This window comes from Pseudomonas sp. Irchel s3f19, from assembly GCF_900187555.1.
In the GTDB taxonomy this organism is placed as follows: domain Bacteria; phylum Pseudomonadota; class Gammaproteobacteria; order Pseudomonadales; family Pseudomonadaceae; genus Aquipseudomonas; species Aquipseudomonas capeferrum.
The window spans coordinates 687,256-800,066 of record NZ_FYDW01000002.1 but is presented as its reverse complement, the minus strand read 5'-3'; the positions used below and the strand labels follow the sequence as shown (position 1 = coordinate 800,066).

General features: G+C 63.2%; 104 protein-coding genes and 2 pseudogenes (2 of these 106 only partly in view). 53 read left to right on the top strand and 53 right to left on the bottom strand.

Going from position 1 to position 112,811, the window contains the following annotated elements:
• Positions 1-467, bottom strand: the start of a protein-coding gene (locus CKW22_RS07530) for a LysR family transcriptional regulator (protein ID WP_033702403.1). It extends 496 nt beyond the left edge of the window; the window shows 467 of its 963 coding nt (coding positions 1-467); it begins with the start codon at positions 465-467; its stop codon lies beyond the left edge, outside the window.
• 189 nt (positions 468-656) lie between these two features.
• On the opposite strand from CKW22_RS07530, the gene CKW22_RS07525 reads away from it, so the two are divergent.
• The 3 genes and pseudogenes from CKW22_RS07525 to CKW22_RS27770 all read left to right on the top strand — a co-directional run.
• Positions 657-2,072, top strand: coding sequence for an acetyl-CoA carboxylase biotin carboxylase subunit (locus tag CKW22_RS07525; RefSeq protein ID WP_033702402.1), 1,416 nt, complete (start codon positions 657-659; stop codon positions 2,070-2,072).
• A gap of 97 nt (positions 2,073-2,169) precedes the next feature.
• On the top strand, positions 2,170-3,978 hold the full coding sequence (oadA, locus tag CKW22_RS07520; protein ID WP_033702401.1) for a sodium-extruding oxaloacetate decarboxylase subunit alpha: 1,809 nt from the start codon (positions 2,170-2,172) through the stop codon (positions 3,976-3,978).
• A gap of 140 nt (positions 3,979-4,118) precedes the next feature.
• Positions 4,119-4,220, top strand: a pseudogene (locus tag CKW22_RS27770) (transcriptional regulator); the annotation flags it as partial.
• A 3-nt stretch (positions 4,221-4,223) separates the two neighbouring features.
• On the opposite strand, the gene CKW22_RS07510 reads toward CKW22_RS27770, so the two are convergent.
• Both CKW22_RS07510 and CKW22_RS07505 read right to left on the bottom strand, forming a co-directional pair.
• On the bottom strand, positions 4,224-5,045 hold the full coding sequence (locus tag CKW22_RS07510) for an amino acid ABC transporter permease (protein WP_095063944.1): 822 nt from the start codon (positions 5,043-5,045) through the stop codon (positions 4,224-4,226).
• A complete protein-coding gene (locus tag CKW22_RS07505) occupies positions 5,042-5,863 on the bottom strand; it encodes an ABC transporter substrate-binding protein (protein ID WP_033702399.1) in 822 nt (273 codons plus the stop codon). Before CKW22_RS07505 ends, CKW22_RS07510 begins: the two co-directional genes overlap by 4 nt.
• A 105-nt stretch (positions 5,864-5,968) precedes the next feature.
• On the opposite strand from CKW22_RS07505, the gene CKW22_RS07500 reads away from it, so the two are divergent.
• Positions 5,969-6,868, top strand: coding sequence for a homocysteine S-methyltransferase family protein (locus CKW22_RS07500; RefSeq protein ID WP_095063943.1), 900 nt, complete (start codon positions 5,969-5,971; stop codon positions 6,866-6,868).
• Here the strand turns inward: CKW22_RS07500 and CKW22_RS07495 are convergent, their stop codons facing one another.
• The 3 genes from CKW22_RS07495 to CKW22_RS07485 are packed head-to-tail and all read right to left on the bottom strand — an operon-like array spanning position 6,869 to position 8,635.
• Positions 6,869-7,540: a GNAT family N-acetyltransferase gene (locus tag CKW22_RS07495; RefSeq protein WP_033702396.1), complete on the bottom strand. Its 672-nt coding sequence runs from the start codon at positions 7,538-7,540 to the stop codon at positions 6,869-6,871.
• Positions 7,541-7,547: 7 nt separating this feature from the next.
• The gene (locus tag CKW22_RS07490; protein WP_047582522.1) at positions 7,548-7,994 is read right to left on the bottom strand and encodes a GNAT family N-acetyltransferase; all 447 of its coding nucleotides are present in this window, start codon (positions 7,992-7,994) and stop codon (positions 7,548-7,550) included.
• A gap of 11 nt (positions 7,995-8,005) precedes the next feature.
• Positions 8,006-8,635, bottom strand: a complete 630-nt coding sequence (locus tag CKW22_RS07485; protein WP_033702393.1) for an FMN-binding negative transcriptional regulator — start codon at positions 8,633-8,635, stop codon at positions 8,006-8,008.
• 89 nt (positions 8,636-8,724) lie between these two features.
• Between CKW22_RS07485 and CKW22_RS07480 the strand changes: the two genes are divergently transcribed.
• Positions 8,725-10,254, top strand: a complete 1,530-nt coding sequence (locus CKW22_RS07480; RefSeq protein ID WP_095063942.1) for a PLP-dependent aminotransferase family protein — start codon at positions 8,725-8,727, stop codon at positions 10,252-10,254.
• Between the two features lie 29 nt (positions 10,255-10,283).
• On the opposite strand, the gene CKW22_RS07475 is transcribed toward CKW22_RS07480, so the two are convergent.
• The 4 genes from CKW22_RS07475 to aspA form a co-directional block, all read right to left on the bottom strand.
• Positions 10,284-11,387, bottom strand: a complete 1,104-nt coding sequence (locus CKW22_RS07475; protein WP_033702389.1) for a polyamine ABC transporter substrate-binding protein — start codon at positions 11,385-11,387, stop codon at positions 10,284-10,286.
• Positions 11,387-12,430 carry a histone deacetylase family protein gene (locus CKW22_RS07470; protein WP_095063941.1) on the bottom strand — a complete coding sequence of 348 codons (1,044 nt, stop codon included), beginning with the start codon at positions 12,428-12,430 and terminating at the stop codon, positions 11,387-11,389. Before CKW22_RS07470 ends, CKW22_RS07475 begins: the two co-directional genes overlap by 1 nt.
• Positions 12,431-12,549: 119 nt before the next feature.
• Positions 12,550-13,542 carry an AraC family transcriptional regulator gene (locus tag CKW22_RS07465; protein ID WP_033702385.1) on the bottom strand — a complete coding sequence of 331 codons (993 nt, stop codon included), beginning with the start codon at positions 13,540-13,542 and terminating at the stop codon, positions 12,550-12,552.
• Between the two features lie 176 nt (positions 13,543-13,718).
• Positions 13,719-15,143, bottom strand: a complete 1,425-nt coding sequence (gene aspA / locus CKW22_RS07460; protein ID WP_033702596.1) for an aspartate ammonia-lyase — start codon at positions 15,141-15,143, stop codon at positions 13,719-13,721.
• A 182-nt stretch (positions 15,144-15,325) separates the two neighbouring features.
• Here aspA and CKW22_RS07455 point away from each other — a divergent pair, with 182 nt between their 5' ends.
• The 5 genes from CKW22_RS07455 (at position 15,326) to CKW22_RS07435 (ending at position 18,938) form a co-directional block, all read left to right on the top strand.
• Entirely contained in the window at positions 15,326-16,258 is a 933-nt protein-coding gene (locus CKW22_RS07455; RefSeq protein WP_077068706.1) for a LysR substrate-binding domain-containing protein, read from the top strand.
• Between the two features lie 171 nt (positions 16,259-16,429).
• Complete coding sequence (gene purE, locus CKW22_RS07450; RefSeq protein WP_016489856.1) at positions 16,430-16,921, top strand: 5-(carboxyamino)imidazole ribonucleotide mutase; 492 nt, start codon at positions 16,430-16,432, stop codon at positions 16,919-16,921.
• 10 nt (positions 16,922-16,931) lie between these two features.
• On the top strand, positions 16,932-18,014 hold the full coding sequence (locus CKW22_RS07445) for a 5-(carboxyamino)imidazole ribonucleotide synthase (protein ID WP_095063940.1): 1,083 nt from the start codon (positions 16,932-16,934) through the stop codon (positions 18,012-18,014).
• 96 nt (positions 18,015-18,110) lie between these two features.
• Positions 18,111-18,356: a GlsB/YeaQ/YmgE family stress response membrane protein gene (locus tag CKW22_RS07440; protein WP_033702379.1), complete on the top strand. Its 246-nt coding sequence runs from the start codon at positions 18,111-18,113 to the stop codon at positions 18,354-18,356.
• Between the two features lie 48 nt (positions 18,357-18,404).
• Entirely contained in the window at positions 18,405-18,938 is a 534-nt protein-coding gene (locus tag CKW22_RS07435) for a DUF3299 domain-containing protein (RefSeq protein WP_162181159.1), read from the top strand.
• Positions 18,939-19,015: 77 nt separating this feature from the next.
• Here the strand turns inward: CKW22_RS07435 and CKW22_RS07430 are convergent, their stop codons facing one another.
• Positions 19,016-19,912 carry a D-hexose-6-phosphate mutarotase gene (locus CKW22_RS07430; RefSeq protein WP_095063939.1) on the bottom strand — a complete coding sequence of 299 codons (897 nt, stop codon included), beginning with the start codon at positions 19,910-19,912 and terminating at the stop codon, positions 19,016-19,018.
• 71 nt (positions 19,913-19,983) lie between these two features.
• On the bottom strand, positions 19,984-20,382 hold the full coding sequence (locus CKW22_RS07425; protein WP_003253317.1) for an acyl-CoA thioesterase: 399 nt from the start codon (positions 20,380-20,382) through the stop codon (positions 19,984-19,986).
• Between the two features lie 357 nt (positions 20,383-20,739).
• Here CKW22_RS07425 and CKW22_RS07420 point away from each other — a divergent pair, with 357 nt between their 5' ends.
• The 8 genes from CKW22_RS07420 (at position 20,740) to CKW22_RS07385 (ending at position 31,441) form a co-directional block, all read left to right on the top strand.
• Positions 20,740-22,029: an MFS transporter gene (locus CKW22_RS07420; RefSeq protein ID WP_033702373.1), complete on the top strand. Its 1,290-nt coding sequence runs from the start codon at positions 20,740-20,742 to the stop codon at positions 22,027-22,029.
• A gap of 395 nt (positions 22,030-22,424) precedes the next feature.
• Positions 22,425-23,423, top strand: a complete 999-nt coding sequence (locus CKW22_RS07415; protein ID WP_033702371.1) for a phosphate ABC transporter substrate-binding protein PstS — start codon at positions 22,425-22,427, stop codon at positions 23,421-23,423.
• A gap of 139 nt (positions 23,424-23,562) precedes the next feature.
• The gene (locus CKW22_RS07410; RefSeq protein ID WP_095063938.1) at positions 23,563-25,851 is read left to right on the top strand and encodes an ABC transporter permease subunit; all 2,289 of its coding nucleotides are present in this window, start codon (positions 23,563-23,565) and stop codon (positions 25,849-25,851) included.
• A gap of 17 nt (positions 25,852-25,868) precedes the next feature.
• Positions 25,869-27,539 (top strand): phosphate ABC transporter permease PstA, encoded by a 1,671-nt coding sequence (pstA, locus tag CKW22_RS07405; protein WP_033702367.1) that lies wholly within the window; start codon positions 25,869-25,871, stop codon positions 27,537-27,539.
• A 102-nt stretch (positions 27,540-27,641) separates the two neighbouring features.
• Positions 27,642-28,475: a phosphate ABC transporter ATP-binding protein PstB gene (gene pstB, locus CKW22_RS07400; protein WP_033702365.1), complete on the top strand. Its 834-nt coding sequence runs from the start codon at positions 27,642-27,644 to the stop codon at positions 28,473-28,475.
• A gap of 94 nt (positions 28,476-28,569) precedes the next feature.
• Positions 28,570-29,340, top strand: a complete 771-nt coding sequence (gene phoU / locus CKW22_RS07395) for a phosphate signaling complex protein PhoU (RefSeq protein ID WP_033702363.1) — start codon at positions 28,570-28,572, stop codon at positions 29,338-29,340.
• Positions 29,341-29,505: 165 nt separating this feature from the next.
• Positions 29,506-30,396: a response regulator gene (locus CKW22_RS07390; RefSeq protein WP_047582534.1), complete on the top strand. Its 891-nt coding sequence runs from the start codon at positions 29,506-29,508 to the stop codon at positions 30,394-30,396.
• 148 nt (positions 30,397-30,544) lie between these two features.
• Entirely contained in the window at positions 30,545-31,441 is an 897-nt protein-coding gene (locus tag CKW22_RS07385; RefSeq protein WP_033702359.1) for a peptidoglycan DD-metalloendopeptidase family protein, read from the top strand.
• Positions 31,442-31,475: 34 nt separating this feature from the next.
• On the opposite strand, the gene CKW22_RS07380 is transcribed toward CKW22_RS07385, so the two are convergent.
• The 3 genes from CKW22_RS07380 to phoB form a co-directional block, all read right to left on the bottom strand.
• A complete protein-coding gene (locus CKW22_RS07380) occupies positions 31,476-32,816 on the bottom strand; it encodes a hemolysin family protein (RefSeq protein ID WP_033702357.1) in 1,341 nt (446 codons plus the stop codon).
• A gap of 139 nt (positions 32,817-32,955) precedes the next feature.
• A complete protein-coding gene (gene phoR / locus CKW22_RS07375; RefSeq protein ID WP_033702354.1) occupies positions 32,956-34,263 on the bottom strand; it encodes a phosphate regulon sensor histidine kinase PhoR in 1,308 nt (435 codons plus the stop codon).
• A 45-nt stretch (positions 34,264-34,308) separates the two neighbouring features.
• Positions 34,309-34,998 (bottom strand): phosphate regulon transcriptional regulator PhoB, encoded by a 690-nt coding sequence (phoB, locus tag CKW22_RS07370; RefSeq protein WP_003253341.1) that lies wholly within the window; start codon positions 34,996-34,998, stop codon positions 34,309-34,311.
• A gap of 174 nt (positions 34,999-35,172) precedes the next feature.
• Between phoB and CKW22_RS07365 the strand changes: the two genes are divergently transcribed.
• The gene (locus CKW22_RS07365; RefSeq protein WP_033702352.1) at positions 35,173-35,547 is read left to right on the top strand and encodes a hypothetical protein; all 375 of its coding nucleotides are present in this window, start codon (positions 35,173-35,175) and stop codon (positions 35,545-35,547) included.
• Between the two features lie 61 nt (positions 35,548-35,608).
• On the opposite strand, the gene ubiA is transcribed toward CKW22_RS07365, so the two are convergent.
• Both ubiA and CKW22_RS07355 read right to left on the bottom strand, forming a co-directional pair.
• Entirely contained in the window at positions 35,609-36,499 is an 891-nt protein-coding gene (ubiA, locus tag CKW22_RS07360; RefSeq protein ID WP_095063937.1) for a 4-hydroxybenzoate octaprenyltransferase, read from the bottom strand.
• The gene (locus CKW22_RS07355) at positions 36,499-37,056 is read right to left on the bottom strand and encodes a chorismate lyase (protein ID WP_033702348.1); all 558 of its coding nucleotides are present in this window, start codon (positions 37,054-37,056) and stop codon (positions 36,499-36,501) included. The genes ubiA and CKW22_RS07355 overlap by 1 nt, the downstream gene beginning before the upstream one ends.
• A gap of 180 nt (positions 37,057-37,236) precedes the next feature.
• On the opposite strand from CKW22_RS07355, the gene CKW22_RS07350 reads away from it, so the two are divergent.
• The 4 genes from CKW22_RS07350 (at position 37,237) to CKW22_RS07335 (ending at position 39,597) form a co-directional block, all read left to right on the top strand.
• Positions 37,237-37,404: a rubredoxin gene (locus tag CKW22_RS07350; RefSeq protein ID WP_033702346.1), complete on the top strand. Its 168-nt coding sequence runs from the start codon at positions 37,237-37,239 to the stop codon at positions 37,402-37,404.
• 33 nt (positions 37,405-37,437) lie between these two features.
• Positions 37,438-38,586, top strand: coding sequence for an NAD(P)/FAD-dependent oxidoreductase (locus tag CKW22_RS07345; RefSeq protein WP_033702344.1), 1,149 nt, complete (start codon positions 37,438-37,440; stop codon positions 38,584-38,586).
• A gap of 188 nt (positions 38,587-38,774) precedes the next feature.
• Positions 38,775-39,074, top strand: coding sequence for an HU family DNA-binding protein (locus tag CKW22_RS07340; RefSeq protein WP_033702342.1), 300 nt, complete (start codon positions 38,775-38,777; stop codon positions 39,072-39,074).
• 148 nt (positions 39,075-39,222) lie between these two features.
• Complete coding sequence (locus tag CKW22_RS07335; RefSeq protein WP_047582543.1) at positions 39,223-39,597, top strand: helicase; 375 nt, start codon at positions 39,223-39,225, stop codon at positions 39,595-39,597.
• A gap of 53 nt (positions 39,598-39,650) precedes the next feature.
• On the opposite strand, the gene CKW22_RS07330 is transcribed toward CKW22_RS07335, so the two are convergent.
• From CKW22_RS07330 to exbB, 6 genes are all read right to left on the bottom strand, one after another.
• Positions 39,651-41,054: an aminoacyl-tRNA deacylase and HDOD domain-containing protein gene (locus CKW22_RS07330; RefSeq protein ID WP_033702339.1), complete on the bottom strand. Its 1,404-nt coding sequence runs from the start codon at positions 41,052-41,054 to the stop codon at positions 39,651-39,653.
• Positions 41,055-41,132: 78 nt separating this feature from the next.
• Positions 41,133-43,211 carry an ATP-dependent DNA helicase RecG gene (gene recG, locus CKW22_RS07325; protein ID WP_033702337.1) on the bottom strand — a complete coding sequence of 693 codons (2,079 nt, stop codon included), beginning with the start codon at positions 43,209-43,211 and terminating at the stop codon, positions 41,133-41,135.
• 3 nt (positions 43,212-43,214) lie between these two features.
• Positions 43,215-44,141, bottom strand: coding sequence for a hydrogen peroxide-inducible genes activator (locus CKW22_RS07320; protein ID WP_033702334.1), 927 nt, complete (start codon positions 44,139-44,141; stop codon positions 43,215-43,217).
• 94 nt (positions 44,142-44,235) lie between these two features.
• Positions 44,236-44,967, bottom strand: coding sequence for an energy transducer TonB (locus CKW22_RS07315; RefSeq protein WP_033702333.1), 732 nt, complete (start codon positions 44,965-44,967; stop codon positions 44,236-44,238).
• Complete coding sequence (exbD, locus tag CKW22_RS07310; RefSeq protein ID WP_033702331.1) at positions 44,964-45,392, bottom strand: TonB system transport protein ExbD; 429 nt, start codon at positions 45,390-45,392, stop codon at positions 44,964-44,966. Before exbD ends, CKW22_RS07315 begins: the two co-directional genes overlap by 4 nt.
• 3 nt (positions 45,393-45,395) lie before the next feature.
• Positions 45,396-46,385, bottom strand: a complete 990-nt coding sequence (exbB, locus tag CKW22_RS07305) for a tonB-system energizer ExbB (RefSeq protein WP_033702329.1) — start codon at positions 46,383-46,385, stop codon at positions 45,396-45,398.
• Between the two features lie 192 nt (positions 46,386-46,577).
• Between exbB and CKW22_RS07300 the strand changes: the two genes are divergently transcribed.
• Positions 46,578-47,435: an SDR family oxidoreductase gene (locus tag CKW22_RS07300; RefSeq protein ID WP_047582545.1), complete on the top strand. Its 858-nt coding sequence runs from the start codon at positions 46,578-46,580 to the stop codon at positions 47,433-47,435.
• A 63-nt stretch (positions 47,436-47,498) separates the two neighbouring features.
• Here CKW22_RS07300 and CKW22_RS07295 read toward each other — a convergent pair whose 3' ends face one another.
• The 5 genes from CKW22_RS07295 to CKW22_RS07275 form a co-directional block, all read right to left on the bottom strand.
• Entirely contained in the window at positions 47,499-48,224 is a 726-nt protein-coding gene (locus tag CKW22_RS07295) for a hypothetical protein (RefSeq protein ID WP_033702323.1), read from the bottom strand.
• A gap of 56 nt (positions 48,225-48,280) precedes the next feature.
• Positions 48,281-48,661 (bottom strand): RidA family protein, encoded by a 381-nt coding sequence (locus CKW22_RS07290; protein WP_033702322.1) that lies wholly within the window; start codon positions 48,659-48,661, stop codon positions 48,281-48,283.
• 23 nt (positions 48,662-48,684) lie between these two features.
• Positions 48,685-50,793, bottom strand: a complete 2,109-nt coding sequence (spoT, locus tag CKW22_RS07285) for a bifunctional GTP diphosphokinase/guanosine-3',5'-bis pyrophosphate 3'-pyrophosphohydrolase (RefSeq protein ID WP_033702320.1) — start codon at positions 50,791-50,793, stop codon at positions 48,685-48,687.
• Between the two features lie 59 nt (positions 50,794-50,852).
• Positions 50,853-51,116 carry a DNA-directed RNA polymerase subunit omega gene (gene rpoZ, locus CKW22_RS07280; RefSeq protein WP_012312123.1) on the bottom strand — a complete coding sequence of 88 codons (264 nt, stop codon included), beginning with the start codon at positions 51,114-51,116 and terminating at the stop codon, positions 50,853-50,855.
• A gap of 179 nt (positions 51,117-51,295) precedes the next feature.
• Positions 51,296-52,168 carry a LysR family transcriptional regulator gene (locus tag CKW22_RS07275; protein ID WP_033702318.1) on the bottom strand — a complete coding sequence of 291 codons (873 nt, stop codon included), beginning with the start codon at positions 52,166-52,168 and terminating at the stop codon, positions 51,296-51,298.
• 244 nt (positions 52,169-52,412) lie between these two features.
• On the opposite strand from CKW22_RS07275, the gene CKW22_RS07270 reads away from it, so the two are divergent.
• The 3 genes from CKW22_RS07270 (at position 52,413) to CKW22_RS07260 (ending at position 56,188) form a co-directional block, all read left to right on the top strand.
• On the top strand, positions 52,413-53,756 hold the full coding sequence (locus tag CKW22_RS07270; protein WP_371856399.1) for a glutamine synthetase family protein: 1,344 nt from the start codon (positions 52,413-52,415) through the stop codon (positions 53,754-53,756).
• A 4-nt stretch (positions 53,757-53,760) separates the two neighbouring features.
• Positions 53,761-54,534: a gamma-glutamyl-gamma-aminobutyrate hydrolase family protein gene (locus CKW22_RS07265; RefSeq protein ID WP_033702315.1), complete on the top strand. Its 774-nt coding sequence runs from the start codon at positions 53,761-53,763 to the stop codon at positions 54,532-54,534.
• Positions 54,535-54,646: 112 nt separating this feature from the next.
• On the top strand, positions 54,647-56,188 hold the full coding sequence (locus CKW22_RS07260; protein ID WP_033702314.1) for an APC family permease: 1,542 nt from the start codon (positions 54,647-54,649) through the stop codon (positions 56,186-56,188).
• A gap of 34 nt (positions 56,189-56,222) precedes the next feature.
• Here the strand turns inward: CKW22_RS07260 and gmk are convergent, their stop codons facing one another.
• Positions 56,223-56,843 carry a guanylate kinase gene (gene gmk / locus CKW22_RS07255; RefSeq protein WP_047582551.1) on the bottom strand — a complete coding sequence of 207 codons (621 nt, stop codon included), beginning with the start codon at positions 56,841-56,843 and terminating at the stop codon, positions 56,223-56,225.
• Positions 56,844-56,856: 13 nt separating this feature from the next.
• On the bottom strand, positions 56,857-57,720 hold the full coding sequence (locus CKW22_RS07250) for a YicC/YloC family endoribonuclease (RefSeq protein ID WP_033702312.1): 864 nt from the start codon (positions 57,718-57,720) through the stop codon (positions 56,857-56,859).
• Positions 57,721-57,946: 226 nt separating this feature from the next.
• Between CKW22_RS07250 and rph the strand changes: the two genes are divergently transcribed.
• Positions 57,947-58,669, top strand: a complete 723-nt coding sequence (gene rph / locus CKW22_RS07245) for a ribonuclease PH (RefSeq protein ID WP_033702311.1) — start codon at positions 57,947-57,949, stop codon at positions 58,667-58,669.
• Positions 58,670-58,730: 61 nt separating this feature from the next.
• On the opposite strand, the gene CKW22_RS07240 is transcribed toward rph, so the two are convergent.
• On the bottom strand, positions 58,731-59,510 hold the full coding sequence (locus tag CKW22_RS07240; RefSeq protein ID WP_033702309.1) for an exodeoxyribonuclease III: 780 nt from the start codon (positions 59,508-59,510) through the stop codon (positions 58,731-58,733).
• A gap of 80 nt (positions 59,511-59,590) precedes the next feature.
• Between CKW22_RS07240 and pyrE the strand changes: the two genes are divergently transcribed.
• The 4 genes from pyrE to CKW22_RS07220 all read left to right on the top strand — a co-directional run bounded on the left by pyrE (position 59,591) and on the right by CKW22_RS07220 (position 64,375).
• The gene (gene pyrE, locus CKW22_RS07235; RefSeq protein WP_016394033.1) at positions 59,591-60,232 is read left to right on the top strand and encodes an orotate phosphoribosyltransferase; all 642 of its coding nucleotides are present in this window, start codon (positions 59,591-59,593) and stop codon (positions 60,230-60,232) included.
• Positions 60,233-60,362: 130 nt separating this feature from the next.
• Positions 60,363-60,902 carry a sigma-70 family RNA polymerase sigma factor gene (locus tag CKW22_RS07230; RefSeq protein ID WP_052040640.1) on the top strand — a complete coding sequence of 180 codons (540 nt, stop codon included), beginning with the start codon at positions 60,363-60,365 and terminating at the stop codon, positions 60,900-60,902.
• Positions 60,895-61,863 carry a FecR domain-containing protein gene (locus CKW22_RS07225; RefSeq protein WP_095063936.1) on the top strand — a complete coding sequence of 323 codons (969 nt, stop codon included), beginning with the start codon at positions 60,895-60,897 and terminating at the stop codon, positions 61,861-61,863. Before CKW22_RS07230 ends, CKW22_RS07225 begins: the two co-directional genes overlap by 8 nt.
• A 79-nt stretch (positions 61,864-61,942) precedes the next feature.
• Positions 61,943-64,375: a TonB-dependent siderophore receptor gene (locus CKW22_RS07220; RefSeq protein WP_095063935.1), complete on the top strand. Its 2,433-nt coding sequence runs from the start codon at positions 61,943-61,945 to the stop codon at positions 64,373-64,375.
• Between the two features lie 76 nt (positions 64,376-64,451).
• On the opposite strand, the gene argB is transcribed toward CKW22_RS07220, so the two are convergent.
• From argB to coaBC, 4 genes and pseudogenes are all read right to left on the bottom strand, one after another.
• Positions 64,452-65,357, bottom strand: a complete 906-nt coding sequence (gene argB, locus CKW22_RS07215; protein ID WP_027592158.1) for an acetylglutamate kinase — start codon at positions 65,355-65,357, stop codon at positions 64,452-64,454.
• A gap of 30 nt (positions 65,358-65,387) precedes the next feature.
• Positions 65,388-66,761: pseudogene (locus CKW22_RS07210) on the bottom strand (phosphomannomutase/phosphoglucomutase); the annotation flags it as partial.
• Positions 66,762-66,896: 135 nt separating this feature from the next.
• Entirely contained in the window at positions 66,897-67,352 is a 456-nt protein-coding gene (gene dut, locus CKW22_RS07205) for a dUTP diphosphatase (RefSeq protein ID WP_027592160.1), read from the bottom strand.
• Positions 67,353-67,357: 5 nt separating this feature from the next.
• Positions 67,358-68,569 (bottom strand): bifunctional phosphopantothenoylcysteine decarboxylase/phosphopantothenate--cysteine ligase CoaBC, encoded by a 1,212-nt coding sequence (gene coaBC, locus CKW22_RS07200; RefSeq protein ID WP_095063934.1) that lies wholly within the window; start codon positions 68,567-68,569, stop codon positions 67,358-67,360.
• A gap of 127 nt (positions 68,570-68,696) precedes the next feature.
• Here coaBC and radC point away from each other — a divergent pair, with 127 nt between their 5' ends.
• The gene (gene radC / locus CKW22_RS07195; RefSeq protein ID WP_033702300.1) at positions 68,697-69,377 is read left to right on the top strand and encodes a DNA repair protein RadC; all 681 of its coding nucleotides are present in this window, start codon (positions 68,697-68,699) and stop codon (positions 69,375-69,377) included.
• A gap of 134 nt (positions 69,378-69,511) precedes the next feature.
• On the opposite strand, the gene CKW22_RS07190 is transcribed toward radC, so the two are convergent.
• The gene (locus tag CKW22_RS07190; protein WP_033702297.1) at positions 69,512-71,101 is read right to left on the bottom strand and encodes an ABC transporter substrate-binding protein; all 1,590 of its coding nucleotides are present in this window, start codon (positions 71,099-71,101) and stop codon (positions 69,512-69,514) included.
• Positions 71,102-71,461: 360 nt separating this feature from the next.
• On the opposite strand from CKW22_RS07190, the gene rpmB reads away from it, so the two are divergent.
• Both rpmB and rpmG read left to right on the top strand, forming a co-directional pair.
• Entirely contained in the window at positions 71,462-71,698 is a 237-nt protein-coding gene (gene rpmB / locus CKW22_RS07185) for a 50S ribosomal protein L28 (RefSeq protein ID WP_003253504.1), read from the top strand.
• A gap of 11 nt (positions 71,699-71,709) precedes the next feature.
• Positions 71,710-71,865 (top strand): 50S ribosomal protein L33, encoded by a 156-nt coding sequence (gene rpmG / locus CKW22_RS07180; RefSeq protein ID WP_003253507.1) that lies wholly within the window; start codon positions 71,710-71,712, stop codon positions 71,863-71,865.
• Between the two features lie 67 nt (positions 71,866-71,932).
• Here rpmG and CKW22_RS07175 read toward each other — a convergent pair whose 3' ends face one another.
• Both CKW22_RS07175 and CKW22_RS07170 read right to left on the bottom strand, forming a co-directional pair.
• Positions 71,933-72,136 carry an I78 family peptidase inhibitor gene (locus CKW22_RS07175; RefSeq protein WP_033702296.1) on the bottom strand — a complete coding sequence of 68 codons (204 nt, stop codon included), beginning with the start codon at positions 72,134-72,136 and terminating at the stop codon, positions 71,933-71,935.
• Between the two features lie 82 nt (positions 72,137-72,218).
• Entirely contained in the window at positions 72,219-72,578 is a 360-nt protein-coding gene (locus tag CKW22_RS07170) for a cupin domain-containing protein (protein ID WP_033702294.1), read from the bottom strand.
• A gap of 197 nt (positions 72,579-72,775) precedes the next feature.
• Between CKW22_RS07170 and CKW22_RS07165 the strand changes: the two genes are divergently transcribed.
• Positions 72,776-74,269, top strand: a complete 1,494-nt coding sequence (locus CKW22_RS07165) for an aldehyde dehydrogenase (RefSeq protein WP_033702292.1) — start codon at positions 72,776-72,778, stop codon at positions 74,267-74,269.
• A gap of 142 nt (positions 74,270-74,411) precedes the next feature.
• Positions 74,412-75,551 (top strand): MFS transporter, encoded by a 1,140-nt coding sequence (locus tag CKW22_RS07160; protein ID WP_095063933.1) that lies wholly within the window; start codon positions 74,412-74,414, stop codon positions 75,549-75,551.
• Positions 75,552-75,613: 62 nt separating this feature from the next.
• On the opposite strand, the gene CKW22_RS07155 is transcribed toward CKW22_RS07160, so the two are convergent.
• Positions 75,614-77,167 carry a phospholipase D family protein gene (locus CKW22_RS07155; protein WP_095063932.1) on the bottom strand — a complete coding sequence of 518 codons (1,554 nt, stop codon included), beginning with the start codon at positions 77,165-77,167 and terminating at the stop codon, positions 75,614-75,616.
• A gap of 60 nt (positions 77,168-77,227) precedes the next feature.
• On the bottom strand, positions 77,228-78,658 hold the full coding sequence (locus tag CKW22_RS07150; protein WP_162181158.1) for a PLP-dependent aminotransferase family protein: 1,431 nt from the start codon (positions 78,656-78,658) through the stop codon (positions 77,228-77,230).
• 178 nt (positions 78,659-78,836) lie between these two features.
• Between CKW22_RS07150 and CKW22_RS07145 the strand changes: the two genes are divergently transcribed.
• Complete coding sequence (locus tag CKW22_RS07145; RefSeq protein WP_033702284.1) at positions 78,837-79,067, top strand: DUF1127 domain-containing protein; 231 nt, start codon at positions 78,837-78,839, stop codon at positions 79,065-79,067.
• A 92-nt stretch (positions 79,068-79,159) separates the two neighbouring features.
• Here CKW22_RS07145 and CKW22_RS07140 read toward each other — a convergent pair whose 3' ends face one another.
• Positions 79,160-80,452 carry an FAD-binding oxidoreductase gene (locus CKW22_RS07140; protein ID WP_033702281.1) on the bottom strand — a complete coding sequence of 431 codons (1,293 nt, stop codon included), beginning with the start codon at positions 80,450-80,452 and terminating at the stop codon, positions 79,160-79,162.
• A 161-nt stretch (positions 80,453-80,613) separates the two neighbouring features.
• Between CKW22_RS07140 and CKW22_RS07135 the strand changes: the two genes are divergently transcribed.
• A complete protein-coding gene (locus CKW22_RS07135) occupies positions 80,614-80,967 on the top strand; it encodes a YkgJ family cysteine cluster protein (protein WP_033702279.1) in 354 nt (117 codons plus the stop codon).
• Between the two features lie 2 nt (positions 80,968-80,969).
• Here the strand turns inward: CKW22_RS07135 and dadR are convergent, their stop codons facing one another.
• The gene (gene dadR / locus CKW22_RS07130; protein WP_003258963.1) at positions 80,970-81,458 is read right to left on the bottom strand and encodes a transcriptional regulator DadR; all 489 of its coding nucleotides are present in this window, start codon (positions 81,456-81,458) and stop codon (positions 80,970-80,972) included.
• Between the two features lie 155 nt (positions 81,459-81,613).
• Between dadR and dadA the strand changes: the two genes are divergently transcribed.
• The 5 genes from dadA (at position 81,614) to CKW22_RS07105 (ending at position 87,294) form a co-directional block, all read left to right on the top strand.
• Positions 81,614-82,915, top strand: coding sequence for a D-amino acid dehydrogenase (gene dadA / locus CKW22_RS07125; protein ID WP_033702277.1), 1,302 nt, complete (start codon positions 81,614-81,616; stop codon positions 82,913-82,915).
• Positions 82,916-83,003: 88 nt separating this feature from the next.
• On the top strand, positions 83,004-84,077 hold the full coding sequence (gene alr / locus CKW22_RS07120; RefSeq protein ID WP_033702275.1) for an alanine racemase: 1,074 nt from the start codon (positions 83,004-83,006) through the stop codon (positions 84,075-84,077).
• A gap of 122 nt (positions 84,078-84,199) precedes the next feature.
• Positions 84,200-84,748, top strand: coding sequence for a cupin domain-containing protein (locus CKW22_RS07115; protein ID WP_033702273.1), 549 nt, complete (start codon positions 84,200-84,202; stop codon positions 84,746-84,748).
• Positions 84,749-84,902: 154 nt separating this feature from the next.
• Positions 84,903-85,307 carry a cytochrome c5 family protein gene (locus tag CKW22_RS07110; protein ID WP_033702594.1) on the top strand — a complete coding sequence of 135 codons (405 nt, stop codon included), beginning with the start codon at positions 84,903-84,905 and terminating at the stop codon, positions 85,305-85,307.
• Between the two features lie 127 nt (positions 85,308-85,434).
• Entirely contained in the window at positions 85,435-87,294 is a 1,860-nt protein-coding gene (locus CKW22_RS07105; RefSeq protein WP_095063931.1) for an acetyl-CoA hydrolase/transferase C-terminal domain-containing protein, read from the top strand.
• Positions 87,295-87,388: 94 nt separating this feature from the next.
• Here the strand turns inward: CKW22_RS07105 and CKW22_RS07100 are convergent, their stop codons facing one another.
• Both CKW22_RS07100 and rep read right to left on the bottom strand, forming a co-directional pair.
• Positions 87,389-87,961 (bottom strand): xanthine phosphoribosyltransferase, encoded by a 573-nt coding sequence (locus tag CKW22_RS07100; protein ID WP_033702269.1) that lies wholly within the window; start codon positions 87,959-87,961, stop codon positions 87,389-87,391.
• 65 nt (positions 87,962-88,026) lie between these two features.
• Complete coding sequence (gene rep, locus CKW22_RS07095) at positions 88,027-90,036, bottom strand: DNA helicase Rep (RefSeq protein ID WP_033702267.1); 2,010 nt, start codon at positions 90,034-90,036, stop codon at positions 88,027-88,029.
• A 285-nt stretch (positions 90,037-90,321) separates the two neighbouring features.
• On the opposite strand from rep, the gene CKW22_RS07090 reads away from it, so the two are divergent.
• On the top strand, positions 90,322-91,986 hold the full coding sequence (locus CKW22_RS07090) for a bifunctional diguanylate cyclase/phosphodiesterase (protein ID WP_033702266.1): 1,665 nt from the start codon (positions 90,322-90,324) through the stop codon (positions 91,984-91,986).
• A gap of 36 nt (positions 91,987-92,022) precedes the next feature.
• On the opposite strand, the gene CKW22_RS07085 is transcribed toward CKW22_RS07090, so the two are convergent.
• A complete protein-coding gene (locus CKW22_RS07085; protein WP_033702265.1) occupies positions 92,023-93,411 on the bottom strand; it encodes a NorM family multidrug efflux MATE transporter in 1,389 nt (462 codons plus the stop codon).
• A gap of 156 nt (positions 93,412-93,567) precedes the next feature.
• On the opposite strand from CKW22_RS07085, the gene CKW22_RS07080 reads away from it, so the two are divergent.
• Positions 93,568-94,521, top strand: a complete 954-nt coding sequence (locus CKW22_RS07080) for a LysR substrate-binding domain-containing protein (protein ID WP_095063930.1) — start codon at positions 93,568-93,570, stop codon at positions 94,519-94,521.
• Positions 94,522-94,524: 3 nt separating this feature from the next.
• Here the strand turns inward: CKW22_RS07080 and CKW22_RS07075 are convergent, their stop codons facing one another.
• Positions 94,525-95,919, bottom strand: coding sequence for a VOC family protein (locus CKW22_RS07075; RefSeq protein ID WP_033702261.1), 1,395 nt, complete (start codon positions 95,917-95,919; stop codon positions 94,525-94,527).
• Positions 95,920-96,049: 130 nt separating this feature from the next.
• Positions 96,050-96,940 carry a LysR family transcriptional regulator gene (locus CKW22_RS07070; RefSeq protein WP_033702259.1) on the bottom strand — a complete coding sequence of 297 codons (891 nt, stop codon included), beginning with the start codon at positions 96,938-96,940 and terminating at the stop codon, positions 96,050-96,052.
• Positions 96,941-97,075: 135 nt separating this feature from the next.
• Between CKW22_RS07070 and CKW22_RS07065 the strand changes: the two genes are divergently transcribed.
• Together CKW22_RS07065 and CKW22_RS07060 are read left to right on the top strand one after the other, a co-directional pair.
• Entirely contained in the window at positions 97,076-98,566 is a 1,491-nt protein-coding gene (locus CKW22_RS07065; RefSeq protein WP_033702257.1) for an aldehyde dehydrogenase family protein, read from the top strand.
• Between the two features lie 170 nt (positions 98,567-98,736).
• Entirely contained in the window at positions 98,737-100,023 is a 1,287-nt protein-coding gene (locus CKW22_RS07060) for an FAD-binding oxidoreductase (RefSeq protein WP_033702256.1), read from the top strand.
• 157 nt (positions 100,024-100,180) lie between these two features.
• Here CKW22_RS07060 and CKW22_RS07055 read toward each other — a convergent pair whose 3' ends face one another.
• A complete protein-coding gene (locus tag CKW22_RS07055; protein WP_095063929.1) occupies positions 100,181-101,608 on the bottom strand; it encodes a mechanosensitive ion channel family protein in 1,428 nt (475 codons plus the stop codon).
• A 266-nt stretch (positions 101,609-101,874) separates the two neighbouring features.
• Positions 101,875-102,435 (bottom strand): PBECR2 nuclease fold domain-containing protein, encoded by a 561-nt coding sequence (locus tag CKW22_RS07050; RefSeq protein WP_227696596.1) that lies wholly within the window; start codon positions 102,433-102,435, stop codon positions 101,875-101,877.
• 352 nt (positions 102,436-102,787) lie between these two features.
• On the opposite strand from CKW22_RS07050, the gene ycaC reads away from it, so the two are divergent.
• From ycaC to CKW22_RS07030, 4 genes are all read left to right on the top strand, one after another.
• Positions 102,788-103,417, top strand: coding sequence for an isochorismate family cysteine hydrolase YcaC (gene ycaC, locus CKW22_RS07045; RefSeq protein ID WP_033702251.1), 630 nt, complete (start codon positions 102,788-102,790; stop codon positions 103,415-103,417).
• Between the two features lie 118 nt (positions 103,418-103,535).
• Positions 103,536-104,102, top strand: coding sequence for an antibiotic biosynthesis monooxygenase (locus CKW22_RS07040; RefSeq protein WP_081874765.1), 567 nt, complete (start codon positions 103,536-103,538; stop codon positions 104,100-104,102).
• A gap of 46 nt (positions 104,103-104,148) precedes the next feature.
• Positions 104,149-104,967: an alpha/beta fold hydrolase gene (locus CKW22_RS07035; protein WP_033702249.1), complete on the top strand. Its 819-nt coding sequence runs from the start codon at positions 104,149-104,151 to the stop codon at positions 104,965-104,967.
• A gap of 301 nt (positions 104,968-105,268) precedes the next feature.
• Complete coding sequence (locus CKW22_RS07030) at positions 105,269-107,110, top strand: amidohydrolase (protein WP_162181163.1); 1,842 nt, start codon at positions 105,269-105,271, stop codon at positions 107,108-107,110.
• Positions 107,111-107,173: 63 nt separating this feature from the next.
• On the opposite strand, the gene CKW22_RS07025 is transcribed toward CKW22_RS07030, so the two are convergent.
• The 4 genes from CKW22_RS07025 to CKW22_RS07010 form a co-directional block, all read right to left on the bottom strand.
• Positions 107,174-108,436, bottom strand: coding sequence for an OprD family porin (locus CKW22_RS07025; protein ID WP_095063928.1), 1,263 nt, complete (start codon positions 108,434-108,436; stop codon positions 107,174-107,176).
• A gap of 102 nt (positions 108,437-108,538) precedes the next feature.
• Positions 108,539-109,450, bottom strand: a complete 912-nt coding sequence (locus tag CKW22_RS07020; RefSeq protein WP_033702243.1) for a LysR substrate-binding domain-containing protein — start codon at positions 109,448-109,450, stop codon at positions 108,539-108,541.
• 193 nt (positions 109,451-109,643) lie between these two features.
• Positions 109,644-111,431 carry a monovalent cation:proton antiporter-2 (CPA2) family protein gene (locus CKW22_RS07015; protein WP_033702242.1) on the bottom strand — a complete coding sequence of 596 codons (1,788 nt, stop codon included), beginning with the start codon at positions 111,429-111,431 and terminating at the stop codon, positions 109,644-109,646.
• Positions 111,432-111,578: 147 nt separating this feature from the next.
• The gene (locus CKW22_RS07010) at positions 111,579-112,553 is read right to left on the bottom strand and encodes a GlxA family transcriptional regulator (RefSeq protein WP_033702240.1); all 975 of its coding nucleotides are present in this window, start codon (positions 112,551-112,553) and stop codon (positions 111,579-111,581) included.
• Between the two features lie 179 nt (positions 112,554-112,732).
• Between CKW22_RS07010 and CKW22_RS07005 the strand changes: the two genes are divergently transcribed.
• Positions 112,733-112,811, top strand: the 5' end (the start) of a protein-coding gene (locus CKW22_RS07005) for an AraC family transcriptional regulator (RefSeq protein WP_052040632.1). Its footprint extends 302 nt past the window's final position; 79 of the gene's 381 nt are visible here — the first part of the coding sequence; it begins with the start codon at positions 112,733-112,735; its stop codon lies off the right edge, out of view.

The window sequence follows — 112,811 nt, the reverse complement described above, 5'->3', positions numbered from 1 at the left end:
GGCACCATCGACATGATGATCAAATCGTCACGGTTGTCCGAAAGGCGCCGGATCGCCTGGGCGCGGTTGACCACCGTGAGCGTCAGGTTGACCTCCGGGTGGCGCTGCTTGAAGGCGGCGAACAGGTGTGGCACGAAGTACTTGGCACTGGACTCGATCGCCAGTTTCAACTGCCCTTGCAGTGAGCCCTGCATGTCCGACAGTTGCATGTCGAGGCTTTCCAGGCGGCCAAAGATATCCCGGCTGGCACGTTGCAGGGCTTCGGCTGCCTCGGTCAGGTAAAGCTTCTTGCCGACGTACTCGAACAGCGGCTGGCCGATAAGCTCTTCGAGCTGGCGAATCTGTAGACTAACGGCGGGTTGCGTGAGCGCCATTTCCTCGGCTGCACGGCTGTAGGAGCGTAAATCGCACACCTCATTGAAGATCTGCAATTGACGCAAAGTCATACGCATCAAGGACTTACGCATTTTTGTCGCGGCTCCGGCAAAACCTTGTTACGGCACTATAAGCTTTTGCTAATACTGCCCCTAACAAATATTGATTTTTGTTTATCGACCTACAGCGCTAGGGTGAATGTGCGACTGGCCAGCAACGTCTGGTCACGCGCCGACCGGTAGAACCGGCTCGACTGTTCCTACGGCTTTGGGAAGACTCCAGTGATAAAAAAAATCCTGATCGCCAACCGAGGTGAAATCGCAGTCCGCATCGTGCGTGCCTGCGCCGAGATGGGCATACGCTCGGTAGCGATCTATTCCGACGCCGACCGTCATGCGCTGCACGTCAAGCGCGCTGACGAGGCCCACAGCATCGGAGCCGAGCCACTGGCCGGTTACCTGAACCCGCGCAAGCTGGTGAACCTCGCTGTCGAAACCGGTTGTGATGCCCTGCACCCAGGTTACGGTTTCTTGTCGGAAAACGCTGAACTGGCAGAGATCTGCGCCGAGCGCGGGATCAAGTTCATCGGCCCGGCTGCCGAAGTCATTCGCCGCATGGGCGACAAGACCGAAGCGCGCCGCGCCATGATCAAGGCCGGCGTACCGGTCACACCGGGCACCGAAGGCAACGTTGCCGATATCCATGAAGCCCTGAGCGAAGGTGACCGCATCGGCTATCCGGTGATGCTCAAGGCCACTTCCGGCGGTGGCGGCCGCGGCATTCGCCGTTGCAACAGCCGTGAAGAACTGGAACAGAACTTCCCCCGCGTGATCTCCGAGGCCACCAAGGCTTTTGGCTCTGCGGAAGTGTTTCTGGAAAAGTGCATCGTCAACCCCAAGCACATCGAGGCGCAGATCCTGGGTGACAGCTTTGGCAGCGTGGTGCACCTGTTCGAGCGCGATTGCTCGATCCAGCGCCGCAACCAGAAGCTCATCGAGATTGCCCCGAGCCCTCAGCTGACTCCCGAGCAGCGCGCCTACATCGGCGACCTCGCGGTGCGTGCAGCCAAGGCCGTGAATTACGAAAACGCCGGTACCGTGGAGTTCTTGCTCGCCGATGGCGAGGTGTACTTCATGGAGATGAACACCCGGGTGCAGGTGGAACACACCATCACCGAAGAAATCACCGGCCTGGACATCGTTCGCGAGCAGATCCGCATCGCTTCGGGCCTGCCGCTGTCGGTCAAGCAGGAAGACATCCAGCACCGCGGCTACGCGCTGCAGTTCCGTATCAACGCTGAAGACCCGAAGAACAACTTCCTGCCCAGCTTCGGCAAGATCACCCGCTATTACGCACCCGGCGGCCCAGGCGTGCGCACCGACACGGCGATCTACACCGGCTATACCATTCCGCCCTTCTATGACTCCATGTGCCTGAAGCTGGTGGTCTGGGCGTTGACCTGGGAAGAAGCCATGGACCGCGGCCTGCGGGCCCTGGACGACATGCGCGTGCAGGGGGTGAAGACCACTGCTGCGTATTACCAGGAAATCCTGCGCAACCCGGAATTCCGTAGCGGCCAGTTCAACACCAGCTTCGTCGAAAGCCACCCTGAACTGACCAACTACTCGATCAAGCGCAAACCCGAAGAGCTGGCCCTGGCCATCGCCGCCGCCATCGCCGCCCACGCAGGCCTATGAATTCAGCTGCAAGCTGTAAGCGGCAAGCTACAAGTAAAAGCAGACCAGCTTTTCTTGGCGCTTGTAGCTTGAAGCTTGCCGCTATGAGGAGATAACAATGTCCAAGAAAATTCACGTAACCGACACGATCCTGCGCGACGCCCACCAGTCCCTGCTGGCCACCCGCATGCGTACCGAAGACATGCTGCCGATCTGCGACAAGCTCGACAAGGTCGGCTACTGGTCGCTGGAAGTCTGGGGTGGCGCCACCTTCGATGCCTGCGTGCGCTTCCTCAAGGAAGACCCGTGGGAGCGCCTGCGCAAACTGCGCGCCGCACTGCCCAACACCCGCCTGCAAATGCTGTTGCGCGGCCAGAACCTGCTGGGCTACCGCCACTACAGCGATGACGTGGTCAAGGCCTTTGTCGCCAAGGCTGCGGTCAACGGCATCGACGTCTTCCGTGTTTTCGACGCGATGAACGATGTGCGTAACCTGCGCGTGGCCATTGAAGCGGTCAAGGCCGCCGGCAAGCACGCCCAGGGCACCATCGCCTACACCACCAGCCCGGTGCACACCATCGAAGCCTTCGTTAACCAGGCCAAGCAGATGGAAGCCATGGGTTGCGACTCGGTGGCGATCAAGGACATGGCCGGCCTGCTGACCCCCTATGCCACGGGCGAGCTGGTCAAGGCGCTGAAAGCCGAGCAGTCGCTGCCGGTGTTCATCCACTCCCACGACACCGCTGGCCTGGCTGCCATGTGCCAGCTCAAGGCCGTGGAAAACGGCGCCGATCATATCGATACGGCAATCTCCAGCTTCGCCTGGGGCACCAGCCACCCGGGCACCGAGTCGATGGTCGCCGCGCTCAAGGGCAGCGAGTTCGACACCGGCCTGGACCTGGAACTGCTGCAGGAAATCGGCCTGTACTTCTACGCCGTGCGCAAGAAGTACCACCAGTTCGAAAGCGAATTCACAGCGGTGGATACCCGAGTACAGGTCAACCAGGTACCGGGCGGCATGATTTCCAACCTGGCCAACCAGCTCAAGGAGCAGGGCGCCCTCAACCGCATGAACGAAGTGCTGGCGGAAATCCCGCGCGTGCGTGAAGACCTCGGCTTCCCACCGCTGGTAACCCCGACCTCGCAGATCGTCGGCACCCAGGCGTTCTTCAACGTGTTGGCCGGCGAGCGCTACAAGACCATCACCAACGAGGTGAAGCTGTACCTGCAAGGCGGTTATGGCAAGGCCCCAGGCGTGGTCAACGAACAACTGCGCCGCCAGGCGATCGGCAGCGAAGAAGTAATCGACGTGCGCCCGGCCGACCTGCTCAAGCCAGAAATGACCAAGCTGCGTGGCGACATCGGCGCCTTGGCCCGCTGCGAAGAAGACGTGTTGACCTTCGCCATGTTCCCGGACATCGGGCGCAAGTTCCTTGAGGAACGCGAAGCCGGCACCCTGACCCCGGAAGCCCTCTTGCCGATCCCTGAAGCCGGGGCCATCGCCGCACCCGGCGGCGAAGGCGTACCGACCGAGTTCGTCATCGACGTGCACGGCGAAACCTATCGCGTCGACATCACCGGTGTGGGCGTCAAGGCAGAGGGCAAGCGTCACTTCTACCTGTCGATCGACGGCATGCCGGAAGAAGTGGTGTTCGAGCCGCTCAACGAGTTCGTCGGCGGTGGCGGCAGCAAGCGCAAGCAAGCCACCGACCCAGGCCACGTCAGCACCACCATGCCAGGCAACATCGTCGATGTACTGGTCAAGGAAGGTGACATGGTCAAGGCCGGCCAGGCCGTGCTGATCACCGAAGCCATGAAGATGGAGACCGAAGTGCAGGCGGCCATCGCCGGCAAGGTCGTGGCCATCCACGTGGCCAAGGGCGACCGCGTGACGCCGGGCGAGATCCTGATCGAGATCGAAGGTTGATGGAAACCTTCGTTTAACTAGCGGTTTACCTCTGGGGAGCGGATGCTCCCCTTTTTTATGCATTAGATTGCATATTATTGAAGATAATTGTCAAAAATGTGCATTTTAATGCATATTTTTAGCGTTCAGAACGACTGAACGAACGGGGCGAGGGGAACCCTACCCTCAAATCAATGAATGCGGTACTTCGCCTGTTCGGCTTGCAGATAGGTGTGGTCAGGCGCCAGCGTCAGATCACCTGACCCTCACTGCTGATAGCCCTTGCCAAAGTGCCTTTCCAGCTTGGCCTGCACCAGCTCCAGTAGAATCGACAGCACCCAGTAGATCACCGCTGCAGTCGTCAGCATCTCCAGGTAGCGGTAGCTGGAGCGGCCGTAGGACTGGGCCAGGAACATCACTTCCCACACGCCCATCACCGAAATCAGCGATGAATCCTTGAGCATCGAAATGAACTGGTTCGCGCTCGGCGGGATGATGGTGCGCATGGCCTGGGGCAGGGTGACGTGCCAGAAGATCTGCGCAGGGCGAAGGCCCAGGGCCATTGCTGCCTGACGTTGCCCAGGCGCCACACCGAGGATGCCGGCGCGGAAAATTTCGCTGAGGTAGGCGCCATAGTTCAGCGACAGGGCAATGATGCCGGCGCTGATGGCCCCAGGGACCACGCCCAGCTGCGGCAGGCCCAGGTAGATCAGCAGGATCTGGATCAGCAGTGGCGTGCCACGGAAAAACGACGTGTAGAAGCTGGCGATGCCCAACAGCACCGCGCTGCTCGACAGCCGTGCCAGCGCGGCGGCGAAGCCCAGTGCCACGGAAACCACTATCGAGCACAGGCACAGGAACAGGGTCAGTGCCGCGCCTTGCAAAAAGCCATTCGGCCCCAGCTTGAACCCCGCCAGATACGGGAATTTTTCGACAATGATCGAAAACTTCAAGTCAAAGCTGAGGAAGAACGCCGCAAACAGCACAAACAACCCGACCCAGGTCAGATACAGGCGTGTGCGAAAGCCGAACAGTTGTGTGCCCGACGCTTTGACGGCGGGACGCGGGGCAGGTTGTTGAGCATTCATTTACTGATATCGGCGCCGATCCATTTCTGTGACAGCTTGGCCAAGGTGCCATCGGCCTTCAGCTCGGCGAATACCTGACGCAGCTTGGCATCCCACTCGGGGTCGCCTTTTTCAATCGCCACCGAATTGGGTTCTTCGTACAGCGGCGCACCGGCCAATTTGAAGCGCTTGTCCTGATCCAGGCGCGGCTGGGCGGTGACCAGGTTGGTCAGGATGGCATCCAGGCGCACACCTGCGCCCAGGCCCAGGTCCTGGAAGGCGACGTTGTCAGTGTCATAAGGGGCGATCTGCACCCTCTCGAAGGGATAGTCGATCTTCTTGTCCTCATCACCCTCGATGACCAGGTTCTTGTTCAAGTAGCTCTCGTAGCTCGAGGCGCTGGTCAGGCCGACCTTCAGGCCGTCCAGGTCTTTGGCCGAATGGATGCGTTCGTCCTTGGCGTTGACCACGATCACCGCAGGCGAGGCGTAGTACTCCACCGGGAAATCAAACACCTCGGCGCGCGCCTTGCTTGGGGTCATGGAGCACACACAAAGGTCATAACGGCCGCTCCAGCGCCCTGCGGCAATCACATCCCAGGAGGGTGTTTCCAGGCGCAGCTTGACGCCCAGCTTGTCGGCGACGGCCTTGGCCACATCCACGTCGAAACCATCCAGCTGGTTCTGATCGTTCAGAAACGAGAACGGCGGATAGCTTTCCATCAGCACGTTGACCATTTCCTTGCGCGCTTGCACTCGGTCCAGCGTGGCACCTGCGAAGGCCTGAGTGGTGGCACACAGGGCGATGAGGCCGGTGCCGAGCAAGGGAAGCAAGCGCATGGAGGTACCTGAAAAAGTTGTTGGACAATCCGTGTCGGGTATTTAATAGTTATAACAAGTTACACACTAATGAATTTTATTTATAAACATATAAGTGATAGGCATATGGGCGAACAATCGCTGGTAATTCTGGATGGCGGTATGGGGCGAGAGCTGCAGCGTCGTGGTGCGCCGTTCCGGCAGCCCGAATGGTCAGCGTTGGCCTTGAGCGAAGCACCTGAAGCGGTGGTGGCGGTGCATGCGGCGTATATCGAGGCCGGGGCGCAGGTCATCACCAGCAACAGCTATGCGGTTGTGCCGTTCCATATTGGGGAAGCGCGCTTCGCCCAGGAAGGGCGCGCATTGGCCGCAACGGCAGGGCAACTGGCCCGTGCCGCAGCCGATGCGGCTGCTGTACCTGTTCGTGTTGCCGGGTCGTTGCCGCCGCTGTTCGGCTCTTACCGCCCGGACCTGTATCAGCCGGAGCGGGTCAGCGAAGTACTGACACCGCTACTGGCAGGGCTGGCGCCTTATGTGGACCTGTGGTTGGCCGAAACCCAGAGCTCGATTGAAGAAGTGCGGGCCATCAGCTCGCACCTGCCGCAGGACGGCAGGCCGTTCTGGGTGTCGTTCACCCTTGAAGATGAAGGCGTCGTGGACGTGCCGCGCCTGCGCTCCGGGCAGACCGTTGCCGCGGCAGCCGAAGCGATTGCCGAGCTGGGTGTCAGCGCGTTGTTGTTCAACTGCAGCCAGCCCGAAGTGATCGGTGCTGCGCTGGATGTTGCGCGCCAGGCCTTCGAGCGCTTGGGCGTGGACATCGCCATTGGCGCTTACGCCAATGCCTTCCCCCCGCAACCCAAGGACGCCACCGCCAACGATGGCCTGGATGAGCTGCGCGAAGACCTCGACCCGCCGGGTTATCTGAGCTGGGCCAGCAACTGGCGCCAACGCGGTGCCAGCCTGCTCGGCGGTTGCTGTGGTATCGGCCCGGAGCACATTGCAGAACTCAGGGCCAAGCTGGCCTGATCACGCGTTGCGGCAAGCTTCCAGCGTCCTGGCTTGCCCTTCAGGGCGTTGGTTGTCGGCACTCAACCAGCGCTCGAACCCCGCCGCTACCGTTGGCCACTCGTCATCGGTGATCGAGTACCACGCGGTATCCCGGTTGTGGTCCTTGACCACCAGGTGCTTGCGGAACACCCCCTCATAGACAAAGCCGAACCGCTGCGCCGCGCGCTTGGAGCGGGCATTGGCGTTGTTGCACTTCCACTCGAGCCTGCGGTTGCCCAGCTCGAAACCCAGCTTGCCCAGCAGGTACACCGCTTCGGTCCCCTTTGGCGTGCGCTGCATGGCGGCGCCGAAGGCGATGTGGCCGATCTCGATGCGGCCATGGTCGGGCACGATCGACATCAGGCTGAGAATGCCCTGGGCCTGGCCGGTTGGGCGGTCGATAACGGTGTAGAACAACGGATCAAGGCTGGCGGCATGGCCTTGCAGCCAACGGTCGAAGGCGCCGCGTTCGGGGAATGGGCCATAGGGCAGGTAATCCCACAGGGCCGGGTCGGCTTGCGGGCCTTGCAAGACGTTCCACAGGTCGTCGCCGTGACGTGCCGGGTCGAGTTTTTCAAGGCGGATGAAGCGGCCCTCGATGGTGTCTGCCGTGGGTGCCTTGGCGGGTTTCCAGTTCAGTGCGTCGGTCATGTCGTGCCTACAACCCTTTGCGGAATTGAATGAAGCCCGGCCGCTCGGCAACCTGCTGGTACAGGCTGATGGCGGTGGCGTTGGTTTCGTGGGTCAGCCAGTGCACCTTGGCACAGCCGGCAGCCTTGGCGGTGGCGTAGACATGCTCGATCAGCTGGCGACCGATGCCCAGGCCGCGTTGCGTGCCATCCACATAGAGGTCCTGCAGGTAGCACGAGTTCTCGATGCTCCAGTTGGAACGATGGTAGATCCAGTTGACCATCCCCACTGCCTTGCCATCGACCCAGGCCAGGGCAGAGTGGGTCGGCTCGTGGCTGTCCAGCAGGCGCTGCCAGGTACTGGTGCTGACCGCTTCGGGCAATTCGGTCTCATAGAAGCGCAGGTAAGCCTGCCACAGGGCAAGCCAGGCGGGATGGTCGTTGGCGCTGACGGGGCGCAGAGTGACGCTGGGCATGGGCTTTTCCTTCAGAGTTGGCGCATGTGCGCTGCAAGTTGGTTGTCCTGGTAGTCGGCACTGTCGCCGAGGCTTTGACGCACCCCGGCGATGTCCTCGGCCGAACGGTTCTGGCTGAGCTTGCGGGCCCCTTGCAGGCGCGTGATCGGCAGGCGAATGCCGACAATGGCGCGGAGCATGCCTTCAAGGTAGTCGCTGGGGGCGTCGGACACTTTCCAGGGTTCGCTGCGGCCGTGCTCATGGCGCTCGGTCAGGCGGCTGACGATCTGCAGCAGCGGCTCGGCCTCGTGGATGACTTCGACTGGGCCATAGGCGTGCACCGCCAGGTAGTTCCAGGTGGGGACCACCTTGGGGTTGTCGGCCTTGCTGGGGTAATAGCTCGGGCTGACATAGGCGTCGGCACCGGGGAACACCAGCAGCGCTTCAGCGCCTTGCTGCAGGTCTTGCCACTGAACGTTGGCCCGGGCCAGGTGCGCGTAGACCGTGCCAAACTCGCCTTGCTGGGTGTCGACCAGGACGGGCAGGTGGGTCGCCTGCAAGCCGTGTTCACCGTGGCTGATGAGGACGGCGAGGCGCGTATCGGCCATGTGCCGGTGCAGGCGTGCTAGGTCATGTTCCTGGTGGGGCTTGCTGTTGTACATGGCGGGTTCCTTGTCGAATGGCTCCATCCTAGGCAGGCTATTGGTTCTGTGTAAGATCCATTTATGGCTGATTTGATAGGTCCAATACGGTGAACAAGCGCCCCCTCATACTGCCTTTCGACCCGGCTGGCATCGTGCTCGACCGCCGCCGCGGGCTCAGCCAGCAGCTCTACCAGGCCTTGCGTGCGCGGGTGTTGGATGGGCGCCTGAGCAGTGGTACGCGATTGCCGGCCAGCCGTGACTTGGCGGCGATACTGGCGCTGTCGCGCAACAGCGTGGTGCGTGCCTATGACCAGTTGTATGCCGAGGGGTATATCGAAAGCCGGGTGGGCGACGGTACCTATGTGATTCAGCTTGAAAAACTATCCACACAACTGTCCACAGGGTTATCCCTAGGGTTATCAACAGGTTTATCCACATTTTCTTTAGAAAATGCTGAGGATTTATCCAGCTCTGAGCGCTCCAGCGAGGCGCTTGAGCGTCTGAAAAGTAACCACTTGCCCGTTCCTAGAAGTGGCGCTCCACGTGCGTTCAGGGTCGGCATCCCGGCCTTCGATCTGTTCCCGTTTGACGTGTGGGCCAAGCTGCAAGCGGCTTTCTGGCGTAACCCGGACCCTGCGCAGCTGGGTTACGGTGACCCGGCGGGTGAGCTGCAGCTTCGCGAGCTGATCGCGGCCTATCTGCGGCGTTCACGGGGCCTTTCGTGCACGGCTGAACAAATTGTGATCACCAGTGGTGCACAGCAGGCCATCAGCCTTTGTGCACAGTTGCTGTTGCAGCCTGGCGAGGGGGTAGCTGTGGAAAACCCTGGCTATCGGGCCGCTGGGCATACCTTTGCCGTGGCAGGGGGCAAGGTGATGGGCGTACCGGTGGATGAAGAGGGCATGGACTGTGAGCGCCTCGTACAACTGGCGGACTGCCGCCTGGCCTACGTCACGCCGGCGCATCAGTACCCCACCGGCGTGACCATGAGCCTGGCGCGACGCCTGGCATTGCTGGCCTGGGCCGAGCGCAACGATGGCTGGATCATCGAAGACGATTACGACGGGGAGTACCGCTACAGCGGTGCGCCATTGGCACCGCTGGCGGCGCTGGACCGACATGGGCGGGTGCTGTACGTCGGCACGTTCGGCAAAATTGCCTTTCCCGCGTTGCGTCTGGGCTACCTGGTGTTGCCTGCGCGCCTGGTACAGGCGTTCAGCCAAGGGCGGGCGCTGGCCATGCGGCATTCGGAAGTGGGCAGCCAGTGCGTGATGGCCGAGTTCATGGCCCAGGGGCATTTCCAGCGCCACATCCGGCGTATGCGCCGGGCGGCGTTGAGCCGGCGCAATGTACTCAAGGCTGGTTGGCCGCTGGATGTGCCTGGGTTGGGTGGTATGCCGGAAGTCGCGGCGGGGCTGCATGTGAAGGTGGATGTGGATAACTTTGCGCGCGAGCAAGAACTGGCCGCCACGGCAGAAGCGGTAGGGGTTGAGGTAAATCCGCTGAGTAGCTATTGGCTGGAAGACAGCCAGGTGGCTGTGGATAACCGTGCGGGGTTGGTGCTGGGGTTTGCCGCAGTGCCAGAGGCCGACATTGCCAATGCGCTGATGCGCTTGCGCCGGGCCTGGAAAAAGTGAGCGGGGCCGCCTAGCGACCCCGCCACGGCTCAGGTGCCGGACTTGATGCGGGTCCAGGCTCTGGTGCGTGCCCGTTCGGCATCACGTGGCAGTGGTTTGAGGGTGTACAGCTTGGCCATCGCCTCTGCCGTCGGGTACAGGTTGGGGTTATTGCGAATCGCTGGGCTGACCTTGTCGGTCGCGTCCTTGTTCGGGTTCGGGTACCCGACAAAGTCGCTGATCGGCGCTATCACCTCGGGGCGCAGCAGGTAGTTGATGAACGTGTGAGCCTCTTGCGGGTTGGCGGCGTTTTTCGGAATCGCCAGCATGTCGAACCAGATCGGCGCGCCTTCCTTGGGCAGGCGCATGTCGACCACCACGCCGTTCTTCGCATCGTGAGCCCGATTGGCGGCTTGCGAGAAGCTGCCGCTGTAGCCCACCGCCACGCAGATATCGCCATTGGCGATGTCGGCCATGTATTTGGAAGAGTGGAAGTAGGTGATGTGCGGGCGAATCTTAAGCAACAGCGCCTCGGCCTTCTTGTAGTCGTCGGGCTTTGCGCTGTTGGGGTCCAGCCCCAGGTACTTCAGGGCCAGCGGCATAATCTCGGAAGGCGAATCGAGCAGGGCAACGCCACACTGCTTGAGCTTGGCGATGTTCTCTTCCTTGAAGATCAGGTCCCAGCTGTCCACGGGTGCGTTTTCACCGAGCGCCGCCTTGACCTTCGCCGGGTTAAAGCCAATCAGCACGGTGCCGTACATGTAGGGCACGGCAAACTTGTTGCCGGGGTCGTTGGCTTCGATCAGCTTCATCAGGGCCGGGTCCAGGTGTTGCCAGTTCGGCAGCTTGCTGCGGTCCAGCGGCTGGAACACACCGGCTTCGATCTGCTTGGCCAGGAACACGTTGGACGGCACCACCACGTCATAGCCGGAGTTACCGGTAAGCAGTTTGGCTTCCAGCGCCTCGTTGGTGTCGAAAATGTCGTAGATCAGCTTCACGCCGCTGTCTTTCTGGAAGTCGACCAAGGTCTGCGGGGTGATGTAGTCGAACCAGTTGTAGACGCGCAAGGTACGCTGCTCGGCCTGGGCCTGCAGGGCACCGGTGAACAGGGTGGCAGCGATTAACGGGGCGAGCAGACGCTTGAGTCGGGCCATTACCGGGCTCCTGGCTGGGCGTGCTGGAAGCCTTCCAGCACATTGACCGCGTTGATACCGATTTCTTCCACAGCGTAGCCGCCTTCCATCACGAACAGGGTCGGCTTGCCGAGCTGGGCGATGCGCTTGCCCATCGCCAGGTAGTCCGGGCTGTCCAGCTTGAACTGCGAGATAGGGTCGTCCTTGAAGGTGTCCACGCCCAGCGAGATCACCAGCACATCGGCGTCGTAGTCGGCGATGCGCTGGCAGGCGTCCTCCAGTGCGGCGCTCCAGGCTGCCCAGTCACTGCCGGCCGGCAAAGGGTAGTTGATGTTGCAGCCTTCGCCGGCCCCTTCGCCGGTTTCGTCGGCGTAACCGAGGAAGAACGGGAACTCGGCTTGCGGATCGCCATGAATCGAGGCAAACAACACATCGTTGCGGGCGTAGAAGATGTCCTGGGTGCCGTTGCCGTGGTGGTAGTCGACGTCGAGGATGGCGACTCTGCGGCGGCCCTGGTCAAGGAAGGCCTGGGCGGCGATGGCGGCATTGTTGAGGTAGCAGTAGCCGCCCATGACTTCGGCGGCGGCATGATGCCCTGGTGGGCGACACAGGGCGAATGCCGAATGGGCGCCTTGCTGGATCGCCGCCTGGGCGGTGAGTGCGACCTGGGCGGCGCTGTAGGCAGCCTGCCAGGTACCGGCTGTGATCGGTGCGCCTGCGTCGAAGCTGTAGTAGCCGAGTTCACCATGCAGGCCGGTGGGTTTCACCTGGCGCAGGGTGCGGGCTGGCCAGGTGAAGGGCAGCAGGTCGCCGTCGTGGCCCAGTGCGGCCCAGCGCGCCCAGGCGCCCTCGAAGAAGTCCAGGTAATCGGCGCTGTGGATTCGCAGCAGCGGTGCACGGCCGAAGTCGGTTGGGCCCTGTACATCGCCGAGTTGGCGTTTGTTCACTTGATCGAGCACATGGTCGGCGCGCGAGGGCATTTCGAAGCAGGGCATCAGCTTGCCGTCGATCAGCTCGCAGCGGCCGTGGTGCAGGCGGTGGTCATCGGAATAGATCGTCAGCATTGTTGTTCTCCGGTTGAACTGGCGTGGGCCCATTTTCAGTGCAGGCCCTGCCAGGGAGAACGACGCAAACGGCCAAAAGGGGATCGATGTGGCCAAGCTCGCTGGCCACTTTTGCGGGCTTACCCGCGAAAATGGCTAGGCGCCACTCCGCTCCAGCGTTGGAAGGCATGGCGGAAGCTGGCCGTTTCGCTGAACCCCAAGGTTTCGGCAATGCGGTAGATCGGCATGTGCTCATCGGCCAGCAACTGCTTGGCCCGCTCGAAGCGCAGTTCATCGAGCAACTGTTGATAACTGCTGCCCAGTGCCTGCAGGTGCCGGCGCAAGGTCCGCGATGAGCAGTTCATCTGCCGCGCCAGGCCCTCAAGCCCGGGTGCTGCATCCAGTTGTTGGGCCAGTAGTTGGCGAATTCGCCCGAGCCAGGCCTGGCGCCCTGTGAACTCCAGGTTCAGGCGCCGGCAGCGCTCGCCCATGGCTTTGTGGGTGATGGGGTCGGCCAACGGTAGCGGCATGTCCAGCCAACGCCGTTCGAAGGCAAAGGCGTTGTCCTCGGCAGCGAAGCCGATCGGGCACTGGAAGGCACGGGTATATAGGCTGTGGTAGCCCGGCCGGGCATGTTCGAAACGGGTGCCGAGCAGCGGCAGTGGACGGCCAAGCAGGTCGTCGCAGATCACTTTCAGCGAGACCAGGCAGAACTCGGCGTTGAAGGCGGTCAGCGCGGGGCTGTCACGGTAGTCGCTGGCGCTGAGCCAGACGCGCTGGCCATCGTCGATCAGGCGTAGCTCGAAGACTGTTCCCAGCAGTGCCGGAAAGCGCAGTGCCAGGCGCAGGGCGTCACCCAAAGTGGCACTGGAGAGCAGGGCGTAACCGAGCATGCCATAGCACGACACATGCATGCGCTGGCCCAGCTCCAGGCCGATGTCTTCACGCCGGGCAACGGCATTGGCACACACTTGCAGCTCTTGCTGGGTGGTGATGCGTGCGTCGGCATGCCCCAGGTCCGCCGGGCCGATGCCGCTGCCGGCCAGCAAGGCCGCCGCCTCGCAACCCTCTGCCTGGAAGACGTTGAGGATCAGCGAAACCGCGTTGAGGGTGGTCAGGTGGCTGTGCAGCATGCTCGGTATCCCGTTGGGTGGGATGCATTATGGAGCAAGTTGTGTGCCGGGATGCGCAGGTTGCACGGCGGCTCGAAACGCGCAGGCAAAAAAAAGGCCCGAAGCATGCGCTCGGGCCTTTGAAAGGTTGAGAGGTGTCTAGTCCCTCGACCTGGTGAGACAGGTGAAGCGGTCGGTTACGCCTTCAGCGGAACCAGACGCGGTGCGATCATGTTTTCCGGACGCAGGATGTCGTTGAGCATCTCTTCGTCCAGCAGCTTCTCTTCGCGCACCAGTTCCAGCACACCGCGGCCTGTTTCCAGGGCAACGCGGGCGATACGGGTGGCGTTTTCGTAGCCGATGTAAGGGTTCAGGGCGGTGACCAGGCCGATCGAGTGCTCGACCAGTTCACGGCAGCGCTGTTCGTTGGCAGTGATACCGACGATGCAGTGCTCGCGCAGCATGTCCATGGCGCGCTGGAGCAGGCGGATCGAATCGAAGATCTTGTAGGCGATCAGCGGCTCCATCACGTTCAGCTGCAGCTGGCCACCTTCGGCGGCGACGGTCAGGGCCAGGTCGTTGCCCATGATGGCGAAGGCCACCTGGTTGACGGCTTCCGGGATAACCGGGTTGACCTTGCCTGGCATGATCGAGCTGCCTGGCTGACGCGCTGGCAGGTTGATCTCGTTGATGCCGGTACGCGGGCCGCTGGACAGCAGGCGCAGGTCATTGCAGATCTTCGACAGCTTGACCGCGGTACGCTTGAGCATGCCGGAGAACAGCACGAAGGCGCCCATGTCGGAGGTGGCTTCGATCAGGTCGGCAGCCGGTACCAGCGGCTGGCCGCTGATGGTCGCCAGGCGCTGAACGGCCAGCATCTGGTAACCAGGGTCGGCGTTGATGCCGGTACCGATGGCGGTACCACCCAGGTTGATTTCGGTCAGCAGCTCTGGCGCCAGCGAACGCAGACGGTTGAGGTCTTCGGTCATGGTGGTGGCGAAGGCGCGGAATTCCTGGCCCAGGGTCATCGGCACGGCGTCCTGCAGCTGGGTGCGGCCCATCTTCAGTACGTGGTCGAATTCCTTGCCCTTGGCAGCGAAGGCCTGGATCAGGCTGTCGAGGCTGGCGAGCAGGGCGTCATGACCCAACAGCAGACCCAGACGAATAGCGGTCGGGTAGGCGTCGTTGGTCGACTGCGCCATGTTCACGTCGTTGTTCGGGTGCAGGTACTGGTACTCACCCTTCTGGTGGCCCATGGCCTCCAGCGCAATGTTGGCGATGACTTCGTTGGCGTTCATGTTGGTAGAGGTACCAGCACCGCCTTGAATCATGTCCACCACGAACTGCTCGTGGTAGTCGCCCTTGATCAGTCGTCCGCAAGCGGCGCTGATGGCGGCGTGCTTGGCATCGCTCAGGTGCCCCAGCTCTCGGTTGGCGTCAGCAGCTGCCTGCTTGACCATCGCCAGGCCGACTACCAGTTTCGGGTAGTGCGACAGCGGAACACCGGAGAGGTGGAAGTTGTTGGCAGCGCGCAGGGTCTGGATGCCGTAGTAGGCATCAGCAGGAACTTCAAGGGTACCCAGCAGATCTTTTTCGACGCGGAACGATGCAGCGGAAGACATGATGTATATCATCTCGAATTTGACCCGGCACATGCCGGAATGGCGCTAATCCTAGGCCTGAAGAGGATTTTGCGGCCAATGCTGTTGCACGCTAACCTATGCACAAACGGCATAGTGTTTCATGTGACGCCAATTGACATTCGAGCGTGTTCCATTTTGGTGCATGCCGGGAGATGTGCTTCGTGAACCTGGAAAGCAAATGGCTGGAAGACTTCAGCGCGCTGGCCGCCACCCGCAGTTTTTCGCAGGCGGCAGAACGGCGTTTCGTCACTCAACCGGCCTTCAGTCGTCGTATTCGCAGCCTGGAAGCAGCCTTGGGCCTGCAGCTGGTGAACCGTTCCCGCACGCCGATTGAGCTGACCGAGGCCGGGCAGCTTTTTCTGGTCACAGCGCGTACCGTTGTCGACCAGTTGGGCGAAATTCTGCGCCATTTGCATCACCTTGAAGGTGGCCAGGGCGAAGTTGTCCAGGTGGCAGCAGCACACTCCTTGGCCTCGGGGTTCTTCCCGCGGTGGGTTGCCCAGTTGCGCAACGATGGCTTGAACATCGCCACCCGCCTGGTTGCGACTAACGTAGGGGATGCGGTGCATGCCCTGCGTGAAGGGGGTTGCGACCTGATGCTGGCCTTCTATGACCCCGACGCCGCGCTGCAGATGGACGCCGAAATCTTCCCCTCGCTGCACATGGGCAACACCGAAATGTTACCGGTGTGTGCCGTCGATGCCGGCGGGCAGCCATTGTTCGACCTGGAAGGCGAGGGCAGTGTGCCGCTGCTGGCCTATACCGCCGGCGCCTTCCTCGGCCGGTCGGTCAACCTGCTGCTGCGCCAGCGCAACCTGCGCTACACCACCGTTTATGAAACCGCCATGGCCGACAGCCTCAAGAGCATGGCGCTGGAAGGCATGGGCATCGCCTGGGTGCCACGCCTGTCGATGCGCGGCGAGCTGGAACGGGGCGAGCTGGCGATCTGTGGTGGCAGCCAATGGCATGTCCCCCTGGAAATCCGCCTGTACCGCTGCGCCCTGGTGCGCAAGGCCAACGTGCGCTTGCTGTGGCGCAAGCTCGAAGGTGCAGCGGCGGTTGACCCAAAAGTCAGCCAAAGCCCCGAAAAATAGGGCCGACAGTTGGTCGCCGGGGGTGCCAGCATCGCCCTGGGTTACGGTATACTGCGCGGCCTTTCGACCGGATAGCTCCGGTCCTGATCAGCAAACAAGCCACGCCGGTCGTCCCGCGTGGCTTGTTGTTTTTTGACGCGCCCAAGGGCGCACAAGCGAAGAGGCTCGACGATGAGTGCACTGGTTGGCGTGATCATGGGCTCCAAGTCCGATTGGTCCACCCTTAGCCACACCGCCGATATGCTGGAAAAACTCGGCATTCCCTACGAAGTGAAGGTGGTTTCCGCCCACCGTACTCCGGATCTGCTGTTCCAGTATGCCGAAGAGGCCGAAGGCCGTGGCATCGAGGTGATCATCGCCGGTGCCGGTGGCGCAGCCCACCTGCCAGGCATGTGCGCCGCCAAGACCCACCTGCCGGTGCTGGGCGTGCCGGTCCAGTCGTCGATGCTGTCGGGCGTCGATTCGCTGCTGTCGATCGTGCAGATGCCTGCCGGCGTACCGGTCGCGACCCTGGCCATCGGCCGGGCTGGCGCGATCAACGCGGCACTGCTGTCGGCGAGCATCCTGGGCGCCAAGTACCCGCAGTACCACGCGGCGCTCAAGCAGTTCCGCACGGAACAGACCGACACCGTGCTGGACAATCCAGACCCGCGCCAGGCTTGAGGCTGACCCCATGAAGATCGGTGTAATCGGTGGTGGCCAGCTCGGCCGCATGCTGGCTCTGGCGGGTACTCCGCTGGGCATGAACTTCGCTTTCCTCGACCCGGCACCTGATGCTTGCGCCGCGCCGCTGGGCGAGCACCTGCGCGCCGACTACGGTGACCAGGACCATCTGCGCCAGCTGGCCGACGAAGTCGACCTGGTGACCTTCGAGTTCGAAAGCGTTCCGGCCGAGACCGTAGCGTTTCTCTCGCAGTTCGTCCCGGTCTACCCCAGTGCCGAGGCACTGCGCATTGCCCGTGACCGGCTGTTCGAGAAGAGCATGTTCCGCGACCTGGGCATCCCCACCCCGGCCTTCGCCGACATTCTCTCCCAGGCCGACCTGGACGCGGCAGTCGCCAGCATCGGCCTGCCGGCCGTGCTCAAGACCCGCACCCTGGGCTACGACGGCAAGGGTCAGAAGGTCTTGCGCAGCGCTGAAGACGTGGTCGATACCTTCGCCGAGCTGGGCAGCGTGCCCTGCCTGCTGGAAGGCTTCGTGCCGTTCACCGGCGAAGTCTCGCTGGTGGCCGTGCGTGGCCGCGACGGTGAAACCCGCTTCTATCCGTTGGTGCACAACACCCACGACAGCGGCATCCTGCGCCTGTCGATGGCCAGCGCAGCGCACCCGCTGCAGGCCCTGGCCGAAGACTACGTCGGCCGCGTGCTGCAGCAGCTGGACTACGTGGGCGTGATGGCCTTCGAGTTCTTCGAAGTTGACGGTGGCCTGAAGGCCAACGAAATCGCCCCGCGTGTGCACAACTCCGGGCACTGGACCATCGAAGGCGCCGAGTGCAGCCAGTTCGAGAACCACCTGCGTGCCGTGGCCGGCCTGCCGTTGGGTTCAACCGCCAAGGTTGGTGAGAGCGCCATGCTCAACTTCATCGGCGAAGTGCCAGCGGTGGACAAGGTGGTTGCCATCGGCGACTGCCACCTGCACCACTACGGCAAGGCTTTCAAGGTCGGGCGCAAGGTTGGCCATGCCACCCTGCGCTGCCATGACATGGCCACCCTCGAGCGCAAGATCGCCGAGGTAGAGGCTTTGATCGCCAGCTGATCGAACTTCTGCGTGCTACCTGCCCTCTGAAATGGCAACAAGTCAAAGCGCTGTCTAGGCTTTGGCTTGTTCCATTTTCACTGCAGAGGGATTGCCATGGGCATCATCGGGACCATCTTCATAGGCCTTATCGTCGGGCTGCTGGCGCGTTTCATCAAGCCAGGGGACGACAGCATGGGCTGGATCATGACCATCCTGCTGGGTATCGCAGGCTCCTTGCTCGCCACCTACGGCGGCCAGGCGCTGGGCATTTATCAGGCCGGGCAGGCGGCAGGTTTCTTGGGGGCACTGGTCGGTGCCGTCGTCCTTCTGGTGATCTACGGATTGATCAGAAAGCGCTGAATACCGTTTAGAATGCCCGGCAATTCATCCGAGTTGCCGAGCATTGCCATGCGTGCCTTTTTTCTCATCCCCTTGCTTCTGGCCAGCACCCTGGCCCGTGCCGAGCTGCCTGAAACCGACTGGCTGGAGCTGATGCCCAAGTCGGACCAGAAGGCTCTCGAACAGATGCCCGAAATCGATCACGACTCGCCGGAGGCCCTAGGCACCTTCACCGACAAAGGCGGCCTCAAGCAGAGCAAGGGCTTGCCGGCGGTGATGTACTCGACCAAGACCGTGGCGGCCATGAACGGCAAGGACATCCGCCTGGGCGGCTACCCGGTGCCGCTGGAAAGCGATGCCAAGGGCAACAGCACCTTGTTCTTCCTGGTGCCATACCCTGGCGCGTGCATCCATGTGCCGCCACCGCCACCGAACCAGCTGGTGCTGGTGCGTTATCCGAAGGGGCTGAAGATTGATGATATCTACACGCCGCTGTGGGTCAGCGGGGCGTTGAAGGTGGAGAAGGTCAGCAACGACCTGGCCGATGCAGCCTATGCCCTGGATGCGCAGAAGGTGAGGGTGGTGGAAGAAGCTGATCTCTGAGGTTGCCTGTACCGGCCTCCTCGCGGGGCAAGTCGGATCGCCGCACCGCGAAGAGGCCGGCAAAGTCACCGCAAGGCTCAGATGGCTTCACTGCCGATACTGACACTCAGCGAGCAAGTCGCCCCAGGCCTCAGCTCCACCACGTCATCCCACACATTGGCCGTCTCGATGCACAGCATCCGCTGCCATCCGTCATCGGCCATGTCCGCCAGCTCCCGGGCCCGCTCGGTCCACGGGTTCCAGATCACCGCCGAGCGTGAGCCGCTGCTGGTCAAGGTAATCCGCCGCTGCCAATGCGGGTCGACAATGCTCAGGGTTTGCGGGGTGGCGAGGTAAATTCGGTCGGTCTCCCCGGCAAACCCCAGCGGCCCTTGCTGCTGGCGCTGTTCCCAGTCAGCCAGGGTCTCGATATAGCCCAGCCCCTCGACCCCTTCGACCCGCGCCTGGCGCACATCGCTCACCGCAAAGTAGCTGTGCAGGGCCTGGCTGAGGGTGACAGGGGTATTGCCCATGTTGCGGCTGGTCAGGCTCAGCGCCAGGCGCTCGCCGAGTTCCACCACCAGTTTCAGCTGCACATCATGGGGCCAGCCGGGCAGGTCGCCCTGGGCTTCGGGCAGTTCGAACTCGATGCGCAGGCCATCGCCCACTTCCTCGATACCCAGCAACTGCCACTCACGCGCGCGCGCCAGGCCGTGGGCGGGCGCTTGCTCGCCGCGGTACATGGCCTGCACGGCCTGGGGGTTGCGCTGCAGGTTGCCGAACCAGGGCCAGCACACCGGTACACCGGCGCGTACCGATTTGCCCTGGCGGAAAATGGCCTGATCGCTCAGCCACAGCAGCGGCGGTTCGCCCACACGCTGGTAGCTGAGGATCTGCGCGCCCTGCTGGGCGATCAGTAGTTCGGCCCGCTCGCTGGTGATGCGCCAGCAGTTGAGTTCGCCGTGTTGCTCGGTGTCGACCTTGAAGGTAGCCATTACGTTCGTCTCATTGATTGCCAGTGGGCCTTGGACCCGGGCACATGCAATGAGTTTACCGCTGGCCGGGCTTAGCGACGAGGCACAGAGCGGGTGCGGCCACTGCCATCGATGGCGACGAACACGAAGACCGCTTCGGTCACCTTGCGCCATTCGCTGGACAGCGGGTCGTCGCTCCAGACTTCGACCATCATCTGGATCGAGCTGCGGCCGATCTCCAGGGTCTGGGTATAGAACGACAGCTGCGCGCCCACGGCTACCGGGACCAGGAAGGCCATGCGGTCGATGGCCACCGTGGCCACACGGCCGCCAGCGACGCGGCTGGCCATGGCGGTGCCGGCCAGGTCCATCTGGGCAACCAGCCAGCCGCCAAAGATGTCGCCGAAGCCGTTGGTCTCACGAGGGAGTGCGGTGATCTGCAAGGCCAGGTCGCCTTGCGGGATTGGATCTTCTTGTTCGAGCTCAATCATGCGATGGGGCCTCTGACCCGTGACGCTTTTCGTTGGTGTGGCGCAAAGGCCGGGTAAACGATTCAGCTGGAAACATACTACGCCGATTTCGTTTCACTGGGCGGCCGTAGGGAAACTCTGCGAAACCGCCTGACATAAAGACCGGCGTTTTCGCACAACATCCCACGCTAGGAGCAACCTTTTCCTACGAATGGCCAGTATATAGAGCATAACGGCCAGCGACGACCGCGCATTCATGAATATCTGTATGGATTTTGTATCGCTTTCGGCGCGGCTCGGCAATTTGCTATCTTCGCCCGTCTACCAATCCAGAAGTCGCGCACCCAGCGGCCTGCATGACCTACAAGAGAAAGACCGATGACCTCCGTGCCGAGCAGTATCGAGCAGCCTTCGCGGCCGCTGACCCGCAGCGACTACAAGACCCTTTCATTGTCCGCACTGGGCGGTGCCCTGGAGTTCTACGACTTCATCATCTTCGTGTTCTTCGCCACGGTGGTCGGCAAGCTGTTCTTCCCGGCCGACATGCCTGAATGGCTACGCCTGATGCAGACCTTCGGCATTTTCGCTGCCGGCTACCTGGCGCGGCCACTGGGTGGCATCGTCATGGCGCACTTCGGCGACCTGCTGGGGCGCAAGAAGATGTTCACCCTGAGCATCTTCATGATGGCCCTGCCGACCCTGATCATGGGCCTGTTGCCCACTTATGCACAGATCGGCCTGTGGGCGCCGATCTTGCTGCTGTTGATGCGCGTGATCCAGGGCGCGGCGATTGGCGGTGAGGTGCCGGGGGCCTGGGTGTTCGTCTCCGAGCACGTCCCTGCACGCAATACCGGTTACGCCTGCGGCACGCTGACGGCCGGCCTGACTTCGGGCATCTTGCTCGGCTCGCTGGTCGCCACGCTGATCAACAGTGTCTATACCCCTGGCGAAGTGGCCGATTACGCTTGGCGTATCCCGTTCCTGCTGGGGGGGGTGTTCGGCCTGTTCTCGGTGTACCTGCGCCGCTGGTTGCACGAAACCCCGGTGTTCGCCGAGATGCAGCAGCGCAAGGCCCTGGCCGAAGAGTTGCCCCTGCGTGCGGTGCTGCGTGACCACCGTGGCGCGATCGTCCTGTCGATGCTGCTGACCTGGCTGCTGTCGGCCGGCATCGTGGTGGTGATCCTGATGACACCGGCGCTGCTGCAGAGCTTCTATCAGGTCAGCCCGACCGACTCGCTCAAGGCCAACAGCCTGGCCATCGTCCTGCTCAGCCTCGGCTGCATCGCTGCCGGCCGCCTGGCCGACCGCTTCGGCGCCGGGCGCGTATTCATCGTTGGCAGCCTGCTGCTGCTGGCCAGCTCCTGGACCTTCTACCACAGCCTGCCAACCCGCCCCGACCTGTTGTTCCCGCTGTATGCGCTGACCGGTCTGTGCGTCGGTATCGTCGGCGCCGTGCCCTACGTGATGGTCAAGGCCTTCCCGCCGGTGGTGCGTTTCAGCGGCTTGTCGTTCTCCTACAACATGGCCTACGCCATCTTCGGTGGATTGACGCCGATGGTGGTAACCGCGCTGTTGAAGGTCAGCCCAATGGCGCCAGCTTATTATGTGGCGGGGCTGTGTGCCGTCGGGCTGGTGGTAGGGCTATATCTCTTCGCCAACAAGCGTTAATGAGTGAAATTTCTGCGGGTGCAATTATCTCGAACAAGAAATTGCCCCATGGAGCAACTTCCACGTCATTGATTGAGTAATGGGCTCTGGTGGGAGCGGGCTTGCCCCGCGAATACCGGCGAAGCCGGTGCCAGGCACCGCGTGCCCCCATTCGCGGGGCAAGCCCGCTCCCACAGGTAACATCTCAGCACGTGCCGAAGCGCCTCTGTAGTGTCTGCCGCAGTGGCATCCGGTGTGGCCGCCTCGCCCAGCAACATTTTGAAAAGGCCATCCCGGACAACCGGTGATGGCCTTTCATCCAATTGTCATATTGAAGTCATATCGTATTCATGCGGCCTGCAGATACTTGGGCCCGATCCATCCAACACCCCCAATATTCCTGCTAGGAGCAAGGCATGAAACTGAAGCGTTTGATGGCGGCCCTTACCTTTGCCGCCGCTGGCGTTGCCACCGCCAATGCGGTAGCCGCTGTCGACCCAGCAATCCCGACCTACACCAAAACCACCGGTGTATCGGGCAACCTCTCCAGCGTTGGCTCCGACACCCTGGCGAACCTGATGACGCTGTGGGCCGAGGCCTACAAGAAGGAATACCCCAACGTAAACATCCAGATCCAGGCCGCCGGCTCCTCCACCGCGCCACCCGCGCTGACCGAAGGCACCGCCAACCTGGGCCCGATGAGCCGCAAGATGAAAGACGTCGAGCTGCAGGCCTTCGAGCAGAAGTACGGCTACAAGCCAACCGCCATCCCGGTTGCCGTAGACGCCCTGGCAGTCTTCGTGCACAAGGACAACCCGATCAAGGGCCTGACCATGGCGCAGGTCGATGCGATCTTCTCGTCCACCCGCCTGTGCGGCGCCAAGGCCGATGTCAAAACCTGGGGTGACCTGGGCGTGACCGGCGACCTGGCCAACAAGCCAGTGCAGCTGTTCGGCCGTAACTCGGTATCGGGCACCTACGGTTACTTCAAGGAAGAAGCCCTGTGCAAAGGCGACTTCAAGCCTAACGTCAACGAACAGCCTGGTTCGGCTTCGGTCGTGCAGTCGATCAGCTCCTCGCTGAACGGCATCGGCTACTCGGGCATCGGCTACAAGACCGCCAGCGTCAAGACCGTCGCCCTGGCCAAGAAAGAAGGCGGCGAGTTCGTCGAAGACAACGAAGCCAACGCCCTGAACGGTACGTACCCGCTGTCGCGCTTCCTGTACGTCTACGTCAACAAGGCCCCGAACAAGCCTCTGGCCCCGCTGGACGCCGAGTTCATCAAGCTGGTGCTGTCGCAAGCTGGCCAGCAGGTCGTGGTGAAGGATGGCTACATCCCGCTGCCTGCCAAAGTGGTCGACAAGACCCTGGCTGACCTGGGCCTGTCCCACGCCGGTAACGTTGCAAAGAAGTAAGTAACTGAGGAAGAGGCCGGTACCGATGCCCGGCCTCCTCCACGAATTCTCAGTCCGAAGCCAGGATCCCTGCGCGTCGGGCTTTCTTGCGTCACTGCATTGTCATGTTTTTGTCATACGGGACCGCTAGGGTGTGCGCATGAATGATCTGGCCAACTCCACCATGACCCAAAATTCCCAACCCGTGCGGATTGATTTCAATACGCCGGAGTTGCAACGCAAGCGCCGCATGCGTGCGCTCAAGGACCGCCTGACCCGCTGGTATGTACTGGTGGGCGGGCTTGCCGTCTTGGCGGCAATTACCCTGATTTTCTTCTACCTGGCCTACGTGGTGCTGCCGCTGTTCCAGGGCGCCGAACTGACCAGCAAGAAGGCCCTGGAGCCGACCTGGCTGCAACAGGATGCCGGCAAGCCGCTGATGATCGCGCTTGAAGAGCAGAACCTGGTGGGCATGCGGGTTTCCGACAAGGGCCAGGCGCTGTTCTTCGACACCAAGACCGGTGCCGAGCTGCAGCGCGTCGACCTGCCGCTGCCGGCAGGTACCCAGGTGAGTTCGATCAGCACCGATCAGCCGGGTAGCCCGCTGGTTGTGCTGGGGCTGTCCAATGGTCAGGCGCTGGTGTTCCACCACACCTACAAGATCACCTACCCGGACAACAAGAAAACCATCAGCCCAGGCATCGACTACCCCTACGGCAAGGACGCGTTCGTGCTTGACGACCAGGGCCGCGCGCTGGAGCACGTGAGCGTCAACGTCAACGGCGAAAACCTGATGCTGGCGGGCTCCACCGGTTCGCACCTGCAGGTCACCCAGCTGACCCGCGAAGAGAACATGATGACCGGTGAGGTCACCAGCGAGCAGAGCCGTATCGACCTGCCGCAGATGACCGAGCCGGTCAAGGCCATCTACATCGACCCGCGTCAGCAGTGGCTGTATGTGGTCAACGGCCGTGCCACCGCCGACGTCTTCAGCCTGCGCGACAAAAGCCTCAACGGCCGCTACAAGCTGCTGGAAGATGGCAATGCCGAGATCACGGCCAGTGGCCAGCTGGTCGGCGGTATCTCGCTGATCTTCGGTGACTCCAAGGGTGGTTTGAGCCAGTGGTTCATGGCCCGTGACCCCGATGGCGAGTCGCGCTTCAAGTTGATCCGCAGCTTCCAGATGGGCAGCGCGCCGGTCGTCCAGATCGATGCCGAAGAGCGCCGCAAGGGCTTCATCGCCCTCGACGCCGACGGCAAGCTCGGTGTGTTCCACAGCACCGCGCACCGCACCTTGCTGGTCGAGCCGGCTGCAGAGGGTGCTGGCATCCTGGCCCTGTCGCCGCGTGCCAACCGCATCCTCATCGAGGAAGGTGGCAAGCTGTTGCCGCTGAGCCTCAAGAACCCGCACCCGGAAGTCTCCTTCAGCGCACTGTGGGGCAAGGTCTGGTACGAGAACTATGACGAGCCCAAGTACGTCTGGCAGTCGACCGCGTCGAACACCGACTTCGAGCCCAAGCTGAGCCTGTCGCCGCTGACCTTCGGTACCTTGAAGGCTGCGTTCTACGCGATGATCCTGGCAGCCCCGCTGGCCATTGCCGCCGCCATCTACACCGCCTACTTCATGGCCCCGGGCATGCGCCGCAAGGTCAAGCCGGTGATTGAGCTGATGGAAGCGATGCCAACGGTGATCCTTGGCTTCTTTGCCGGCCTGTTCCTGGCGCCGTACCTGGAAGGCCACCTGCCGGGTGTGTTCAGCCTGTTCCTGCTGATGCCGTTCGGCATCCTGCTGGCCGGTTTCACCTGGAGCCGCCTGCCCGAGTCGTTCCGCCTGCGCGTCCCGGATGGCTGGGAAGCGGCGATCCTGATCCCGGTGATCCTGTTCACCGGCTGGTTCGCCCTGACCATGAGCCCTTACCTGGAAACCTGGTTCTTCGGCGGCGACATGCGCCTGTGGATCACCAATGACCTGGGCATCACCTACGACCAGCGTAACGCCCTGGTGGTCGGTATCGCCATGGGCTTCGCGGTCATCCCGAACATCTACTCGATTGCCGAAGACGCCGTGTTCAGCGTGCCCCGCAGCCTGACCCTGGGCTCCCTGGCCCTGGGTGCGACGCCGTGGCAGACCCTGACCCGCGTGGTCATCCTCACCGCCAGCCCGGGTATCTTCTCGGCGCTGATGATCGGCATGGGCCGTGCGGTGGGCGAGACCATGATCGTGCTCATGGCCACCGGCAACACCCCGGTGATGGAGATGAACCTGTTCGAAGGTATGCGCACCCTGGCCGCTAACGTGGCGGTGGAAATGCCGGAGTCGGAAGTCGGTGGCAGCCACTATCGCGTGCTGTTCCTGGCGGCACTCGTGCTGCTGATGTTCACCTTCGTCATGAACACCTTGGCCGAGCTGATTCGCCAGCGTCTGCGCAAGAAATACTCGTCGCTTTGATAGAAAGGTAGAGATCCGTGAAAAAGGATTCCCTCAAAGGCTGGTTCAAGAGCGGCGCCCCTGGCGTCTGGATCAGCGGTGGCGCGGTTGCCATGGCGGTGATCATGACCATCGGCCTGCTGTCGGTCATCGCCGTGCGCGGCCTGGGCCACTTCTGGCCGGCCGACCTGATCCAGGCCACCTACAAGGTGCCGGGCCAGGCTGATCACGTCGTCATCGGCGAAGTGGTGCAAAAAGAAGAGGTGCCCCGTGCCCGCCTCAAAGGTGCCGGCTTGCCGGTACCTGAGCAGGGCCCGGAGTTCATGACCCGTGAGCTGATCAAGGTCGGTAACCGCGACCTCAACGGCAGTGACTTCTCCTGGGTGGTGGGCGAGTGGCTGGTCGACGAGCAACGCCCGGCCGACCTGATGGCGCTGGAACGTCGCGAGTGGGGCAACTTCTACGGCTACCTGGTCAGCGTCAAGGAACAAGGCCGCGTGGTTGCCGAAGGCCCTGCCGCCTGGAACGAGCTACAGGCCCGCCTCAAGCGCGCCAACCAGCTCAACGGCGAGCTGCAGCAACTCGAGAAAAAAGACATCGGCGCCATCAACCATGGCCTGGAGCGCCTGCGCCTGCACAGCCGCAAGCTGGAACTGGACGGCAAGCTCGACGCCGCCGCCCAGGCCGACATGGACGCCGAGCGCGCCGAGCTGAACAGCCGCTACAAGGCCATCGAAGACCGCCTCAGCGGCCTGCATCAGGCCTTCTCCCGTGACAGCCTGGTGGCGCGCGACGGCAACGGCCGTGAAGTGGAGATCAACCTGAGCAAGGTGGTGCACGCCATTCAGCCTAACGGCATGTCCGGCCTGACCAAGATGGGTACCTACTTTGCCAAGGTCTGGGAGTTCCTCAGCGACGACCCACGCGAAGCCAACACCGAAGGCGGGATCTTCCCGGCCATCTTCGGTACCGTGATGATGACCCTGATCATGGCGGTGATCGTGACCCCGTTCGGCGTGCTGGCTGCAGTGTACCTGCGCGAATACGCCAAACAGGGCCCGGTGACCCGCCTGATCCGCATTGCAGTGAACAACCTGGCAGGCGTACCGGCGATCGTCTACGGCGTATTCGGCCTGGGCTTCTTCGTCTATGTGCTGGGTGGCTCGATCGACCGGCTGTTCTTCCCCGAATCGTTGCCGGCACCGACCCTGGGTACCCCGGGCCTGCTGTGGGCCTCGCTGACCTTGGCGCTGCTGGCGGTGCCGGTGGTGATCGTGGCCACCGAAGAAGGGCTGGCGCGTATCCCACGTACCGTGCGCGAGGGCTCCCTGGCCCTGGGCGCGACCAAGGCCGAGACACTGTGGAAGATCGTCCTGCCAATGGCCAGCCCGGCCATGATGACCGGCATGATTCTCGCCGTGGCCCGTGCTGCGGGTGAAGTGGCGCCGTTGATGCTGGTGGGTGTGGTGAAACTGGCACCGTCGTTGCCGCTCGATGGCAACTACCCGTACCTGCACCTGGACCAGAAGATCATGCACCTGGGCTTCCACATTTATGACGTCGGCTTCCAGAGCCCGAACGTCGAGGCCGCCCGGCCGCTGGTGTACGCCACCGCGCTGTTGCTGGTGCTGGTGATCGCCACCCTCAACCTCTCGGCAGTGTGGATCCGTAACCACCTGCGCGAGAAGTACAAGGCCCTCGACCACTGATTGAAGCTTTAAGCCACAAGCGGCAAGCTCCAAAAGGAGTGCCGCTTTGCCCTAACTTGCAGCTTGCAGCTTAAAGCTTGCAGCTACAAACGGAGTGAGACCATGCAGCACGAATCCCATACCCACGGCATCGACATGTCTGCCCTGGGCCGCGACAAGCAGAGCCTGCGCCTGGCCGAAGAGACCGTGGCCATCGAAGTACCGGGCCTGAGCCTGTACTACGGCGACAAGCAAGCCTTGTTCGACGTCAGCATGAATATCCCCAAGCAGCGCGTGACCGCCTTCATCGGCCCGTCCGGCTGCGGCAAGTCGACCCTGCTGCGTACCTTCAACCGCATGAACGACCTGGTTGACGGTTGCCGCGTGGAGGGCGCCATCAACCTGTATGGCACCAACATCTACCGCAAGGGCGAGGACGTGGCCGAGCTGCGCCGTCGTGTGGGCATGGTGTTCCAGAAGCCGAACCCGTTCCCCAAGACCATCTACGAGAACGTCGTCTACGGCCTGCGTATCCAAGGTATCAACAAGAAGCGCACCCTCGACGAAGCGGTCGAATGGGCCCTCAAGGGCGCTGCCCTGTGGGACGAAGTGAAGGACCGCCTGCATGACTCGGCCCTGGGCCTGTCCGGTGGCCAGCAGCAACGTCTGGTGATCGCCCGCACCATTGCCGTGGAGCCGGAAGTGCTGCTGCTCGACGAACCGTGCTCGGCACTGGACCCGATCTCGACGCTGAAGGTCGAAGAACTGATCTACGAATTGAAATCCAAGTACACCATCGTCATCGTGACCCACAACATGCAACAGGCGGCGCGCGTTTCGGACTACACCGCGTTCATGTACATGGGCAAACTGGTCGAATTCGGGGATACCGATACCCTGTTCACCAACCCGGCGAAGAAGCAGACCGAAGACTACATCACCGGTCGCTACGGCTAGTCGGTCTGCCAGCCGCAGGCCGGGGGCCAAGGGATAACACGAACGACTTGAAGCTTGCGGCTTGAGGCTTGCAGCTTTTTCGCGGAGCGAAACGATGATCAACAAAGAAAGCCTTACGCATCACATCTCCCAGCAGTTCAACGCCGAGCTTGAAGAGGTGCGCAGCCACCTTCTGGCCATGGGCGGCCTGGTCGAGAAACAGGTCAACGACGCGGTTACTGCTCTGATCGAGGCCGACTCGGGCCTGGCCCAGCAAGTGCGCGAGGTCGATGAGCAGATCAACCAGATGGAGCGCAACATCGACGAGGAGTGTGTACGCATCCTTGCCCGCCGCCAGCCGGCGGCCTCCGACCTGCGGCTGATCATCAGCATCTCCAAGTCAGTGATCGACCTGGAGCGCATCGGCGACGAGTCGACCAAGATCGCCCGTCGTGCCATCCAGCTGTGCGAAGAGGGCGAGTCGCCGCGCGGCTACGTCGAGGTGCGCCACATCGGCGACCAGGTGCGCAACATGGTCCGCGATGCCCTGGACGCCTTTGCCCGCTTCGACGCCGACCTGGCACTGTCGGTGGCACAGTACGACAAGACCATCGACCGCGAGTACAAGACCGCCCTGCGTGAGCTGGTGACCTACATGATGGAAGACCCGCGTTCGATCTCGCGGGTGCTCAGCGTCATCTGGGCCTTGCGTTCGCTGGAGCGCATCGGCGACCACGCGCGCAACATCTCCGAGCTGGTGATTTACCTGGTACGCGGCACCGACGTCCGCCACATGGGCCTCAAGCGCATGAAGGCGGAAGTGCAGGGCACCCCCGTCGAAGAGGCTGAAAGCGCTAATGTTCCGGCTGAACCGGACGATAAATAGTACTGCTCCCGAGCATCAACGCCCGGCCTAGGCCGGGCGTTTTCGTTTGCGGTCGAGCAGCCACCAGGCACCCGCGAACGGTGTGAAGAAGTCCCGCTACACGCGCAGCTGTGGCAAATGGCCATTGCTTGCCGGTAGGCTAGTCGGGATTCAAGAGGAGTATCGATGAGTAAAGTCAATGTACTGGTCGTGGACGACGCCCCGTTCATCCGCGACCTGGTCAGGAAATGCCTGCGCAATGCCTTTCCCGGCATGGTCATCGACGATGCGGTCAACGGTCGCAAGGCCATGGCCATGTTGGGCAAGGAGCCGTTCGACCTGGTCCTGTGCGACTGGGAAATGCCGGAAATGTCTGGCCTTGAGCTGCTCAGCTGGTGCCGCCAGCAGCCTGCGTTGAAGAGCCTGCAGTTCATCATGGTGACCAGCCGTGGTGACAAGGAGAACGTGATCCAGGCCATTCAGGCGGGGGTTTCCGACTTCGTCGGCAAACCGTTCACCAATGAGCAGTTGCTGACCAAGGTGAAGAAGGCCTTGGCCAAGATCGGCAAGCTCGACAGCCTGATGGCAACCGGGCCTGCGCGGGTGAATTCGGCGTTTGCCAATGACTCCTTGAGTGCTTTGACCGGCGGCAACCCTCAGGCGGCCAAGGTTGCGGCACCTGCGCCAGCGCCGGTGAAGCCTTTGGCGAAGGCACCTGCGCCAGCCACAACCGCACCGTCTGGCCGTGGCCAAGGCCAGCTGCGCTTGGCCAGCGGGATTCAGCCTTGCGTGATCAAGGCATTGAGCCTGAAGGAAGCGCTGTTGGTGGTACGCCGCAGCGAAGCGCTGCCGCAAGTGCTAGAGGGTGCAGTACTGGACCTGGAGCAGGGCGAAAACGCCGAAGTTGCGCGGCTGAACGGTTACCTGCATGCCATCGCGGCGCTGGAGCCCAGGCCCGATAGCGACTGGCTGCAGCTGACGTTCAAGTTCGTCGATCAGGATGCGCAGAAGCTCGATTACCTGTCGCGGCTGATTGCTCGCGGCACCGCGCAAAAGCACTTCACGCCCGGCGCCTGATAGCCACTGCCCTCCTGTGGGTGCGTGCGGCCTTGCGCGACGCAAGGCCGCTGCCACAGCGGACGATCACCATCCGACCAACTGTCATACTCACCGCAAAAGCCGCTGCTAGGCTTCGACAGATCATACCTGTCAAAAAGCCACTATCATGCCCGCCCGCCTGCTGCTGTTCTGTGCATTGCTCATGGCCTCGGCGTCGAGCCTGGGCGTGACCCTCTACCCGATCACCGATGCCGACGGTGTAGCGGCCTATTCCGACCGCCCAGGCCCCGGCGCCAAGCCACTGGAGCTGCGCGAATCCATGGTCGAGTACCAGGAAAGCCAGGTGCGGCTCAACGCGGTCGTCTTCCAGGGTGGCGTCAGCTTTTCTGCGCGCAATGAGTCGCACGTGCCGGTGCAGGTCGAGTTGCACCTGGACAAGCTGATAAACGCGCAGGGCGGCAATGCCCCCCGTATCGTGCGCAGGGTGCTGCCAGGGCGTTCAACGCAGATGCTCAGCGTGCTCAGGGGCCGCCCCGGTACGTTGCTGGGTTACCGCTCGACGCTGCTGCAAGCCATGGGCGACCCAGGGCTGCGGCCGCAGGGCTTTCGCTACGCCTTCCCCTGGCTTGGCGGGCCATTCCGGGTGAGCCAGGGGCCCAACGGCCGTTTCAGCCACTTCGGCCCCAAAGGGCGCTACGCCATGGACATCGCCATGCCTGAAGGCACCACCATCGTTGCCGCGCGCGAAGGCGTGGTGGTGAGGGTCGAGAACAGCCAGACCGGGCGCGGCAGCAACCCCTCGGGCAATTTCGTCAGGGTGCTGCACGCGGACGGCACCATGGGCGTGTACCTGCACCTGATGCGCGGTTCGGTGGTGGTGGGCGAGGGGCAGCGGGTCAAACAGGGGCAGATGCTGGCCAAGTCGGGCAATACCGGCAACAGCAGCGGGCCGCACCTGCATTTTGTGGTGCAGCGCAACGTGGGCTTGGCGCTGGAGTCGATACCGTATCAGTTCGACAGGCCAATCAGCGGGTTGCCGGACTTCACCGCCGGCAACCCTTGAGCGGGCTGGGGCCGGAAGGCGGCCCCGCCTGAGGTCAATCCAGCTTCAGTACCTTGGCCAGGACGATCTTCGGCCCTTTCATCTTCTTGATGATGATGCGCAGGCCTTCGACCTCCAGCACTTCCTCTTCCTCAGGCACGCGCTTGAGGGTTTCATAGATCAGCCCAGCCAGGGTTTCGGCCTCGATGTGGTCAAGGTCAATACCCAGCAGGCGCTCGACCTTGAACAGCGGCGTGTCACCGCGCACCAGCAGCTTGCCCGGCTGGTAGGCGAGGATGCCGCGCTCGGTCTTGCGGTGTTCGTCCTGAATATCGCCCACCAGCACTTCCAGCACGTCTTCCATGGTCAGGTAACCGATCACCTTGCCATCGGCTTCTTCCACCAGCACGAAATGCGCACCGCCCTTGCGGAACTGCTCCAGCAGCTGCGACAGCGGCATATGCCGGGAGACGCGCTCCAGCGGCCGGGCCAGGTCTTCGAGGTCGATGGTTTCGGGCAGGTGGTCGAGCTCGGCCAGCTCCAGCAGCAGGTCCTTGATGTGCAGCAAACCGGTGAACTCTTCGCGCTCGGCGTCGTACACCGGGTAACGGCTGAACTTGTGGCGGCGCAGCAGTGCCAGGATCTGCTTGAGCGGGGCGTGGGCGTCGATGCTGACCATGTCCTCGCGGGAGTTGGCCCAGTCGACCACCTCCAGCTCGCCCATTTCCACCGCCGAGGCCAGCACGCGCATGCCTTGGTCGCTCGGGTCCTGGCCGCGGCTGGAGTGCAGGATCAGCTTGAGCTCTTCGCGGCTGTAGTGATGCTCGTGGTGCGGGCCAGGTTCGCCCTGGCCGGCAATGCGCAGGATGGTGTTGGCGCTGGCATTGAGCAGGTAGATGGCCGGGTACATGGCCCAGTAGAACACGTACAGCGGCACTGCCGTCCACAGCGACAGCAGCTCGGGCTTGCGGATCGCCCAGGACTTGGGCGCCAGCTCACCGACCACGATGTGCAGGTAAGAGATGACGAAGAAGGCGACGAAGAACGAAATGCCCTTGATCAGCTCCGGCGTGTCGACGCCCAAGTAGGCCAGCAGCGGCTCCAGCAGGTGGGCGAAGGCCGGCTCACCGACCCAGCCCAGGCCCAGCGAGGCGAGGGTGATGCCCAGCTGGCAGGCGGACAGGTAGGCGTCCAGCTGATTGTGTACCTTGCGCAGGATGCTGCCACGCCAGCCGTGCAGTTCGGCGATGGAATCGACGCGGGTGGAGCGCAGCTTGACCATGGCGAACTCGGCGGCTACGAAGAAGCCGTTGAGCAGTACCAGGAGCAAGGCAAAGATGATCATGCCGAAATCGGCGAATAACGAGGTGAGGCTGATACCAGGGGAAGGGTCCATGATGGATTTTTTACGGGGTCCGTCTTTGGGGAATGGAGAAAAAAAGTGCCAGCACAGGCTGGCACAGGGGATCCAATGTAGCGGTTGAAGCCGCAAAAGCAAAGGGTGATGGACGTGATGGGGCTGTGGGGCAGCCCACTCAACCCTTGCCGTTAGCCAATTGTGCTGGTGCAAAATGGCAGGTGAAGGTGCTCCCATGCCCCGGCACACTGCTGATCTCCAACCGCCCGCGATGGCGCAACAGCACATGCTTGACGATCGCCAGGCCCAGCCCTGTGCCCCCGGTATTGGACGCCCGGCTGGAGTCGACCCGGTAAAACCGCTCGGTCAATCGCGGCAAATGCTTGGCATCGATACCAATGCCAGAATCCTGCACGCTCAGGTGTGCGCCGTGCGCATCGGCCCACCAGCGGATGCGAATGCTGCCCTCGTCCGGGGTGTACTTGACCGCGTTGAACACCAGGTTGGAGAACGCACTGCGCAGCTCGGCCTCGCTGCCCTTGAGGCACACGCCGGGTGTGGCCTCCAGGCTGATGCGCTGGTTGCGCGGCCCGGACAGCGCCTGGGCATCACCCTTGATCGACTGCAGCAGGGCTTCGACCGGCACTGGCAGGTTGTCGGAGGGGTAGTCGGTGGCTTCCAGCTTGGCCAGCAGCAACAGGTCGTTGAGCAGGGTCTGCATGCGCGAGCCTTGCTGGCTCATCTGCTGCAGGGCCCGGCGCCAGCGCGGGTTCACGTCCTCGACGTTGTCCAGCAGGGTTTCCAGGTAGCCGGTAATCACCGTAAGCGGTGTCCGCAGCTCGTGGGAAACGTTGGCGACGAAGTCCTTGCGCATCTGTTCAAGCTGGTGGATGCGGGTGACGTCGCGTACCAGCATCAGGTGCTCGTTGTTGCCGTAGCGAGTGATGTGCAGTTGCACGCGCATACGGTCATTGATCGGCGAGGGGATTTCCAGCGGCTCGACGTAATTTTCCGCTTCGAAGTACTCCTTGAAGCGCGGGTGGCGTACCAGGTTGGTCACCTGCTGGCCGCCGTCCTGCGGGGTCTTGAAGCCCAGCAGGGTTTCTGCGGCGCGGTTCCACCACTCCAGGTTGCCGTCGCTGTCGAGCATGATCACCGCATCGCGCAGCGCGGCAGTGGACTCCTGGACCCGGTCGATCACTGCCTGCAGGCGGCCGCGCACGCGTTGGTCGCGACGTTGCAGGTGATAGATGCTGTCGAACACTTCGCCCCACAGGCCGTAACCGTCGGGTGGCGCCTCGTCGGGTTGGTGGTTGCGCAGCCAGTCATGCAGGCGCAGCAGTTGCTTGAGGGTCCAACCCAGGTACAGCGCCAGGCCGATGGCCAGGCTCCAGCCGTAATAGCCGCTGACCAGCCCGCCGACCAGGCAGACAGTGATCAGCAGCAGCAGGTGGCGAATCAGGGTCGCGTGCCAGTTCTGGTTCAATTGACGGTCCTTGTACAACGACGTGCAGCCAGGCGTGCAGGCTTGTCAGCTCTTGGTCGAGAAGCGGTAGCCAGTGCCGCGGACGGTTTGTACCAGATTTTCGTAAGCTTCACCCAGCGCCTTGCGCAGGCGGCGGATGTGCACGTCGACGGTACGCTCCTCGACATAGACGTTGCCGCCCCAGACCTGGTCGAGCAGCTGGCCACGGGTGTAGGCGCGCTCCTGGTGGGTCATGAAGAACTGCAGCAGGCGGTATTCGGTGGGGCCCATCTCGGCGGGCTTGCCGTCGATGGTCACGCGGTGACTGATCGGGTCGAGCAGCAGGCCGCCCACTTCAATCGGTGCCTCGCTGTCGCTCGGGCCGGTGCGACGCAGCACGGCCTTCAGGCGGGCGACCAGTTCGCGCGGTGAGAACGGTTTGGTGATGTAGTCGTCGGCACCCACTTCCAGGCCCTGGATCTTGTTGTCCTCCTCACCCTTGGCAGTGAGCATGATGATCGGGATGTCCCCGGTCAGCTCGTCACGCTTCAGGCGGCGGGCCAGCTCGATACCCGAGGTGCCCGGCAGCATCCAGTCGAGCAGGATCAGGTCAGGCTTGCGGTCGACGATGATCGCGTGGGCCTGCTGGGAGTTTTCTGCTTCCAGGCAGTCGTAGCCGGCCATTTCCAATGCAACGGCGATCATCTCGCGAATAGGCGCTTCGTCGTCGACGATCAGAATGTTCCTGCCAACCATGCTCAAAACCTCTCCTGGAAAATCGTGTCTGGCCCGCATTAGATAACGGAATTATTGCAGCTGTGTGACAGGACATTGGCTGTTATGGCGACATTGCATGACTGGGCTAGGCTTCAAGGGGCCGCTGTGGCGGTTAGTCGAACTCTTTCCACCCCCGAATACATGGTGATTCCAATGACACGACACACGCTGAACTGGATGGCCCTTTTCGCTGCACTGGCGCTGCCGGGGGTAGCGTCGGCCCACCATCAGGCCAAGGAAATGAACGGCATGTTGGTCACGCCTAAAACAGAGATGACGCTGTATACCTTCGACAAAGATTCTGGCGGCAAGTCGATGTGCAATGGTGAGTGCGCGAAGAACTGGCCACCGTTGGCGGCCCAGGCAAACGAAAAGAATGAAGGCAAGTGGACGCAGATCAAGCGCGATGATGGTTCGATGCAGTGGGCCTATGACGGCAAGCCACTGTATACCTTCATCAAGGACAAGAAAGCCGGTGACATGACCGGTGATGGCGTGAAAGACGTCTGGCACGTCGCCAAGCCTTGAGGCACTTTGCATGACCCTGTGGAAGCGGTTAGACCCGCTCCCACAGGGTCTGTATTGACTGTCAGCGCAGCGCGTAGTCCAGGACAACGCCAATGAAGACCAGCAGCCCCGCCCAGTGATTGTGCAAAAACGCCTTGAAGCATGAATCCCGGTCCAGTTTGCGTGTCGACCAGAACTCCCAGGCAAAGCACACGGCAGCCGCCAGCAGCCCCAGGTGGAACCAGCCGCCCAGTTCGAAGCGGCTCCCCGCCAGCAGCAGGCAGCCCAACGACAGCAGCTGCAAGGTCAGGATGATCACCCGATCCGCTTCGCCGAACAGGATAGCCGTCGACTTCACACCGATCTTCAGGTCATCGTCGCGATCGACCATGGCGTAATAGGTGTCATAGCCCACGGTCCACAGCAGGTTGGCGATGTACAGCAGCCAGGCGCTGGCCGGCAGCTCGCCCCCGGCCGCCGTGAAGGCCATGGGGATGCCCCAGGAATACGCGGCGCCCAGCACCAACTGCGGGTAATAGGTGTAGCGCTTCATGAACGGGTAGCAGAACGCCAGGGCTACCGCCCCGAACGACAGCCAGATCGTGCGGCTGTTGGTGCACAGCACCAGCAGAAAACTTACCGCGACCAGGATCGCGAACAGCGCCAGCGCCTCGCGTGGCTTGACCCGGCCGCTGGCCAGGGGGCGGTCGGCGGTGCGTTTGACGTGGCCATCGACCTTGCGGTCGGCAAAGTCATTGATGCAGCAACCTGCGGCGCGCATCAGCACAACGCCAAGGCCGAAGATCAGCACGTTGGCCAGGGTCGGCGAACCTTGCCCGGCAATCCACACCGCCGACAGGGTAGGCCACAGCAGCAGGTAGATACCGATCGGGCGGTCCATGCGGCTTAGCTGGACAAAGTCCCAGGCGCGCGGGTGCCAGCGGTTGAGCGACTTGAGCAATTGCAGGTACATCAGCGGGTTTCCTCCTTGGCCGCTTGCCACAAGGCTGGCAGGAATACCTCGGCCACCAGCAGGTCCAGGCCGTCCCGTTCGAAACGTGAGCGGCGGCCCCAGAGCCCGTCGTGCGCGGCTTCGGCCGGCAACCAGGCCTGTGGATAACTGCACACCTGGATTGGGTGGCGAATGAATGCCTGATCACAGAACAGCAACTCGCCCAGCGAGCGGCTGCCCAGGGTCTCGAGGTCCAGGCCGCCGCGCTCCAGGGCGCTGCGGCTGGCCACGCTGCGGGCGAATACCCAGGGCTGGCCATGGCCGCGCAGGTAGACTTCGCGCACCCAGCCTTGTGCCCCGGGCGCAATGCCCAGCGCCTGGCACTCGTCATCGCGCAGGGTCTGCCAGCCTTCATGCAGCGGGGTCACGCAGAAATGCTCGCGGGACAGGTGGGTGAGGCGGCGAGTCAGCGAGCCCTCGTCGAACAGCCAGCCCAGGGTCGGCTGGTCGAGCTTGGTCGCCAGCTGTGAATACGCCAGCCACGCGACAGCGGCTGCTTGCGGGGATTCGTACGACACGTCGGTATGCTTGTTACAGCCAGAGAGGCGGCGAGCTTAGCATGTTGCCCCGACTGCTTGCATACTGCTGGCAGGGCCAGTAAAAAGCCCCCAAAGATTGCGCGATGGCCCTATGTGCGGCTTGCCCGCGAAAAGCCCATCAGCAGCGACACAACGCCTGAACCGAGGAACCGCGTACCCATGAAGAAGTGGCAATGTATTGTCTGTGGCCTGATCTACAACGAAGCCGAAGGCTGGCCGGATGACGGCATTGAGCCCGGTACCCGCTGGGAAGATGTGCCGCAGGACTGGCTGTGCCCCGACTGCGGCGTGGGCAAGAGCGACTTCGAAATGATCGAGATTGGCTGATCACAACCCTGTTTCAACTGAGGAAAGCACGACATGACGTCCCCTGTAGTCATCATCGGTACTGGCCTGGCCGGTTACAACCTGGCCCGTGAATTTCGCAAGCTCGATGGCGAGACGCCGCTGCTGTTGATTACCGCCGACGATGGTCGTTCCTACTCCAAACCCATGCTCTCCACGGGCTTCGCCAAGCTCAAGGATGCCGATGGGCTGTGCATGGCCGAGCCGGGTGCGATGGCCGAGCAGCTCAAGGCCGAAATCCGCACCCACACGCGCATCAGCGGTATCGACCCCGGGCACAAGCGCCTGTGGATCGGCGAAGAGGCTGTGGCCTATCGCGACCTGGTACTGGCCTGGGGGGCCCAGACCGTGCAGGTGCCGATCGAGGGCGATGCTGGCGGGCAGGTTTTCCCGATCAATGACCTGGAGGATTACGCACGCTTTCGCGCCGCCGCTGCCGGCAAACAGCGCGTGCTGGTGCTGGGGGCCGGGCTGATCGGCTGTGAGTTTGCCAATGACATGAGCCTGGGCGGGCTCAAGGTCGATGTGGTGGCCCCGTGCGAACAGGTCATGCCGACCCTGTTGCACCCAGCCGCCGCCGCCGCCGTGCAGGCCGGGCTCGAAGGGCTTGGCGTGCGCTTTCACCTGGGCCCGGTGCTGACGCGTCTGCAGCGTGTGGCTGAAGGCCTTGAAGCGCATTTGTCGGACGGCAGCGTGATCGCCTGTGACTTGGTGGTGTCGGCTATCGGCCTGCGCCCACGTACCGATCTGGCCGCTGCCGCCGGCCTCAAGATCAACCGCGGCGTGGCTGTGGACCGCCAGTTGCAAACCTCCCACGACAACATCTACGCCCTGGGTGACTGTGCCGAGGTCGATGGCATCAACCTGCTTTATGTCATGCCGCTGATGAGCTGTGCCCGGGCCTTGGCGCAGACCCTGGCGGGCAACCCCACGGCCGTCAGCTACGGCCCGATGCCGATCACCGTGAAGACCCCGGCGTGCCCGCTGGTTGTCTCGCCGCCACCGCAAGGGCGTGAAGGCAATTGGCAGGTGCAAGGGCAGGGCAGTGACCTCAAGGTGCTGTGCCACGATGCCGACGGCACGCTGCTGGGCTATGCCCTGACCGGTGCGGCCGTCATGGAGAAGCTGGCCCTGAATCGCCAGTTACCGCCTGTAATGGCCTAAATAGACGTCGTTCTGTCGGATTTACCCTGTTGTTGCCCACACAATGGCCGCCCAGATACTGGCGCGGCCTCGGTGGGCGTGCCATTCTCACTTCCGTCTGCCGCAGATTAGAGCCTGCGGTGCCTTGAGCGCTGCCCCCAGAGGCAGCACGGCATAACAACAAAAAATCCCGTCAAAGAGGCTTTACCATGCGCAAACCAGAACTCGCCGCTGTCATCGCCGATAAGGCCGATCTGACCAAGGAAAAGGCCAACGTGGTGCTGAATGCGATTCTCGACAGCATCACGGGTGCCCTGGACAAGGACACCGTAACCCTGGTCGGTTTCGGCACCTTTGAAAAACGTCACCGCGGCGCGCGTACCGGCAAGAACCCACAGACCGGCGAGCCGGTAAAGATCAAGGCCAGCAACACAGTAGCCTTCAAGCCTGGCAAAAACCTGCGCGACAGCGTCAACACGACTGCCAAGCCGGCCAAGAAAGTCAAATGATCCACACCTGACAACCCCCAGTGTCAGCCAAACGGGCGCCCTAGGGTGCCCGTTGTGCTTTGTGTGGGGATATGTTGCGAACTTGCGTAAATCGTTCGAGAAGAGGATAAACTGCGCGACTCAGTCATTTTTTATTCGAGGCGCGTTGATGAAGTTCCGCTTTCTTCTCTGGGCCATGGGGCTGTTGATGGCCAGGGCCAGCCGTAACAACCCGGCGTTCAAGCAGCAGCTCAAGGACAAGGACCTGGTTTTCCAGATGCAGACTCTGGACGGCAAAATCGCCCGGCACTTCATCGTCACTGACGAACGCATCAGCAGCAAAGGTGGCGTACACCCACAGCCGGCCTTCGCCATTGCCTTCAAGGATGCCGCTTACGGGTTCGCCACGCTGCAGGCGGGCAACAAGCAGCTGGCCTTCATGCAGGGGATTCAGGACAAGAACATCCAGATCAAAGGCAATCCGGCGCTGGTGATGTGGTTCCAGGGCTTGATGAAATACCTGAAGCCGAAGAAGAAGCGCTGAGGTCGCATGCCCTGTGTGGGCGGGTTAACCCGCCCACACAGGGCCAATATGCATCAATGCGGGGCGTGGAACTGCGAAGCCAGTTCGCGCAGCAAAGTCTCTGCCTCCAGCACCTTGTTCACCACATCCTCGGCCTTTTCCCGCGTTACCCCCAGCCGCTCCAGCAGCTCATCGGGTACTTCCTCCTGTGGCCCCGAGCCAATGCCGCGCGAACGCAGCAGGCGCGTCGCCAGGCATACCAGGTTGGGGAATGCCGCGTAGTCGCCGTCATAGGACGGGTCGTGCTGGAAGCGCAGCGCAGTCGAGAGCTCTTCGGGCATGTCCCACAGCTTCATCAGCCAGGCGCCGATCTGTTCACGGTTGATACCCAGCAGGTGTTGTTCCACGTAGGTGTGGCACAGGTGCGGGTTGACCTCCAAATGGCGGCAGATCAGCGAGAAGTGGGGCGGGAACACATGCGCCAGCAGCAGGTAGCCAAAGTTGTGCAGCAGCCCGGCCAGGTAGGTCAGGCCAGCTTCGGGGCGTTCTGCCCGCGGCATGGCGCGGGTCAGGCCCTCGATGATGGCTGCGGTGTAGATCGACTGTTGCCAGTACGGTGTGGCTTGCTGCGGGTGGTCTTTGGGCAGGCTCAGGGTCTTGCCCAGGGCTAGCCCAAGGGCCAGGTTGATCACCAGATCGAAGCCCAGCACGCGCACGATGGCGTCTTCCACCGAGCGGATCTTGCCGGGTGAGGCGTAGTAGGGCGATGCCGCCCAACTCACTACCTGGGCAGCCAGTGCCGGGTCGGTCTCGACCACGCCGGTAATGTCATCGATGCTGGCGTTGGGGTCTACGCGCAGCTTGATGATCTTCTGCGCGGTGTCGGCCAAGGGCGGGATTTCGATGGTTTCTTCAAGGCGCTTCTGGATGCGGCGTGCTGTGAAGGCCTGGACGGCCTGGCTGATCTCGTGAGGGTCGTCATGCGGCCGGTCGAGGTTAGGGCTGATGGCCTTGACCTCCTGGCCAAAGCTGCTGGCGCTGGCCTTGGTGAGCATGCGCTTGAAGTTCGCGCGGTCGATCTCCAGCAGCAGGCCGGCTTCACCGGACTGAATCAGCACGGTCTCGCAGTCGAGCAGGCTTTTTTCGTATTGGCACGGCGAGCTGGTCAGCGCCGGAATGCCCGGCAGGCGCTTGAGGTGGTGCTTGTCGAGCATCTGCTTGAGCCGTGGCACCGATACCGCCGTCAGCTTGCGACCGGTCAGCTCGCCCAGCCGATTGAGGTCAAGCAGCTGGCTCTGTGGGAACAACACCATCAGGGCGCCGATTTCGTCGTCGAGCAAGACCGCCTGCACCCGCGAGGCGGCGGGCAATTGCGCATGCTCGACCACTTCGCGGTAGGTGACGCCCACCTTATCGAGCAGCAGCCTGATGACAGAGGGGGCGTGTGGGGTTGCGGTGTCCAGGGCAACTTCAGTCATGGTCCGTATCCACTCGTTCTTTTAAACGCGAAGTATAACCAGTCCCGCCGCAAATCTGGATCCATTCTGGGACTGGCGTCACACTTGGCCATATTGCTGGCCATGGCGCAGCCAGCGGTCAAGCAGCGGGCTGACGTGGTCCGGCCAGCGCGCGATCAGGGCTTGGGCGGCATCACGCACGGCCGGCAGCAGGTCGGCATCGCGCATCAGGTCAGCGACCTTGAACTGTAGCAGACCGGTCTGGCGGGTCCCCAGCATCTCGCCAGGGCCGCGCAGTTCCAGGTCTTTTTCGGCGATGATGAAGCCATCGTTGGTTTCGCGCATGATCCCCAGGCGTTCGCGGCCGATCTGCGACAGCGGCGGGTGATACAGCAACACGCAATGGCTTGCAGCGCTGCCCCGGCCTACCCGGCCGCGTAGCTGGTGGAGCTGGGCCAGGCCCAGGCGCTCGGGGTTCTCGATGATCATCAGGCTGGCATTGGGCACGTCCACGCCCACCTCAATGACCGTGGTCGCGATCAGCAGCTGCAGCTCTGCGGCCTTGAACTGCGCCATGATCTCGGCCTTTTCCGCAGGCTTCATGCGCCCGTGAATAAGGCCGACCCGCAGCTCGCCCAGGGCGCTGCCAAGCTCCTCATAGGTGCTCTCGGCCGCCTGGCAGGTGAGTTCTTCGGATTCTTCGATCAAGGTGCACACCCAGTAGGCCTGGCGCCCTTCGGCACAGGCGGCGCGTACCCGCTCGACCACCTCGAAGCGGCGGCTGTCGGCCACCAGCACGGTGTTAACGGGGGTACGCCCGGGTGGCAACTCGTCGAGGACCGAGGTATCGAGGTCGGCGTAGGCGCTCATCGCCAAGGTCCGCGGGATCGGCGTGGCGGTCATGATCAGCTGGTGCGGGCAAAGCTCGCCGGCCACGCCTTTCTTGCGCAGGGCCAGGCGTTGCTGCACGCCGAATCGGTGCTGTTCATCGATGATCGCCAGGGCCAGGTGCTTGAATTTGACCTCTTCCTGAAACAGCGCATGGGTGCCCACCACCATCGGTGCGCCGTTGGCGATCTGCTCCAGTGAACTGGCGCGGGCCTTGCCTTTGAGCTTGCCAGCCAGCCATGCCACCTCGATGCCCAGCGGTTCGAGCCAGCGCTTGAAGGTGATGTAGTGCTGTTCGGCGAGGATCTCGGTGGGCGCCATCAACGCCACCTGGTAACCGGCCTCCAGCGCTTGCAGCGCCGCCAGTGCAGCGACCACCGTCTTGCCGGCACCGACATCGCCCTGTACCAGGCGCATCATCGGCTCGGCCTGGGCAAGGTCGTAGGCAATTTCGTTGGCCACACGCTGCTGGGCACCGGTCGGCTTGAAACCCAGGTTGGCCAGGTACTGCGCCGGCAACCGGCTGGCCTTGGGTAGCACGGGGGCACGCAGGCTGCGCAGGCTCTCGCGCAGCCGTTGCTGCGACAGCTGATGGGTCAGCAGTTCCTCGAAGGCCAGGCGGTGCTGAGCCCAATGCTGGCCTTCGGCAAGCTCGTCGAGGTCGGCATCGGCCGGCGGGTTGTGCAGATAACGGATGGCGTCGTCCAGCGGCGCCAGCTGGTAGTCCCGGGCCAGCTCATCGGGCAGCCAGTCTGGCAGGCTGCGCGGGCCAAGCATGCCCAGGCTTTGCTGGCAGAGCAGGCGCAGACGTTGCTGGGTAAGGCCTTCGGTGGTCGGGTAGATCGGCGTCAGGGTCTGTTCTACCGGGGGTGGAGGCTCGTCGCCGTTCAGCGCCCGGTACTCCGGGTGATAAATCTCCAGGCCAGAGGCGCCAGGGCGTGCTTCGCCATAGCAGCGCAGGTGCGTGCCGCGTTTCAGGCCTTCTTTCTGCGCGTTGCTGAAGTGATAGAAGCGCAGGCTCAGCACCCCGCTGCCATCACCCAGGCGCACCACCAGGCTGCGGCGCTTGCCCATGGTCACGTCAGCGCCACTGACCACCCCTTCGATGACCGCGTCCTGGCCTGGGCGCAGGGCGCCGATGGGCACCACGCGGGTGCGGTCCTGGTAGCGCAGCGGCAAGTGGAACAATAGGTCCTGCAGGTTCTCCAGGCCGACCTTGGCGAGTTTTTCCGCCATGGCATCGCCCACGCCCTTGAGCACCGTGACCGGGACCTTCGACAGCTCACTCATGACTCAGGCCGGCTGTTCCGCAGAGGGTTTGGCGACCGAGCAGAGGCGGATCGAGTCGGCGAGGATCTCGATTGCCTTGGGCCGCGGGAAGCTGGCACGCCAGGCAATGGCTACGGTACGGAACGGTGCCGGTGCAGTCAGTGGGCGCACTTCGATGACGCCCGGCGCGTAGTGGTGGCTGTGCACAGCCGAAAGCGGCAGGATCGAGACGCCAAGGCCCGAGGCAACCATGTGGCGAATGGTTTCCAGCGAGCTCGACTCCACCGTGGTGTGCCGGGCGCCTTCACCGCCCTTGTTCAGGGTCGGGCAGGCTTCCAGGACCTGGTCGCGGAAACAGTGGCCTTCGCCCAGCAGCAGCAGGCTCTTGTCGTTGAGCATAGCGGTATCGATGGTTTTTTTCGCCGTCCACGGGTGATCGGCGGGCATCAAGGCGCAGAATGGCTCATCGTACAGCGGCAGGGTCAGCACGTCGGCTTCGTTGAACGGCAGGGCGATGATCACCGCGTCCAGTTCGCCGTTGCGCAGCTTTTCGCGCAGTACGTGGGTGAAGTTCTCTTCGATGTACAGCGGCATCTGTGGTGCCACGCGGTGCAATTGCGGGATCAGGTGCGGGAAGAGATAAGGGCCGACGGTATAGATGGCACCGACCTTGAGCGGGGCGGTCAGCTGGTTCTTGCCGGCCTGGGCCAGCTCACGGATGCCCTGGGCCTGTTCCAGTACCTTCTGCGCCTGGGCAACGATGCTTTCACCGACCGGGGTCAGGCGAACCGCGCTCTTGCTGCGCTCGAAGATCAGCACGCCAAGCTCGTCCTCGAGCTTCTTCACACCGACCGACAGGGTCGGCTGGCTCACGTGGCAACGTTCGGCCGCGTGGCCGAAATGCTGTTCCTGGGCGAGTGTGACGATGTAGCGTAATTCTGTGAGGGTCATAACGTGCGTCCATGAAGTTGCGAGCCCAGCATAGCGGCTGCAATCGATAGACGCACGTTATCAGACTTGCCGATTTGTGACAGAAACAAAAGTCTCAGCGGCGGTCCAGCGAGTAGACGAACGGCGCCACGACTTCGATCGTGCCGTTGTTCAGCAACTCCGGTGGCGGCTTGGGTACCGTGCCGGCGCGACGGATCATCTCCAGCGTTGCGCGGTCCAGTGCTGCACTCCCCGAACCACCCGCCATGGCGTACGACACTACCTTGCCTTCGGCATCGACCACGAAACGCAGGCGGTTGATGCCCTGCAGGCCGCGACGACGCGCGTCTTCCGGATAGCGCTTGTACTTGGCCAGGTGGCGCAGCAGGTCACTCTGCCAGGTAGGCAGGGCGTTGCTGTTGGACGCGATGCTCGGTGCCGGTGCTGCGGACTTCTGGGGCGGCGTATTGCTTGGCGGTGCATCCACCACCTCCTCGGTCGGAGGTGCTTCCTTCGGCGGCTCAGGCTTTTTCTCAGGCTTGGGCGGCTGTGGCTTGGCCTTCGGCTTGGGCGGCTTGGCGATGGCGATCTTGGGTTTAGGCGCTTCCACCAGCTTGGGCAACGGCAGTTCTTCGACCGGTGCCGGCGGCTGTGGGGCGGCTTTGGGAGGAGGTGGTGGCGCAGGCTCCGGCAACGGTGCCAGCTCGACCATCATCGCTGCCGGCGGCAGCTCGATGGCCTGAGGCACCGACCAGTTGAGCGTGAGCAGCACAGCGACGGCATGGACACCCAGCACAAGTGCCAGGCTGCCGCTGTAACGCGCCAGATTGTGCCGCGTCTTCGTCATTTCTTGGCTGCCGTCTCGAGACCTACCAGACCGACTTTGAGGTAGCCGGCCGCGCGCATGTTGTTCATCACTTCCATCAGGTCACCGTAATCCACGCCCTTGTCGGCCTGGAAGAAGATGGTCGTTTCCTTGTCGCCCTTGGTCTTGGCGTCGAGCATCGCGCCAAGTTGCGCGGGTGCAGGTACCTGATCGTCGCCGACATACAGCTTCTGGTCGGCCTTGACGCTGACGAACACGGGTTTCTCGGGCCTCGGCGCCGGCTTGGCGGTCGAGGCTGGCAGGTCGACCTTGATGTCGACCGTTGCCAAGGGCGCCGCCACCATGAAGATGATCAGCAGTACCAACATGACGTCGATGAACGGCGTAACGTTGATTTCGTGGTTTTCGGCGAGGTCGTCGCCACCTTCGTTGAGATGCAGGCCCATGGCTTACCCCACTTTCACCATGTGCGGGGCGGCGCGCTCGCTGCCTTGGTGGTCCAGGTCACGGCTGACCAGCAGCAGCACCTGGGCAGAAGCGTCGGACACCTGAGCCTTGTAGCCGGCAATGGAGCGGGCGAAGACGTTGTAGATGACCACGGCCGGGATTGCCGCAACCAGGCCCAGGGCTGTTGCCAGCAGGGCTTCGGCGATGCCGGGGGCAACGACTGCCAGGTTGGTGGTCTGGGTCTTGGCGATGCCGATGAAGCTGTTCATGATGCCCCATACGGTGCCGAACAGACCGACGAAGGGTGCGGTGGAACCGATGGTCGCCAGTACGCCGGTGCCGCTGCTCATGTTGCGGCCGCTGGCGGCGACCAGGCGCTCCAGGCGAAAGGCAACGCGTTCCTTGATGCCTTCTTTTTCACGCGTGTTGGCCGACAGGCGCATTTCTTCGAGGGCATCGTGGACGAGGGTGTGGGCCAGGGTGCCTTCCTTGTTGGAGACCTCGCTGGCCTCCTTGAGGCTGGCGGACTTCTTCAGCTGTGCGATTTCGCCGCGCAGACGACGCTTGGCGCCCATCAGCTCGAAGCCTTTGGCGATCCAGATGGTCCAAGTGATGATCGAGGCGATGGCCAGGCCGATCATGACGATCTTCACCACGATGTCGGCGTTCTTGTACATGCCCCATGGCGACAGGTCGTGGGCCATGCCCAGGGTAGTATCCTCGACCAGTGCTTCGACGCCCGGGTCTACGGCGACCGGTGCATCGACCGGGGCTGCGGCAGGCGCGTCGGCAACGGGCGCCGAGCCATCAGCGGCCGGGGCCGGGGCGGCGGCGGGAGTAGCGGGGGCGGCAGCGGCAGCAGGTGTGCTGGCGTTGGCGGTTGGCTCATCGGCCATGGCCACTGGGGCCAGCACCAGGCTGAACATCAGCGCGGCGATGGCACGCCAGGCGCGCGACGGGGTTGGCGAAGCGGAGGGTTGAGTACGTGTCATGCTAGCCGGACCTGATGAAGAAAAAGAGTGAACGTTCTCCAAGGCCTCGAGAGCGGCCGAGAACAGATAGGGGCGCCATTATTGCAAGTAATTCTTGTTAACAAAAGTAATCTCGTTGCTTTTTTCGCCTATCGTCTAGCCGCCCATCGTGTAGCGTGGCTGGTTTGATCCACTGGTCTAGGGAGTTTTGAGATGTTGGACCTGTCCGTAATGGTCGTAGGTTGTGGTGATGTAGGTGGCCGGCTTGCCCGGCAATTGCTTGCCCGTGGCTGGCAGGTGAGCGGCTTGCGCCGCTCGATCGCGCAACTGCCCGAGGGCGTTGTGCCGGTGGCTGCCGACCTGTCCGATGCGGCCATCCCCGCAGCGTGGCCGCAGCGTGCGCCGGATTATCTGGTGTATTGCGTGGCGGCCAGCCAGCACGATGAGGCGGGGTATCAGGCCGCCTATGTCGACGGCCTGCGCCATGTGCTGGCATGGCTAGCAGCGCGTGGGCAGCACCCGCGACGGCTGTTGTTCGTGTCCAGCAGCAGCGTGTTTGCGCAACAAGAGGGTGAGTGGATCGATGAGACGGCGGCCACTGAGCCTGAAGGGTACTCCGGGCGCGTAATGCTTGAAGCCGAGCGCCTGGCGCTGGCCAGTGGTATCCCGGCAAGCGTGGTGCGTTTGACCGGTATCTACGGGCCGGGCCGTGAGTGGCTGTTGAGCCAGGTACGCCAGGGGTATCGTGTGGCCGAGCAGCCGCCGCTGTATGGCAACCGCATCCATGCCGAGGATGCAGCCAGCCTGCTGGCCTTCCTGCTGCAGGCGGATGCCGACGGCGTGGCGCTGGACGATTGCTATATAGGTGTCGATGACGACCCGGCGCCGCTGGCCGATGTGGTGGCCTGGTTGCGCGGGTACATGGGGGTTACCGAGTGGTCGGATGAGCAGCGTGTGCGCCGTACCGGCAGCAAGCGCTGCAGCAATGCCCGCGTGCGGGCATTGGGCTGGGTGCCGGCATATCCGAGCTACAAGGAAGGGTATGCGGCCATTCTGCAAGGGAAAGCCTGACGGCCTGGGGCCGCTTCGCGGCCCTTTCCGACCGGTCCGCGGCCGGCAGGGCCGCGAATGGCTTCAGTTCTTCTCAAGCACCCACTGACGAGAACCGGCTGCCAATGCAGGCATCTCGTCCGGCTGTGCACGGTTCACCGCCTGGAAAATCTCCAGCTTGTCGCCATCACGCTTGAGAATGAACGGCGCACCACGTTGCTTGCGCTCCAGCCACAGGCTGTCGTTGCTGCCACCCATGGTCGCGCAATCGCCCGCCAGGCACAGGGCGAAACGGTCCGGGCCGGGCAGGCCGGTCACGCCGCCGTTATCGGCGAAACGCACCACGCTACCTTGGCCCTGGCCTTCGACGATCTTCCAGTCGCCGCCCAGGTAAGCCTGATAAAGCGCCTTCTCGAAGCTGCCACCCAGGGGCGCATTGCCCGGCTGCTTGGCGCGCACGAAGGTCTGCTTGGCACCGGATTGGTCAGTGGTTTTCAGCTCGTCACCATCCAGCTCAAGCTGCTCGGTCTGCCCGCCCTGGAAGCTGGCCTGCCACTGCTTTTCAGTGGCGCTCAGCTGGCCATCGGCGGCCTCAAAACCATTGCTGAAGCTGGCCTGCTGGTCGGCAATATCGAGTTTCCACTCGAACACCGGGCCATGCTCATTCAGGGCCTGACGCAGGCTGCCACCCTTGACGGCGGCTTTGATGGCATCCTGGTTGATCCAGGTGCCGTTGAAGTCTTCGGGTTTATGACTGGCGCAACCGCTCAAAAGCAGGGCTGCCAGCGCGAGGGGCAGTGCTTGACGCATGGTGGGTAACCTTGGGGGAGAGAGCGTGACGGGCAGAGCGCCCGTCACCGGGGGCATCACTCGATGACCAGGATCGCGTCCATCTCGACCTGCGAGCCTTTCGGCAGCGCGGCAACGCCAATCGCGGCGCGGGCTGGGTAAGGCTGTTCGAAGTAGCGGCCCATCACCTCGTTGACCTTGGCGAAGTGGCTCAGGTCGGTGAGGAAGATGTTCAGCTTGACGATGTCCTTGAACGAACCGCCAGCGGCTTCAGCCACGGCCTTGAGGTTCTCGAAGACCTGAACGGTCTGGGCTTCGAAGCCTTCGACCAGTTCCATGGTTTTTGGGTCCAGCGGGATCTGGCCCGACATGTAGACGGTGTTGCCGGCCTTGATCGCTTGCGAGTAGGTACCGATAGCGGCGGGGGCTTTGTCGCTGGTAATGACGGACTTGCTCATGATGACTCCTTGCGGTTGGCGGACTACGTACGCATGCGGGTGATGCGGACCACACCGGTCAAGGTACGCAGCTTCTTGATCACACGCGCCAGGTGCACGCGGTCGTGCACGCTGACCACCAGTTGGACCACGCTGATACGGCCGTCGCGTTCGTCCATGCTGATCTTCTCGATATTGCCGTCGGCGGCATTGACGCTGCTGGCCAGCAGGGCGATCAGGCCGCGTTGGTGCTCCAGCTCGACGCGCAGCTCGACGTTGAATTCGCCCGCGATGTCCTTGGCCCAGGAAAGCTGCACGCACTTCTCCGGGTTGTGGCGAATTTCACTGATGTTGCGGCAGTTCTCCAGGTGCACGACCATGCCTTTGCCCGCCGACAGGTGGCCGACAATCGGGTCACCAGGGATCGGCGTGCAGCACTTGGCGTAGCTGAGTACCAGGCCTTCGGTGCCGCGAATCGCCAGCGGGCCTTCCGGCGCCGGCAGTTGCTCGCCTTCGGCCGACAGCAGGCGGCGGGCGACTACATAGGCCATGCGGTTGCCCAGGCCGATGTCTTCGAGCAGGTCTTCGATCAGCTCCAGGCGGTATTCGGCGAGAATCGCCTGAATGCGCTCCTGGGGGATTTTTTCGAGGCTGCTGTCGAAACCGGTCAGTACCTTGTTCAGCAAGCGCTCGCCGAGGCTGATGGACTCGGAGCGGCGCTGTTGCTTGAGCGCGTGGCGGATGTGCGTGCGCGCCTTGCCGGTGACCACGAAGTTGAGCCAGGCCGGGTTCGGCCGGGCGCCCGGCGCGCTGACGATTTCTACCGTCGAGCCGCTCTGCAGGGGCTCCGACAGTGGCGCCAGGCGGCGGTTGATGCGGCAGGCGATGCAACTGTTGCCAACGTCGGTGTGTACCGCGTAGGCAAAGTCGACGGCCGTGGAGCCTTTGGGCAGCTCCATGATGCGGCCTTTTGGCGTGAACACGTAGACCTCGTCCGGGAACAGGTCGATCTTCACGCTCTCGATGAATTCCAGCGAGTTGCCCGCACGCTGCTGCAGCTCGAGGATACCCTTGACCCACTGACGGGCACGGGCGTGGCTGCCTTTGGGCTGTTCGTCGTCGTTGGACTTGTACAGCCAGTGCGCGGCGATGCCGTTGTTGGCCATCTCTTCCATCTCGCGGGTGCGGATCTGGATTTCGATGGGCACGCCATGCATGCCGAACAGCGTGGTGTGCAACGACTGATAGCCGTTCGCCTTGGGGATCGCGATGTAGTCCTTGAAGCGACCGGGCAGCGGTTTGTACAGGTTGTGCACGGCGCCGAGCACGCGGTAGCAGGTGTCGACCTTGTCGACGATGATGCGGAAGGCGTACACGTCCATGATCTCGTTGAAGGCGCGGCGCTTGCCGCGCATCTTCTTGTAGATGCCATAAAGGTGTTTTTGCCGGCCGCTGACCTCGCCCTCGATACCGTCAGCGGCCAGGCAGTTGGCCAGCGACTGTTCGATCTTGGCGACGATCTCTTTGCGGTTGCCGCGGGCGCTCTTGACCGCCCGGTGGATCAGCGACGAGCGCATCGGGTGCATGGCCTTGAAGCCGAGGTCTTCGAATTCGACGCGCACGGTGTGCATGCCCAGCCGGTTGGCGATGGGCGCGTAGATTTCGAGGGTTTCCTTGGCGATGCGTCGGCGTTTTTCGCCAGACAGCACTTCCAGCGTGCGCATGTTGTGCAGGCGGTCGGCCAGCTTGACCAGGATCACGCGGATATCGCGGGCCATGGCCATGGCCATCTTCTGGAAGTTCTCGGCCTGCGCCTCGGCTTTGGTCTCGAAGTTCATCTGGGTCAGCTTGCTGACCCCATCGACCAGCTCGGCGACCGTCTCGCCAAACTGCTGGCTGAGGGCTTCCTTGGCGATGCCGGTGTCTTCGATCACATCGTGCAGCATGGCCGCCATCAGGCTCTGATGGTCCATGTGCATGTCGGCGAGGATGCTGGCCACGGCCAGCGGGTGGGTCACGTAGGGCTCGCCGCTGCGGCGGCGCTGCCCATCGTGGGCCTGTTCGGCGTAGAAATAGGCGCGACGAACCAGGTTGACCTGTTCGGGGCCCAGGTAGGTCGACAGCCGTTCGGCTAAGGCTTCTATACCCGGCATGGGTTCACCTCTTGCAGAGGAAGAGGGCCTTGTGCCGCGCGACGTCGACCTGGCATCAATCAGACAGCCTCGTTGGACTCGTCCTCGAACGCGGCGAAGACCGGATCCTCGGTGACGATCTCTTCAGCGGCGATGAACTCGTTGGTGACGATGCCTTCGGCGATTTCACGCAGGGCAACAACGGTCGGCTTGTCGTTTTCCCACGCTACGCGTGGCTCTTTGCCGCCGGTCGCCAGCTGACGGGCGCGCTTGGTCGAGAGCATGACCAGCTCAAAACGGTTATCCACGTGTTCCAGGCAGTCTTCAACAGTTACGCGGGCCATGGTCTTCCTCAGTAGCAAATGCGGTAGGCGTGCAGCCCAATTTGGGCAGGCGGACTCAATAGTTTAAAAAATCACCAGCCAATAGGGAAGCGATGTTTTGCCGGGTGCGGATCATAGCGCTCCCTGTGGTAACGGCTTTGCCCGCCAAAGGGCCGCAACAGACACCCTGATCTTGTATCTCACAACATCGCGCCGCGCAACCGTGGGGTCAGTTCTTCGAACAGCGTCTGCACCGAGCGCAATGCCCGGCAATCGGGCCGGGTCAGCAGCCACAGCTGGGTGTCGCAACCGGCCAGCGGCCCGCTCAGCGCATCGACGCCTGGCAAGGCGTGCACCATGTAATCGGGTAACGCCGCCACGCCCAACCCGGTGCTGACCAGCTGCGCGATGGTCGACATGCCGCTGCACTGGTAACGCGGGCTCAGCCCGGGGTATTGCTGGTTGCGCCAGACCACGGTGGGGTGGTCCTGCATCGAATCGTCCGGTGCGATCCACGGCACGCTGTTGGCCGCCTCGTTCAGGCGCTCGCGCCACTGCGGCTGGCCGCAGATCACATAGGAAGTCGAACCCAGGCAGCGGCCGACCAGATGCTCCGGTGGCGTGTTGGTCAGGCGCAGGGCAATGTCGGCATCGCGCCGGCTGAGGTTGGCGAAGGTATTGGAAGTGCCCATTTCCAGCGACAAGGCCGGGTAGTTGGGCATGAATTCGGCCAATGCCGGCAACAGCAGGCTGTGCATCACTGCCTCGGTGCACGTCAGACGAACGGTACCGCTGACTACCTGCTCGCCACTGGTCATGGCGATGCGTGCGGCCTCCAGCGCCTGCTCGGCGCGCTCGGCCTGCTCCGCCAAGGCCTGCGCCGTGTCGGTCGGCAGGTAGCCTTTACGGCTCTTGACGAACAGTGCCGTGCCCAGTGCCGACTCCAGCCGGCGGATCGAACGGAACACCGTCGAAACATCGACTTTGAGCAGTTCGGCAGCCTTTGCCAGGGAGCGGCCACGTTCCAGGGCCAGGACCAGGGAGAGGTCGGCATGGGTAATCTGATATTGCATTGGTGCACGCTCTGCTTGCCGAAATGCCAATGTCTGTTGCGTTGAGGCCATTTTATAGTGGAACCGCCCCTGGGAATCAATGCGCCCGGTCGGGCCACCAATCCCCACGATGGGAAAGTGAAAAAAACAACAGCTGCAACCATCGTCGCCCGTGAGGCGCCAGCCGTATCCCCACATCGCCGCAGCAAATCAAAGGATGTACACCATGACGTCGGTCACTCCGTGCGCCAGTTCTTCCAGCGAGATGAAAGACTTCCTCCAGGCCCATCCAGACACTCAGTACGTCGATCTGCTGATCTCCGACATGAACGGCGTGGTACGTGGCAAGCGCATCGAGCGGGCCAGCCTGCACAAGGTGTACGAGAAAGGCATCAACCTGCCGGCGTCCCTGTTTGCCCTCGACATCAACGGCTCGACCGTTGAAAGCACGGGCCTGGGCCTGGATATCGGCGATGCCGACCGCATCTGTTACCCCATCCCCGGCTCGCTGTGCAACGAGCCGTGGCAGAAACGCCCCACCGCGCAGTTGCTGATGACCATGCACGAAATCGAAGGCCAGCCGTTCTTCGCCGACCCGCGCGAAGTGCTGCGCCAGGTGGTGAGCAAGTTCGATGACCTGGGCCTGGATATCTGTGCCGCATTCGAACTCGAGTTCTACCTGATCGACCAGGACAACCTCAACGGCCGCCCACAGCCGCCGCGCTCGCCGATTTCCGGCAAGCGCCCGCAGTCGACCCAGGTGTACCTGATCGACGACCTCGACGAATATGCCGACTGCCTGCAAGACATGCTCGAAGCGGCCAAGGAGCAGGACCTGCCTGCCGACGCCATCGTCAAGGAAAGCGCCCCGGCGCAGTTCGAGGTCAACCTGCACCACGTTGCCGACCCGCTGAAGGCCTGCGACTACGCGATCCTGCTCAAGCGCCTGATCAAGAACGTTGCCTACGACCATGAAATGGACACCACCTTCATGGCCAAGCCCTACCCAGGGCAGGCGGGCAACGGCCTGCACGTGCATATCTCGCTGCTGGACAAGAAAACCGGCAAGAACATCTTCGCCAACACCGACCCGCTGCAAAGCGACGAGCTGCGCCACGCCATCGGTGGCGTGCTGGAGACGATGCCGGCGTCGATGGCCTTCCTCTGCCCGAACGTCAACTCCTACCGCCGCTTCGGCGCGCAGTTCTACGTCCCCAATGCGCCAAGCTGGGGCCTGGACAACCGCACCGTGGCGGTTCGTGTGCCGACCGACAGCAGCGAAAACGTGCGCATCGAGCACCGCGTGGCCGGTGCCGACGCCAACCCGTACCTGATGCTCGCGGCCATTCTCGCCGGCATTCACCACGGCCTGACCAACAAGGTCGAGCCGGGCGAGCCGATCGAGGGCAATTCGTACGAGCAGCTGGAGCAGACGCTGCCGAACAACCTGCGCGATGCCCTGCGTGCGCTGGATGACAGCGAAGTGCTCAACCAATACATCAGCCCGGACTACATCGATATCTTCGTCGCCTGCAAGGAAAGCGAGCTGGCAGAGTTTGAAGTGTCGATCTCCGACCTCGAGTACAACTGGTACCTGCACACGGTGTAAGCCCATGAGCGCAAATGCGGTCCCTTTGATCGGTATCAGCGCCTGCCGCCAGCAGGTGGGGAAGAACTCGTCGCACACGGTGGGCGACAAGTATGTCGAGGCGGCCGGCTTTGCCGGGCTGCCGGTGATTCTGCCGGCTCGCGACGGGGGCAGTGATACCCCTGGGTTGCTGGCCCGGCTCGACGGCATTCTTTTTACCGGCTCGCCTTCAAATATCGAGCCGCATCATTACAATGGCGCCCCCAGCGCGGAGGGTACCCGGCATGATCGCGCGCGCGATCGCCTGACCTTGCCGCTGCTGCAGGCAGCGATTGCCGCCGGTGTGCCGGTGTTTTGCATCTGCCGTGGTTTCCAGGAATTGAACGTGGCCCTTGGCGGCACCCTGCACCAGCGTGTGCAAGCGCTGCCTGGCTACCTCGACCACCGCGAACCTGAGGACGCACCCCTGGAGGTGCAATACGGCCCTCGTCACCCTGTCGGCATCGAGCCTGGCGGGTTGTTCGAGCGCCTGGGCCTGGCTGCGCAATTCGAGGTCAACTCGTTGCACAGCCAGGGCATCGATCGCCTGGCCCCCGGGCTGCGCGTCGAGGCACGGGCCCCGGATGGCCTGATCGAAGCGGTGTCGATGCCGGATGCGCCGGGCTTCGTGCTTGGTGTGCAGTGGCACCCTGAATGGCGTTTCGCCGAAAACCCGGTCTCCCTGCGCCTTTTCCAGGCGTTTCGCGAGGCCTGTATTGCCCATGCTGCACGGGAGGGTGTGCGCCACAAGGCATGCTGACGTCAGCCGAAAGTCTCGGATGACTCACCCCCGCTGCAAGCTTTCAATGAGTGAAAGCGGGCCTTGCGCGCAAGGCCTGTGAAAACAATTCCAAAATTTACGGCAAATACTCATGAGCGATTACACAGAAGCCGGCCGCCCACCCGATGTGGCGGCCGACGCGGGCAACACCCAGCGCAGCAAGGGCTTGGCCAAAGGTCGCCTGGGCTTGCTGGCCAGCGTGGTGCTGGGCATTTCCACCATCGCCCCGGTCTATACCCTGACCGGCGCGCTTGGCCCTACCGTGCGAGAGGTGGGTGCCCACCTGCCAGCGGTATTCATCGTCGGCTTCCTGCCGATGCTGCTGGTCGCCCTCGGCTATCGCGAGTTGAACTCGGCAGAGCCGGACAGCGGCACTTCGTTCACCTGGTCGGCGCGTGCCTTCGGCCCGATGATCGGCTGGATCGGTGGCTGGGGGCTGGTGGTCGCCACCACCATCGTGCTGTCGAACCTGGCGGGCGTGGCGGTCGATTTCTTCTATCTGTTCCTCGGTCAGATCACGGGCAACCATGGCCTGGCTGCCTTGGCAGACAACCTGCTGATCAATATCGCCACTTGCTGCGTGTTCATTGCCCTGGCGGTGTGGATCTGTTGTCGCGGCATAGCCACCACCATGACGGTGCAGTATGGCCTGGTGGCCCTGCAGTTGCTGGTGCTGATCGGCTTTGCCTTCGCTGCCTTCGGGGGCACCACCGCGCCGCCACCGCTGGCGTTCGATTTCGCCTGGTTCAACCCGTTCGGCGTCGAGTCGTTCTCGGCGTTTGCCGCAGGGCTGTCGTTGTCGATCTTCATCTTCTGGGGCTGGGACACGTGCCTGACCGTCAGCGAAGAGTCGGTGGGCAGCGAAGAGGTGCCGGGCAAGGCCGCCACCTGGACGGTGATGTTGATCCTCGGCCTGTACCTGTTCACCGCCATCGCCACACTGCAGTTTGCCGGTATCAGCGAAACGGGCCTGGGCCTGAACAACCCGCGCATCCAGGAGAACGTCTTTGCCCACCTGGCCGGCCCGGTCATGGGGCCGCTGGCGATCCTGATGTCCATCGCCGTGCTGGCCAGCACCGCAGCGTCGCTGCAGTCGACCTTCGTGGCGCCGGCGCGCACCCTGTTGGCCATGGGTTACTACGGTGCGGTACCGCAGAAGTTCGCCAGTGTCTGCCCGCGCTCGCAAACGCCGCGCTACGCCACCATCTGCGCAGGCCTTGCCGCTGGCCTGTTCTACGTGACCATGCGTACCCTGAGCGAGAACGTGCTGGCGGATACCATCACTGCCCTGGGCATGATGATCTGCTTCTACTATTCGCTGACCGCGTTTGCCTGCGTCTGGTATTTCCGCGGCAGCCTGTTCGACAGCCTGCGCCATTTCATCATGCGTGGCCTGTGCCCGCTGGTAGGTGGGGTGATCTTGTCGGTGATCTTCGCGCGTACCGCTATCGACAGCGCCTCACCAGACTTCGGCAGCGGCTCGCATGTGGGCGGGTTGGGGCTGGTGTTCGTGATTGCCGCGATCATTTCGGTGCTCGGCATCGGGCTGATGATGCTGTCGCGCCTGCGGGCGCCGGCGTACTTCCTGGGGGCTACCTTGCGTCAGCAGGCGACGCTGCCACTGCAGGACTAAGCAAATGGGGCCGCTAAGCGGCCCCATTCGTTTTCTAACCGACCAACTGCTTCAGCAATGCGCCGTTGCGCTGTTGCTGCTTCTTGAGCAGCAACCGGTTGGCAACGAACACCGCCTTCAACTCCGCCAGCGCGACGCCGAAGTCATCATTGATGATCAGGTAATCGTACTCGTCGTAATGCTCCATCTCGCTGACCGCTTCCTTCATGCGCCCGGCGATGATCGCCTCGCTGTCCTGGCCACGGCCATCCAGCCGCTGACGCAGGGCTTCCTGGCTCGGCGGCAGGATGAACACCGACAGTGCCTCGGGCATCAGTTTGCGCACCTGCTGAGCACCCTGCCAGTCGATCTCCAGGATCAGGTCGTAACCCTGGTCGAGGGTGTGCTGCAGCGCGCTGCGCGAGGTGCCGTAGAAGTTGCCGAACACCTCGGCATGCTCGAGGAAGTCGCCTTGCTCGATCAGCGCCTTGAATGTTTCGTGCACGACGAAGTGGTAGTTCACCCCGTGCTGCTCGCCCGGGCGCATGGCGCGGGTGGTGTGCGAAACCGAGACGCGGATTTGCGGGTCGTCCTGGGTCAGGGCAGTGACCAGGCTGGTCTTGCCGGCACCCGAGGGTGCCGAAACGATGTAGAGGGTGCCGCTGCTGTGATTCATGGTCGGGGTGGCCTTACTCGATGTTCTGTACTTGTTCACGCATCTGTTCGATCAATACCTTGAGGTTGACCGCCGCTTGCGTGCTGCGCGGGTCGAAAGCCTTGGAGCCTAGGGTATTGGCCTCGCGGTTGAGTTCCTGCATCAGGAAGTCCAGGCGCCGGCCAGCTGCACCGCCCGACTTGAGCACGCGACGCACTTCGGTGACGTGGGTGCTGAGGCGGTCGAGCTCTTCGGCGACGTCGCTCTTCTGCGCCAGCAGCACCATCTCTTGCTCCAGGCGCTGCGGGTCGAGTTCGGCCTGCATGTCGCCGAAGCGGTCGAGGATCTTCTGCCGCTGGGCGGCCAGCATCTGCGGCACCAGGGCGCGCAGGGTGGTGACCTCGCTGGCCATGTTGTCCAGGCGCTCGTTGATCAGCCGGGCCAGCTCCTGGCCTTCACGCAGGCGCCCGGCCTTGAGCTCGGCCAGCGCTTCGTCGAACAGCGCCATGGCTTCGGCGTTCAGGGCCTGGGGGTCGCTGGCGTCAGCGACCAGTACACCCGGCCACGACAGCACTTCCAGCGGGTTCAGCGGTGCCGGTTGCTTGATCAGGCCTGCGACCTCTTCGGCGGCGGCGACCAGTTGCGCCGCGCGCTCGCGGTCGACCTTGAGCGGCTTGCCGGTGCTGTCTTCGTTGAGGCGCAAGGTGCATTCCACCTTGCCACGCGACAGCCCTTGGCGCAGGCCTTCACGGACTGCGCCTTCGAGGTCGCGCAGGGCCTCGGCCAGGCGCAGGTGCGGTTCCAGGTAGCGGTGGTTGACCGAGCGCAGTTCCCAGACCAGGGTGCCTTGGCTGCCGGCGCGCTCGACACGAGCAAAAGCGGTCATGCTGTGCACCATGGGGAGTACCTCGCGTAGATGAATGAACGGGGGGAGCCTCTCGGCTGCAAGGCGCAGGATTGTAGCGCAGTGGGGGCTCGGCGCCCAATCCAGCCATGTTACAGAGCTGGAAATGAACAATGGGAAAAGGCGACAGGCCGTCAGGGCAGCGACAATAGGCATGTCCTCCCGGGGCCGTGAGCTCTATAATGCTCGGCAGATTCAAGTCCCAGTACAGGTATCCCAGATGAAACGTCCAAGTGGTCGCGCCGCCGATCAGCTCCGCTCGATCCGCATCACCCGCAACTACACCAAGCACGCCGAAGGGTCGGTACTGGTCGAGTTCGGTGACACCAAGGTCATCTGCACGGTCAGCGTGGAGAATGGTGTTCCCCGCTTCCTCAAAGGCCAGGGCCAAGGCTGGCTGACAGCCGAATACGGCATGCTGCCGCGCTCCACCGGCGAGCGTAACCAGCGCGAAGCCAGCCGTGGCAAGCAGGGTGGCCGCACCCTGGAAATCCAGCGCCTGATCGGCCGCTCGCTGCGCGCCGCACTGGACATGAGCAAGCTGGGTGACATTACCCTGTACATCGACTGCGACGTGATCCAGGCCGACGGTGGCACCCGCACCGCGTCGATCACCGGTGCCATGGTCGCCCTGTGCGACGCCCTGGCGGTGATCAAGAAGCGTGGCGGCCTCAAGGCCGGCAACCCGCTCAAGCACATGATCGCTGCGGTTTCCGTGGGCATGTACCAGGGCGCTGCAGTGCTCGACCTGGATTACCTGGAAGACTCCGCCGCCGAGACCGACCTGAACGTGGTCATGACCAGCGCCGGTGGTTTCATCGAAGTACAGGGCACCGCAGAAGGCGCGCCGTTCCAGCCTGAAGACTTGAATGCCATGCTCGCCGTGGCGCAGAAGGGCATGAACGAGATCTTCGAACTGCAGCAGGCTGCCTTGGCCGACTGACTGTTTCTGTAGATACGAAAAAGCCGACATTGATGTCGGCTTTTTCGTATCTGAATACAACTCAGATGGTCAACGTCCAGTCATAGTCCACGATCAGCGGCGCATGCTGCGAGAAGCGCGGCTGACGCGGCAGGCGGGCGTTACGCACGAAGCGGCGCAGGCCCGGGGTGAGGATCTGGTAGTCGAACCGGTAGCCCAGGTTGAGCATCTCGGCCTGTTCGTTGTCCGGCCACCAGCTGTACTGGTCGCCTTCACGGCTGACTTCACGCAGGGCATCCACGTAGCCCATCTCGCCGGTGATCGCGTCCATCCAGGCACGCTCCGGCGCCAGGAAGCCAGGCGTTTGCTGGCTGTCGCGCCAGTTCTTGATGTCGAGCTTCTGCTGCGCCACGTAGAACGAGCCGCAATAGATGTACTCGCGCCGCTTGCGCCGCTGTTTATCCAGGTACTTGGCGAAGTCGTCCATCAACTTGAACTTCTGGTTCAAGTCTTCGTCGCCGTTCATGCCCGAAGGCAGCAGCAGGCTGGCAATACTGACTTTGTCGAAATCTGCTTGCAGGTAACGCCCGTAACGGTCGGCTGTCTCGAAGCCCAGGCCGGTGATGACTGCCTTGGGCTGCATGCGCGAGTAAAGGGCCACGCCACCTTGGGCGGGCACCTCCGCGTCGCAGGCATAAAGGAAATAGCCATCGAGCTGGAAAGCTGGGTCGTCGAGTTCAAAGGCCGAGGCGCGGGTATCCTGAAGGCAGATGACGTCGGCATTCTGGGCTTGTAGCCAGCTGAGCAATCCACGCTCGGCCGCAGCCTGAATGCCATTTACGTTCACACTGATGATCCGCATAAATGGCCCCAAAAATCTCGTGCGTGTATGATACCCGAGCTCAACTCATTTAGCTAAATCCGTGGTGTCCGGGACTTTCCATGCAGCCGTATCAGCGCGACTTCATTCGTTTTGCCATCGACCGCGGCGTTCTGCGCTTCGGTGAATTCACCCTGAAATCGGGGCGTACCAGCCCGTACTTCTTCAATGCCGGCCTGTTCAACACAGGTTCTGCATTGGCGCAGTTGGGGCGTTGCTACGCCGCAGCCATCGTCGACAGCAAGATCCCCTTCGATGTGCTGTTCGGCCCGGCTTACAAGGGTATCCCCCTGGCGGCGACTACCGCCGTGGCCCTTGCCGACCAGCATCAGCTCGATGTGCCGTGGTGCTTCAACCGTAAAGAAGCCAAGGATCACGGCGAAGGCGGCAGTCTGGTAGGCGCACCCTTGGCCGGTGAGGTACTGATCATCGACGACGTGATCACCGCCGGCACCGCCATCCGCGAGGTCATGCAGATCATCAATGCCCAGCAGGCCAAGGCCGCTGGCGTACTGATCGCCCTGAACCGCGAAGAACGCGGCAATGGCGAGCTTTCGGCAATCCAGGAAGTGGAGCGTGACTTCGGTATCCCGGTGGTCAGCATCGTTTCGCTGACCCAGGTGCTGGAGTTCCTGGCGGACGACCCGCAGCTCAAGCAGCACCTGCCGGCAGTCGAGGCCTATCGGGCGCAGTACGGCATCTGAAAAAGCGCCGTGTTCAGGCGGCAGTAAGGCCGCCTGACGTTGCTATACCGAAGGCTGACCCTGCACGTGTACGGGGCCAAGTTTATGCTGATATGATGAGACGAATTCTCATTCACATCTGTAGCCTCCCGTGCAGCACACTTCTTCGGCAAACCACCCTCGGCATCAGGCCATCGACCAGCTCTACAGTCACCACCACGGCTGGCTGCAGGGCTGGCTGCGCAAGCGCTTGGGCAGCGCCGCCGATGCGGCGGATCTGGCCCAGGACACGTTCGTGCGGCTGCTCTGCAGAGCGCCGGGCGAGCCGCTGAACTGCACGACACCGCGCGCCTATCTGGCCACCATCGCCAATCGCCTGGCCCTCAACTTCTACCGTCGCCGCTCGCTGGAGCAGGCCTACCTGGCCGCGCTGGCGCAAACGCCAGAAGACCTCGCTCCGTCGCTGGAACAACAAGCGCTGGTGCTCGAAGCCCTCGACGAAATCGACCAGGTCCTTGCCCTGTTGCCCGCCAAAGCCCGCCAGGCGTTCCTGATGGCGCAGCTGGAGGGTTATACCCAGGAAGAGATCGCCAACCGCCTCAATCTCAGCGTGCGCTCGGTGCAGCGCCACCTTGCGCGGGCCTTTGAAGAGTGCATCGTGCTCGCCAGCCAGGGCGCGCAGCATGAGTGATACGCCCATCGACCGCCGCATCGCCCGTGAAGCGGCCCAATGGTTTGTACGCTTGCAGAACAGCAGCGCCGGCGCCGCCGAGCATGCCGCCGGCGCCGAGTGGCGGGCGCGGCACGTGGATCACGAACGGGCCTGGCAACTGGCCGAAAGGTTTGGCGGTCGAGCCCAGCAGCTTGCCGGCAGTGCCGGGCGGGTGGCGCTGGAGCGCCCACGCAGCCTGGAGCGGCGGCAGGTGCTCAAGACCCTGGCGTTGCTGATCGCCGCCGCCCCCGTAGGCCTCGCGACATACCGCGGGCTGCCGTGGCGCGAGTGGCAGGCGGACGAGCGCACGGCCACGGGGGAGCAACGCTCCCTGCAGTTGCCCGATGGCGGGCAGATTCGCCTGAACACCGGCAGCGCCGTGGATATCGCCTATGACGAGCATGTTCGACGCGTGCGCCTCATCGCCGGCGAGATGCTCGTCGAAGTACCCCATGAGCATGCCGGGCGGCCGTTCATCGTCGATACCGCCGAAGCGGAAATTGCCCTGCTCGGCAGCCGCTTTGTGCTGCGTCAGTACCCGCACAGCACTTACCTTGCCGCCCTGGAGGGCGCTGCCCGGGTGCGCCCGCGGCGGTCACCGGGCGATGAGGGCCTGATGCTCCTGGCGGCCGGCTTGCAGACGCACGTCAACAGCCGGGCTGCGCAGCCGCCCATGGCGCTGGCGCAAGATCGTCTCGATTGGTTGAGCCAGGTGCTGCGCGCAGAAAAGATGCGCCTCGATGACTTCATCAACGAGCTCGGCCGCTATCGACCTGGCCTGCTGCGCTGCGATCCGGCAGTGGCCGGGCTGCTGATTTCCGGCGCCTTCCAGTTGCGCGACACCGATCAGGTTCTTCGCGCCCTGAGCCAGACCCTGCCGGTGAACGTGCTCTACCGCACGCCCTACTGGGTCACCCTCACCGCGCGTGCGAACGTGTGAACAGAATGCGTGTCGTGTTTTCCTCAAGCTGCGTGTCCCTCCCATAAACACATCACTTTTACAGGGCAGGGGCGAACACATGGCGACGACGCAGGGCATTCAACCACTGGCGCGGGCAGTACACGCTGCCGCACTGGGTCTGATCATCGCGGGCGGCGGCCTGGCTGCGGCATCGCTGCAGGCCGCCGAGCAAGGCGCGCGGCAGAACCGTGCCTATCAGGTGCCGGCCGGTAACCTCAGCAGTGCCCTCTCTGACTTCGCCAGCCAGGCAGGCATCACCCTGCCCATCGAGCCGGGCCTGGTGGAGGGGTTGCGCAGCCCTGGCCTGAATGCCGCCACCAGCGTGCAGGGCGGCCTGCAGCAATTGCTGCAAGGCACCGGTCTGCAAGCCTCGCCGCAAGGTAATGGCCTTTACCTGCTGACGCCGCAGGCAACGGCTGGCACAGGCCTGGAGCTGAGCGCGACCAACATTACCGGCCAAGGCCTGGCGGCGACTACCGAGCACAGCGGCTCCTATACCACCGGGGCCATGCAGACGGCCACCAAACTGCCCTTGAGCCTGCGCGAAACGCCGCAGTCGGTCAGTGTGGTCACGCGCAAGCGTATGGACGACAAGGCCATGAACAGCATCAGCGATGTGGTCAAAAGTGCGCCGGGCATTTTTCTCAGTAACTCCGGCGGTGCAGGGCGGCCCTCGTTCAGCGCCCGCGGTTTCAACGTCGACAGCATCATGTACGACGGTTTTCCCACCAGCTTCCTGACCTACCTGCCCAGCGGGGAAGCCAACCTGGCCATGTATGACCGGGTGGAGATCGTGCGCGGTGCCACCGGGCTGGCCCAGGGCGCCGGCAACCCCGGTGGCGCCATCAACCTGGTGCGCAAGCGCCCGACTCACCAATTTCAGGCCACGCTCACCGGCAGTGCCGGTAGCTGGGACGATTACACCGGCACGCTGGACGTCGGCGGTCCGCTCAATGAAAGCGGCACCCTGCGCGCACGTACCGTGGTCTCGCGGCAGGACGCCAAGAGCTTCCGTGACGCGGTGGAGAGTGACCATGAGCTGTTCTACGGCGTGGTCGACGCCGACCTGAGCGAAAGCACCACCCTGACGCTCGGTGCCTACCGGCAGAAGAACCACACCAACTATATCTGGGGCGGGTTGCCCATGGCCCGTGGCGGTGGCCATCTGGGGCTGCCGCGCGACACCTTCCTCGGCCATGACTGGGAGTATTCGGACGATCGCACCACCGGCTATTTCGCCACCCTGGAGCACGGCTTCGCCAACGACTGGTCGCTGCGCCTGGCAGCCATGCAGTCGAAGACCGACACCGATGTACTGGCCTCTTCGGTCTGGGAATACGATCGCCATTACCTGTGGACAGAGGCCATGGAACAGAAGGAAACCGGCTATGACCTGGCGCTCAGCGGCCCCTTCCAGTTGCTCGGTCAACAGCATGACGTGACCCTGGGCGTCAGCAAGCGCCAGCTGGATTACCGCTCTGGCAAGGCCTGGAGCGCCTACATCGACGCTGGCATCAATCCCTTCGAGTGGAACCCTCGTGGGCATGCCAAGCCCGATTACGTCACTGGCCCTAACGGCCTTCCCGAAACCACCACCCAGGACAGCGTCTATGCCAGCACCCGGTTGCGCTTGAGCGAGCCGCTGTCGTTGATTCTCGGCGGCCGCGTCGACTGGTACGCGTTCGACGACAGCAAAAGCAGTGAGAACAACTACAAGATCACGCGCAACCTGACCCGCTATGCCGGCCTGGTCTACGACCTGGACACCCACCACTCGGTCTACGCAAGCTACACCGATATCTTCAAGCCGCAGACCAGCAAAGGCCTGGACAGCAAAGTGCTTGACCCGGTAATGGGTGAGAACTACGAAGTGGGTATCAAGGGCGAGTACTTTGGTGGTGCGCTGAACGCCAGCATAGCGGTGTTTCAGATCGACCAGAAAAACCGTGCCCAGGAGCTGCCTGACGCCAAAGGTTGCGGGGCGGGCCCCGCCAGCGCCTGCTACGAGGCTGCCGGGCTGGTCCGCAGCAAGGGCATCGACCTTGAAATCCAGGGCGCCCTGACGGACAACTGGCAGCTGGCCGCCGGCTACACCTACACCCAGACGAAATACGTCAGCGACGCCAACAAAGCCCGGGAGGGCGAGGACTTCGACCGCACCAAACCGCGCCAGCTGTTCAAGCTGTCGACGATCTACACCCTGCCGGGTGAGTTGCAGCGCTGGCGTGTGGGCGGTGACATCTACCAGCAGAGCCGCATCCGCACCTCGGGTGGTGCCGGCGCCACTGCCTGGCAAAACCAGCAGGGCTCGTACACCGTGGTCGGCCTGGTGGCAGGCTACCAGGCCAGCGAGCAACTGGACCTACAGGTCAACCTCAACAATCTGTTCGACCGTACCTACTACAGCAGTGTGGCCAATGGCGCCTACAGCCCGTACGACATCTACGGCGACCCGCGCAATGTGAAACTGACTGCCCGCTACAGCTTCTAGGCACCTGAGCGCACAAAAAAAGGCGACCTTTGCGGGTCGCCTTTTGGGTGCCTGCCTGAACTGGCCGCTTGATGAGTCAGCGTGGCTTGCGATTGGTGATCAACGTGCCCACACCGCTGTCGGTGAAGATCTCCAGCAGCACCGCATTGGGCACGCGGCCGTCGATGATGTGCGAGCTGTTCACGCCACCTTGCACCGCATCCAGTGCGCACTTGATCTTCGGCAGCATGCCGCCGTAGATGGTGCCGTCGGCGATCAGTTCGTTGACCTGCTCGGTGGTCAGGCCGGTCAGGACCTGGCCCTGCTTGTCCATCAGGCCGGCGATGTTGGTCAGCAGCATCAGCTTCTCGGCTTTCAGCGCCTCGGCCACCTTGCCTGCCACCAGGTCGGCGTTGATGTTGTACGACTCACCATTGGCACCGACGCCGATCGGCGCGATCACCGGGATGAAGTCGCCCTTGACGAGCATGTTCAGCAGGTCGGTGTTCACGCTCACGACTTCGCCGACATGGCCGATGTCGATGATTTCCGGGGTGGTCATCTCTGGCGTCTGGCGGCTTACGGTCAGCTTCTTGGCGCGGATCAGTTCCGCGTCCTTGCCGGTCAGGCCGATGGCGCTGCCGCCGTGGCGGTTGATCAGGTTGACGATATCCTTGTTGACCTGGCCACCCAGCACCATCTCCACCACGTCCATGGTCGCCGAGTCGGTGACGCGCATGCCGTCGATGAAGTGGCTTTCGATCGACAGGCGCTTGAGCAGGTCGCCGATCTGCGGGCCACCACCGTGGACCACCACCGGGTTGATGCCCACAGCCTTCATCAGCACGATGTCACGGGCGAAGCCGGTCTTGAGCTCCTCGCTCTCCATCGCGTTGCCGCCGTACTTGATCACCAGGGTCTTGCCGACAAAGCGGCGGATGTAAGGCAGTGCTTCGGACAAAACTTCGGCTACATGGGAAGCGGCATCGCGATCGAGGGTCATGCAGGGCTCCTGTAAGGAACAGATAGTCGGTCAGAACGGCAGTTGCAGCTCAGGGGCAACCCGCAGCAACTGGGCGCGGAAAACATCCTTGATACGTTGCAATTCGGCGTCGCTGTCGGCCTCGAAACGCAGCACCAGCACCGGTGTGGTGTTGGAGGCGCGTACCAGGCCCCAGCCGTGGTCGTAGTCGACCCGCACACCGTCGATGGTGGTCAGGTTGGCCGCGCCCCAGTCGGCGTCGCGTTGCAGTGCATCAATGATGCTGAATTTACCCTCGTCGGTCACATCAATATTGATTTCCGGCGTGGAAATATCGTTCGGGAACGCCGCGAACAGGCTTTCGGCGTCCTGGTCGGCCTTGCTGAGGATCTCCAGCAGGCGCGCGGCACTGTAGATGCCGTCGTCGAAACCGTACCAGCGCTCCTTGATGAAAATGTGCCCGCTCATCTCGCCAGCCAGCAACGAGCCAGTCTCTTTCATCTTCTTCTTGATCAGCGAATGGCCGGTCTTCCACATCAGCGCGCGGCCGCCATGCTGTTCGATCAGCGGGGTCAGGCGACGGGTGCATTTGACGTCGAAGATGATCTCGGCGCCCGGGTTGCGCGACAGCACGTCCTGGGCAAACAGCATCAGCAGGCGGTCGGGGTAGACGATGGTGCCGGTGTTGCTCACCACGCCCACGCGGTCGCCGTCGCCGTCGAAGGCCAGGCCGATGTCGGCACCGGTCTGCTTGACCTTGGCGATCAGGTCTTCGAGGTTTTCTGGTTTGCCAGGGTCTGGGTGGTGGTTGGGGAAGTTGCCGTCGACCTCGCAGAACAGCGGGACGACTTCGCAGCCGAGTGCTTCGATCAGTTGCGGGGCGATAACGCCGGCCGCGCCGTTGCCGCAGTCCACCACCACCTTGAGCTTTTTCGAAAGCTTCACGTCGGCGATGATCTGCTGGTAGTAGCGCTCGAGAATCTCGACCTTCTGCACGCTGCCTTCGGCACGGGTCAGGTCGTTGGTTTTCAGGCGGGTCAGCAGGGCTTGGATCTGTTCGTTGGCCAGGGTGTCACCGGCGATGACGATCTTGAAGCCGTTGTAGTCCGATGGGTTGTGGCTGCCAGTCAGCATCACACCCGATTTGCCGGCCAGCACGTTGGCGGCGTAATACAGCGCCGGGGTCGGCACCAGGCCGACGTCGCTGACCTGGCAACCGGCGTCGGCCAGGCCTTTGATCAACTGCTCGACCAGCATTGGGCCAGACAGGCGGCCATCGCGGCCGACAGCGATCTGTGGCTCGCCCTGGGCGAGGGTCTGGGCGCCGATGGCGCGGCCGATCCAGTAGGCGGTTTCGGCGTGGAGGGTTTTGCCGACCACGCCGCGAATGTCATAAGCGCGGAAAATGCTGTCCGGCAGTGCGGGGACCAGCTGGGCCATTTCGTTCATCTCTGGAAGCTCCATTAGTCAAAGGCTGTCTGGGCAGGCGCAAACTGAACGCTTGGACGGTGGTTTCGCCAGAGAGTTCGCCATCCTTGGCCTGAACGGTCAGCTGTCGGCTCAGTGGCTGCCGGAGTGGCCGAAGCCGCCAGTGCCACGCTGGCTTTCGTCGAAGGCCTCGACGATGTCGAAATGCGCCTGCACCACCGGCACCAGCACCAATTGGGCGATGCGCTCGCCAATGGCGATGGTGAATGGGGTGTTGCCGCGGTTCCAGCACGACACCATCAGCTCGCCCTGGTAGTCCGAGTCGATCAGGCCGACCAGGTTGCCCAGCACGATGCCGTGCTTATGGCCCAGGCCCGAGCGCGGCAGGATCATGGCCGCCAGGCCCGGGTCGCCGATGTAGATCGACAGGCCGGTGGGGATCAGCAGGGTCTGGCCTGGCTCGAGGACAGTGTCCTCCTTGAGCAGGGCGCGCAGGTCCAGCCCGGCGGAACCCGGGGTGGCGTACTGCGGCAGGGGGAATTCGGTGCCCAGGCGTGGGTCGAGGATCTTGGCTTGAAGAGCGTGCATGTAACTTATTGAACCTGGTTGAGCCGTTCGGCGATGAAGGCGACCAGTTGCCGGGCGATCTTGCCCTTGCTGGTCTGCGCAAAGAGGGTCTGGTGCTGCTGGCGATCGATCACGGTCAAGGCGTTTTCTTCGCTGTTGAAGCCGATGCTGGGGTTGGCCACATCATTGGCGACGATCAGGTCGAGGTTCTTGTCCTTGAGCTTGCGCGTGGCGTAATCGAGCAGGTGTTCGGTCTCGGCGGCGAAGCCGACACTGAACGGGCGGTCGCTACGGCCAGCAATGGTTGCAAGGATATCGGGATTGCGCACCATCTGCAGCAGCATGCCGTCGCCGGTCGTAGGATCTTTCTTGAGTTTTTGCGCAGCAACGACCTCTGGCCGGTAGTCCGCGACGGCCGCCGAGGCAATGAACAGGTCGCAGGGCATGGCCGCTTCACAGGCCGCAAGCATGTCGCGCGCGCTGACCACGTCGATCCGGTTGACCCGGTCGGGCGTGGGCAGGTGCACCGGGCCGGTGACGAGGGTCACCCGAGCACCGGCCTCGGCGGCCGCTTCGGCCAGGGCGAAGCCCATCTTCCCGGAGCTATGATTGGTGATGTAGCGCACCGGGTCGATGTTTTCCTGGGTCGGGCCGGCGGTGATCAGCACGTGTTTGCCGGTCAGCGTCTGGCGCTTGAAGCTTTCGGCGGCGCACCAGGCCAGGTCGGTGGCTTCCAGCATGCGGCCAAGGCCTACGTCGCCACAGGCCTGGCTGCCGGAAGCCGGGCCGAATACCTGGATGCCGCGGCTTTTGAGCAGGTCGAGATTGGTCTGGGTGGCCGGGTCGCGCCACATGGCCTGGTTCATGGCCGGGGCCACGGCAACGGTGGCGTCGGTGGCCAGTATCAGGGTGGTCAGCAGGTCGTCTGCCATGCCTTGGGCCATGCGCGCCATCAGGTCGGCAGTGGCGGGGGCGATGAGCACCAGGTCGGCCCACTTGGCCAGCTCGATATGGCCCATGGCCGCTTCGGCGGCGGGGTCGAGCAGGTCCATGTGCACCGGGTGGCCGGACAACGCCTGCAGGGTCAGCGGGGTGATGAACTCTGCACCGCCACGGGTCATGACGACGCGCACCTGCGCGCCGTGCTCCAGGAGTCGGCGGATCAGCTCGGCGCTTTTGTAGGCGGCAATGCCGCCACCGACGCCGAGAACGATGCGCTTGTGATACAGCCGCTGCATAGGCTTTTGCCTTTTTCCAGTGAAAGCGGGCGGCGACAAGAACTGCCTGCGGCAGAACGTCGCATGTACGAGGCGAACTAGATTAACACAGGGCCCAAACGTGCCGCAGCAGGACCAAGGAGCAGGGATGAGTATCAGGGAATGGCCGGCTGAAGAGCGGCCGAGGGAGAAGCTGCTGTCGCGTGGCGTAGCGGTGTTGTCGGATGCCGAGCTGGTGGCTGTGCTGCTGGGTTCGGGGGTTGCTGGGCGTAATGTGATGGACCTGGCGCGAGGGTTGCTGGTGCGCTTTGGTGGCCTGAGGCAGTTGCTCGATGCCGATCGCCAAGCCGTTTTGCGCGAGCCTGGCCTCGGCCCCGTGAAGTACGCCCAGTTGCAGGCCTTGCTGGAGATTGGCCGGCGTTACCTGGATGAGGGTATCGAGCGCACGCCTGCGCTGGAAAGCCCGGTGGCGGTGCGGCGTTACCTCAAGGCCATGCTGCGGCATGAGGCCAGTGAGGTGTTTGGGTGTTTGTTTCTGGATACCAAACATCGGCCGCTGGCGTTCGAAATCCTGTTCAGGGGCACGATCGACCGGGCCAGTATCTATCCGCGGGAAGTGGTGCGCCGGGCGTTGCTGCACAACGCGGCGGCATTGATCTTGTGCCACAACCATCCGTCGGGCAACAGCGAGCCAAGCCAGGATGATGTGCACATGACGCTAGCGCTCAAGCGAGCGCTAGGGCTGATCGATGTGCGAGTGCTGGACCACGTCATCGTGGGTGACGGCGAGCCGTTGTCGATGGTGGAACAGGGGTGGATCGTTGCCTAGGTGCTGCGGTGCATGTGCCGGCCTCTTCGCGGGTCAAGCCCGCTCCCACAGGTACTTCACTGTTCTCAAGGGCAGTGACATCCCGGTGGGAGCGGGCTTGACCCGCGAAGAGGTCGGCACAGGCAGTTGCACCCTCAGCGGGTCACCGAAACCTTGCTGAAATCCAACCGCCCGAACGGGCTCACCTGGTACCCCTCGACCCCCTGGCGCAGCAAGGTGGCCGCCGTGGGGTGCGCCAGCGGCACCCACAGTGCCTGCTGCTGGATCAACGTCTGCGCCTGCTGGTACAAGCGGCTGCGCACGCTCTGGTCGTTGGTGGTGCGGCCAGCATTGATCAACTGGTCAAGGCGGCTGTCGCAGAACCGCGCGAAGTTGGTCCCTGATTTCACTGCAGCACAGGAAAACTGCGGGCTGAGGAAGTTATCCGGGTCACCGTTGTCACCCGCCCAGCCCATGAACAGCAAATCATGCTCGCCGGCCTTGGCGCGGCGGATCAGCTCGCCCCATTCGATCACCCGGATCTCGGCCTTGATGCCGATCTTGCCCAGGTCGGCTTGCAGCATCTGCGCCCCAAGGCTGGGGTTGGGGTTGAGCAGGCTGCCCGACGGGCGGGTCCAGATCGTGGTGCTGAAGCCCTCTGGCAGGCCTGCTTTGGTCAGCAGGGCCTTGGCCTTTTTCAGGTCCATGGGGTAGCCAGGCAGGTCCTTGGCGTAGCTCCAGGTGTTGGGCGGGTAGGGGCCGTTGGCGGCCGTCGCGGTGCCTTCGAACACGGCCTTGAGGTAGGCCTGCTTGTCGAAGGCCAGGTTGATGGCCTGGCGCACCTCTGGCTTGTCCAGCGGCGGGTGTGCGCTGTTGATGGCGACGAAGGCGGTCATGAACGCCGGCGTGCTGGCGACCTGGAGGCTGCCATCCTTGCTGGCTTCAGCGATATCCAGCGGTTTGGGCGACAGGGCGACCTGGCATTCGTTGCGCTTGAGCTTCTGCAGGCGCACGTTGGCATCGGTGGTGATGGCGAAGATCAGCGGGTCGACGCCAGGCTTGCCAGCGAAGTAGTCGGGGTTGGCGCGGTAGCGCACCACGGCGTCCTTCTGGAAGCGCTGGAAGACGAACGGCCCGGTGCCGATCGGCTGGCTGTTGAGCTTTTCCGGGGTACCTGCCTTGAGCAGCTTGTCGGCATATTCGGCAGAATAGATCGAGGCAAAGCCCATGCTCAGGGTGGCCAGGAACGTGGCATCCGGGTGGGCCAGGGTGAAGCGCACGGTCTGCGGTTCAGGGGCGTCGATCGACTTGATCAGGTTGCCCAGTTGCAGCGATTGTGCGTGCGGGTAACCGCCCGGGGCGGTCTTGTGCCAGGCGTGGGCCGGGTAGAGCATGCGCTGGAAGCTGAACAGCACATCGTCGGCGTTCAGCGCGCGGGACGGTTTGAAGTAGGCAGTGGTGTGAAACTTCACGTCATCGCGCAGCTTGAAATCGTAGATCAGGCCGTCGGCCGACACCGTCCAGCTCGCCGCCAGGCTGGGCACTACCTTGCCCTGGGCCGCATCGAACTCCACCAGGCGGTTCATCAGCACGTCGGCCGAGGCGTTGGTGGTGGTCAGCGAGTTGTACTGGACCACGTCGAAACCTTCGGGGCTGGCTTCGCTGCAAACACTCAGCGCGGCTGCCTGGGTGACGCCTGCGGTAAACAGTGAGGTGAACAAGAGGGAAAGGGCGGCGGCACGCATCGTGACTCCTTGGCTGTCAGTGGCCCATCTGCCAGTGCAGTCTGGAAACGTCCTACCCTAGTGCGCCCGCCTGCAAATGACCACACCCTTTTTTACAAATTCGGCGACGAGTGGTCGACGCCTGACGGGGCCTGCCGCTATGCTGCCCCGGCGCACTCGGCGTCGTGTCAATATTCATCATATGTTGTTGCAGCCGAGTCTTTCTGGTATAAAGCAGCGCTCTTTTCTAGGGGCTCGGCCTGTCGCATCAGCGGATCCGGTCGATAAGACCTCCAGAATCACGGCGCCTGGCGCCAAAGACTGAGAGATTAAGCGGCCAACCCATGCCGGGTTGGGCATGTGGTTTTAGAGGGCTGAGTCATGTCGAGAGTCTGTCAAGTTACTGGTAAGGGTCCAGTAACCGGGAACAACATTTCCCACGCAAACAACAAAACCCGTCGTCGTTTCCTGCCGAACCTGCAGCACCACCGTTTCTGGGTTGAGTCCGAGAAGCGTTTCGTGCGTCTGCGTGTTTCCGCCAAGGGCATGCGTATCATCGACAAGCGCGGCATCGACGCCGTTCTGGTTGACATCCGTAAAGCTGGCGCCAAGGTTTAAGGGAGAACATCATGCGTGAATTGATCCGTCTGGTTTCGAGTGCCGGTACCGGCCACTTCTACACCACCGACAAGAACAAGCGCACCACCCCGGACAAAATCGAGATCAAGAAATATGATCCGGTTGTTCGTAAGCACGTGGTGTACAAGGAAGCCAAGATCAAGTAATTGATCGGCGACCTGAAAAAAAACCCGCATCCGAAAGGATGCGGGTTTTTTTATGGCCTTCGCTCGGTCAGCCGAAGCTGAACCCCTTAATCAGGCCGTTGGCATCGGTCCTGATGTGCACCCGGTTGATATCGTATTCGAGGGTGGACATCTCATTGGGGCCTACCACACGAGTGCGGCCGGTGAGTGCGCTGATGGTGGCTTTAACCCCAGGCTCGTAAGGCGTATCGACCAGATGGGCGAGGGCTTGCAAGGCTTCATCGTTGTTCATGCTTGGTATCCTTCTGAAGTAAATGGCCCGGTGTGGGCAGGGCCATCCTCACGCATGCCAGCTGGCCGGCTGTGTTACATAGTTATTTCTGCTCGAACATTACATAGATCTTGCGGCAAGGCTCCAGCACTTCCCAGGTGCCCTTGAAGCCTGCCGGGATGACGAACCGATCACCGGCACGCAGGGTCTTGGCGCCGCCGTCCTGGTCACGCAGCACCGAAACACCCAGCACGATCTCGCAGTACTCGTGTTCGGTGTAGTTGACCGTCCACTGGCCGACTTCACCTTCCCAGACGCCCGCGGCGAACTGGCCGCACGGGCTGGCGTAGTGGTTGTAGACGGCCTGGTCCGGCTCGCCTTTGAGGATTTTCTCTGCCGCCGGGCGGTAGCGTTCGGCCTCGGTAAGAACCTGGGCGAAGTCGATGATGCTGGCGATGCTCATGGTGCGGCTCCTGTTGTTGTTTAATAAAATGAACATCAGTAGGCGTTTAGGCCTTTCGTGTCAAATATATTGATAGTTTACACGGCCTGGTTTAGGGTATCGCTTGCCCGTGTGCGCTCGTCGCCCGGCCAGAATTTCTGACAACGCCAGTGAGTCCTCAGTGCGGCGTTGCACCTAAACAAGAGGAGGAGTTTCGTATGACCACCCTGACTCGTGCGGACTGGGAACAACGTGCCCAGCAACTGAAGATCGAAGGCCGTGCCTTCATCAACGGCGAATACACCGACGCCGCCTCCGGTGAAACCTTCGAGTGCCTGAGCCCGGTCGACGGACGCTTCCTGGCCAAGGTCGCCAGCTGCGACCTGGCCGACGCCAACCGTGCTGTCGAGAACGCCCGCGCCACCTTCGATTCCGGTGTCTGGTCGCGCCTGGCGCCGGCCAAGCGCAAAGCCAAGCTGATCCGCTTCGCCGACCTGCTGCGCAAGAACGTCGAAGAGCTGGCGCTGCTTGAAACCCTGGACATGGGCAAGCCGATCGGCGATTCCTCGAGCATCGACGTCCCAGGTGCGGCACAAGCCCTGCACTGGAATGCCGAAGCTATCGACAAGGTTTACGACGAAGTCGCGCCGACGCCGCATGACCAGCTCGGCCTGGTAACCCGTGAGCCGGTGGGTGTGGTCGGCGCCATCGTGCCGTGGAACTTCCCGCTGCTGATGGCATGCTGGAAGCTCGGCCCAGCCCTGGCCACCGGTAACTCGGTAGTCCTGAAGCCGTCCGAAAAATCGCCACTGACCGCCATCCGCATCGCCCAGCTGGCCATCGAAGCCGGCATCCCGGCCGGTGTGCTGAACGTGCTGCCAGGCTACGGCCACACAGTAGGCAAGGCCCTGGCCCTGCACATGGATGTCGACACGCTGGTGTTCACCGGTTCGACCAAGATCGCCAAGCAACTGATGATCTACGCTGGCGAATCGAACATGAAGCGTATCTGGCTGGAAGCCGGTGGCAAGAGCCCGAATATCGTCTTCGCCGACGCGCCAGACCTGCAAGCTGCCGCCGAAGCCGCCGCCAGCGCCATCGCCTTCAACCAGGGCGAAGTCTGCACCGCAGGCTCGCGCCTGCTGGTCGAGCGTTCGATCAAGGATACCTTCCTGCCTATGGTGGTCGAGGCCCTCAAAGGCTGGAAGCCTGGCAACCCACTGGACCCGCAGACCACCGTCGGCGCGCTGGTCGACACCCAGCAGATGAACACCGTGCTGTCGTACATCGACGCCGGCCACAAGGACGGCGCCAAACTGCTGGCTGGTGGCAAGCGCATCCTCGAAGAGACCGGCGGCACCTACGTCGAGCCGACCATCTTCGACGGCGTGACCAACGCCATGAAGATCGCCCAGGAAGAGATCTTTGGCCCAGTATTGTCGGTGATTACCTTCGACACTGCCGAAGAAGCCATCGCCATCGCCAACGACACGCCGTATGGCCTGGCCGCCGGCATCTGGACCTCGGACATCTCCAAGGCCCACAAGACCGCCCGTGCCGTGCGCGCTGGCAGTGTCTGGGTCAACCAGTACGACGGCGGCGACATGACCGCACCGTTCGGCGGCTTCAAGCAGTCGGGCAACGGCCGTGACAAGTCGCTGCATGCGCTGGAGAAGTACACCGAGCTGAAGGCGACCTGGATCAAGCTGTAAATCGCTGGGGCCGCGCTGCGGCCCATTCGCGGGGCAAGCCCGCTCCCACAGGCTCACCACTGATTTCAGAATCTCGGTGATGAGCTTGTGGGAGCGGGCTTGTTCCGCGAGTGGGCCCAAGAAAATCCAACAGGAAGAACACATGCGCTGGGGCACCTACTTCGCCGTACTGGCATCCGTACTCAGTGTCGGCCTGGCGCTCGGCGTGAGCATGCCGCTGGTGTCCCTGCGCCTGGACGGGTGGGGCTACGGCAGTTTTGCCATCGGCGTCATGGCCGCGATGCCTGCCTTGGGCGTATTGCTGGGCGCCAGCCTGGCCAGCCGCCTGGCCGGGTGGGTCGGCGTGCCCTCGGCGATGCGCCTGTGCCTGTGGGGCGGTGCGCTGTCGATCGGCCTGCTGGCGCTGCTGCCCAGCTACCCGCTCTGGCTGGCTCTGCGCCTGCTGATCGGCATGTCCCTGACCGTGGTGTTCATCCTTGGCGAAAGCTGGATCAACCAGCTGGTGGTCGAGCAATGGCGGGGCCGGCTGGTGGCGCTGTATGGCAGCAGCTATGCCTTGAGCCAACTGGCCGGGCCATTGGTGCTGGGCTTTCTCGGCTCGGACGACGATTTCGGTTTCTGGGCCGCGACCGGCTTGCTGTTGCTGGCACCCCTGGTGCTGTTGGGGCGCGGCGGGGCGCCTACCACCGAAGCGTACAGCGTCACTTTCCGCGACCTGTTCGCCTTCTGCCGGCGCCTGCCGGTGATCGCCTGGGCGATTGCCCTGTTCGCTTCGTTCGAGGCGATGATCCTGACCTTGCTGCCGGTCTACTGCCTGCAGCAAGGGTTCACTACCGAGATTGCACTGTTCATGGTGAGCACCGTGGTGGTGGGCGATGCGGTGCTGCAATTGCCCATCGGCGCATTGGCCGACCGCATGTCGCGGCGCACCCTGTTCAGCGGTTGTGCGGTGACCTTGCTGTGCTCAAGCCTGGCGATACCGCTGTTGCTGCACACGCCGGTGATCTGGCCGCTGTGGGTGCTGTTCGGGGCCAGTGCCGGTGGCCTGTTCACCTTGTCGCTGGTGTTGATCGGCGAGCGCTATCGGGATGATGCGCTGGTGCGGGCCAATGCCCACGTGGCGCAGTTGTGGGGCATTGGTTGCCTGCTTGGGCCGCTCTTGGCGGGGGCCGGGAGCCAGTGGATCAGCGGGCATGCGTTGCCGTTGCTGATGGCTGTGGGGGCGGCGGGGTTGGTGGTGTTGATTCGGCGGCGGGGGGCTTTCGAGCCGGCTTCGGCTTGAGCATGTATGGGGCCGCTTTGCGGCCCTTTCTGAACGGTCGGGCGGCGCCTAAAGGGCTGCGATCACAGCATCTTTTCAAGGCCGACGGCCTTGCTGACCCAGGCGTTGAACCGTCGCCACATCCCGCCAGGCTCGGACGTCAGTATCCGCTGCTTGCCGTCTTCTTCAGTCACCCACACCAGTTTGTCACCCCGCAACTGCGGCTGGTAGCTCAGCGCCGGGGCCATACCCTGCACCGCCAGCGCGCGCGTGTATTCGGCCAGTTCCGGGCTGTCCACCAGCACACCGACTTCGGTATTCCACAGCACCGATCGCGGGTCGAAGTTGAACGAACCGATGAAGGTCTTGCGCCGGTCGAACACGATCGCCTTGCTGTGCAGGCTCGAATCCGAACCGCCATGGAAGCTCAACCGCCCGGCACTCGGGTCACCCGGCTGGCGGCGTAATTCATACAGCTTCACGCCATGTTCGAGCAGCGCCCGGCGATACGGCGCATAGCCGCCGTGCACCGCAGGTACGTCGGTCGCTTCCAGCGAGTTGGTCAGCAGTTTGACCGAGATGCCGGCATCGGCGTTGTGGGTCAGGTACAGCAAGCCCGATTCACCGGGCACGAAATACGCCGACACCAGGATCAGCTCGTGGCGAACGTTGCTCAGGTCGGGGGCCAGTTGCTGGGTCAGCAACAGTTGCGGGTCTGGCTCGTCATTGGCCAGGACCTTGCTCGGCGCATCCCACAGGGCCTGGCTGTGCGCCCAGATCAACTCGTTGCGCCACACATCCAGGCGCGGCTGCGACTGGTAGGCCATCAAGCGGTCATACAAGGCCTTGCGTCGCGTACGCGCCTCGGCCAGGGAAACTTCCAGGCGATGGCGGCTGGCGTGCAGGTCGTGGGCATCGGGCTGGCGCCAGAGGAAATCGCCGATGGGGCGGCTCAGGGCGCTGTTCCAGTACTGGTCGAAACTGTGGCCAAGTTGTTCGGCCACCGGGCCCACGCCCAGCAGGTCGATGTCGGTGAAGTTGAGGTTGGGTTCGGCATCGAAGTATTCGTCGCCCAGGTTGCGCCCGCCGACGATGGCCATGCTGTTGTCCACCAGGAACAGCTTGTTGTGCATGCGCCGGTGCTGGCGCGACAGGTTGAACAAGCGGCCTACCGCACGCGTCACCCCGGTGCTACGCCCCAGGTGCAGCGGGTTGAAGACGCGAATCTGGATGTTCGGGTGGGCGTCGAGGGTACCCATGATGGTGTCCAGGCCGTCGCTGGTGGTGTCGTCGAGCAGAATGCGCACGCGCACGCCGCGGTCGGCGGCACGCAACAGTTCATGGACCAGCGCACGGGTGCTGAGGCCGTCATGAACGATGTAGTACTGCAGGTCGATGCTGGCCTGGGCGTTGCGGATCAGCTCGGCGCGCGCGCGAAACGCCTCGTTGCTGTTGGGCAGCAAACGAAAGCCCGAACGGCCCTCGTAGGGCGCAGCCTGGCGCAGCACCGAGCGGCCGAAAGCTGAGTCTTTGGCCGGCAGCGCCTGGCTGACTTCGCGGGGGATGTCGACGCTTGCGCAGCCTGCGAGGCCGCACAATAGCGTCAGCAGAAGCGGCAGAGCTCGCTGCAATCTCAAGGTAAGCGTGTCCTGTACAGCAAAGGCCTAAGGGGTTGGACCATGGTGGGCGGCGCAAAGTTACGCGCAGGCGTCGTCCTGATCCAGTAGACGAAGGGCGGTTTCACCCACTTTGCGCACGGCGGCCTCGATTGACGGCGTAGGCAGGGCCGCGAAGTTCATGCGCAAGCAGTGACGGAACTTGCCCGAGGCCGAGAAAATGCTGCCGACCGCGATCTGTACATCTTGCTCCAGTAAAGCGCGGTTCAGCCGCAGCGTGTCGAAATGTTCGGGCAGTTCGACCCACAGCATGAAGCCACCCTGGGGCCGACTGACACGCGTGCCCGGCGGGAAGTAACGGGTCACCCAGTCGCTCATCAGGTCGCGGCTGCGTTGGTACTGGCTGCGCATGCGCCGCACGTGAGGCTGGTAATGGCCGGCTTTGATGAAGTCGGCGATGGCCAGCTGGGGCTGGCTGGCGGTGCTGCCGGTGCTGATGTACTTCATGTGCAGCACCCGCTCCAGGTAACGCCCCGGCGCTACCCAGCCGATGCGCAGGCCGGGTGCCAAGGTCTTGGAGAACGAACTGCACAGCAATACACGGCCGTCGTCGTCGAACGACTTGAGGGTGCGCGGGCGCGGGTAGGTGTAGGCCAGGTCGCCGTACACATCGTCTTCGAGAATGGCCACGTCATAGCGCTGGGCCAGGCTGAGCAAGGCCTTCTTGCGTGCCTCGGGCATGATGTAACCCAGTGGGTTGTTGCAGCTCGGGGTGATCTGGATGAGCTTGATCGGCCACTGCTCCAGGGCCAGTTCCAGTGCTTCGAGGCTGATGCCGGTGACCGGGTCGGTGGGGATCTCCAGCGCCTTCATGCCCAGGCCCTTGAGGGTTTGCATGGCGCCATGAAAGCTGGGCGAGTCGACCGCAACAATGTCGCCTGGCTCGCACACGGCGCGAATGCTGCAGGACAGCGCCTCATGGCAGCCGGTGGTCACCACCAGGTCCGCCGGGCTCAGGCGGCAGCCGGAGTCCAGCGTCAGGCGGGCGATCTGCTCGCGCAGGGCCAGGTTGCCATGGATGTTGTCGTAGTAGAGGCCGGGCATGTCCTGGCGCCGGCTCAGCTGGGCGAGGCTGCGCAGCAGCGGCTTAAGGGTCGGGCTGTTGATGTCGGGCATGCCGCGCCCCAGCTGCATCACATCCTGGCGTGGGGTGCTGCGGACCAGTTCCAGCACCTGCTCCCACTGGGAGATGTCCACGGGGCGCTGGGCCGGGCGGCTGACGGCGGGCAGGGCAGGGAGGTGGCGGCCTTCGCTGACGAAATAGCCGGATTTGGGCCGCGGCGAGACCATGCCGCTGTCTTCGAGCATGCGGTAGGCCTGTTGCACGGTGCTCAGGCTGACCCCGTGCTCCACGCTCAGGGCACGCACCGAGGGCAGGCGCTGGCCGGGGCGATACAGGCCCTGTTCGATACGGGCGCCGAGCAACTCGGCGAGGTTGAGGTAAAGCGTCACGGCATACTCCAGCGCCGCTGAGCTGCAGCGACCAGTACAGTTGCGCTGAAAATACAGCATTCACCCGTCGATTCGCCAATTCTGTATGGGAATAATAAGCCGCTATTGGATCTGTATTGTCATCAGTGCCGACGCGCATGCTTGCTTCACGGTATCAACTGAGCGGGAGAACGCAGCGATGGGTGGCATGAGCGATGTGCGCTTGCAACTGATGGCCAAGGAGCTGGAAACCGGGCAGCACGCCAAGGTCTTCAATGCGCCGGCAGGCCTGAGCCGTTGGGGGCTGATGCTGCACCGCTGGCACACCCGCAGGGCCTTGTTGCAACTGACCGATGATGAATTGCGCGATGTCGGGCTGAGCTGGGAGCAGGCCCGAGAAGAGGGGCGTAAGCCATTTTGGAGGGATTGATTGAGGGCTACGTGGTGCATGGCTTGAGGGTGATGGTGGCGCTCGATTTGCGCGCCACTATCACCCTCAAGGCATGCTCCGCCTCACATCACCTAAACCAATTCCTTGAGCCGGTGCCAGAGCATCCCCAATGCCAGCAGTGGCGAGCGCAGGTGCTTGCCGCCAGGGAAGGTGATGTGCGGCACCTTGGCGAACAGGTCGAAGCGCCCGCTCTGCTGGCCGCTGATGGCCTCGCCAAGCAGGCGCCCTGCAAGGTGGGTGGCGTTGAGCCCATGGCCGGAATAGGCCTGGGCGTAGTAGACGTTCGGCTGGCTGGCCAAACGCCCGATCTGTGGCAGGCGGTTGGCCCCGATGCCAATCATGCCGCCCCATTGGAACTCGATGCGCACATCGGCCAACTGCGGGAATACCTTGAGCATCTTTGGCCGCATGTAGGCGGCAATGTCTTGCGGGTCGCGGCCGGAATAGTGGCAGGCACCGCCGAACAGCAGCCGCTGGTCGGCAGACAGCCGGTAGTAATCCAGCGCCACGCGCTGGTCGCACACGGCCATGTTCTGCGGCAGCAGCGCGCGGGCACGCGCGTCGCCCAGGGGCTCGGTGGCGATGATGTAGCTGCCGGCGGGTAGCACCTTGCCGCCCAGCTCGCGATTGAGGCCATTGTGGTAGGCGTTGCAGCACAGTACCAACGTCTTGGCACGGACCCGGCCTTGAGCGGTGTGTACCTTGACTTCGGGGCCGTACTCGATGCGCGTGACCTCTGACTGCTCGAACAGCCGCACGCCAAGGCGGCTGGCCACGGCCGCTTCGCCGAGGGCCAGGTTGAGCGGGTGCAGGTGGCCCGAGCCCATGTCGATCAGGCCGCCCACATAGCGGTCGGAGCCGACCACGCTGTGAATATCGTCTTTCGCCACCAGACGCAGCGCGTGGCGATACCCCAGGCTGCGCAATGCTTCGGCTTCTTCGGCAAAGCCTTGCAGCTCGCCAGGTTTGTTGGCCAGGTCGCAGTAGCCCCAGGTCAGGTCGCAGGCGATGTTGTGGCGCTCGACCCGCTCGCGGACGATCTCCACGGCCTCCAGGCCCATCAGCTTCATGCTGCGCACGCCTTCCTCGCCGATCACCGGGAGGAACTGCTCCAGGCCATGGCCGACACCGCGGATCAATTGCCCGCCGTTGCGCCCGCTAGCGCCCCAGCCGAGCTTGCGGGCTTCCAGCAGGATCACCGAGAGGCCACGTTCAGCCAGTTCGATCGCGGTGTTAAGGCCTGAATAGCCACCGCCAATGATGCACACGTCGGCGCTGTGCTCGCCTTGCAGGAAGGCATGATCGGCGTGTGGCGCGCTGCTGGCGGCGTAATAGGAAGCGGCGTGCTGCGCGCTATGGATCATGGGGCAGGTCCTGGGCTTTTGGGCAGAGGAGGGAGGATAAGCCGGGGTCGGAAGGTGGGCAACAAGGCGAGAGCCGCGTCCGCGCTCGCGGTTAAAGCTGCGCCCACAGGGCCGGTGCAATGGGCCTATAATTCACCCCACCTTCTTGCTCTGTACCCGCCATGTCCTGCAACCGCCACAAGATTCACTTCCTGCGCGAACTCATCCCTTCTTTCGAGTGCGAGCCCGGCTGCCACGACTGCTGCGGCCCGGTCACCACCTCGGCCGAAGAAATGGCTCGCCTGCCGCGCAAGACCGAGGCCGAGCAAGCCGCTGCGCTGCAGCACCTGGACTGCGTGCACTTGGGCCCCAACGGCTGCACAGTGTATGAAGAGCGCCCGATGATCTGCCGCCTGTTCGGCACCACCCCACGCATGGCCTGCCCGCGCGGCCGTGGCCCGGAGCAGATGATCGAGCCCGAGGCCGAGCAGCTCGTTCATCAATTCATTGCCACCACCCGCCAGGTGCTGGTCTAGCGTCAGTCCGGAATCGGCAGGCAGAGGCTCTCCTTCACCTCTTCCATCACGATGTAGCTCTTCGACTCGCGCACGTGCGGCAGCTTCAGCAGGATGTCGCCCAGCAGCTTGCGGTACGACGCCATCTCCGAAATACGCGCCTTTACCAGGTAGTCGAAATCGCCCGAAACCAGGTGGCACTCCAGCACATGGGGCAGCTTGAGCACCGCACGCCGAAACTCCTCGAAGGTGTCGCCAGACTTGTAGTCCAGGCTGATTTCGACGAACACCAGCAAGCTGCCCTTCAGGTGCTGCGGATTGAGCCGGGCGTTGTAGCCCATGATGATGCCCTCGCGTTCCAGGCGGCGGACGCGCTCGGTGCAAGGGGTGGTGGAAAGCCCAACTTTCTCGCCCAGTTCGGTGAAGGAAATACGCCCGTCATTCTGCAGGATCCGCAGTATGTTGCGGTCGATCTTGTCCAGTTCACGCTTGCTCTGGTGCTGGGTTCTCATAGGGGATGCCCCTCCGTGAAAGGCAATATTGCCGAGAATTCTCGCCAAATATAGGCTTTTATATAGTGAATTGCACTGGTCTGTAATTTTTATACTGCGCGCATCCATGCCATTTCAACAAAAGACAGCGGTGCGCCGCGTGCGAGGGATCAACAATGCGAGTTCTGGTACTTGGTAGCGGTGTGATCGGAACCGCCAGTGCCTATTATCTGGCCCGGCAAGGTTACGAAGTGACGGTGGTCGACCGCCAGCCGGCGGTAGCCATGGAAACCAGCTTCGCCAACGCAGGCCAGATCTCGCCCGGCTATGCCTCGCCCTGGGCCGCCCCGGGTGTACCGCTCAAGGCCATCAAGTGGTTGCTCGAACGCCACGCGCCCCTGGCCATCAAGCTGACCGGCGACGTTGACCAGTACCTGTGGATGGCACAGATGCTGCGCAACTGCACCGCCAGCCGTTATGCGGTGAACAAGGAACGCATGGTGCGTCTGTCCGAGTACAGCCGTGATTGCCTCGACGAGCTGCGTGCCGAAACCGGCATCGCTTATGAAGCCCGCACCCTGGGCACCACCCAGTTGTTCCGCACCCAGGCGCAGGTCGATGCCGCCGCCAAAGACATCGCCGTGCTCGAGCAGTCCGGTGTGCCTTATGAACTGCTCGACCGCGACGGCATCGCCCGCGTCGAACCGGCCCTGGCCGGGGTAAAAGACATTCTGGCCGGTGCCCTGCGCCTGCCCAACGACCAGACCGGCGACTGCCAGCTGTTCACCACCAAGCTTGCCGACATGGCGCTGAAGCTGGGTGTGGAGTTCCGCTTCGGCCAGGACATCCAGCGCCTGGACTTCGCCGGCGACCGCATCAATGGCGTGTGGATCGACGGCAAGCTGGAAACCGCCGACCGCTACGTGCTGGCCCTGGGCAGCTATTCGCCGCAGATGCTCAAGCCGCTGGGTATCAAGGCGCCGGTCTACCCGCTCAAGGGTTACTCGCTGACGGTGCCGATCACCAACGCCGACATGGCGCCGACCTCGACCATTCTCGATGAAACCTACAAGGTCGCCATCACCCGTTTCGACAACCGCATCCGCGTCGGCGGCATGGCTGAGATCGCCGGTTTTGACCTGTCGCTGAACCCGCGTCGACGCGAAACGCTGGAGATGATCGTCAACGACCTTTATCCTCGCGGCGGTGACCTGAGCCAAGCCAGTTTCTGGACCGGCCTGCGCCCGGCGACCCCGGACGGTACACCGATCGTGGGTGCCACTGCGTTCCGTAACCTGTTCCTGAACACCGGTCACGGGACCTTGGGCTGGACCATGGCGTGCGGTTCGGGTCGCCTGCTGGCAGACCTGATTGCGCGCAAGAAGCCGCAGATCAGTGCCGAAGGCCTGGATATTTCCCGTTATGGCAACAGCCGGGAAGCCACCAAGCAAGGCCAGACCGCGCCCGTGCATCAATGATTTGAAGGCCTGCGCTGGCCTCTTCGCGGGGTTACCCGCGAAGAGGCAAACACCGTTATTAAACTGAACCACCATAAGGCATGCCGCCATGCGTCCCGCCCGCGCCCTGATCGACCTCCAGGCCCTGCGCCACAACTACCGCCTTGCCCGTGAACTGACCGGCGCCAAAGCCCTTGCCGTGATCAAGGCCGATGCCTACGGCCACGGCGCGGTGCGTTGCGCCCTGGCACTGGAGGCCGAAGCCGATGGCTTTGCCGTGGCCTGCATCGAAGAAGCGCTAGAGCTGCGCGCAGCTGGCATCAAGGCGCCTGTGCTGTTGCTCGAAGGCTTCTTCGAGGCCAGCGAACTGGCCCTGATCGCCGAGCACGACCTGTGGTGCGTGGTGCATTCGCTGTGGCAGCTTGAAGCAATCGAAAAGACCCAGGTGCACAAGCCGCTGACCGTCTGGCTGAAGCTCGACAGCGGCATGCACCGCGTCGGCCTGCACCCCAAGGATTATCACGAGGCGTATCAGCGCCTGCTGGCTACTGGCAGCGTCCTGCGCATCGTATTGATGAGCCACTTCGCCCGTGCCGACGAACTGGACGCCGACGCCACCGCCGAGCAGATCTCGGTGTTCGAGGCCGCGCGCCAGGGGCTGGCTGCCGAGTGCAGCTTGCGCAACTCGCCCGGGGTGCTGGCGTGGCCACAGGCGGGTGGCGACTGGGTGCGCCCGGGCCTCATGCTGTATGGCGCCACCCCCTTCGAAGTCGCCCAGGCCGAGGCTGAGCGCCTGCAACCGGTGATGACCCTGCAATCGCGGGTCATCAGCGTGCGCGAGCTGCCGGCCGGCGAGCCGGTGGGCTACGGCGCCAAGTTCATCGGCACGCGGCCGACCCGTGTCGGCGTGGTCGCCATGGGCTATGCCGATGGCTACCCACGCCAGGCGCCCAATGGCACCCCGGTGATGGTCGCGGGCAAGCGCAGCCAGCTGATTGGCCGGGTGTCGATGGACATGCTGTGCATCGACCTGACCGATGTGCCCGAGGCTACCGTGGGCAGCCCGGTGGAGCTGTGGGGTAAGCAGGTGCTGGCCAGCGAGGTGGCTGCCCATGCCGGCACCATTCCGTACCAGATCTTCTGCAACCTCAAGCGGGTGCCGAGGGACTACTGTGGTGAGTAGGTGCGACGAATAAGACGCTGAAGCGGACAGGTTGCAGGGTGGTGTGTTGTAAATACTGAACGGCATTGCCATGATATCGTTCACATTCACCCCCTCTCTACCCGTTTCAGGAGGCTCCAGCTTTGGACGTCGGCGAACGACTGCAAGCCATCCGCAAGCTCAAGGGCCTGTCACAACGTGAGCTCGCCAAGCGCGCGGGTGTCACCAACAGCACCATCTCGATGATCGAGAAAAACAGCGTCAGCCCTTCGATCAGTTCGCTGCGCAAGGTGCTGAGCGGCATTCCGATGTCCATGGTCGAGTTCTTTTCGGTCGAACTGGCCGCCGAGAGCCCTACGCAGGTCGTCTACAAGGCCCATGAGCTGATCGACATCTCGGACGGTGCGGTGACCATGAAGCTGGTGGGCAAGTCGCACCCCAACCGCGCCATTGCGTTTCTCACCGAGGTCTACCCACCGGGTGCCGACACCGGCGCCGAGATGCTTACCCACGACGGTGAAGAGACCGGCATACTGCTTGAAGGGCGGCTTGAGCTGGTGGTCGGCAACGAGATTTTCATCCTCGAAGAGGGCGACAGCTACTACTTCGAAAGTACCCGCCCGCACCGCTTTCGCAACCCCTTCAAGGAACCTGCCCGGTTGATCAGCGCCGCGACGCCTTCAAACTTTTGATCCAGCGCAGTGCATTGTTTCGGCAATACCCCTTTCCTGTGTGGGGTCGTTTCACGGCCTCTGGGTTCCCGCTATACTTTTCAACGCTCGCCGATCCGTGGCCGCGAGCGTGATTAGCCACCATGAGGGTGTACGCGTGAACCAAATCAAGAAGATGCTGGCCGTACCAGCAGCCGTATTCGCCCTCTGGGCAATGAGCGCAACCGCTGCAACCAATGACGACATCGCCAAGCGCCTAGAGCCGGTGGGCCAGGTGTGCGTCCAGGGCCAGGAGTGCAAGGGCATGGCGGTTGCCACTGCGGCGGCTGGCGGCGCTGCCAAGACGCCGGATGACATCATCGCCAAGCACTGCAATGCCTGCCATGGCACCGGCTTGCTGGGCGCGCCGAAAATCGGCGATACCGCCGCGTGGAAGGAACGTGCCGACCACCAGGGCGGCCTGGATGGCATCCTGGCCAAGGCCATTACCGGTATCAATGCCATGCCGCCGAAGGGCACCTGTGCCGATTGCTCGGATGATGACCTGATGGGTGCGATCAAGAAGATGTCGGGGTTGTAAGCAGCCGCTCAATTGCATGAGGCCCGCCTTTGATGGCGGGCTTTGTATATGTGCAGCCAGTGCCGGCAACCAACCCGCTGAACCCCATGTCCAACCCCTGACCCCATGGAAGACTCAGGAGGCCAAGATGCACCTCTGCTCCATCGATCAGGCAGTCGACCAGGCGCTGTCGCGCCTGCCGGCCCACATTCACATGGGCCTACCGCTGGGCCTTGGCAAACCCAACGCCTTCGTCAATGCGCTGTACGCCCGAGTGCGCGAACTGCCCGAGCGCCAGCTGACGATCTACACCGCCTTGTCCCTTGGCCGTCCACCCTTGGGCGACGGCCTGCAGCGGCGCTTCCTCGAACCCTTCATCGAGCGTGTGTTCGCCGATTACGAAGACCTCACCTACCTCGCCGACCTGCGCAACGACCAACTGCCGCCGAACATCCGCGTCGAGCAGTTCTTCATGCAGCCCGGCAGCCTGCTGCACAGCGAGAGCGCCCAGCAGGACTACGTCAGCAGCAACTACAGCCACGCCGCCCGTGACATCAACGCCAAGGGCCTTAACCTGATTGCCCAGCTGGTGGCCGCCACGCCAGAAAAGCCCGTGCACCTGAGCTTGGCCTGTAACCCCGACATCACCCTCGACCTGCTGCCGATGATCGCCAAGCGCCGCGCGGCCGGTGAAACCATTCTCATGCTGGGCCAGGTGCATGCCGAGCTGCCCTACATGCCAGGTGACTCGGAGCTGAGCATCGACGCATTCGACCTGCTGATCGATGAGGTGGAGCAACGCCGGCTGTTCTCCACGCCGAACATGCCGGTCACCACCCAGGACCATTGCATCGGCCTGCACGCCAGCACCCTGGTGCGTGATGGCGGCACCTTGCAGATAGGCATCGGCGCCATGGGCGATGCCGTGGCCGCTGCGCTGTTAGCGCGCCAGGGCGCCAATGCGGGCTATCGGGCATTGATGGATGAACTGGATGTTGGCCCTTGGCAAACCCTGATCCAGCGGGAAGGGGGGCTGGATGCCTTCGCCCAAGGCCTCTACGGATGCAGCGAAATGTTCGTCAACGGCCTGCTGGCGCTGGCCGAGGCGGGCGTGGTGCGGCGCCCGGCAGACGAGCAGGGCGTACTGGTGCATGGCGGGTTTTTCCTCGGCCCACGGGCGTTCTACCAACGCTTGCGGGACATGCCGCTGGAGCAGCGCGCACGGTTTGCCATGACGCGTATCAGTTTCATCAATGAGCTGTATGGCCAGGAAGAACTGAAGCGCCGCCAGCGCCGGGATGCGCGGTTCATCAACACGGTATTCACCATGACCCTGCTGGGCGCGGGGGTGGCCGACCAGCTGGAGGATGGCCGTGTGCTCAGCGGCGTGGGCGGGCAGTACAACTTCGTCGCCCAAGGCCACGCGCTGGAGGGCGGGCGATCGATACTGCTGTTACGTAGCTGGCGCGAGGCGGCGGGCGAGGTCAGCTCGAACCTGCTGTGGGCCTACGGCCACTGCACCATCCCCAGGCACCTGCGCGATATCGTGGTGACCGAGTACGGCATCGCCGACCTGCGCGGGCTGACCGACAGTGAAGTGATTGCACGGTTGTTGGCGGTCAGTGATTCGAGGTTCCAGGGCGAGCTGATCGAACAGGCCAAGAAGGCCGGCAAGTTGGCCAGGGATTTCCAGCTGGAAGCACGCTTTACCGACAACACGCCAGAGCGCCTTGAGGCCATCCGGGCGCGCCATGCAGGGCTGTTTCCGGAGTATCCGCTGGGCACCGATTTCACGGCCGAAGAGCGTGACTTGCTGCGGGCGTTGAACTGGCTGAAGAGCAAGTTCAGGTTGAGCGAGGTACTGGGGCTGGGCAAGGCAGCGCTGGATGCGCCGGGGCCGGAGGGGTATGCGGCGCAGTTGGCGCGCATGGGGTTGGGGGATCCCCAAGGGCTGAAGGAAGAAATCTATCAGCGGTTAATGCTGGCGGGTTTGGCGGCGACCCGATAATTGTCGGGGCCGCAGAGCGGCCCTTTCGCTACGCAAGGCCGCTCCTACAGGCTCGCGCGATCTGCTTCACCTGTAGGAGCGGCCCCAACGGCGATCACTCGATGAAGCTGACCACACCACCTGCCAGCGACTTCACCCGCGCGAGCGATTCAACGCGGTAGCCCTGGCTGTCCAGCTCGGCACGGCCGCCCTGGAACGACTTCTCGATGACGATACCCAGCCCAGCCACCGTGGCGCCAGCCTGCTTGATGATCGAGATCAGTGCCTGCGACGCCTTGCCGTTGGCCAGGAAGTCATCGATCACCAGCACGCGGTCGCTGCTGTTGAGATGGCGCGGCGAGATGGCCACGGTGTTCTCGGTCTGCTTGGTGAAGGAGTACACCGAGGCAGTCAGCAGGTTCTCGGTCAGCGTCAGCGACTGGTGCTTGCGCGCAAAGATCACCGGCACGCCCAGCTTCAGGCCCGTCATCACCGCCGGGGCAATGCCCGAGGCTTCGATGGTGACGATCTTGGTCACGCCGGCGTCGGCGAACAGGCGGGCGAACTCGTCACCGATCAGCTGCATCAGCGCAGGGTCGATCTGGTGGTTGAGAAACGCGTCGACTTTGAGAACCTGATCGGAAAGCACGATGCCTTCTTCGCGAATCTTCTGATGCAGTGCTTCCACTGTGGTTTTCCTCGATGTAGCAAAGGTGGCCGCAACAGCGGCAACGGTTAAAGAGTAAGGGTTGATCAGCGTTTGAGCATCGCCCGAATATCGGCCAGTGCGTTGTTGCCACGCGCAGCTTTGACTTCGACTGGCGCATCGTCCAGGCCTTCCCAGGCCAGGTCGTCCGGCGGCAGTTCGTCGAGGAACCGGCTCGGTGTGCAGTCGATGATCTCGCCGTACTGCTTGCGCTTGGCCGCAAAGGTGAAGGCCAGGGTCTGGCGCGCGCGGGTGATGCCCACGTAGGCCAGGCGGCGTTCTTCTTCGATGGTGTCGGCTTCGATGCTGGAGCGGTGCGGGAGGATCTCTTCTTCCATGCCCATGATGAACACGTAAGGGAATTCCAGCCCCTTGGAGGCATGCAGGGTCATCATCTGCACGCCTTCGGCGTTTTCTTCCTCTTCCTGCTGGCGCTCGAGCATGTCGCGCAGCACCAGCTTGCCGATGGCGTCCTCGATGGTCATGTCACCCTCTTCGTCCTTCTCGAGGGTGTTTTTCAGCGCTTCGACCAGGAACCAGACGTTGCTGATACGGAACTCCGCCGCCTTGTCGCTGGCGGTTTGCTGGCGGATCCAGTTCTCGTAGTCGATGTCGCGGATCATTTCGTGCAGCGCGGCGATCGGGTCGTCCAGCGCCACCTTGTGGCGCACACCGTCCAGCCAATGCTTGAAGCGCTGCAGGCGCTCGGTGTAACGGGCGTCCAGGTGCTCGCCCAGGCCCATCTCCTCGCTGGCGGCGTACATCGAGATACCGCGTTCGGTCGAATAGTTACCGAGCTTTTCCAGGGTCGTGGAGCCGATTTCCCGGCGCGGCACATTGATGACCCGCAGGTAGGCGTTGTCGTCGTCGGGGTTCACCAGCAGGCGCAGGTAGGCCATGAGGTCCTTGACCTCCTGGCGGCCGAAGAAGCTGTTGCCGCCGGACAGGCGATACGGCACCTGGTGGTGCTGCAGCTTGAGTTCGATCAGCTTGGCCTGGTAGTTGCCGCGGTAGAGGATGGCGAAGTCGCTGTACGGGCGGTTGGTGCGCAGGTGCAGGGTGAGGATTTCCATGGCCACCCGTTCGGCCTCGGCTTCCTCGTTCTTGCAACGGATCACACGGATCTCGTCGCCCACGCCCATCTCGCTCCACAGCTGCTTTTCGAACGCGTGTGGGTTGTTGGCGATCAGCACGTTGGCGCAGCGCAGGATGCGGCTGGTGGAGCGGTAGTTCTGCTCCAGCATGACGATTTTAAGGGAGGGGTAGTCCTCCTTGAGCAGCATCAGGTTCTCGGGCCGCGCGCCGCGCCAGGCGTAGATCGACTGGTCGTCGTCGCCGACCACGGTGAACTGGTTGCGCATGCCGATCAGCATTTTCACCAGCAGGTACTGGCTGGCGTTGGTGTCCTGGTATTCATCGACCAGCAGGTAGCGCACGCGGTTCTGCCAGCGCTCCAGCACCTCGGGGTGTTCCTGGAACAGCTTGACCGGCTGCAGGATCAGGTCGTCGAAGTCCACCGCGTTGAACGCCTTGAGCGTGCGCTGGTAGTGGGTATAGACGATGGCGGCGGTCTGCTCGCGCGGGTTGCGAGCCTTTTCCAGGGCCTCGGGGGGGAGGATCAAGTCGTTCTTCCAGGCACCGATCATGTTCTTGATCTCGTCGATGCCGTCGTCGCCGGAATACTCTTTCTGCATGATGTCCGACAGCAGTGCCTTGATGTCGGACTCGTCGAAGATCGAAAAACCAGGCTTGTAGCCCAGGCGCTCATGCTCCTTGCGGATGATGTTCAAGCCCAGGTTGTGGAAGGTGCACACGGTCAGGCCGCGGCCTTCCCCCGGCCGCAGCAGGGTGGCGACCCGCTCTTTCATCTCGCGTGCGGCCTTGTTGGTGAAGGTCATCGCCACGATGTACTGGGCACGGATGCCGCAGTTCTGGATGAGGTGGGCAATCTTGCGCGTGATCACGCTGGTCTTGCCGGAACCTGCACCGGCGAGCACCAAAAGAGGGCCGCCAACGTAGTCTCGGGCTTCCTGTTGCCGGGGATTGAGTCGGGACATGCTAGAAACCGGGGGTCGCCAGAAAATAGCCGCGCATTCTAACAGGCATGGGCCGGTTATGGCGCGACCGTCTGACGTCTGAGTCAGACTTTTGTCTGCGCATAAGCATTAGTTAGGCTCATGCTATTCATTGAAAAAATCGTATTTGCCGGTTGGCCTGGTTTCGCGCAGGATGCACGACAAAATGCGTCGGGGTGTACATGTCTAAAAATGGAAATCATTTTCATTAATGCAGTAGCATACCTGGCCTCTGCCGCTGCCCCGTCCAAGCCCTAAGGAGCCCGCTTGTCCACGCCTGTCGAACCTCTGCGTTTGCTGCTGTTGGCTGATGAGCCGGAATGGGCCGTGCTGTTGCGTGAGTGCGTGCAGGCCCTTGGCGGCAGCGCAGTGTTGTTGACCGCACCTGACTGGGAGTCGGTCGACAGCCTGTTCAGCCATGACCGCCAGGCCGTGGTCCTGGCCACACCGGCCCTGCAGCCTGCCCCTGGGCGCTGCGAACTGCCCACCATCGTGCTGCTCGATCACGAGCCGGAGGTGGCGCCCGGCGGGGTCAGCGACTGGCTGGTGCGCGACCATCTCAATGCTGATACCTTGCGCCGCTCGCTGCGCCATGTGCGCGAGCGCGGCGTGCTGGTGGCCACCTTGCAACGCCTGGCCGAGCAGGACCCACTGACCGGCATCGCCAACCGCCAGGGGTTTCAGGCCTTGCTGACGGCGCGCCTGGCAGAAGGTGATGGCCGTGGCCTGGCCCTCGGCCACCTCGACCTGGACAACTTCCGCCACGTCAACGACGCCCTCGGCCACCAGAGCGGCGACCGCCTTATCCTGCAGGTGGTGGTGCGGCTCAAGCAGCAACTGGAGGCCGGTGACCTGGTGGCGCGACTGGGCAGCGACGAATTCGCCCTGCTGATCGATACCCGCCGTGACCCGAACCGGGCCGAGTGGATGGCCGAACGCATCATCGAGGCCTTGGCCGAGCCCTACTGGATCGACGGCGAAAGCCTGCTGCTCGGCTGCAGCCTGGGCCTGGCGCATGCCCGCGCGCAGAGCGGTGCCGACCCCCTGATGTGGCATGCGCATATCGCCATGCGCCAGGCCAAGGGCAGCCAAGGCTGTACCTTTCATGTCTTCAATGAACGCATCAACTGCAACGCCCGCAGCCTTGCCGACCTGGAAAGCGAGCTGCGCCGGGCCCTGCGCCGTGACGAGCTGGAGCTGCACTACCAGCCACGGCTGAACCTGGCCGATGGGCGTATTGTCGGCCTGGAGGCGTTGGTGCGCTGGCGCCATGCCGAACGCGGCCTGTTGCCGCCCAGCGAGTTCGTGCCGCTGGCCGAGCAGAGCGGGCTGATCGTGCCGTTGGGCTACTGGGTGATATCGCGCGCGCTGCGTGACATGCAGGCGCTGTGCGAGCATGGCCTGGCGCCGCTGCACATGGCGGTGAACCTGAGCTTTCGCCAGTTTCAGGACAGCCAGCTACTGACGACCCTGAGCCGGTTGATCATCGAACACGGGGTCGATGCCCGCTGGCTGGAGTTCGAGCTGACCGAGACGGCGGTCATGCGTCGCAACGAGCTGGTACGCCAGACCATGGATGCCCTGGGGCGCCTGGGCGTGCGGTTTTCCCTGGATGATTTCGGCACGGGGTTCTCATCGTTCGTGCACTTGAACAGCCTGCCGATCGCGTTGCTCAAGGTCGATCGCAGCTTTGTTGCCGAAATGGAAATGCGCGAAGAGAACCGCAAGCTGGTGCACGCGATGATCAACCTGGCGCACAACCTCAACCTTGAAGTGGTGGCCGAGGGGGTCGAGAGCGAGGCACAGATGGCCTTGCTGCGTGAGTTCGGCTGTGACCAGGTGCAGGGGTTTCTGGTCAGCAAGCCGCTGCCGGTAGGGGAGTTGATGGCGTTTTTGCAGGAAAGTGGCAAGCCGCACCTGGTCAGCGTGTGAAATAGCCGGGGAGGGCAAAGCGCCCCCCCCGGGCATTCAGGCCGACACCGCTGCCTGGCTGCCAGCCCCAGCCTTGCGCAGCAACCGCTTCATCCGCCATTCAAAGCCAAAGGTCAGCGCCACTGCCGCGCAGGCCAGCCCCAGCGCCAGCCCCCACCAGATCCCGACCGCGCCGCCACCCAGGTTGAAGGCGAACAGCCAGGCGCTGGGTGCGCCCACTAGCCAATAGCAGCACAGCCCGATCAGGAAGGTGGTCTTGGCATCCTTCAAACCACGGATCGAGCCCATGGCGATGGTCTGCATGCCATCGAACAGTTCGAACCACGCCGCCACCATCACCAGTTGCACGGCCAAGTGGTAGATGGCCGCGAACGCCGGGTCGTCGCGGTCGATGAACAACCCCACCAAGGCATCCGGCAACAGCCAGAACAGCGCGGCGAAGGCGAACATGATCATCCCGCCGAAACCGATGCCCACCCGGCCTGCGCTGCGGGCGGCGAGCAGGTTGCCGCCGCCGTAGTACAAGCCCACGCGCATGGTCACGGCATAGGACAGCCCGGTGGGCACCATGAACGCCGTCGAAACGATCTGCAGCGCGATCTGATGCGCCGCCAGTTCCGTGCTGCCGAGCACGCCCATGCACAGCGCGGCAAAGGCAAACAGGCCGACCTCGACCATGTACGTGCCGCCAATCGGCAGGCCCAACCGCCACAACTCGCGCAGGGCCGGCAGCGAAGGGCGCGACAGGCCCTTGCGCAGCGGGTAGGCGGCATAGGCCGAATGCCAGCGGATGTACAGTGCCAGGGCAATGGCCATGCCCATCGACACCACCGCAGTGACCAGGCCGATGCCCATCAGGCCCAGCTTGGGCAGGCCGAACATGCCTTCGATCATCGCGACGTTGAGCAGGTAGTTGAGCACCGTGCCAATCACGCTGATGACCATCACCGGCGTCGAGCGGCCGAGGGCGCTGGTGAACCCGCGCAAGGCCATGAAGGTCAGGTAGCTGGGCAGGGCCAGCGGCAGCAGGGTGAGAAACTCGGCTGCCGAGGCGACGTTGTCCGGCTGCTGGCCGAACATCAGCAATACCGGCTCCAGGTTCCACAGCGCCAGCGCCGCGACCAGCGCCAGGCCCCAGGCCAGCCACAAGCCGTTCTGGGCCAGGCGGGTGACGCCTTCGATGTCGTTGGCGCCCTTGCGGATGGCCACCAGCGTGCCGACAGCGGCGATCACGCCCAGGCAGAAAATCGACACGAACGAGTAGCTGGCAGCGCCCAGGCCACCGCCGGCCAGTGCTTGTGGGCTGATGCGGGCCATCATCAGGGTGTCGGTCAGCACCATCAGCATGTGCGCCAACTGCGAGGCGATCAGCGGCCCGGCCAGGCGCAGCAAAGCCTTGAGTTCGGTGGTGGGCGCTACATGCATGTGAGTAGTCCTTCTTCCTGATTCTGTGAGCAAGGGGCGAGTCTGAGGCTTTGGTCAACTTTGCACAAAAGGATAAAAGCGATCATTGGCATGAGTCTGACTCATGGGTATATGCTGCGGTCGATCGGTTTCACAGCCCCGTATGGCAGGTGCCTCATGTCTCGTCAGCTCCCTCCGTTGTATGCCTTGCGCGCATTCGAAGCCGCTGCCCGGCTGAGCTCCTTCACCCGCGCCGGCGAAGAGCTGTCCATTACCCAGAGTGCTGTCAGCCGCCATATACGCACCCTTGAGCAGCACTTCGCCTGCCGCTTGTTCGTGCGCAGCGGCCGCAGCCTGCAACTGACCGAAGCGGCAAGGCTATTGCTGCCCGGCGTGCGCGAAGGCTTCACTGCGCTGGAGCGGGCGTGCGATACCTTGCGCGGTGAAGATGACATCCTGCGCATGAAAGCGCCCTCTACCCTGACCATGCGCTGGTTGCTGGCGCGCCTGAGCCGCTTTCGTCACCTGCAGCCGGGTAATGAAGTGCAACTGACCAGTGCCTGGATGGACGTCGACCATGTCGATTTCAACCAGGAGCCTTTCGATTGCGCAGTGTTGCTCAGCGATGGCGTGTTCCCGGCACATTGGGAGGTGCGCCGGTTGTTTCCCGAACTGCTGATCCCAGTGGGCGCACCCGACCTGCTCGACGAAGCACCGTGGGACGAGCATCGGCTGGCCTGCTTCGAGTTGTTGCACCCGACGGTGGACAAGCGCGACTGGCGAGAGTGGCTGCAGCGCATGGGGCTTGGCGACAAGGTCTCGCTCAAGGGCGGCCAGGTGTTCGACACCCTGGAGTTGGGCATGATCGCGGCGGCGCGTGGCTATGGGATATCCATGGGCGATTTGCTGATGGTGGCCGAGGATGTGGCGCAGAAGCGCCTGAGCCTGCCCTGGCCGACGGCGGTACCCAGCGGCATGGACTATTACCTGGTGTGGCCGCGTACCCGGCCGGGCGGCGAGCGGCTGCGGCGGTTGAGCGCGTTTCTGCACGACGAGGTGGCGGCCATGGACCTGCCGAAGGTGGAAATCCTGCCGGCGATTGGGCCGCAGCGCGACCCAATGCACCCCTGAGCCTTACATCGAGCCCAGGTTCAACGCCTGCGCACAGGCCTGCAACGAGCGGCGCTCGCTTTGCGCATACAAGGCCAGTTCATCCTGCACCTTCAGCCCCAGTGCGGCCTCGAAGGCCTCACGGTTAGCGTTGCTGCCATAGTCTGCCTGCGCATCATCGCCCAGGTTGGACTGGAAGATCCCTGCCGCGCTCACCGGCAGGAAGTCTTCATACACCAGCGCCTCGTAGTGTACATGCCCTGCTTCGATCAGCCCCTGCAGGGTGGTCGGGCGCTCGCGCTGATCGCGTGCGGCCAGGCCTTTTTCGGTGGCAAAGTAACGGAAGTACGCCAGGCCTTGCTCGCGCATCTGCGCCAGGTCATCCGGGAACTCCGCGAAGGTCTGGCTCAACAGTGCCTTGTAACGCTCGGCATTGGCTTCGGCGGGGGCACCGCCCAAGGCCGCGCGCGTGGCATCAAGCAACTTGTCGTAAAGCTGGCGGCCCTTCGGCGTCAGCGCCGCACCGCGCTGTTCGATCTCGCCGAAACGTGCGGTGTGGCTGCCCTCGCTGCCTTGCTGGTCACAGAAGGCGACCTTCTCCTGCAGTGCCTTGAAGCTGGTCTGGCGCAGCAGGATCGGGTGACGACGGGTGGGCGGGCCTTCGACCACGGCTTTTGGCGGGATGCCCTTGGCCGGCATGCCGACCTGGATCGCGTCGATGTCCAGGGTGCGCGGGGTGAGGTGGTTGATGTGCGGGCCTTTGAAGGCAACCACATCGGCGATCAAACGGTGCTGGTCGTGCAGTTGCTGGTACTGCTCGGCGGTTACCGTGGCGTCGTGGTGCCAGCGGAAGGTGTGCAACGCTTCCTGTACGAAGGCTTCGGCGTCGGCCGCGCTCAGGCCGCCGTCACGTTCGCACTGCTCGATCAGTTCAAGCACGCGCGGGGTGAAGATCTCGCGTTTGGCCAGGATGCCCTGCGCCAGCTCACGCAGCTGTGGGTTGTCGATCAGTTCCAGGCGCAGCAACGAGGTGAACACGCGGAACGGGCTGACATGCAGCGATTGCTCGTGCACGGCGCGAAATGCCGTGGAGTGCACCGGTACGCCCGCCGAGCTGAGGTCGTAGTAGCCGACGGGCTCCATGCCCATCACTGCGAACAGTTTGGCGATGGTGGCCAGCTCTTCGGCGGTGCCGACACGGATGGCGCCGTGGCGCTCCTGGTCCAGGCGTTCGATTTCGCCGGTCCAGCGCAGCGCTTCGGCCACTTTGGGTTGCTGGGCCATGACCTGCTGGTTGATTTCGCTCACCAGCTCCAGCAACGTGCCATACAGCGGTACTTCCTGTTTGTACATGAGCGACATGGCGGCAGAGAACTGCGCGCGGATGCTGTCTGGGCTGACGAAATCGTGGGCGGGCATCGCTAGCTTCCTGGTTAGGTTCGGACGCTTACATGAAAGCTGGGAATGCACATGGCTCACAAGCGAAAAAAAGTGGGTGTGTCATTCCTTTTTTGATCGACCTAAGGGCCGCAAAGCGGCCCCGGCACGCTCAACGCTGCAACTGCTCGCGCACCCACTCCACCAACGCCCGCACCTTGGGCACTTCCGCTGCATGCTCGGCATACGCCAGGTAATGCGCCCCAGTACTGCGCATCGCATGATTCCACGGAATGACCAGGCTCCCTTCATTCAATTCCTTGGCCACTAGGTACTGCGGCACCAACGCCACCCCACACCCCGCCTGCGCGGCGCTCAAGGCCATGTAGAAGGTATCGAACCGCGGCCCGTGGTAGCTGCTGACACTGTGCAGCCCCAGTTCGAGAAACCACTCATGCCACGCTTCCGGCCGCGATGTGCTCTGCAGCAGCACCAGTTCGGCCAACTCTCCCGCATCGGCCAGCGCCCGCCCGGCCAAAAGCTCCGGCGCGCATACCGGTACCACCTCTTCGCGGAACAGCTCTATGCAGGTCGCCCCCGGCCAGGTGCCCTGCCCATAGAAGAACACCACGTCCGCCGAGCCTTGCAGCAAGGCGAACGGCTCCATCTCGTTGCGGATGTCCAGGTGGATATTGCTGTGGCGTTTGCCAAACCCCTTGAGGTGGGGGATCAACCAGCGCACGCCAAAACTCGGTTGAGTGGCTACCTTCAATATCTCGGTCTGCTCGCCATAGGTCAGGACGTAGCGGCTGGAGATGTCGACCTGGGTGAGGATCTTGTTGACCTCGGCCAGGTACAGGCTGCCGGCTGGCGTCAGTTGCAGGCGGCGGCGAATGCGCAGAAACAGGTGGTGGCGCAGCATGTCTTCGAGCTGCGCCACCTGCTTGCTGACCGCGCTCTGGGTCAGGTGCAGCTCTTCGGCGGCACGGGTGAAGCTTAAATGACGGGCTGCGGCTTCAAAGCACTGCAGGGCGGTCATGGAGGGCACCAGGCGTTTGGACATAGCGGTCTCTGCGGCTCAAATCATTACCTGACGGAATGATATGCGGAATAAAGGTCGTTTGTTGCACTGGTGTGATCGGATTAATACTGATCCACATCATTTTTCCACCCCATCACCGATGTAGGAGATGCACCAATGGTTGCTGGATTGCTCGAGCGTCTTGGCGTTGCCGCCGAGGCTTACACCCAGGGCGACTACCCTGTTCACACGCCGATCGACGGCAGCCAGATCGCCTCGGTGAAGCTGCTCGGCAAGGCCGAGACCATCGCCCGCATCGATCAGGCCCACAGCGCCTTCGAAGCCTGGCGCAGCGTACCGGCCCCACGCCGTGGCGAGCTGGTCCGCCTGTTCGGCGAAGTGCTGCGTGAGCACAAGGCCGACCTCGGCGAGCTGGTTTCGATCGAAGCCGGCAAGATTACCCAGGAAGGCCTGGGCGAAGTCCAGGAAATGATCGACATCTGCGACTTCGCCGTCGGCCTGTCGCGTCAACTGTACGGCCTGACCATCGCCTCCGAGCGCCCGGGCCACCACATGCGTGAAAGCTGGCACCCGCTGGGCGTGGTTGGCGTAATCAGCGCCTTCAACTTCCCGGTGGCCGTCTGGGCCTGGAACACCGCACTGGCCCTGGTGGCCGGTAACTCGGTGGTGTGGAAGCCGTCGGAAAAGACCCCACTGACCGCCCTGGCCTGCCAGGCGCTGTTCGAAAAAGCCCTGAAAGCCTTTGGCGATGCACCGGCTGGCCTGGCGCAACTGGTCATCGGTGGCCGTGAAGCGGGCGAAGCCATGGTCGACGACCCGCGTGTGCCGCTGGTCAGCGCTACCGGCAGTACCCGCATGGGCCGTGAAGTCGGCCCACGTGTCGCTGCCCGCTTTGGCCGCAGCATCCTCGAACTGGGTGGCAACAACGCCATGATCCTGGCACCGAGCGCGGACCTGGACCTGGCCGTGCGTGGCATCCTGTTCTCGGCCGTCGGCACTGCCGGCCAGCGTTGCACCACCTTGCGCCGCCTGATCGTGCACCGTTCGATCAAGGATGAAGTGGTTGCCCGCGTCAAAGCCGCCTACGCCAAGGTGCGTATCGGTGACCCACGCAAGGACAACCTGGTGGGCCCGCTGATCGACAAGCTGTCGTTCGATGCCATGCAGGGCGCGCTGGCCAAGGCCCGCGACGAAGGCGGCCAGGTGTTTGGCGGCGAGCGTCAGCTGGCTGACCAGTACCCGAACGCCTACTACGTATCCCCGGCCATCGCCGAGATGCCGGCCCAGAGCGACGTAGTGCGCCACGAAACCTTCGCGCCGATCCTGTACGTGCTGGCCTACGACGACTTCGAAGAGGCCCTGCGCCTGAACAACGAAGTGCCACAGGGCCTGTCCTCGTGCATCTTCACCACCGACCTCCGTGAAGCCGAGCGCTTCCAGAGTGCCTCGGGCAGCGACTGCGGCATCGCCAACGTCAACATCGGCACCAGCGGCGCCGAGATCGGCGGTGCGTTTGGTGGCGAGAAGGAGACCGGCGGTGGCCGTGAGTCCGGTTCGGATGCCTGGAAAGGCTACATGCGTCGCCAGACCAACACCGTCAACTACTCGCGCGAGCTGCCGCTGGCGCAGGGTATCGTGTTCGACTGATGCTGCATGGCCGGGGGCGATGCCCCCGGTTCGCGGGGCAAGCCCGCTCCCACAGAAATCATGCACACAACGCGATCTCTGTGGGAGCGGGCTTGCCTGCGAATGGGCCGCAAAGCGGCGCCAAAACACGAGATGCACCCGCAATAAGAACAACACTGCTGGAGCCGGCCATGTCCGAACTGCGTCAACAATGCTTGTGGGAATTCGTCAGCAAACCCACCGTCGCCGCCCAGGCCCTGGCCGGTGAGCACAAGGCCGATGTCTGTGTCATCGGTGGCGGCATCACCGGCCTGTCCGCAGCTATCCACCTGCTGGAGCAGGGCAAGTCGGTGATCCTGCTGGAAGCCTGGCAAATCGGCCACGGAGGCTCCGGGCGTAACGTCGGCCTGGTCAACGCAGGCACCTGGATCCGCCCCGACGATGTCGAGGCGACCCTCGGCCAGAAGCAGGGCAGCCGCTTGAACAAGGTGCTCGGCGAGGCACCCGGCGAGGTCTTCGCCATGATCGAGCGCCTTGGCATCGACTGCCAGGCCCAGCACAAAGGCACGCTGCACATGGCGCACAACGCCACCGGCATCGCCGACCTCGAAGCCCGCCATGAACAGTGGAGCCGGCGAGGGGCTGATGTGGAGCTGCTGACCGGCGCCCAATGCCAGGAATACTGCGGTACCAACAAAATTTCCGCCGCGCTGCTCGACCGCCGCGCCGGCACCATCAACCCCATGGGTTACACCCAAGGCCTGGCCGCTGCGGTCTCGCGCCTGGGTGGCAAAGTGTTCCAGCAGTCGTCCGTCGAGGGCCTGGAGCGCGAGGGTGATGGCTGGCGAGTGAAGACCGCGCGCGGCTCGGTGCGCGCCGACAAGGTGGTGATGTCCACCGGTGCCTACACTGAAGGCGACTGGAGCAACCTGCAGAAGCAGTTCTTCCGCGGTTACTACTACCAGGTGGCGTCCAAGCCGCTGCAGGGCGCCGCCGCCGACAAGGTGCTGCCGCATGGCCAAGGCTCCTGGGACACCCGCACTGTGCTCAGCAGCATCCGCCGTGACGACCAGGGCCGCCTGCTGCTGGGCAGCCTGGGCCGGGTCGACAACAAGCCGGCCTGGTTCGTGCGCAGTTGGGCGGACCGGATCCAGAGCCATTACTACCCGGAGCTGGGCAAGGTCGAGTGGGAGATGCACTGGACTGGCTGCATCGATTTCACCCCCGACCACCTGATGCGGCTGTTCGAGCCGGCGCCTGGGTTGGTCGCGGTGACCGGTTACAACGGGCGCGGCAACACCACCGGGACCGTGATCGGCCGGGCGTTTGCCGAGTTCCTGCTCAAGGGTGAGGCGGACAGCTTGCCGATTCCGTTCTCGCCGATGACCGGGGTGAGTGCGCCGTCGTTGCGCACGGCGTTCTATGAGTCCGGGTTCTCGCTGTACCACGCGGGGCAGTGCTTGAGAGTGGTGCTGTAAGGTACTGGTACGGTTCTGTAGGAGCGGCCTTGCGTCGCGAAAGGGTCGCGCAGCGGCCCCGGCGATTTTTGCTGCGCCACAGAACTTGGGGCCGCTGCGCTGCCCTTTCGCGACGCAAGGCCGCTCCTACAATCAGCGCCAATTCAGGGGCCCCAGGTCATTTGTGCAACCAACTGAGGAAGCCGCCCTTCTTGATCAGGGTCGGCTTCTGCAGCAGTAGCGATTCCCGGCTCTGGCGCCGGAACCGCTGCAACTTGCTCAACGCCGTCTGCACCTCGCCGCGCTGCACCAGGCAGCTCTTCACCTGTTCCTTGTCGATGCGGTAAAGCACGCAGCTGGTCAGCGTGCGGAATTCAGCGAAGCCGTCGTCCTCGTCGAGGATGCCCTCGATTCCCAGTACCTCCCCAGGCCCCATGCGCCCAGCCTCCAGCAACTTGTCGCCGTCGCGGACTGACGCCGAAACCACGCCGCTGCCAATCACCAACAGATGCTCCGAGCGTTCGCCCACCCCCAGGATCACCTGGTCGGCCAGGTACTCTACCGCGGTCATGCGCTGGCTCAGCGCATCGCGTTCGTCATCGCTCAGCGAGCGGAACACCCGCACCTCGTCCAGTACTTCGCGCTGGCGGCTGCGTGGCGGCATGGCCAGGTCGACGTTCCACATCACGCCACTGGCCTCAAGGTGCCGGTGGGCCAGGTCGAACAGCTGATTGCGCGCTTCGGTCTTGCCGCCCATGTCGGCAATGAAACCACTGGCCTCGTATTCCACCGATTCCAGGCTCGAGGCCTTCACCGTGACTTTCGGCTTGGGCGAGGCCAGTATCGCGCGGGTGCCCTGCAAGGCCTTTTCCAGCGCATCGAATACCCGCTTCGGCCGCACCTTGGCCGGCACCACCACGCTGATCGATACACCGTGCACATCGGCCGGGCGGCTGTGGTTGAGCAGCTTGGCCTTGGCCGCGACCGAGTTGGGGATCACCGCCAGGCTGCCGGACCCGGTCAGCAGGCGGGTGGCGCGCCAGTCGATGTCCAGTACCTTGCCTTCGGTGCCATCGATGGAGATCGCATCGCCGATCTGATAGGGCCGTGTGGTGTTCAGCACGATGCCGCTGAACACATCGGCCAAGGTGCTTTGCAATGCCAGGCCGATAACGATGGCCATCACCCCGGAGGTGGCCAGCAGCCCCTTCACCGGCAGCTGCATTACGTAGCCTGCCGCCGCCACCACCGCCGCCAGGAATATCAGCGCCCCCAGCACATCCTGCAGCAACCGCCCGCCATGGCTGCCGCGCGCCACCAGCAGCAGGCCGAACACCACCGTCACCGTGCGCGCGCCGAACAGCCACCAGCCGATCGTCAGCACCGTGGCCATCAGGTTGCGCGACACATCCTCGGGCCATGGCGGTGGTTGCAACGGGCTCATGCCGGCGGCCAGCAGCACCGAGCTGAACAGCAGGAAGATCACCAGCCGCGCGCCGATACGCCAGGCCCGGCGCTGGAGGGGGATCAGTTGCCAGAGCACGAGGTCGAGCAGAATCAGGGCGCAGCCGAGCAGCAACGGGGAAGACTGGATAAAGGCCAGCATGGTGGTCTCGGGATGAGGGGAGGGCTGTGGGTAGTAATAGAGCAGGTTGGTTCGCCAGGCAATGTTGTCCGGCTGCGCTCACCCTGGTCGCCTGTTGACTTGTCCAAGGACTGTGGTAGCGTTTTACCTGAGCGCGAAACCAGTTGCCATTCAGCGGCAGTAACTGGCGTAGGAACCCCGTCGATGGCTGAATCATCAGCGCAGGGTGAGACCTCCACACCCCGGCTTGAGGGTGTGTATATGAATATCAAGCACCTCTTTCAGGGCTACTGGTTACAGTGGCCCTTTTCTTTGTTCGGCAGAAACGCATAGCGTTTGAAGAGCAGCTCGCCATGGCGATGCTTGTTCAACGCTTTCGCGTCGCACTGCATAAAATTCCACAGCATTTTTCCGCTCTCGAGCGTCACGATCACCAGCATCTGTCGCTTGGTCTCATAGACCCTGATAAATGCCAATCTATGTGTGTCGTTGGTATAGGCGACACTCCACACTTCAAACGGCCCGGTCAAGGTATCCAAGGCTACTTGGGCATAACGTTCCCGGGCATCCTGCCTTTTTTCGACGATGTGACAGATACAGCTGCGCCGAACCTGAACACCTCCCAAGGGCGTCTTGAGAACCACAAAGGCGATAGGTGAGTCGCTAAAGCCGAAGTGCTGAGCGACCAGTTCGATAGCATCGTCATGGGAGTCCGCTGCAGCAATCTCCTCGATAGCTTGAGCACGCATCTCACGGTGAAGTGACCTGAGATCGGGTAGCCCCATATCCAGCCAAGTGCGCTGACACCCTTTCTCAGTGATTTTTGCGGGTGGGGTAGTGACGGTCAAGGAGGTACCTGGTGACAAGCGGAGGGCTGAAGCGATAGGGCTCGACAAGCCTAGGGAGCGGGCAGAGCGCGAACAATCAGAAGGGAATCGACACAGTTCGTAGGGGATTTCCCGATGCGACGCGGTTTCGCAGGTAATGACTGACATCGCAGTAGGACATTGCTGGCATTTCAGAATGCTGAGGCCGCTACGCAAACAAGCCAGCAAATCCATTGCCAACTAATCGTTCACAAAATAGAACGCTAAAGCCAAAAACAGCTATCTACCGCTCCATAGGTGATGGTTTTAATCTTCTCCCATCAACGCGAAACACCCAAATCACTGAAGATCAAAACCCTTAGGAGCAACGACCATGACCCCATTCAAATACAACCGCCTGAACAAAGACGACGCAGCCGTGCTGTTGGTCGACCACCAGGCTGGCCTGCTGTCCCTGGTGCGTGACATCGAGCCGGACGCCTTCAAGAACAACGTGCTGGCCCTGGCCGACCTGGCCAAGTTCTTCAACCTGCCAACCATCCTCACCACCAGCTTCGAGCAAGGCCCCAACGGCCCGCTGGTACCCGAGCTGAAAGCGCTGTTCCCGGACGCGCCCTACATCGCCCGCCCAGGCCAGATCAACGCCTGGGACAACGAAGACTTCGTCAAGGCCGTGAAGGCCACCGGCAAGAAGCAACTGATCATCGCCGGTGTCGTGACTGAGGTGTGCGTAGCCTTCCCGGCCCTGGCAGCCCTGGAAGAAGAGTTCGAGGTGTTCGTGGTGACCGATGCGTCCGGCACCTTCAACGCCATGACCCGCGACGCCGCCCATGACCGCATGAGCCGTGCCGGTGCGCAACTGATGACCTGGTTCGGCGTGGCCTGTGAGCTGCACCGCGACTGGCGCAACGATGTCGAAGGCCTGGCGGCGCTGTGTTCCAACCACATCCCGGACTACCGCAACCTGATGAGCAGCTACAACGCCTTCAACGCCGGCAAGTAACCCGCCACGCCCCCGGGCACCGCCAGTCGGTGCCCGGCAAGGGCAGCACACCCATGCAATCTTCCGCCCGTTCGCCGTTGCACAGTGGATGCGGGCCAGCTCATCCCAAGGAACGCCGATGAACACCGCACTCCAAGACAACCGCAACGTGGTTACCCTGGTCATCCAGCACAAGGTTCGTGCCGAAGCATTGGCAGGCTACGAAGCGTGGCTCAAGCACACGGTCAGCGCCGCACGCCGCCAACCCGGCCACCTCGATGTCAACGTGATCCGCCCGGAAGACGGTGGCCGCCACTTCACCACCGTGGTGCGCTTCAGCGACGCCAGCCTGTTGCAGGCCTGGGTCAACTCCACCGAGCGCCAGACGCTGGTCAGCCAGGTGCTGCCGTTGCTGGAGGAGGGTGACAACACCCAGGTCCACGACGACCCGGAGTTCTGGTTCACCCCGCCGAGCACCACCGCGAAGCAACCGCCGCGCTGGAAGCAGGCACTGCTGACCTACCTGGTGATCTGCCCGATGACCATGATCATCCCGCAACTGCTGGCGCCGTTGTTCGCCCGCGTCCCGCAGCTGGGCGGCCCGATCACCGGCAACCTGATCGTCAACCTGTTCGTCATCCTGCCCGTGGTGTTCTACATCATGCCGTGGGTAACCCGCCGCTGCGCCAACTGGCTGCGTGGCTGAGCCAGCTCCACCCCCCACCCCAAAAGACTTTCAAGGAGATACCGACATGAGCACACTCGTAACCCGCGACGGCACTTCGCTCTATTTCAAGGACTGGGGCAGCGGCAAGCCCGTGCTGTTCAGCCACGGTTGGCCGTTGGATGCCGACATGTGGGACGCGCAGATGGAGTTCCTGGCCAGCCGCGGCTACCGCGCCATCGCGTTCGACCGCCGTGGCTTCGGCCGGTCGAGCCAACCGTGGAATGGTTACGACTACGATACCTTTGCCGATGACATCGCCCAGTTGATCGAGCACCTCGACCTGCGTGAAGTGACCCTGGTGGGCTTCTCCATGGGCGGCGGCGATGTCAGCCGTTATATCGCCCGCCATGGCAACGAGCGAGTTGCCGGGCTAGTGCTGCTGGGCGCGGTGACGCCGGTGTTCGGCAAGCGTGATGACAACCCAGAAGGGGTCGATGCATCGGTGTTCGAAGGCATTCAGGCAGGGCTGCGTGCGGACCGGGCGCAGTTCATCGCTGATTTCGCCACGCCGTTCTATGGTTTGAACCAAGGCCAGCAAGTGTCCCAGGGTGTGCTGACGCAAACCCTGAACATCGCGCTGCTGGCCTCGATCAAGGGCACACTGGATTGCGTGAGCGCGTTTTCCGAGACCGACTTCCGCCCCGACATGGCCAAGATCGAGGTGCCTACCTTGGTTATCCACGGTGACGCGGACCAGATCGTGCCGTTCGAGACCACCGGCAAGAAGGCTGCCGAGTTGATCCGCGGTGCCGAGTTGAAGGTGTATGAAGGCGCGCCGCATGGCTTTGCCGTGACGCATACGCAGCAGCTGAACGAAGACCTGCTGGCGTTCTTGAACCGGTGAAAATCCAGCGGCCGCCTCGCGCCGAGGCCGGCCGCTGCACAAAAGCTGATCAAGGCTAACCTTCACCCACCCACCGCACATCCATCCAAGCCTTGGCCAGGCACGAACCGGCATGCTCCGCAGTTGCGCTTGCCGCCGCCGCACCCAGACGGAGAAGACCATGTCCCAGGACCCCAACGACAAGAGCCGTCGCCAGTTCCTCGCCACCAGCACCGTGCTCGGTGCTGCTGGCGCGCTCTGGTCCGCATTGCCCTTCGCCGGCTCCGCCGGTTCCGCCCATGCATCCACCCAAGGAGGCTCCATGACCGCCGACCTCATCCTGTTCAACGGCAAACTGCACACCGTTGACCGTGAGAAGCCCACCGCCACCGCCGTTGCCATCAAGGACGGCCGCTTCATTGCCGTCGGCAGTGACGCCGACGCCATGGCCCACAAAAGCGCCGCCACGCAGATCATCGACCTCAAGCAGCGTACTGTCATCCCGGGCCTGAACGACTCCCACCTGCACTTGATCCGTGGTGGCCTGAACTACAACCTGGAGCTGCGTTGGGAAGGCGTACCGTCGGTAGCCGATGCCCTGCGCATGCTCAAAGACCAGGCCGCCCGTACCCCAACCCCGCAGTGGGTGCGTGTGGTCGGTGGCTGGAACGAATTCCAGTTCGCTGAAAAGCGCATGCCGACCTTGGAAGAAATCAACCAGGCCGCGCCCGATACCCCGGTGTTCCTGCTGCACCTGTACGACCGCGCACTGCTCAACCGCGCTGCGCTCAAGGCCGTGGGCTACACCAAGGACACGCCGAACCCGCCAGGTGGCGAGATCCAGCGCAACAAATTCGGCGAGCCGACCGGCATGCTCATCGCCCGCCCTAACGCGATGATCCTCTACGCTACCCTGGCCAAGGGGCCGAAGCTGCCGCTGGAATACCAGGTCAACTCGACCCGCCAGTTCATGCGTGAGCTCAACCGTCTGGGCCTGACCAGCGCCATCGACGCCGGGGGTGGCTACCAGAACTTCCCCGACGACTATTCGGTGATCCAGGAGCTGGCTGACAAGGGCCAGTTGACCGTGCGCATCGCCTACAACCTGTTCACCCAGAAGCCTAAGGAAGAACTCGACGACTTCAAGAAGTGGACGTCGAGCGTGAAGCTTCACAGCGGCACGGACTTCCTGCGCCATAACGGCGCGGGTGAGATGCTGGTGTTCTCCGCCGCCGACTTCGAGGACTTCCTTGAGCCGCGGCCGGACTTGCCGCAAACCATGGAAGAAGAGCTGGAGCCGGTGGTGCGCCACCTGGTCGAGCAGCGCTGGCCGTTCCGCCTGCACGCTACTTACAACGAATCGATCACGCGCATGCTCGATGTGTTCGAAAAGGTTAACCGGGACATTCCGTTCAACGGCCTGCCGTGGTTCTTCGACCATGCCGAAACCATCACCCCGGAAAACATCGAGCGCGTGCGCGCCCTGGGCGGGGGCATCGCCATCCAGGACCGTATGGCCTTCCAGGGTGAATACTTCGTCGACCGCTACGGTGCCAAGGCAGCCGAAAAGACACCGCCGATCCAGCGCATGCTCGACATGGGTGTGCCGGTCGGGGCCGGTACCGACGCAACCCGCGTCTCCAGCTACAACCCGTGGACTTCGTTGTATTGGTTGGTCAGCGGCAAGACCGTTGGCGGCATGGCGCTGTACCCGGAAGGCCTGAGCCGCGACACCGCGCTGCAGTTGTTCACTCAGGGCAGCGCCTGGTTCTCCAGTGAGCAGGGCAAGAAAGGCCAGATCAAGGTGGGCCAGCTGGCCGACCTGGCGGCGTTGTCGCTGGACTTCTTCAGTGTCGATGAAGAGGCGATCAAGGGCATCGAGTCGGTGCTGACCCTCGTCGATGGCAAGGTCGTGTACGGCGCCGGCGAGTTCGACAGGCTCGGCCCGCCGCAGGTGCCAGTACTGCCGGAATGGTCGCCGGTGGCCAAGGTGCCGGGGCACTGGCGGGTGGGTACGCCATCGCTGGCCGCAGCGGTGCACCAGTGCAGCGGCCCGTGTGGGGTGCATGCGCACAGCCATGAAAAGGCGCGGCATTCCAGCGTGCCGGTGAACGATTTCCAAGGGTTCTGGGGGGCGCTGGGTTGTTCGTGCTTCGCGTTCTGAGTTGATGTGAAGAAGGGGCCTGCAGAGGCCCCTTTTTTTGCTTGAGTGAATTATCGGCTCAGTTCAGAAGCTGCCTTTGAGTGGGTATTCGATGATCAGGTAGAGGCGGTCGATATCGTCGCCCGCCTGGGCTTGGTTGGCGCGATGGGTGACGTGGGAAAGCGCCAGGCTGAGGTCTTTGGCGACGCCGGACTGCACCACATACCTGAGGTCGATATCGCGTTCCCAGTGGCGCCCGCCCTGGCCCTGTTGCGCCGCGTAGGCGCCGCTTGCCGGGGCATGCGTGCCGTCGACCCCGCGGCCACTGACGTAGCGGCCCATCAGGCTCAGGCCGGGCATGCCAAGGGTGGCGAAGTCGAGGTCATAGCGCAGCTGCCATGAGCGCTCGCCCGGGCCGTTGAAGTCGGCGTACTTGATCGAGTTGGCCAGGTAGATCGAGTCGCCAGCGACGAAGTCGAAGGGGGTGTCGCCTTCGACCTTCTGGTAGGCGAGGGTCAGGGCCTGGGCACCGAAGCTGTACTTGCCCGCCAAGCTGAAGGCAAGGGTGTCGATGGCGCCGGCGCTGGCGTTGCCGGTATTACGGCTCTTGTAGAGGTTGCCGTCCAGGCGCCAACTGCCTTCGGCCAGGTTGAGATTGAGGTAGGCCTGGCGCCAGGTGTCTTGCAGTTGGCTGGCGTACAGCGCGCCGCCGAACGGGCCATCGGCTGCGAACGTGGCGCCGGCCAGGCTGATGGCGCGGCCATGGGTGGTGGCGCCGTAGCCTGTAAAATCGTCGTGGGTCGAGCTGTTGTCCTGGTTGTTGAACGCGGTAAAGCGTCCGGCCTCCAGGCGCCAGCCGGGCAGGGCGGTGTTCTCCAGCAACCAGCCGGTGGCGTATTCGGGGTGCAGGCGTTTGTCGCCGGTATCGAACACGGGTGTCTCGACGGTCATCTCGCCATAGCGCAGCAGGGTATTGCCCAGGCGCAGCTTGATGGCGGCGCCGGCGCTGGAATAGTCGGACTCGGCACGGCCATCGCTGTCACGCGGCAGCAGCCCGGTACCGGCATGGCCGCGGCCACCGTCGAGCTTGAGGCCGAGAAAGCCATGGGCATCGATGCCGACACCCACAGTGCCTTCGGTGAACCCCGAGCGGATTTCACCGATGAAGCCTTGCGCCCATTCCTGACGGTAGTTCTGGCCGCTGCCGGAAGGCGAGCGGAAGTCGCTGTGCAGGAAGTAGTTGCGGCTGAGCAGCGACCAGCCGGGTTCTTCTGCCTGGCTGAGCGCGGGGCAGAGGGCGAGGGTGGCGAGCAGGGCGCGGCCGGGGCCGTGAGTGGCGCGGATCATGGGGGCTCCGGGATGGATGATCCAGGACTGTGGAGCAAGCGCAGGCGAGGGTCTTGTAAAGGTGTGCTTTCGCGGGTAAACCCGCGAAAGGGCAGTACAGATTCAGGCCATGTCGCTGATGGCGAACTCCTCGGCCAGGTGATCGATCAGCGACCGCACCGACGGCAGCAAGCCGCGTCGCGACGGGAAGATCGCATGCACGATGCCGCAGCGCGGGTGCCAGCCCGGCAACAGCTCCACCAGCCGGCCCTCGGCCAGGTCCTCGCGCACGGCTACCCGGGGCAGGTGCGCAATGCCCACACCGGCCACCACGAAATGGCGCAAGGCAAACAGGTCGTCGGTGACCATGCGCGGTGTGTGCGGGATCACGATGCTGTGGCTTTGGTCTTCCCCTTGGAACAGCTCCCACTGGTACTCACGTTGGGCGCTGCCCCAGTGCACGCTGGGCAGCTGGCCGAGCATCTGCGGGTCGAAGCCCTTGGGCAGTTGCTCCCGGTATTGCGGCTGGCCGACCAGGCACTGGGTACTGTTGCTCAGCACCTTCATCACCATGTCGGTGTTTTCCAGCGGCGGAAAGCGCACGCGCAGCGCCACGTCGAAGCCTTCATGCAGCAGGTCGACGCGGCGGTTGGTACTTTCGATGAACAGCTCTACCTGCGGGTACTTGAGCATGTAGCGCGTCAGCATCGGCCCGACCCAGGAGTTGAGCAGGGTGGTCGGGCAGCTGATGCGCACCAGCCCGCGCGGCTCGCTGCGGTTGCGTTCGATGATCTCCGCCGCGCCCTCGGCCTCCACGCGCATGGCCAGGCAACGGTTGTAGTAGGCCTGGCCGATTTCGGTCAGCGAGCAATGCCGGCTGGTGCGGTGCAGCAGGCGTACGCCAAGACGCTCTTCAAGGTCTGCGATACGCCGGCTGAGCTTGGACTTGGGCATGTCCAGCGCGCGACCTGCCGGGGCGAAACCGCCGTGCTCCACTACCTGGGTGAAGTAGTAGAGGGAGTTGAGGTCTTCCAATGATCGTTCTCCGGGTGGAACGGTAAGGGCAGTTTCGCAGTTTAACGGTTTAATCTGTGGGGCTGGTTAATGGCTTCTAGGCGCCTGTCGATAGGCGTTCAAGGCCTATGAAGTCGAGCGCCGCCCGCGCGGCGCTCGATCTCTATGGCGACAAATCACCTAACGGCGAGCGCTCCAAGCCTCAATCCACAACTCAATCCGCATCCGAATCAAACAACCGCTCCAGTTCCACCCGCGCTTCCTTGGCTGTCTGCATCACCTTGGCCCGGTCATCACGCACCTGCCCTTGGGCTACCAGCACTTCTTCGTCGTGTTGGGTAAACCGGGCGATGCGATCCGCCGCTTGTTCATCACTCAACCCTAACCCCACCAGCGCACGGCGGGTCATCTCCAGGCTCGAATAGAACGTCTCGCGAATCGGCTCGGCGCCTACATCGATCAGCTTGTGCACATGCTGGCGGTTACGCGCGCGGGCCAGCACTTTCAGGTGCGGGTACAGGCGCTTGACCCGCTCCGCCGTGCGGGTGGTGACTTCCGGGTCGTCGGTGGTGATGACGAAGTACTCGGCCTCGCCCACCTTGGCCGCATGCAACACCTCGGCGCGCAAGGGGTCGCCGTAGAACACTGGAGCCTGCTCGAACATGCGGGTCATCTCGATGGCGTCCACCGAAGTTTCCAGGGCGATGAAGGGGATCTTCTGGGCGCGCAGGATGCGCGAGACGATCTGCCCCATGCGGCCCATGCCGACGATGACCACACGCGGGGCGTCGGTCTGGATCTGCTTGTACTGCTCCGGCACTTCACGCTGCGGCTGCGGGCGCTTGAGGGCGCGGGCGCAGCCGAGCATCAGCAGGGGGGTGAGGGCCATCGACAGGGTGATGGTCATCATCAGCAGGTCGTAGGTCTGGGTGTCGAACAAGCCCTGGTCCTTGCCCAGCTTGAACACCACGAAGGCGAACTCGCCACCCGCCGCCAGCACCATCCCCAGGCGCAGGGCGCTGGCGCTGTTGAGGCCGCCGGCCAGTCGGCCGACCACGATCAGCAAGGTCAGCTTGACCGCGATCAGCAGCAGGGTCAGGCCCAACAGCACCAGCGGCATTTCCAGCAGCAGGCTCAGGTTGGCGCCCATGCCGACACTGATGAAGAACAGCCCCAGCAGCAGCCCCTTGAACGGTTCGATCTGCGACTCCAGCTCGTGGCGGTACTCCGAGTCGGCCAGCAACAGGCCGGCGAGGAAGGCGCCCAGGGCCATGGAAATGCCGGCCTCTTCCATCAGCCAGGCGGTACCGATCACCACCAGCAGCGCGGTGGCGGTGGAAACCTCCGGCAGGCCGGTACGGGCGACGATGCGAAACACCGGGCGCAGCAGGTAACGGCCGCCGACGATGACCACGGCGATACTGGCGAATACCTTTAGTGCATGTTCGAGGCTGTCACCGTGACTGGTATCCGGACCGCTGGCGGCCAGCAGCGGGACCAGGGCGATCAGCGGGATGGCCGCGATGTCCTGAAACAGCAGAATGGCGAACGCGAGGCGACCGTGCGGCGCGTTCAGCTGCTTGCTTTCGGCCAGGCTCTGCAGGCCGAGGGCGGTCGATGACAGCGCCAGGCCCAGGCCCAGTACCAGGGCCGCCGGCAATGACTGGGCAAAGCCAAACAGGGCGATGGCGCCGATCACCGCACCGGTCAGCAACACCTGCGCAGCCCCCACGCCGAACACTGACTTGCGCATCAGCCACAAGCGTTTGGGTGACAGCTCCAGGCCGATGATGAACAGCAGCAGAACAACGCCCAGTTCAGAAATGTGCGCGACGCTCTCGGTATCGCGGATCAGCCCCAGCGCCTGCGGGCCGATGGCCACGCCAGCCAGCAGGTAGCCGATCACCGCGCCCAGTTGCAGGCGCTTGGCCAAGGGGACGGCAAGGACGGCGGCGAAGAGGAAGATCACCGCGGTTTGCAGAAGGCTGCCTTCGTGTGGCATTGGCTCGAACTCCATGAGCTGCCGGGGCAGCGTTAGAACAGTGTGGCGGACAATTCTGGAGGTGGAGGGGGTGTTAGACAATCTGGCTGGAAGGAGAAACATTGTCTCGCCAGGCGGGACAGTGATGATCCTCCACACGTGTATCTGTCAGCCGCCACCAAACTGCGCCCGGTACTGCGCTGGTGTCATGCCGATGCGCTCGCAAAACACCTTGCGCATATGCCGATCACTGCCAAACCCACACTGTGCTGCCACCACCTTCAACGGCAGGTCGCTGCCCTCGAGCACTTTGCGTGCCTGATCGATACGCGCATTCTGCAGGTACTGCAGCGGGGTGATGCCGACCTCGCGCTGGAAGGTCCGGGCAAAATTGCGGCTGCTCATCGCCACCAGGTCGGCCATCTTGCGCACGGTAAACGGCTGGTCGATATGGTCGACGATATAGGCCTGCACCCGCGCGGTCGGCGAGTCGTCGCGCGGCACGGCCGCCAGCAACGGCCCGTAAGGTGTCTGCCCGCCCTGGCGATGGCGCGCGACCAGCAGCACTTTGGCCACTTCCAGCGCCAGTGCCTTGCCATGGTCTTCGGCAACTACGGCCAGGGCCAGGTCGATACCTGCCGTGATCCCGCCCGAGGTGATCAGGCAGCGGTCGATCACATAGATCTGTTCGGTTTCGACTTTCGCCTCAGGGAAGGCCCGCGCCAGCCGCTCGACGTAGTTCCAGTGGGTGGTACAGCGATAACCGCCAAGCAGCCCCGCCCGGCCCAGCAAGAACACGCCAGTGCAGATCGCGCCGAAACGCTTGGCCCCACGCACGGCCTGCGTCAGCCAGTGCTCGAGCCCCGGCAGCGCAACGTCGTAGGCGCCTGGGCCTCCGGGTACCAGCAACAGGTCGACGGCTTCCGGCAGCGCCTCAAGGCGCAGGTCAGCGATGACCCTCAGCCCGCATGAGCCGCGCACCACCCCATCGCCGTCGGCCAACGTGATCAGCCGGTATCGCCGCTCGGCGGGCAAGAAGCGGTTGGCAATGGCAAAGGCATCCATGGGGCCGGTGACATCCAGCAACAGCACATCATTGAACAGCACCATCGCCACGGTGCGGTGAGCGCGATTTTCCTGCATACCACTTTCGCCTTTAGTACGGGCCGCCGCTGGCGGCGTGAAGCTGAACAGGCGCGCATCTTAAGGTATCGGTATAGCGGCCAGGGCCAGCAATGCACAATTAAGAACTATTCAGGTTTGGCTCAGGACTTTGTCATGTCCTCGGGGCGAGACTTTCCTCATTGAACAGGAGAGTCGCCATGAGCCCTCTGACGATCTGCAGTACCTCACAGGCGCCGGGCGCGCTGACCCCTGCACGCCTGCGCCAGGCCAAGGAAC

Bases quoted from the DNA above. Each gene is read 5' to 3' on its own strand.
- oadA (WP_033702401.1), top strand. From the start codon at position 2,170: ATGTCCAAGAAAATTCACGTAACCGACACGATCCTGCGCGACGCCCAC.
- CKW22_RS07510 (WP_095063944.1), bottom strand. From the start codon at position 5,045: ATGAATGCTCAACAACCTGCCCCGCGTCCCGCCGTCAAAGCGTCGGGC.
- CKW22_RS07505 (WP_033702399.1), bottom strand. From the start codon at position 5,863: ATGCGCTTGCTTCCCTTGCTCGGCACCGGCCTCATCGCCCTGTGTGCC.
- CKW22_RS07500 (WP_095063943.1), top strand. From the start codon at position 5,969: ATGGGCGAACAATCGCTGGTAATTCTGGATGGCGGTATGGGGCGAGAG.
- CKW22_RS07495 (WP_033702396.1), bottom strand. From the start codon at position 7,540: ATGACCGACGCACTGAACTGGAAACCCGCCAAGGCACCCACGGCAGAC.
- CKW22_RS07490 (WP_047582522.1), bottom strand. From the start codon at position 7,994: ATGCCCAGCGTCACTCTGCGCCCCGTCAGCGCCAACGACCATCCCGCC.
- CKW22_RS07485 (WP_033702393.1), bottom strand. From the start codon at position 8,635: ATGTACAACAGCAAGCCCCACCAGGAACATGACCTAGCACGCCTGCAC.
- CKW22_RS07475 (WP_033702389.1), bottom strand. From the start codon at position 11,387: ATGGCCCGACTCAAGCGTCTGCTCGCCCCGTTAATCGCTGCCACCCTG.
- CKW22_RS07470 (WP_095063941.1), bottom strand. From the start codon at position 12,430: ATGCTGACGATCTATTCCGATGACCACCGCCTGCACCACGGCCGCTGC.
- CKW22_RS07465 (WP_033702385.1), bottom strand. From the start codon at position 13,542: ATGCTGCACAGCCACCTGACCACCCTCAACGCGGTTTCGCTGATCCTC.
- aspA (WP_033702596.1), bottom strand. From the start codon at position 15,143: ATGTCTTCCGCTGCATCGTTCCGCGTCGAAAAAGATCTGCTGGGTACC.
- purE (WP_016489856.1), top strand. From the start codon at position 16,430: ATGAGTGCACTGGTTGGCGTGATCATGGGCTCCAAGTCCGATTGGTCC.
- CKW22_RS07445 (WP_095063940.1), top strand. From the start codon at position 16,932: ATGAAGATCGGTGTAATCGGTGGTGGCCAGCTCGGCCGCATGCTGGCT.
- CKW22_RS07440 (WP_033702379.1), top strand. From the start codon at position 18,111: ATGGGCATCATCGGGACCATCTTCATAGGCCTTATCGTCGGGCTGCTG.
- CKW22_RS07435 (WP_162181159.1), top strand. From the start codon at position 18,405: ATGCGTGCCTTTTTTCTCATCCCCTTGCTTCTGGCCAGCACCCTGGCC.
- CKW22_RS07430 (WP_095063939.1), bottom strand. From the start codon at position 19,912: ATGGCTACCTTCAAGGTCGACACCGAGCAACACGGCGAACTCAACTGC.
- CKW22_RS07425 (WP_003253317.1), bottom strand. From the start codon at position 20,382: ATGATTGAGCTCGAACAAGAAGATCCAATCCCGCAAGGCGACCTGGCC.
- CKW22_RS07420 (WP_033702373.1), top strand. From the start codon at position 20,740: ATGACCTCCGTGCCGAGCAGTATCGAGCAGCCTTCGCGGCCGCTGACC.
- CKW22_RS07415 (WP_033702371.1), top strand. From the start codon at position 22,425: ATGAAACTGAAGCGTTTGATGGCGGCCCTTACCTTTGCCGCCGCTGGC.
- CKW22_RS07410 (WP_095063938.1), top strand. From the start codon at position 23,563: ATGAATGATCTGGCCAACTCCACCATGACCCAAAATTCCCAACCCGTG.
- pstB (WP_033702365.1), top strand. From the start codon at position 27,642: ATGCAGCACGAATCCCATACCCACGGCATCGACATGTCTGCCCTGGGC.
- phoU (WP_033702363.1), top strand. From the start codon at position 28,570: ATGATCAACAAAGAAAGCCTTACGCATCACATCTCCCAGCAGTTCAAC.
- CKW22_RS07390 (WP_047582534.1), top strand. From the start codon at position 29,506: ATGAGTAAAGTCAATGTACTGGTCGTGGACGACGCCCCGTTCATCCGC.
- CKW22_RS07385 (WP_033702359.1), top strand. From the start codon at position 30,545: ATGCCCGCCCGCCTGCTGCTGTTCTGTGCATTGCTCATGGCCTCGGCG.
- CKW22_RS07380 (WP_033702357.1), bottom strand. From the start codon at position 32,816: ATGGACCCTTCCCCTGGTATCAGCCTCACCTCGTTATTCGCCGATTTC.
- phoB (WP_003253341.1), bottom strand. From the start codon at position 34,998: ATGGTTGGCAGGAACATTCTGATCGTCGACGACGAAGCGCCTATTCGC.
- CKW22_RS07365 (WP_033702352.1), top strand. From the start codon at position 35,173: ATGACACGACACACGCTGAACTGGATGGCCCTTTTCGCTGCACTGGCG.
- ubiA (WP_095063937.1), bottom strand. From the start codon at position 36,499: ATGTACCTGCAATTGCTCAAGTCGCTCAACCGCTGGCACCCGCGCGCC.
- CKW22_RS07350 (WP_033702346.1), top strand. From the start codon at position 37,237: ATGAAGAAGTGGCAATGTATTGTCTGTGGCCTGATCTACAACGAAGCC.
- CKW22_RS07345 (WP_033702344.1), top strand. From the start codon at position 37,438: ATGACGTCCCCTGTAGTCATCATCGGTACTGGCCTGGCCGGTTACAAC.
- CKW22_RS07340 (WP_033702342.1), top strand. From the start codon at position 38,775: ATGCGCAAACCAGAACTCGCCGCTGTCATCGCCGATAAGGCCGATCTG.
- CKW22_RS07335 (WP_047582543.1), top strand. From the start codon at position 39,223: ATGAAGTTCCGCTTTCTTCTCTGGGCCATGGGGCTGTTGATGGCCAGG.
- CKW22_RS07330 (WP_033702339.1), bottom strand. From the start codon at position 41,054: ATGACTGAAGTTGCCCTGGACACCGCAACCCCACACGCCCCCTCTGTC.
- recG (WP_033702337.1), bottom strand. From the start codon at position 43,211: ATGAGTGAGCTGTCGAAGGTCCCGGTCACGGTGCTCAAGGGCGTGGGC.
- CKW22_RS07320 (WP_033702334.1), bottom strand. From the start codon at position 44,141: ATGACCCTCACAGAATTACGCTACATCGTCACACTCGCCCAGGAACAG.
- CKW22_RS07315 (WP_033702333.1), bottom strand. From the start codon at position 44,967: ATGACGAAGACGCGGCACAATCTGGCGCGTTACAGCGGCAGCCTGGCA.
- exbD (WP_033702331.1), bottom strand. From the start codon at position 45,392: ATGGGCCTGCATCTCAACGAAGGTGGCGACGACCTCGCCGAAAACCAC.
- exbB (WP_033702329.1), bottom strand. From the start codon at position 46,385: ATGACACGTACTCAACCCTCCGCTTCGCCAACCCCGTCGCGCGCCTGG.
- CKW22_RS07300 (WP_047582545.1), top strand. From the start codon at position 46,578: ATGTTGGACCTGTCCGTAATGGTCGTAGGTTGTGGTGATGTAGGTGGC.
- CKW22_RS07295 (WP_033702323.1), bottom strand. From the start codon at position 48,224: ATGCGTCAAGCACTGCCCCTCGCGCTGGCAGCCCTGCTTTTGAGCGGT.
- CKW22_RS07290 (WP_033702322.1), bottom strand. From the start codon at position 48,661: ATGAGCAAGTCCGTCATTACCAGCGACAAAGCCCCCGCCGCTATCGGT.
- spoT (WP_033702320.1), bottom strand. From the start codon at position 50,793: ATGCCGGGTATAGAAGCCTTAGCCGAACGGCTGTCGACCTACCTGGGC.
- rpoZ (WP_012312123.1), bottom strand. From the start codon at position 51,116: ATGGCCCGCGTAACTGTTGAAGACTGCCTGGAACACGTGGATAACCGT.
- CKW22_RS07275 (WP_033702318.1), bottom strand. From the start codon at position 52,168: ATGCAATATCAGATTACCCATGCCGACCTCTCCCTGGTCCTGGCCCTG.
- CKW22_RS07270 (WP_371856399.1), top strand. From the start codon at position 52,413: ATGAAAGACTTCCTCCAGGCCCATCCAGACACTCAGTACGTCGATCTG.
- CKW22_RS07265 (WP_033702315.1), top strand. From the start codon at position 53,761: ATGAGCGCAAATGCGGTCCCTTTGATCGGTATCAGCGCCTGCCGCCAG.
- CKW22_RS07260 (WP_033702314.1), top strand. From the start codon at position 54,647: ATGAGCGATTACACAGAAGCCGGCCGCCCACCCGATGTGGCGGCCGAC.
- gmk (WP_047582551.1), bottom strand. From the start codon at position 56,843: ATGAATCACAGCAGCGGCACCCTCTACATCGTTTCGGCACCCTCGGGT.
- CKW22_RS07250 (WP_033702312.1), bottom strand. From the start codon at position 57,720: ATGGTGCACAGCATGACCGCTTTTGCTCGTGTCGAGCGCGCCGGCAGC.
- rph (WP_033702311.1), top strand. From the start codon at position 57,947: ATGAAACGTCCAAGTGGTCGCGCCGCCGATCAGCTCCGCTCGATCCGC.
- CKW22_RS07240 (WP_033702309.1), bottom strand. From the start codon at position 59,510: ATGCGGATCATCAGTGTGAACGTAAATGGCATTCAGGCTGCGGCCGAG.
- pyrE (WP_016394033.1), top strand. From the start codon at position 59,591: ATGCAGCCGTATCAGCGCGACTTCATTCGTTTTGCCATCGACCGCGGC.
- CKW22_RS07225 (WP_095063936.1), top strand. From the start codon at position 60,895: ATGAGTGATACGCCCATCGACCGCCGCATCGCCCGTGAAGCGGCCCAA.
- CKW22_RS07220 (WP_095063935.1), top strand. From the start codon at position 61,943: ATGGCGACGACGCAGGGCATTCAACCACTGGCGCGGGCAGTACACGCT.
- argB (WP_027592158.1), bottom strand. From the start codon at position 65,357: ATGACCCTCGATCGCGATGCCGCTTCCCATGTAGCCGAAGTTTTGTCC.
- dut (WP_027592160.1), bottom strand. From the start codon at position 67,352: ATGCACGCTCTTCAAGCCAAGATCCTCGACCCACGCCTGGGCACCGAA.
- coaBC (WP_095063934.1), bottom strand. From the start codon at position 68,569: ATGCAGCGGCTGTATCACAAGCGCATCGTTCTCGGCGTCGGTGGCGGC.
- radC (WP_033702300.1), top strand. From the start codon at position 68,697: ATGAGTATCAGGGAATGGCCGGCTGAAGAGCGGCCGAGGGAGAAGCTG.
- CKW22_RS07190 (WP_033702297.1), bottom strand. From the start codon at position 71,101: ATGCGTGCCGCCGCCCTTTCCCTCTTGTTCACCTCACTGTTTACCGCA.
- rpmB (WP_003253504.1), top strand. From the start codon at position 71,462: ATGTCGAGAGTCTGTCAAGTTACTGGTAAGGGTCCAGTAACCGGGAAC.
- rpmG (WP_003253507.1), top strand. From the start codon at position 71,710: ATGCGTGAATTGATCCGTCTGGTTTCGAGTGCCGGTACCGGCCACTTC.
- CKW22_RS07175 (WP_033702296.1), bottom strand. From the start codon at position 72,136: ATGAACAACGATGAAGCCTTGCAAGCCCTCGCCCATCTGGTCGATACG.
- CKW22_RS07170 (WP_033702294.1), bottom strand. From the start codon at position 72,578: ATGAGCATCGCCAGCATCATCGACTTCGCCCAGGTTCTTACCGAGGCC.
- CKW22_RS07165 (WP_033702292.1), top strand. From the start codon at position 72,776: ATGACCACCCTGACTCGTGCGGACTGGGAACAACGTGCCCAGCAACTG.
- CKW22_RS07160 (WP_095063933.1), top strand. From the start codon at position 74,412: ATGCGCTGGGGCACCTACTTCGCCGTACTGGCATCCGTACTCAGTGTC.
- CKW22_RS07145 (WP_033702284.1), top strand. From the start codon at position 78,837: ATGGGTGGCATGAGCGATGTGCGCTTGCAACTGATGGCCAAGGAGCTG.
- CKW22_RS07140 (WP_033702281.1), bottom strand. From the start codon at position 80,452: ATGATCCATAGCGCGCAGCACGCCGCTTCCTATTACGCCGCCAGCAGC.
- CKW22_RS07135 (WP_033702279.1), top strand. From the start codon at position 80,614: ATGTCCTGCAACCGCCACAAGATTCACTTCCTGCGCGAACTCATCCCT.
- dadR (WP_003258963.1), bottom strand. From the start codon at position 81,458: ATGAGAACCCAGCACCAGAGCAAGCGTGAACTGGACAAGATCGACCGC.
- dadA (WP_033702277.1), top strand. From the start codon at position 81,614: ATGCGAGTTCTGGTACTTGGTAGCGGTGTGATCGGAACCGCCAGTGCC.
- alr (WP_033702275.1), top strand. From the start codon at position 83,004: ATGCGTCCCGCCCGCGCCCTGATCGACCTCCAGGCCCTGCGCCACAAC.
- CKW22_RS07110 (WP_033702594.1), top strand. From the start codon at position 84,903: ATGCTGGCCGTACCAGCAGCCGTATTCGCCCTCTGGGCAATGAGCGCA.
- CKW22_RS07105 (WP_095063931.1), top strand. From the start codon at position 85,435: ATGCACCTCTGCTCCATCGATCAGGCAGTCGACCAGGCGCTGTCGCGC.
- rep (WP_033702267.1), bottom strand. From the start codon at position 90,036: ATGTCCCGACTCAATCCCCGGCAACAGGAAGCCCGAGACTACGTTGGC.
- CKW22_RS07085 (WP_033702265.1), bottom strand. From the start codon at position 93,411: ATGCATGTAGCGCCCACCACCGAACTCAAGGCTTTGCTGCGCCTGGCC.
- CKW22_RS07080 (WP_095063930.1), top strand. From the start codon at position 93,568: ATGTCTCGTCAGCTCCCTCCGTTGTATGCCTTGCGCGCATTCGAAGCC.
- CKW22_RS07075 (WP_033702261.1), bottom strand. From the start codon at position 95,919: ATGCCCGCCCACGATTTCGTCAGCCCAGACAGCATCCGCGCGCAGTTC.
- CKW22_RS07070 (WP_033702259.1), bottom strand. From the start codon at position 96,940: ATGTCCAAACGCCTGGTGCCCTCCATGACCGCCCTGCAGTGCTTTGAA.
- CKW22_RS07065 (WP_033702257.1), top strand. From the start codon at position 97,076: ATGGTTGCTGGATTGCTCGAGCGTCTTGGCGTTGCCGCCGAGGCTTAC.
- CKW22_RS07060 (WP_033702256.1), top strand. From the start codon at position 98,737: ATGTCCGAACTGCGTCAACAATGCTTGTGGGAATTCGTCAGCAAACCC.
- CKW22_RS07055 (WP_095063929.1), bottom strand. From the start codon at position 101,608: ATGCTGGCCTTTATCCAGTCTTCCCCGTTGCTGCTCGGCTGCGCCCTG.
- ycaC (WP_033702251.1), top strand. From the start codon at position 102,788: ATGACCCCATTCAAATACAACCGCCTGAACAAAGACGACGCAGCCGTG.
- CKW22_RS07040 (WP_081874765.1), top strand. From the start codon at position 103,536: ATGAACACCGCACTCCAAGACAACCGCAACGTGGTTACCCTGGTCATC.
- CKW22_RS07035 (WP_033702249.1), top strand. From the start codon at position 104,149: ATGAGCACACTCGTAACCCGCGACGGCACTTCGCTCTATTTCAAGGAC.
- CKW22_RS07030 (WP_162181163.1), top strand. From the start codon at position 105,269: ATGACCGCCGACCTCATCCTGTTCAACGGCAAACTGCACACCGTTGAC.
- CKW22_RS07025 (WP_095063928.1), bottom strand. From the start codon at position 108,436: ATGATCCGCGCCACTCACGGCCCCGGCCGCGCCCTGCTCGCCACCCTC.
- CKW22_RS07015 (WP_033702242.1), bottom strand. From the start codon at position 111,431: ATGCCACACGAAGGCAGCCTTCTGCAAACCGCGGTGATCTTCCTCTTC.
- CKW22_RS07010 (WP_033702240.1), bottom strand. From the start codon at position 112,553: ATGCAGGAAAATCGCGCTCACCGCACCGTGGCGATGGTGCTGTTCAAT.